Here is a 115,343-nt window from a genome sequence, read left to right as displayed (position 1 = left end):
CGGGCGGGGGGTACGGCGCCTCCCCGCCCGCCGCCGGTCTGCGGTGCCGCCCGTCAGGTGGCGGGCAGTTCCTTGATCTCGATGTTCCGGAACGACACGTGGTCGTCGGCTCCGTGGTTCTGGAGCCCGATGTAGCCGTTCTTCAGGCTCCGTGCCGGGTCCTTGTTGGTGAAGTCGTTGATCTTCACGCCGTTGAGGAAGATCCGCAGCCGTTCGCCCTGGACCTTGATCTCGTAGTGGTTCCACTGGCCCGGCGGGCGCAGGACGCGGTCCCTGGCCTTGAGGTCGGCGGACTGGAAGCCGTAGACCGCGCCGGTGGTGCGGTCGGGGGTGTCGGTGGCGTCGATCTGCACCTCGTACCCGTTGTTCACGGCGGACCAGGGGTCCTCGGAGGCCGGGAAGCCCACGAAGACACCGGAGTTGTCGTCGCCCTCCATCTTCCAGTCGAGCTTGAGGGAGTAGGCGCCGAACTCCTTGGCCTGGTACCAGAGCAGCCCCATGCCGCCCTGGGAGCGGAGTTCACCGTCGACGATGTCGAACTTTCCGGGGCCTGCCTGCTTCCACCCTTCGAGGGTCTCGCCGTTGAAGAGCGAGCGGTAGCCGGTCTTCGGCTTGCAGTCGGCCTTGACCTGGCCGGCCGCGTACCTCAGGCCGCCCAACAGGTGCTGCCGGAAGGCGTCTTCGGCGTACGACTCCTTGGTGTGGCCGCCCCCGGTGTAGAAGGACCGGCCGCCCTGGTAGGTCTGGCACCAGGCGATCGGGTGGTCGCCCTTCATGGTGCCGCCGTTGTAGGTGGTCTCGTCGAGGGTGGCCAGGACACGGGCCTGGTCGCGGGGGTTGGTGCGGTAGTTGTACCACTCGTCGGTGCGCTGCCAGGTGTTGTCCAGGTGCGCGGTGGCCGGGTGGTCGTGGTCCTCGACGCGTACGGTGGCGGACTGGATCGCCGGGTGCGAGTCGAAGTAGGCGCCGACCAGGCCGCCGTAGAACTTCCACTCGTACTCGGTGTCGGCCGCCGCGTGGACGCCCATGTAACCGCCGCCGGTGGAGACGTAGTTCTCGAACGCCTTCTGCTGGTCGGCGTTGAGGACGTCACCGGTGGTGGAGAGGAAGACCACCGCGTCGTACCGGGCCAGGTTGTTGGTGGTGAACTGGCCGGCCTCCTCGGTGGCGTCGACGGTGATGCCGGTGGTCTTGCCGAGCTCCTTCAGGGCCTTGATGCCCTCGGGGATGGAGTCGTGGCGGAATCCGGCGGTCTTGGAGAAGACCAGGACCCGCTTCTCGGTCTTGCCGGGCGCGGAGTTGGAGATCTGGAAGTCGTCCACGTCGTAGAGGGCGCCGGAGCCGCCCTTGAAGACCAGGAAGAGTTCGGTGGTCTTCTTCGGCACGGAGCGCAGCGGGACGTCGATGTCCTGGAAGATCTCCCAGCCGCCGGTGACCGGGACCGGCGCGGAGCCGAGCAGGGTGCCGGTGGGCGAGCCGGTCCGTACCTCCAGGAAGCCGCCGGCGCCGCCGGAGGAGATCCGGGCGGTGAGCGTCTTGGCGCCGGTGAGGTTGTACGGCTTGAAGGAGATCCAGTCGCCGTTGTCGATGTCGCCGACGGTCTTGCCGCCGTTGGCCGCGGCCTTCTCCTGGACGGTGATGCCGGAGGAGTTGTTGAAGTGCTCGGCCTGCCGGTGGCGCGGCTGGAGCTGGGCCTGGCCGTGGCTGGTGATGGGGGCCTGGCCGCCGCCTCCGCCGTCGGTGTACTCGGCGTCGATCACACCGAAGATGTTGGCGTTGGGGTCGTGTTCGGTGTCGGCGGGCGCGGTGATGGTGCCTTCGCACCCGGTGGTGGAGGTGATCGGGTGGCCGTGGTTGTCATGGCCGAGGATGTAGCGGACGATCACCTTGGAGCAGTCGATCTCCCCGTCCTCCGGGTCGGTCACCTTCACCTTGAAGGGGAGGGTGTCGCCGAAGTTGAAGAGGGCTCCGTCGGCCGGGAGTTCGACGGTCACCTTCGGTGCGGTGTTGCCGACGACCACCCGGACGGAGGCGGTCCCGGTGCGCTCGGTCGGGTCGGTGACCGTGAGCCGGGCGGTGTAGGTGCCGTTGGTGCGGTAGGTGTGGGTGGGGTTGAGGGCGGTCGAGGTGGCGCCGTCGCCGAAGTCCCACGCGTAGGTGAGCTCGTCGCCGTCGGGGTCCTGGGTGCCCGCGGAGGAGAAGGCGACCTTCAGCGGGGCCTTGCCGGAGGTCTTGTTCGCCGCGGCCACGGCGATGGGCGACTTGCCGCCGGTGGAGTTCTCGATGCGGTAGAGCGCGGAGTGCTCGTCACCGCCGAACCAGGAGAGCCCGTAGTCGAGGACGTAGAGCGCGCCGTCCGGGCCGAAGGCCATGTCCATGACCTGGGTGCCGGACCACGGGAACGGGTTGATCTTCTCGACCTTGCCGTCGGCGTCCTGTTCGATCCGCTTGATCCACTGGCGGCCGAACTCCCCGGCGAAGAAGTCGCCGTCGTACTCCTCGGGGAACTTCACCGGGGAGTTGAGGTCGGCGTCGTACCGGTAGACCGGGCCGGCCATCGGGGACTCGGAGCCGTTGCCGAACTCGGGGACGCTGCCGCCGTCGTAGTCGATCCAGGCGGGCTGGGCGGGCGGCAGGTCGGTGAGTCCGGTGTTGTGCCGCGAGGTGTTCTTCGGGGCGGCGCAGTCGAAGGCGGCGCCGGACTCCTTGGTGCCGAAGTCGTAGTCGATGTACGGCTCGTTCTTGCCCACGCAGTACGGCCAGCCGAAGTTGCCGGGGGCGGTGACCCGGGCGAACTCCACCATGCCGGAGGGGCCCCGGGTCGGGGAGGCGGCGCCGGCGTCGGGGCCGTAGTCGCCGACGTACACGATGCCGGTCGGCTTGTCGACGGAGATCCGGAAGGGGTTGCGGAAGCCCATCGCGTAGATCTCGGGGCGGGTCTTCTCGGTGCCCGGGGCGAAGAGATTGCCCTCGGGGATGGTGTACGAGCCGTCGTCCGCGACCTTGATACGGAGCAGCTTGCCGCGCAGGTCGTTGGTGTTGCCCGCGCTGCGCTGGGCGTCGAACGCCGGGTTGCGGTCGGCGCGTTCGTCGATCGGCGTGTAGCCGTCGGAGGCGAACGGGTTGGTGTCGTCGCCGGTCGACAGGTACAGGTTGCCGTCGGCGTCGAAGTCGATGTCACCGCCGACGTGGCAGCAGGTGCCCCGGGAGGCGGCGACGTCGATGACCTTCTTCTCGCTCGCCTTGTCGAGGGTGCCGTCCTCGTTCAGCGTGAAGCGGGAGAGCCGGTTGACCCCGTCGAAGGGGGCGAAGTCGGCGGCGGTGCCGTTCTCGGGGGCGTCGCCCGCGGGGGTGTCGAGCGGGGGCGCGTAGTAGAGGTAGATCGCCCGGTTCTCGGCGAAACCGGGGTCGACCCCGACGCCCTGGAGCCCTTCCTCGTCGTGGCTGTAGACGTCGAGGACCCCGGCGACCCGGGTGTCGCCGCCGGCGTCGGTGATCCGCAGGGTGCCGTCGCGGGAGGTGTGCAGGACGCTGCGGTCCGGGAGGACGGCGAGCGACATGGGCTCACCGACCTCGTCGGCGCCCTTGGCGAGGGTGACCTGCTGGAAGCTCTCCTCCGCGGCCGGCGCCGACGGCGTCTCGGGCTCATGGGCGGCGGCGGGTACGGTGCTCAGGCTCGATCCGGCGAGCAGGGCTCCGGCCAGGAGAGCGAGGGTTTTTCTGACTCGGGGGCGTTTTCTGTGCACGAAAGTCCTCCAGAGTGGGCTGTTCGTACGGGTGCGGGCTGCCGGGAGGGCACGGTGTCCCGCGCTCTCGCCTCCCCGGGGGCGGTGGTCCCGCACCGGATTCCCCGTGGAGGGTGGCTATGTCACCGACGTGCGCCGTCACACCGGAGACCACCGTTGTGCTGTGCCGTGCTGTGCGCTGTGCCGTGCTGTGCTGTGCTGTGCGCTGTGCTGTGTCGTGATGTTGCTGTGCGTTGTACGGACGGCTGTCACCTGTTGGTCTGTACAACTCAATGTCATGGACGGTAGCCGGGTTCGTCCCGCACCGAAAGACCTTGCGCACGGGTGAAGTTGAACTTCTTCCACCTTAAGGACAAAGCGCCCACCGGGCAGGCCGAACCGCCCGGCGGCGTGTCGCCACCGCCGGGCGGCCGGACCGTGCGAACCGGGCCGCGCCCGGGACCGTACGGCCTACTCACCGCCCCCGAAGGCGGCGTCGAACGACGCGCTCGGCGGGTCGAAGTCGAAGCGCTTGAGCCCCGCCAGGGCCTCGGGCGCCCCGGAGAGCCGGTCCATGCCCGCGTCCTCCCACTCCACGGAGACCGGACCTTCGTACCCGATCGAGCGCAGCATCCGGAAGACGTCCTCCCAGGGCACATCGCCATGGCCGGCCGAGACGAAGTCCCAGCCGCGCCGGGGGTCGCCCCAGGGCAGATGGGAGCCGAGCCGCCCGTTGCGGCCGTCGAGGCGCTTGCGCGCCTCCTTGCAGTCGACGTGGTAGATCCGGTCCCGGAAGTCGTAGAGGAAGTTGACCGGGTCCAGGTCCTGCCAGACGAAGTGGCTCGGGTCGAAATTCAGTCCGAACGCGGGACGCCTGTCCACCGCCTCCAGCGCGCGGTGGGTGGTCCAGTAGTCGTACGCGATCTCACTCGGGTGGACCTCGTGGGCGAAGCGGACGCCCTCGGCGTCGAAGACGTCCAGGATCGGGTTCCACCGCTCCGCGAAGTCCTCGTACCCCCGGTCGATCATCCCGGGCGGCACGGGCGGGAACATCGCCACGAGGTGCCAGATCGAGGAGCCGGTGAAGCCGATCACCGTGTCGACGCCGAAGGCCGCCGCCGCCCTGGCGGTGTCCTTGATCTCGGCGGCGGCCCGCTGCCGGACGCCCTCGGGCTCGCCGTCGCCCCAGATACGGGGCGGCAGGATGCCCTGGTGGCGCTCGTCGATGGGGTGGTCGCAGACCGCCTGCCCGACGAGGTGGTTGGAGATCGCCCAGCACTTCAGCCCGTACTTGTCGAGGAGCTGGTGGCGGCCGGCCAGATAGCCGGGGTCCGCGAGGGCCTTGTCGACCTCGAAGTGGTCGCCCCAGCAGGCGAGTTCCAGCCCGTCGTAGCCGAAGTCACGGGCGAGCCGGCACACCTCCTCCAGGGGCAGATCGGCCCACTGGCCGGTGAAGAGCGTGAACGGGCGGGGCATTCGGACCTCCTTCTGGGACATCCCAGATTTCTGTGCCGGGAGGGCACTCGGTCCCCGGACGGTCCGGGAACCGGTTCGGTGCCGGGAGAGGCACTGGCCTCGTCAGGACGAGGCCGTCGGTACCGGGGTGTACACGGCGTTCTTCTCCGCGCTGTCCTGCACCGCGGCGAGCACCCGCTGCACCTGGAGCCCGTCCTCGAAGGACGGCGCCGGATCCCGCCCGGCGGCGACCGCCTCGACCAGATCGCGCACCTGGTGGGTGAACGTGTGCTCGTATCCGAGCGCGTGCCCCGGCGGCCACCACGCCTCCAGATACGGATGGTCCGGCTCGGTGACCAGGATCCGGCGGAAGCCGGAGGAGGCGGCGGGCTCGGTGTGGTCGTGGAAGGAGAGCTCGTTCAGCCGCTCCAGATCGAAGGCGAGCGAGCCGCGCTCCCCGTTGATCTCCAGCCGGAGCGCGTTCTTCCGCCCGGACGCCATCCGGGTCGCCTCGAAGGAGGCGAGCGCGCCGGAGGCGAGCCGTCCGGTGAACACCACCGCGTCGTCCACGGTGACCTCGCCCGTCTCCGTGCCCGCGGCGCCGGAGAGCCCGGCCCGCGCGCCGCCGAGGACGGGGCGTTCCTTGACGAAGGTCTCGGCCAGCGCGGAGACCCCCACCAGCTCCTCCCCCGACAGATACCGCACCAGGTCCACGATGTGCGCACCGAGGTCGCCGAGGGCCCCTGAGCCGGCCTGCTCGCGCTTGAGCCGCCAGGTCAGCGGGGCCGCCGGGTCGGCCAGCCAGTCCTGGAGGTAGGTGGCCCGGACATGGCGCAGCGCCCCGATCCGGCCCTCCTCGATCAGCTTCCTGGCGTACGTGATGGCCGGCACCCTGCGGTAGTTGAAGCCCACCATGGCCACCTGGCCCCGGGCCCGTGCCTCCCGGGCGGCCCGTACCATCGCCTCGGCCTCGGCGACCGAGTTGGCCAGCGGCTTCTCGCACAGGACGTGTTTGCCGGCCTCCAGTGCGGCGATCGCGATCTCCGCATGGCTCTCCCCGGGGGTGCAGATGTCGACCACCGACACATCATCGCGTGCGATCAGCGCGCGCCACCGGGTCTCGGCGGCGGCCCAGCCGTGTCTCTGGGCGGCGTCCCGCACGGCGGCCTCGTCCCGTCCGCAGATCGCGGCGAGCACGGGCCGCATCGGCAGGTCGAAGACGTGTCCCGCGGTGCGCCAGCCCTGGGAGTGGGCGGCGCCCATGAACGCGTATCCGACCATGCCGATGCCGAGTGCCGGCGGTGCGTCGGCGCCGTGGGCCGCCGCTTCCGTAGGGGTCATACGGAGTACTCCTCGTCTCTCGCTCGGTGGGGGTGACCCGGAGGCGCCGGTGGAGCCCGCTGACTCCACCGGCGGGCGGGTCAGTTGAAGCCGGTGGGGAGGTACTGGTCGACGTTGTCCTTGTCGACCACGGCCGAGAAGAGGGTGACCGAGGCGGGGATCTCCAGCTCCGCGAGGCCGCTGACGCCCCGGGCGTTGCCGAGGGTGCGGGCCAGGTCGATGGCGGAGGCGGCCATCGTGGGCGGGTAGAGCACCGTGGCCTTGAGCACGGTGTTGTCGGCCTTGATCGCGTCCATCGCGGACTTGGCACCGGCGCCGCCGACCATCAGGAAGTCCTTGCGGCCGGCCTGCTGGATGGCGCGGAGCGCGCCGACGCCCTGGTCGTCGTCGTGGTTCCACAGCGCGTCGAAGGAGGACTGCGCCTGGAGGAGCTGGGCCATCTTGGCCTGGCCCGACTCGACGGTGAAGTCGGCGGCCTGCCGGGCGACCTTCTTGATGTTGGGGTAGTTCTTCAGCGCGTCGTCGAAGCCCTTGGTGCGCTGCTGGGTCAGCTCCAGGCCGTCGATCCCGGCCAGCTCGACGACCTTGGCGTCCGGCTTGTCCTTGAGCTTCTGGCCGATGTAGTTGCCGGCGTTGACGCCCATGCCGTAGTTGTCGCCGCCGATGTAGGCGCGGTACGCCTGCGGGTTGGAGAAGACCCGGTCGAGGTTGATGACCGGGATCCCGGCGCGCATGGCCTTCAGCCCGACCTGGGTGAGGGCCTTGCCGTCGGCCGGCAGGATCACCAGGACGTCGACCTTCTTGTTGATGAGCGTCTCGACCTGGCCGATCTGCGCGGCGATGTCGTTGGAGCCCTCGGTGATGTCGAGGGTGATCTCCGGGTACTTCTTCGCCCGCGCCTTGGCCTGCTCGTTGATCGCGTTGAGCCAGCCGTGGTCGGCCTGGGGCCCCGCGAAGCCGATGGTGAGGGCCTTGCCCTCCTTGTCGTCGGCGGCCGGTCCGCTGTTGGTGGCGGTCTCCTTGGACGCGGCGGGTTCGTTGCTGGTGCAGGCGGTGAGGACGACGCCGGCGGAGACGGCGGCGGCCCCGAACAGCAGTCCTCTGCGGCTGGTTTCTGCCATGGCGGTTCAACCCTTCGGTAGGGCGGTGCGACGGGGGCGGGTGCGAGGCGGGGGTGCTATGCCTCGCCGGGGCGCGCGGTGCGGCGCTGGACCAGGACGGCGGCGACGATGATGGCGCCCTTGGCGATCTGCTGGACGTCGCTCTGGAGGTTGTTCAGAGCGAAGATGTTGGTGATCGTGGTGAAGATGAGGACCCCGAGGACCGAGCCGACGATCGTGCCGCGTCCCCCGCTGAGCAGGGTGCCGCCGATGATCGCCGCGGCGATGGCGTCCAGCTCGTACAGGTTGCCGTTGGTGTTCTGGCCGGAGCCGGCCAGGATGATCAGGAGGAAGGCGGCGATCCCGCAGCAGAGTCCGGAGAGCAGATAGAGGTAGAGGCGCTGGCGGCGGACGTCGATCCCGGCGAGCCGGGCCGCCTCCGCGTTGCCGCCGACGGCGACGGTGCGCCGGCCGAAGGTCGTCCGGTTGAGGATCAGCCAGCCGATCACGGTGACGGCGGCGAAGACCAGCACCAGCGGCGGGATCCCCAGCACGTACGCGTCCGGGAGACCGAGGTCGAGGACCGAGTTGACGGTGACGATCTGCGTCTTGCCCTCGGTGATCAGGAGGGCGAGGCCGCGGGCGGAGGCGAGCATCGCGAGCGTCGCGATGAACGGCACCATCCCGCCGTACGCGATGAGCACCCCGTTCACCAGGCCGCACCCGAGCCCCACGACCACCGCCGTGAAGAGAATCCCGGCGAACCCGAACTCCTGGGTGGCCAGGGTCGTGGCCCAGACGGAGGCGAGCGCGACGATGGCGCCGACCGACAGGTCGATGCCGCCGCTGGTGATGACGAAGGTCATGCCGACGGTGACCACGCCGATCACCGACGCCTGGGTGAGGACCAGTTGGAGGTTGGTCCCGGCGAGGAACTGCTCGGGTCTGGTGATGCCGCCGACGACGATCAGCGCGGCGAGCACCCCGAGCAGGGAGAGGTTGCGGACATCGAGCCGCAGCCCGAGGTCGCGCCAACCGCCGCTCGGCGAGGGCGTCTTGTCGGTACGGGCGCCGTGGGCGGGGCGGTCCCCGGCGGCGGACGAGGCCGTCGGGTCCTTCGCCGCCGAAGAGCCGGCGGAGTCGGCGGAGTTCGGCGAGGAGGTCAGGGTGGGCGAGGGCGGCCCGGACGCGGGCGCGCCGTCGGGCCCGCCGCGCCGCTCCTCGGAGGCGGGCTGTGTCATGGCGTCGGACTCCCTTCCATCACGAGATCGAGCACCCGGTGCTCGTCGAGTTCCTGTGCGGGCGCCCGGTGGACGACCCGCCCCTCACGGAGCACCAGCACCCGGTCGGCGAGGCCCAGTACCTCGGGGACCTCGCTGGAGACGAGCAGGACGGCGAGGCCCTCGTCGGCCAGCCGCCGGATCACGGCGTAGAGCTCCGCGCGGGCGCCCACGTCGACCCCGCGCGTGGGCTCGTCCAGCAGCAGCACCCGGCAGCCGCGCAGCAGCCAGCGGGCGAGGACCGCCTTCTGCTGGTTGCCGCCGGAGAGGGTGCGGACCGGGACGTCGGGGTTGTCGGGGCGCAGGGAGAGTTCCCTGGTGGCGGCGCGGGCGGCGGAGCGCTCCGCGGAGTGGTCGAGCCAGCCGCCCCGGGCGAAGCGGCCGAGCGAGGAGACCGACACGTTGCGGGTGACGGATTCGAGCAGCAGCAGCCCCTGGGCCTTGCGCTCCTCGGGGGCGAGGCCGAGCCCGGCGCGCACGGCGGCGCGGACGCTGCCGGGGCGGAGCGGGACGCCGTCCACGAAGACCCGGCCCGCGGTGGGGCGCCGGGCGCCGTAGATGGTCTCCAGGATCTCGGAGCGCCCGGAGCCGACCAGCCCCGCCAGGCCGACGATCTCGCCGGGCCGCAGGGTGAGGTCGACGGGGGCGAACTCGCCTTCCCTGGACAACCCTTCGACCCGGAGCACGGGCTCGGGGCGCGATCCGCCGGTATCCGTGACGGAGTCGGCGGGGCCCGAATCGGCGGTGTCGCCGGGGCGTTCGGGGAAGACGTACTCGACGTTGCGGCCGGTCATCAGGGCGACGACCTCGCGGGTCGGGGTCTCCTTGGCGGGGAGCGCGACCGCGACCGTGCGCCCGTCCTTGATGACGGTGACCCGATCCCCGATGCGCCGGATCTCTTCAAGACGGTGGGAGATGTAGATGACCGCGACCCCGTCGGCGGTGAGGGTGTCGACGGTACGGAAGAGGTTGTCGACCTCGTCGGGGTCGAGGGCGGCCGAGGGCTCGTCCATCACGATCAGCCGTACGTCGTGGGAGAGCGCGCGGGCCATCGAGACGATCTGCTGCTGGGCGGCGGAGAGTTCGCCGACCGCGCGGGTGGCCGGGATCTCGGGGTGGCCGAGCCGGGCGAGCAGCGCGGTGGCGCGGGTCCGCGCCTCGCGGCCCTTGACCACGAACCCGGCGGTGGTGGGCTCATGGCCGAGGAAGATGTTCTCGGCCACCGACAACCCCTCCACCAGGTCGAGTTCCTGGTAGATGGTGGCGATGCCGAGCCGCATCGCGGCGATGGGCGACTTGAGGGTGACGGGCTCGCCGCGCCAGGTGATCACCCCGCCGTCGGGCTGGTGGGCCCCGGCGAGCACCTTGATGAGGGTGGACTTGCCGGCGCCGTTCTGGCCGAGCAGACAGTGCACCTCGCCGGCCTCGACCGCCAGGTCCACCCCGTCGAGGGCGCGCACGCCGGGAAACGTCTTGGTGATGCCGGACATGGTGAGCAGCGGGGTCGGTGGTGGAGCTGGTGCCATGGCGGATCCCCTCGGCGGTAGCGGCCCGCCCCGTGGGACAGGCGGGCCCACGGGCAGGGTGCGGCGGAGCTGACGGACGCGGTGTGCGGGGTGTGTGCGGTGGTACGTGCGACGTGTGCGGTGGTACGTGCGCGGGGTGTACGTGTGGTGGTACGTGCGCGGTGGTACGTGCGCGGGGTGCGGCTCTGCGGCTCGTGCGGCTCTGGCGGCTCGTACGGGTGGCGCGGGTGGTGCGGGTGGTGCTGGGGTGCACGGGTGGTGCACAGGTGGTGCCCGGTGCGGTGGCGCGGTTCTTCCGGGGGCCTCGACGGCCCGTTGTGCCGTGGTGCGGGTCAGGTGTAGCCGTATCGGGTGGTCAGATGCGGGCCACCGGCCTCAGGCCGGTGAGAACAGGTGGTCGCTGATGAGCCGGGCCGCGCCGGTGACCCCGGCGGTGGGTCCCAGCTCGCCCAGGACGATGGGAAGGTTGCCGGTGGCCAGCGGCAGCGACTGGCGGTAGACCTGGGTCCGTACGCTGGCCAGCAGCGTGTGGCCGAGTCCGGTCACCCCGCCGCCGATCACCACCAGACCCGGGTTGAAGAAGCTGACCAGGGAGGCGATGACATGGCCGACCCGGTTGCCGCCGGCGCGGATGAGCTCCAGCGCCGCCGGGTCGCCGGCCGCCGCGGCGGCGGCGACGTCCACGGCGGTGAGCGGACCGCCCGACTCGGCGAGCCGGGTGGCGAGTTCGGGCGAGCGGCCGTCCCTGGCCGCCTCGTCCGCGTCCCTGGCGAGCGCGGCGCCGCTGAAGTACGCCTCCAGACACCCCTTGTTGCCGCAGGGGCAGGCGCGCCCCTCCGGCTCGACCTGGATATGGCCGATGTCCCCGGCGCTGCCGGTGGTGCCCCGGTAGACATCGCCGCCGACGACGATGCCGCAGCCGATGCCGGTGCCGATCTTGACGCAGAGGAAGTCGCCCACGGAGCGGGCGACGCCCGCGTGCTGCTCCCCCATCGCCATCAGGTTCACGTCGTTGTCGACCATGACCGGGCAGCCGAGTTCCTGGCTGAGCGCCTCCCGTACCGGGAAGCCGTCCCAGCCGGGCATGATCGGCGGGGCGACCGGCACCCCCTCGGGGAAGCGGACCGGGCCCGGCACGCCGATGCCCGCGCCGTCGAACTCCTCGGCCAGCCCGCTGTCCTTCAGCTTGTTGGCCATGACGAGGGCCTGCTCGAAGACGGCGACGGGCCCTTCGCGGACGTCCATGGGGTGGTTGAGATGGCCCAGGACCTCCAACTCGGCGTTGGTGACGGCCACATCGATGGAGGTGGCGCCGATGTCGACGCCGAGGAAGCGCATGGCGGGGGCCAGCCGGATGTTGTGCGAGCGCCGGCCGCCGCGCGAGGCGGCGAGCCCGTCGGCCACCACCAGCCCGGTCTCCAGCAGCCGGTCGACCTCGACGGCGAGCTTGGAGCGCGACAGGTCGACCTGATCGCCGAGCTGCGCCCGGGAGTTGGGGCCGCCGTCGCGCAACAGCCTGAGCAGCCGCGCCTGGTGAGCGTTTGCCGGTCGTGCGGTCATTCGTCTCACGCGCCCCTCCCCGCCTGCTCGGCCGTATGCGTCATGCGCAGATGATCGTGGCCGGGTCTCCCCGTGCCGCCGCTTTCGAGGGAACGTAGCAGCGGTTGCCCGAAGGGGGAAGAAGTTGCGCGGGAATCAGTACCAACTTTCTCCACAGCGAGGACAAAGGAGGGGCCGGAAGGTGGCCGGAAGGCGATCCCCCCGTCCGCCCCGGGGCGCGCGAAGGCCGCCACACGCCGTCCGTACGACGGCCCGTGTGACGGCCTTCGAAAACCCCCGGCCCCTCGGAAGCCCCGGGAGCCCCGGGAGCCGGGGAAGCCCCGGAAGCCTTCCGGGAGCCCCCGGGTGCCCGGGTCAGGTGCGTTCGCGCTGGTGGTACGTGGCGCGGGTGTGCTCCGTGTGCGCCTTCATGACCTCGGTGGCGCGCGCCTCGTCCCGGGCGGAGATCGCGGCGATCAGCTCGCGGTGCTCGATCCAGGACTGTCTGCCGCGCTGCCGGGCGACCGGCGTGTAGTACCAGCGGACCCGGCGGTCCACCTGGGCGGCGAGTTCGGCCAGGACGACATTGCCCGCCAGCTCCATCACCTTGGCGTGAAAAGCGGCGTTGACGGCGACGGCCCGGTCCACGTCGTCGTCGGCCACCGCGCGCTCCCCCTGGGCGCAGAGCTCCTCCAGCGCGGCGATGCCCGCCGTACCGGAGTTGGCGGCGGCCAGCCGGGCCGCCTCCGCCTCCAGCAGCGTACGGACCGAGAGGAGCTGGTCCGCCTCCTCCTCGGTCGGCTCGTGGACGAAGGCGCCCTGCGCCGGGCGGAGATCGACCCACCCCTCGGTGTTGAGCCGCTGCAACGCCTCCCGCACCGGCTGCCGCGACACCCCGAGGTGGCCCGCGAGTTCGCTCTCGACGAGGTGCTGTCCGGGCTGGAGCGCCCGGGTCGTTATGAGTTCGAGCAGGGCCTCGTAGACGCGCTCCCGCAGGGGACCCGGCCGTTCGAGCTTGGGGACGGATCCCTGCGCCAGCTTCGCGGACAGCATCGCGGTCGACCTCCTGGCCGGCTGTGTCGATGACGGTGGCGACAACCCCTGGTGGAGCGCCCGCACACAGCGTGTGAGGGCATCACCACATTGGCTATCGTCTACAGTCTACCGACCCTGCCCGAGATCATGGCCGGATGGCCGGGTTTCAGCGGGCGGCCGGGTTCAGGGGCAGCGGATGATCTGGCCCGCGTACGAGAGGTTGCCGCCGAAGCCGAAGAGCAGCGCGGGGGCCCCCGACGCGACCTCGCCGCGCGCCACCAGCTTGGAGAGCGCCATCGGGATCGAGGCGGCGGAGGTGTTGCCGGACTCCACGACATCGCGGGCGATGACCGCGTTGACCGCGCCGATCTTCTGTGCGACGGGCTCGATGATCCGCAGGTTCGCCTGGTGGAGCACGACGGCGGCCAGCTCCTCCGGGGCGATCCCCGCGCGCTCGCAGACCCGGCGGGCGATCGGCGGGAGCTGGGTGGTGGCCCAGCGGTAGACGGACTGCCCCTCCTGGGCGAAGACCGGCGGGGTGCCCTCGATCCGTACCGCGTGCCCCATCTCCGGGACGGAGCCCCAGAGCACCGGGCCGATCCCGGGCTCCTCGCCCTCCTCGGTGGCCACGACGACGGCGGCACCGGCGCCGTCGCCGACCAGCACACAGGTCGTACGGTCCGTCCAGTCGGCGACGCCGCTCATGCTGTCCGCGCCGATGACCAGCACTTTGGTCGCGGATCCGGCCCGTACGGCATGGTCGGCGGTGGCCAGCGCGTGGGTGAAGCCCGCGCAGACCACATTGAGGTCCATGACGGCCGGGGAGCCCATGGAGAGCCGCGCGGCGACCCGCGCGGCGGTGTTCGGCGACCGGTCGATCGCCGTGGAGGTGGCGACCAGCACCATGTCGATGTCGGCGGGGGCGAGACCGGCCGCCGCGATCGCCTTGGCGCCCGCGTACGCGGCCAGCTCGTCCACCGGCTCATCGGGTCCCGACACGTGCCGGGTCCTGATGCCGACCCGGCTCGTGATCCATTCGTCGCTGGTGTCGACCATCGCCGCCAGGTCGTCGTTGGTGAGCACTTTGGCGGGCTGATAGTGCCCCAGCGCGGCGATACGAGTACCGGTCATCCCGGGACCCCCTCTTCGTCGACAATCACAGGAGTGGTCCAGTCTTGTCAGCGACTCGCCGGTAACGGTGCGGGGGAACCAACAGGATTCGTCGGCTTCGCTTGGAGCTTCCGTCTCATCCGGTGAAGAGCTGAGTGACCTTGAGGACCAGCTCGTACACACCGTACGCGAGGGGAATCCCGACCCAAAGCCAGGCGAAGACGATCAGACCGGTCCTGCGGTCACCGGACGGGGTCGCGCTGCTCGTCGGCGAGGTGCTCATCGGCTGCCTCCTCCTTCTTCTCTTCCGCTTCGGGGATGTGGTGGTGGCGGGGGTGGACGGGGCGGACGAACTCGTTGGCGACGAAGCCGACGACGAGCAGTCCGATCATGATGGTGAAGGAGAGCCCGTAGAGCCCGGAGCCGCTCTTGCCGGCCTCCGCCTGGCTGTCGGCGACCCAGTTGACGATCAGCGGGCCGAGGACGCCCGCGGTGGACCAGGCGGTCAGCAGCCGGCCGTGGATGGCGCCGACCTGGTAGGTGCCGAAGAGGTCCTTGAGGTAGGCGGGGATGGTGGCGAAGCCGCCTCCGTAGAAGGAGAGGATCACCAGGGCGCAGCCGATGAAGAGCGGCTTCGACGCGTCACCGAACTGCGAGATCAGCAGATACATGACGGCGCCGACACCGAGGTAGAGGCGGTAGATGTTCTTGCGGCCGATCAGGTCCGAGGTGGAGGACCAGCCGATCCGGCCCGCCATGTTGGCCGCGGAGAGCAGCGCCACGAACCCGGCGGCGGCCGAGACGGAGACCGGCGTGGAGCTCTTCGCGAAGAAGTCGGTGATCATCGGGGCGGCCTTCTCCAGGATCCCGATGCCCGCCGTGACGTTCATGCAGAGGACGATCCACAGGCACCAGAACTGGGGGGTGCGGATCGCGGAGCGTGCGGAGACCTGTGCGGTGGAGATCAGCGAGCCGGCGGCGGGCTTTGCCTCCTCCTCGGCCTTCGCCCCGACCTCGGCCTCGGGGGCTTCGGGGGCCTGCTGCCGGTAGCCCGGCGGGGGAACCCGGACCAGCAGCACGCCGAGGCTCATGAACGCGGCGTACACCAGGCCGTGGGTGAGGAAGGCGTACGCGATGCCGTCCGTGCCGGTGCCGTACGACTGGAGCATCTGGGCGGACCACGGCGAGGCGATGAGCGCGCCGCCGCCGAACCCCATGATCGCGATGCCGGTGGCCATACCGGGCCGGTCGGGGAACCACTTCATCAGCGTGGAGACCGGCGAGATGTAGCCGATGCCGAGGCCGATCCCGCCGACGCATCCGTAGCCGAACACAATCAGCCAGAACTGCGAGGTGGCGGCGCCGAGCGCGGCGATGAGGAAGCCGGACGAGAAGCAGCAGAGGGCGACGGTCATCGCCCAGCGCGGCCCGTTGCGTTCGACCAGGGTGCCGCCGAAGGCGGCCGACAGACCGAGCATCACGATGCCCAGTTGGAACGGGAGCGCGCTCTGGGTGCCGGAGAGACCGAGGGCGGATTCGAGCGGGGGCTTGAACACGCTCCAGGCGTACGCCTGGCCGATCGAGAGGTGCACCGACAGCGCGGCGGGGGGCACCAGCCAGCGGCTCCAGCCGGCGGGTGCGAGTGGTGGCTTCATGGGCGCGACTCTAGGAACGGGTGGCCCCGCTTGGGAAGATCTTGAGCCGGAGTTTGCTGATTGTATGCCGAACTGGAGCCTTGTCGACCGCAATTCCATACTGTAGACAATATTTCTCCGGCTTCTCCGGCATGTGCCCGGAGAAGCCGGAGGTCATACCCCACGCCCCACCCCCTCGCCCTCGCCCTTCATCGGTCCCCCTCAACCGAACGGAGAGCCCCACCGTGAAAGTCGCAGTCGTCGGCGCCGGAGCCATCGGCGCCTATGTCGGAGCCGCCCTGCACCGGGCCGGCGCCGATGTCCATCTCCTCGCCCGTGGACCGCACTTGGCGGCCATGCGGCAGTACGGAGTCCGGATACGCAGCCCGCGCGGGGACTTCACCGCCCGGGTGCCCGCCACCGACCGGCCCGCCGACATCGGCCCGGCCGACTATGTGTTCCTGGGCCTGAAGGCCACCTCCTACGCGGCGTGCGGCCCGTTGGTGGCGCCCCTGCTCCAGGGACACACGGCGGTCGTCGCCGCCCAGAACGGCATCCCCTGGTGGTACTTCCACGGCCACGGGGGCCCGTACGACGGCCGCCGGATCGAGAGCGTCGACCCGGCGGGCTCCGTCAGCGCCGTCCTGCCGCCCGAGCGTGCGATCGGGTGCGTGGTGTACGCGGCGACCGAGCTGACGGGCCCCGGCGTGGTCCGGCACCTCGAAGGGACCCGCTTCTCCATCGGCGAACCGGACCGCTCGGTCTCCGCGCGCTGTCTGGAGCTGGCCGAGGCGCTGCGGGCGGGCGGCCTCAAGTGCCCGGTCGAGCCGGAGCTGCGCGAGGACATCTGGATCAAGCTCCTCGGCAACATCTCCTTCAACCCGATCAGCGCGCTGACCCGCGCCACCATGCGGGAGATGTGCCGGCACCGCTCCACCCGCGAGGTCATCGAGCTGATGATGAACGAGTCGCTGCGGGTCGCGCGGGCGCTCGGCTGCCACCCCCGGATCTCCGTCGAACGGCGCCTGGCGGGCGCCGAACGCGTCGGCGACCACCGCACCTCCACCCTCCAGGACCTGGAGCGGGGCAAGCCCCTGGAGCTGGACGCGCTGCTCGCCGCCGTGGTCGAACTCGCGGCGGCCACCGGGGTGGAGGTGCCGACGCTCCGCACCGTGGCCGCCATCTCGGACCTGCTGGCACGCGGCGCCGCCGCCTGACCGGGCGGGCCCCGGCACCTCCGCGCACACGCGGTTCCGGCGGGTGCGTGGCCGAATCCCCTGTCCCGGGGGTTCCGTTGCGCACCCGCCTACAGAATACTGTATGCAATGAAGGATGGTACGGCCGCCGGCCCTCACTCCGAGGAGAGCGCAGCGTGAAGAAGCGAGACCGGACCCCCACGACCTACGCCCGCATCACCCATCCGATGGTGCGCGACACCAAGGAAGGCCCCCTGCGCCGGGCCACCTGGGACGAGGCGCTGGACCGGGCGGCCGAGGGGCTGGCGGCGGCGCGCGGCGCCTTCGGCATGTTCTCCTGCGCCCGCGCCACCAATGAAATGAACTACGTGGCGCAGAAGTTCGCCCGGGTGGTGATGGGCACCAACAACGTGGACTCCTGCAACCGGACCTGCCACGCGCCGAGCGTCGCCGGACTCTCCGCCGTCTTCGGCTCCGGCGGCGGCACCTCCTCGTACGGCGAGGTCGACCACACCGACCTGATCGTCATGTGGGGCTCCAACGCCCGCTTCGCACACCCGATCTTCTTCCAGCACGTCCTGCGCGGGATCAGGAACGGCGCCCGGATGTACGCCGTCGACCCGCGCCGCACCTCCACCGCCGAATGGGCCGAGAGCTGGCTCGGGCTGAACGTCGGCACGGACATCCCGCTGGCCCACGCGATCGGCCGCGAGATCATCCACGCCGGGCTCCACAACACGTCGTTCATCGCCCGCGCCACCACCGGCTTCGCGGCGTACGCGGCGGAGGTCGAGCCCTGGACACTCAGCGCCGCCGAGCGCGTCACCGGGGTGCCCGCCGAGGCCGTCAGGGAGCTCGCGCACGCCTACGCCCGCGCCGAACGGGCCCAGCTCTGCTGGACGCTGGGCATCACCGAGCACCACAACGGCACCGACAACGTCCGCGCCCTGATCAACCTCGCCCTGCTCACCGGACATGTCGGCAGATACGGCTCCGGGGTGCAGCCGCTGCGCGGCCAGAACAACGTGCAGGGCGGCGGCGACATGGGCGCCATCCCCAACCGGCTCCCCGGCTTCCAGGACATCCTGGAACCGGCGGTACGGCGGAAGTTCGAGACCGCGTGGGACACCGTCATCCAGCCCCGCTACGGGCTCAACCTGACCGAGATGTTCGAGGCGATGGAGAGCGGCGGACTCCGCGCCGTCTACTGCGTCGGCGAGAACCCCGCCCAGTCGGAGGCCGACAGCGAGCAGGCCGTCCGGCGGCTGCGGCGCCTCGACTGCCTCGTGGTGCAGGACATCTTCCTCACGAAGACCGCCGAACTCGCCGATGTGGTGCTCCCCGCCACCGCCGCGTGGGCCGAGACCGACGGCACCACCACCAACAGCGAGCGCCGGGTGCAGCGGGTGCGCAAGGCGCTCGACCCGCCCGGGGAGGCGCGCGAGGACACCGAGATCATCTGCGAGCTGGCCGGACGGCTGGGCCACGCCTGGACGTACGCGGACGCCGAGTCGGTCTGGAACGAACTCCGTTCGGTCTCCCCCGACCACTACGGCATGACCTACGACCGGCTCGCCGAACACCAGGGCATCCAGTGGCCCTGCCCCGACCTCGACCGCCTCGAACCCACCTTCCTGCACGGCCGGTTGTGGGAGCGCGACCCCGAACGGCGCGGCCGGCCCGCCCCGTTCGGCATCGTCCGGCACGACCCGCCGGTCGACCTGACCGACGACCGCTACCCCATCCGGCTCACCACGGGGCGACGGCTCGACTCGTACAACACCGGTGTCCAGAGCGGAAGTTTCGCCTCCCCGCTGCGGCGCGGCGAGTATGTCGAGCTCTGCCCGGAGGACGCCGAGCGGTACGGGGTGACGGTCGGCGAGGAGGTACGGGTCAGCTCCCGGCGCGGCGCCGTCCTGGCCCCGGTCTGGATCGACCCCGGGCTCCGTCCCGGACTCGCCTTCATGACCATGCACTTCCCGGACGAGGTGGACACCAACCAGCTCACCATCGAGGCCAACTGCCCGATCGCGGGCACCGCCGAGTTCAAGGCGTCCGCGATCCGGATCGAGAAGCTGCACGTCGATGCCGCCACCGTCGCTGCCCGTGGCGTCGATACCGCCGTCCCGGAGAGGAGTTGACAGGTCGTGGACCTGCGTTTCGGGGACAGCAAGCCGACCGACGAGGAACGGGCGGCCGTGGACGCGCTGCTCGGCCCGCCCGACTCCGCCTGGGAGGGCGCGGACGACCGTACCGACACCGACCTGCGGTGGGCCCGGGGCGGCAGGGCCGCGCGCGACCGGCGCGACCTGCTCCTGCCCGGCCTGCACGCGGTCAACGACCGGATCGGCTGGATCAGCGAGGGCGCCCTCGGCTACCTCTGCCGGCGGCTCACGGTGCCCCCGGCGGAGGCGTACGGCGTGGCCACGTTCTACGCGATGTTCGCCGTACGCCCCCGCCCCGCGAAGCTCCTCCACCTCTGCACCGACCTGGCCTGCGCGAGCCGGGGCGCCACCGCCCTCCGGGCGGAGGTGGAGCGGCGGCTCGGGCCGGCCGGGGCGGTTTCGGGCGGTGCCGTCCCGGGCGGCGGTGGCGGTGGTGGAAGCGGTTCCAGCGGTACGGCGGAAGGCGCACCCCCGGGCGCCGTCCAGTGGCAGCCCAGCCCCTGCCTCGGGCTCTGCGAGCGCGCCCCCGCCGCGCTCCTGATCCAGGCCGGCGCCCCATCCCCCGCCACCCCAGGCACCGCCGCCCCAGAGGCCCCCACCACCCTCACCCCCGACCCGCGCCTCCGCCCGTACGCCACCGCCGTCGTCGCCCCCGCCACCGCCGACGCCCTGCTGCGCGCCGCCGCCGACCCCGCCGGGGCGCCCGCCGAGCCGGCCGCCGCGAGCGCCGTGCCCCAGGCCGGGCAGCCCGGTCTGACGCTGCTGCGCCGGGTCGGCGCCGTCGACCCGTACAGCCTCGACGACTACCGCGCCCACGGCGGCTACACGGCCCTGCGCCGGGCCTTCGAACTCGGCCCCGCCGGGGTCATCCGCGAGGTGACCGACGCCGGTCTCGTCGGCCGGGGCGGCGCCGCCTTCCCCACCGGGCGCAAGTGGCAGGCCACCGCCGCCCAGCCCGCCCACCCGCACTATCTGGTCTGCAACGCCGACGAGTCGGAGCCCGGCACCTTCAAGGACCGGGTGATCATGGAGGGCGACCCGTACTCCCTGATCGAGGCGATGACCATCGCCGGATACGCCGTCGGCGCCCGCCACGGCTACCTCTATCTGCGCGGCGAGTACCCGCGCGCCCTCCGCCTCCTCCGGCACGCCATCGGCCGGGCGCGCGCCCGGGGGCTGCTCGGCGACGACATCCTCGGCCAGGGATACGCGTTCGACATCGAGATCAGGCGCGGCGCCGGGGCGTACATCTGCGGCGAGGAGACCGCCCTGTTCAACTCCATCGAGGGGTACCGGGGCGAGCCGCGCTCCAAACCCCCCTTCCCCGTCGAGCAGGGCCTGTTCGCCAAACCGACCGCCGAGAACAACGTCGAGACCCTGGTCAACGTCCTCCCCGTCCTCACCGGCGGCGCCCAGGCGTACGCGGCCACCGGCACCCCGGGATCCACCGGGCCCAAGCTCTTCTGCGTCTCCGGCACCGTCGGCCGCCCCGGCGTCTACGAACTCCCCTTCGGCGCCACCCTCGGCGAACTCCTCGACCTCGCCCAGGCGCCCGCCACCGTACGGGCCGTCCTGCTCGGCGGCGCGGCGGGCGGCTTCGTACGCGCCGACGAACGGGACATCCCGCTCACCTTCGAGGGCACCCGCGCCGCCGGGACCACCCTCGGCTCCGGGGTGGTCCTCGTCCTGGACGACACCGTCGAACTCCCCCGGATGCTGCTGCGCATCGCCGAGTTCTTCCGCGACGAGTCCTGCGGCCAGTGCGTGCCCTGCCGGATCGGCACGGTCCGCCAGGAGGAGGCCCTGCACCGGATCGCCGGCCGTACGGGGGCCGCCGCCGACGACGACATCGCGCTCCTCCGCGAGGTCGGGCGGGCGATGCGGGACGCCTCCATCTGCGGGCTCGGCCAGAGCGCCTGGAACGCCGTCGAATCCGCCATCGACCGCCTGGGGGTCTACGCCGCCGCCCCCGCGCCCCCGACCACCCCCGCGACCGCCCACGAGACGGAGAGCGCCCTGTGACCGCGATACCGCTCCAGCCACCGCGCCGGCTGGTCGAGTTCACCCTCGACGGCCAGGAGACCCGGGTGCCCGAGGGCACCACCGTCCTGGACGCCTGCCGCGCCGCCGGCACCGACCTCCCCACCCTCTGCGAGGGCGACACCCTCACCCCGAAGAACGCGTGCCGCGTCTGCGTGGTCGAGGTGGAGGGCGCCCGCACCCTCGCCCCCGCCTGCTCGCGCCGCGCCGAACCCGGAATGACCGTCCGCACCGACAGCGAGCGCGCCCGGCACAGCAGAAAGCTCGTCCTGGAACTCCTCGCCTCCGCGACCGACCTCTCCACCACCCCCCGGGCCGCCGAGTGGATCGAGGAGTACGGGGCGGAGCCGGACCGGTTCGGAGCGGACGCCGCCCGGCTCGACGAAGAGCCGAAGATCGACAACGAACTGTACGTACGCGACTACGACAAGTGCATCCAGTGCTACAAATGCGTCGACGCCTGCGGTGAGCAGTGGCAGAACACCTTCGCGATCTCCGTCGCGGGGCGCGGCTTCGACGCCCGTATCTCCACCGAACACGACGCGCCGCTCACCGACTCCGCCTGCGTCTACTGCGGCAACTGCGTCGAGGTCTGCCCCACCGGCGCCCTCAGCTTCACCACCGAGTTCCGGATGCGCGAGGCGGGCACCTGGGACGAGGAGGCCCAGACCCGGACCACCACCGTCTGCGCGTACTGCGGCGTCGGCTGCAACCTCACCCTGCACGTGCAGGACAATGAGATCGTGAAGGTCACCTCCCCGCACGACAACCCGGTGACCCATGGCAACCTCTGTATCAAGGGCCGCTTCGGCTATCAGCACGTACAGCAGCGCTGAACCCGGCTCGGCACGGCTGAACGGAGCCGAACCGGGGCACCCTGTTCAACGAGCGACACAGCGACACCACGACGAGTAGGACTGATCACCATGGGACGGGTCACCGAGCGCCGCCGCACCATCCGGATCCGGGACGGGGCCGTCACCACCCGCCCCGACACCCTGGTCGCCGAGGAGCCCCTGGAGATCCGCCTCAACGGCAAACCGCTCGCCATCACCATGCGCACCCCCGGCGACGACTTCGCGCTCGCCGCCGGGTTCCTCGTCAGCGAGGGCGTCCTCGCCGCCGCCGAGGACGTCCGCTCCATCGTCTACTGCGCGGGCGCCCAGGCCGACGGCACCAACACGTACAACGTCGTCGACGTCCAGCTCGCCCCCGGTGTCCCCGTTCCCGACATCACCCTCGAACGGAACGTCTACACCACGTCGTCCTGCGGACTCTGCGGCAAGGCCAGCCTCGACGCGGTACGGACCACCGCCCGCTTCCCGATCCACGACACTCCCCCGGTCCGCGTCGAACCCACCCTGCTCGCCGGCCTCCCCGACCGGCTGCGGGCGGCGCAGGCGGTCTTCGACCGGACCGGGGGTCTGCACGCCGCGGCGCTCTTCTCCGAGGACGGCGAACTGCTCGACATCCGCGAGGACGTCGGCCGCCACAACGCCGTCGACAAGCTCGTCGGCCGCGCCCTCCGCCAGGACCTCCTGCCCCTCTCCCGGGCCATCCTCCTGGTCTCGGGCCGCGCCTCCTTCGAACTCGCCCAGAAGGCCGTCATGGCGGGCATCCCCGTCCTCGCGGCCGTCTCGGCGCCGTCCTCACTCGCCGTCGACCTGGCCGCCGAGAGCGGGCTCACCCTCGTCGGCTTCCTCCGCGGCGCCTCCATGAACGTGTACGCGGGAGACCACCGGATCGCCCTGCACACCGGCGTATGACCCCACCGGAGTGCGATCCCCTCCCGCCGCACGGGACAGCCCCCGGCCGATGAGGAGCGCCCCCTGCGTCGGCCGGGGCTCCGGGTCCTTGGCGCGGCGTTTGGCCAGGACGGCGCAGACCATGAGCTGCATCTGGTGGAAGAGCATCAGGGGGAGGACCGCCAGGCCGGCCTGGGCGCCGAAGAGGACCGTGGCCATGGGGAGTCCGGCGGCCAGGCTCTTCTTGGAGCCGGCGAACTGGATGGCGATCCGGTCCTCCCGTACGAAGCCGAGCCGCTTCGCCCCGTACCAGCTCACCGTCAGCATCGCCGCGAGCAGCACCGCCTCCACCAGGAGCAGCACGCCCAGCCGCGCCGGGGTGACCTGGTGCCAGATACCGGTGACCACGCCCTCGCTGAACGCGGTGTAGACGACCAGCAGCACCGAGCCCCGGTCGACCAGGCCCAGCACCTTCTTGTGGCGGGTCAGGAAACCGGCCACCCAGCGGCGGAGGAGCTGGCCGGCGAGGAAGGGGAGAAGGAGCTGGGCGACGATCTTGACCAGGGAGTCCGTGGAGAAGCCCGCCGTTCCGCCGCCGATCAGCAGCGCGACCAGGAGCGGGGTGAGCACGATGCCGAGGAGGCTGGAGAAGGAGCCCGCGCAGATCGCGGCGGGGACATTGCCCCGGGCGATCGAGGTGAAGGCGATGGACGACTGGACCGTCGAGGGCACCAGGCAGAGGAAGAGCAGCCCGCTGTAGAGGGGCGGGGTGAGGGCGAACGGGACGAGGCCCCTCGCCGCCAGGCCCAGCAGGGGGAAGAGGACGAAGGTGCAGGCCAGCACCGTGAGGTGGAGGCGCCAGTGGCGCAGGCCCTCGACGACTTCGGCGGTGGAGAGGCGGGCGCCGTAGAGGAAGAAGAGCAGCGCCACCGCCCCGGTGGTGGCGCCGCCCGCGACCTGCGCGGCGGTGCCGGAGACCGGGAGGAGGGCGGCGAGGCCGACGGTGGCGAGGAGGGTCAGGACGTACGGGTCGACCGGCAGCCGGGAGAGGGCGTTCGGGATGGTGCGGCGGTTCATGTGCTCCAACTGCTGGCTGTGTCGGGATCGGGATCAGGGGCGGATCCGGATGCGGATGCGGATCGGGCCTCTCCAGCTTGCGCCCCGCCCCGTCGATCGGGAATCCCGGATGCCGACCTGACTGTCATCACGTTTCGCGATGGGGCTCTACCCTGGGGGTATGTACGATCCCGGACAACTCCGCACCTTTCTGACCGTCGCCCAGACGCTGAGCTTCACCCAGGCGGCGCGGCGGCTCGGCGTACGGCAGTCCACGGTGAGCCAGCATGTGCGGCGGCTGGAGGACGCCACGGGGCGGCCGTTGTTCACCCGGGACACGCACGGCGTGGAGCTGACGGAGGACGGTGAGGCCATGCTCGGCTTCGCCGGGACCATCCTCGCCGCGCACGACCGGGCCACGGCCTTCTTCACCGGGACGCGGCTGCGCGGGCGGCTGCGGTTCGGCGCCTCCGAGGACTTCGTGCTGACGCGGCTCCCGGAGATCCTGGAGTCCTTCCGGCGCGACCACCCGGAGGTCGACCTGGAGCTGACCGTCGAGCTCTCCGGCACCCTGCACCAGCGGCTCGCGGCGGGCGGGCTCGATCTGGTGCTGGCCAAGCGGCGGCCCGGCGACACCCATGGCCGGCTGGTCTGGCGCTCCGGCCTGGTGTGGATCGGGGCGCCGCAGCTCAGGATCGACCCGGAGCGTCCGGTTCCGCTGATTCTCTTCCCGCCGCCGGGGATCACCCGGGCCCGTGCGCTGGAGGTGCTGGAGGCGCACGGCAGGCGGTGGCGGGTGGCGTGTACGAGCGCGAGTCTGAGCGGGCTGATCGCGGCGGCCCGGGCGGGGCTCGGCGTGATGGCGCACACCCGGGGGCTGATCCCGCCGGGCCTGGTGCCGGTGACCGCCAAGGCGGGGCTGCCGGAGCTGGGCGGGGTGGAGTTCGTACTGCTGGACGGCGGCGCCTCGGGGCCGGGGCGGGCGGGCCCGGCGACGCGGGAGGCGGCGGACGCGCTGGCCGCGGCTATCCTGGCGAGCGGTGACCGGCTGCACCGCGCCCCCGCCGAGGGGTGATCCGGGCGGCACGGGTGGCGTGACCGGCGGTGTCCGCCCCGCCGGGGGCGGAGCGCGCCGGGCGGGGCATCAGATGCGTACCAGAACGTCCGCCATGGTAGAGCGCCGGTGTGCGCGGCGTACGGATTCGGTGGAGATTCCCCCGTTGCCCGCTTGTTCCGGGGTCTGATGGGGCTCACCACCTGCCCCTTCGCACCCTCAGTGACGCGCTGGCCTGCGGTTTTGGGGAGGCGCACCGGTTCTCCGGGCACCCTCCCCCCGGTTCGCGGGTTCGGGTACCGTCACCGGGCTGTGCGGAGCGCCACAAGGAGCCAGGCCATTGCGCGAGTTCACCGTCCCCCCGCTGCCGGCCACGCCCTACGCCGGCGGGCTCGCCGATGCCGTCTTCGACCACGCCCTGGACGAACCGGACCGGGTCGCGCTGGGCCGCAAGGACGCGGGCGGCGTCTGGCGGGACGTCACCTCGGCGGCCTTCAGGGACGAGGTGCTGGCGCTGGCGAAGGGGCTGCTGGCGCAGGGCGTACGGTTCGGGGACCGGGTCGCGATCATGTCCCGTACCCGCTACGAGTGGACCCTCTTCGACTTCGCGCTCTGGTCCGTCGGCGCCCAGCCGGTGCCCGTCTACCCGACCTCCTCCGCCGAGCAGATCCACTGGATGATGCACGACGCCGGGATCTCGGCGTGTGTGGTCGAGAACGAGGACCACGCGATGACCGTCGGTTCGGTCATCGACCGGCTGCCCGGGCTGGGGCGGCTCTGGCAGCTCGACGCGGGCGCGGTGGAGGAGTTGTACGCGGCGGGCGCCGCCCTCGACGACGAGGTGGTGCACCGGCACCGCTCGGCCGTCACCCCCGATTCGGTGGCCACGGTGATCTACACGTCGGGCACCACGGGGCGCCCCCGGGGGTGTGTGATCACCCACGCGAACTTCATGTTCGAGGCGGACACCGTACTGGCGCGCTGGGGCCCGGTCTTCGGCGGCAGGCGGGGCGAGGAGGCGTCGACGCTGCTCTTCCTGCCGCTCTCGCATGTCTTCGGCCGGATGATCGAGATCGCGGCGGTGCGCGGCCGGGTCAGGCTCGGCCATCAGCCGGCGCTCCAGGCGAGCGCGCTCCTGCCCGATCTGGCCGCCTTCCGGCCCTCGTTCATCCTGGCCGTGCCGTACATCTTCGAGAAGGTCTTCCACGCGGCGCGCCGGCGGGCCGAGACGGAGGGCAGGGCCCCGGCCTTCGACAAGGCCGTCGAGGTGGCGGTGCGGTACGCGGAGGCCCAGGAGCAGCGCGCCTTCGACCTCGGCCCCGGCCCCTCCGCCGCGCTGCGGATGCAGCACCAGATCTTCGACCGGGCGGTGTACGCGCGGCTGCGCGAGGCGCTGGGCGGGCGGGTGCGGCACGCCATGTCGGGCGGGTCGGCGATGGACCGGCGGCTCGGGCTCTTCTTCGCGGGCGCGGGGGTGCGGATCTACGAGGGGTACGGGCTCACCGAGTCCTGTGCGGCGGCCACCGCCAACCCGCCGGAGCGCACCCGGTTCGGCACCGTGGGCCGGCCGATCCCCGGCACCTCCGTGCATATCGCGGACGACGGCGAGGTGTGGCTGCGCGGCGGCCAGATCTTCGCGGGGTATCTCAACGACCCGAAGGCGACCGACGACGCCCTGCACGACGGGTGGCTGGCCACCGGGGACATCGGGGCGCTGGACGACGACGGCTATCTGACCATCACCGGGCGGAAGAAGGAGATCCTGGTCACCTCGGGCGGCAAGAGCGTATCGCCGGTGGTGCTGGAGGAGCGGGTGCGGGCCCATCCGCTGGTCGCGCAGTGCCTGGTGGTCGGCAACGACCGGCCGTATGTCGCGGCGCTGGTCACCATCGACCAGGAGGCCGTGGACCACTGGCTCGCGCTGCGCCGCAAGCCGCCGCTCAAGGCCGCCGAACTGGTGCGCGACCCGGATCTGGAGGCGGAGATCCGGCGGGCGGTGGTGGCCGCGAACACGGCGGTCTCGCAGGCCGAGTCGATCCGTACGTTCCGGATCCTGGCGCACCCCTTCAGCGAGGCGCGGGGGCTGCTGACGCCGTCGCTCAAGCTGAAGCGGAAGGCGATCGAGGCGTCGTACGCGGCGGAGGTCGCCGCGCTCTACCGGTGAGGCGCCGGCCGGCGGGGAGGGGAGCGGTTCCCCGCCCGTCGGGAATCGGCCGGGCTCTGAGATCGTTGGGGCGAGCAGAAACCGACGACGTTAGGATCGACACCTCGTGAGCAAGGTCCCCTCCCTCACCTTGAACAACGGCATCGAGATGCCGCAGCTCGGCTTCGGCGTCTGGCAGGTGCCGGACGACGAGGCGACGCGGGCCGTGGCGACGGCACTGGAGGCCGGCTACCGCTCGATCGACACCGCGTCCCTCTACGCCAACGAGGAGGGTACGGGCCGGGCCCTGGCCGCCTCGGGCATCCCGCGCGAGGAACTCTTCGTCACCACGAAGCTCGGCAACGGCGATCAGGGGTACGACGCGACTCTGCGCGCGTTCGACGCCTCCCTCTCCCGGCTCGGCCTCGACCATGTCGACCTCTATCTGATCCACTGGCCGCTCCCGGCCAAGGACCTGTACGTCGACACGTACAAGGCGTTCGAGAAGATCCTCGCCGACGGGCGCGCCCGCGCCATCGGGGTCTCGAACTTCCTCCCCGAGCACCTGGAGCGGCTGGCCGGCGAGACCTCCGTGGTCCCCGCGGTCAACCAGATCGAGCTGCACCCGCAGTTCCAGCAGGCCGCGTCCCGCGCCTACCACACCGAGCACTCCATCGTCACCGAGGCGTGGTCGCCGCTGGGCCAGGGCAAGGGGCTGCTGGAGGTCCCCACGGTGGTGGCGATCGCCCGCAAGCACGAGCGGACACCGGCCCAGGTGGTGCTCCGCTGGCACCTCCAGACGGGGCACGTGGCGATCCCCAAGTCCGTGACGCCGTCCCGGATCCGGGAGAACTTCGACGTCTTCGGCTTCGAGCTGGACGGCGACGACCTGGCCGCGTTCGCCGCCCTGGACGAGGGCCGGCGGCTGGGCGGCGATCCGGCGAAGGTCAACGGGTAGGGCGGAGCCCGGTTCCGGGGTGACGCGGGAAACTTTTCGCGGAAACGGGGAATGAGAACTCCGAGCGGGGGCACAAGCGCATCCTGTACGGACCGCTGCGTTGGAGGGTGAGTGTCATGACGACCAGGACTGTGGATGCCGTCGAGGCCGAGCAGATGGCGGGCGTCGTCCTGGCCGGCTCACCCACGGCGCCGGGCACCACCGGGGAGTTGCCCCGTATCGAGGACCCGGCGCGGGTCGCGCCGAGAGACGCCCGGGAGCTGTCGAAGCTCTTCTTCGACCGGCTCCGGGACCTCGAAGAGGGCACGCCCGAATACCAGTACGCCCGCAATACGCTGATCGAGATGAACCAGTCGCTCGTACGGTTCGCCGCCGGCCGCTTCCGCAACCGGGGCGGCGGCGATCTGGAGGACGTCCTCCAGGTCGGCACGATCGGCCTGATCAAGGCGATCGACCGGTTCGACCTCTCCCGCGAGGTGGAGTTCACCTCCTTCGCCGTGCCGTACATCGTCGGCGAGATCAAGCGGTTCTTCCGTGACACGAGCTGGGCCGTCCATGTTCCGCGCCGGCTCCAGGAGCTCCGCGTCGAACTGGCCAAGGCGAAGGAGCACCTGGCGACGGCCCTGGACCGGGACCCGACCGTCAAGGAGCTCTCCGAACTCCTCGGGCTCACCGAGGAGGAGGTCATCGAGGGCCTGGTCGCGACCAACGGCTACACCGCCGGTTCGCTGGACATGCCCACCGGCGAGGACGGCACCAACGGCGGCGGGCGGACCTTCGCCGATGTGCTGGGCGAGGCCGATCCGGCGATGGAGAAGGTCGAGAACCTCCATGCCCTGGCGCCGCTGCTGGAACAGCTCGGCGACCGTGAGCGCGCCATCGTGGAGATGCGCTTCGGCCAGGAGCTGACGCAGTCGCAGATCGGCGCCGAGCTGGGCGTGTCGCAGATGCATGTGTCGCGGCTGCTCAACCGCATCCTGACCCGGCTGCGCGCGGGGATGCTCGTCGAGGAGTGAGCGCCGCTCCCCGTACGGGCGTGACCGCCGCGCGGGGAGCGGCGCACACCCCATTGTCAGACCCATGAACCAGACTTGAGGGTCCGGTGGATTTTCCGGGAAGGTCCCGGGGCCGCCGGGCCCACTCCGGTTCATGGGAAGGAAGCGACATGTCGACCATCACGTCCCGCACCCCCGGCGCGGCGGACGAGCAGACCGCGGCCCGCGCCTATCTGCGGCTGCTGGCGGCCGTACGGGCGGTGCTGGACGACCCGGTCCGGGCCGGGCTGGCCGCGCCGCTGCTCGCGGCCCCGATCGAGGAGGCCGACGCGGCGCTCACGGCGGCGGGGCTCGCGGGCAACGAACGGGCCTTTCTCGACCTGGTCTCCGCCCAGGCCCGGGGCGGCACGGCCCCGGAGGGCCGGCCGTGAGCGCCCGGTGCCGGTCAGCCCCTGGTCAGCCGGAGCGTGACCAGTTCGAACGGACGGAGCGACAGCAGGACCGCGCCGTCCCGCACTTCGGGGGCGGCCTGCGCGCCCTCCGGCGCTGCGGTGAGCGGGCGCTCCAGCAGGTCGGTGACGGCGATCCCGGTGGCCGCGAAGCCGAGGCCGACCCGGGCCTTGGCCCGGCCGCCGGTGGCCTCGTAGAGCCGTACCACCACATCGCCGCTCGCGTCGTCGGCCAGCTTGACCGCGCTGACGACGACCGCGTCGTTGTCGACGGTGACCAGCGGAGCGACTTCCTTCGATCCGGTGAGCCGGCGCTCGGGCAGGTTGACGCGGTAGCCCTCCCGTACAGCGTCGCCGATCCCCGCGCCGGGGGCCAGCGCGTGGCGGAAACGGTGGACGCCCTGGTCGGTCTCGGGGTCGGGGAAGCGCGGGGCGCGGAGCAGCGAGACCCGGACGGTGGTGGTCGTCCCGGCGTCGGACCCCCGGACCGTACGGGTGACGTCGTGGCCGTAGGTGGAGTCGTTGACCAGGGCGACGCCCCAGCCGGGCTCCTCCAGGTGCACGAAGCGGTGGTTGCACGCCTCGAACTTGGCGGCGTCCCAGCTCGTGTTGGTGTGGGTGGCCCGGTACACATGGCCGAACTGGGTCTCGGAGGCGTACCGCTCGGCGTGGATGTCGAGCGGGAAGGCGGCCTTGAGGAACTTCTCGGTCTCGTGCCAGTCGACCTCGGTGTCGATGTCGAGCCGCTTGGCGCCCGGCGCGAGGGTGAGGAGCTGGGTGACCGTGGACTCCCCGAAGCTCCGTACGACACGGACCCCGACGGTCCCGGCGCCGCCGGTCTCCTCGTCGGCCCCGATCGCGGTGAGCGTGTCCAGCTCCGTCAGGTCGGTGACGGTGTTCCGGTAGAACGCGTCGACGTCCCAGGCGTCCCACTGGTTGGGGAAGTCGGGGTGGATCTGGAGCAGGTTGGCGGCCTCGCCGGGGGCGATCGCCTCCCGCTCGGCGCTGATGTCGTACGCCGAGACGATCAGGCCCCGGCCGTCGATCTCGACCTCCAGCAGGCCGTTGGTGAGCACGAACCCGCCGCCGTCGCGCGCGGTGAGCTGCGGGGCGGCGCCGCTCCCCGGCACGCCCGCCGCGCCCGCCGGGACGCCGCCCCTGGCGTGCGGCGCCGCGTTGAAGGCGAGCGGGAGGCCGCCCTCGGGGTCGCCGGCGAGGGCGCGCTGCGCGGCCCCGATGACGCCGGTGAGCTCCGCGGCGACCGTGCCATAGGTCTTCTCGGCCTCGCGGTGCACCCAGGCGATGGAGGAGCCGGGCAGGATGTCGTGGAACTGGTGGAGCAGTACCGTCTTCCAGACCCGGTCGAGGAGTTCGTACGGGTAGGCGGCGCCCGTCGTGACGGCGGCGGTGGCGGCCCACAGCTCGGCCTCGCGGAGGAGGTGTTCGCTGCGCCGGTTGCCCTGCTTGGTCTTGGCCTGGCTGGTCAGGGTGGCGCGGTGCAGTTCCAGGTAGAGCTCGCCGACCCAGACGGGCGGGTTGGGGTACTCGGCCTCGGCCTGGGCGAAGAAGTCGCCGGGGGTCTGCCACTCGACGGTGGCGGAGCCTTCGAGGCTGCGCAGCCGGGCCGCCTTGGCGACCATCTCACGGGTGGTGCCGCCGCCCCCGTCGCCCCAGCCGGTGGGGGCGAGGGAGCGCCGGGCGACGCCCTTCTCCTTGAAGTTCTTCGCGGCGTGGGCGATCTGCTCGCCCGTCATGGAGCAGTTGTAGGTGTCGACGGGCGGGAAGTGGGTGAAGATCCGGGTGCCGTCGATGCCCTCCCAGCGGAAGGTGTGGTGGGGGAACTTGTTGATCGTGGACCACGAGATCTTCTGGGTGAGCAGCCACTTGGATCCGGCGGCCTTGATGATCTGGGGCAGCCCGGCGGCGAAACCGAAGGTGTCGGGGAGCCACGCCTCGTCGTTCTCGATGCCGAACTCGTCGAGGAAGAACCGCTTGCCGTGCACGAACTGGCGGGCCATCGCCTCGGATCCGGGCATGTTGGTGTCGGACTCGACCCACATGCCGCCGGCGGGCACGAACCGGCCCTCCGCGACGGCCTTCTTGACCTTGGCGTAGACCTCGGGGCGGTGCTCCTTGATCCAGGCGAACTGCTGGGCCTGGGACATCGCGAAGATGAACTCGGGCTCGTCCTCCAGCAGGGCGGTCATGTTCGCCGTCGTACGGGCGACCTTGCGGACCGTCTCGCGCAGCGGCCAGAGCCAGGCGGAGTCGATATGGGCGTGGCCGACCGCGCCGATCCGGTGGGAGGTGGCCGGGGCGGGGGTGGCCAGCGCCTCGGCGAGGTGGGCGCGGGCGGCGGCGGCCGTGCCGTTGACGTCCTGGAGGTCGACCGCGTCGAGGGCGCGGCTGATCGCACGGAGGATCTCCCAGCGGCGGGCGCCCTCCACGGGGAGTTCGGCCATCAGCTCGCCGAGCACCTCCAGGTCCTGGACGAGGTTCCAGACGTTCTCGTCGAAGACGGCGAGGTCCATCCGGGCCAGGGTGTACTGGGGTTCGTCGCCCGCGGTCTCCTTGTCGCCGAGTTGCGTCGGCAGGAAGGGGTGGTAGTCGAGGATCACCGGGTTGGAGGCGGCCTCGATGTGGAGCACGACCTCTTCGCCGCCCTCGGCGGGGGCGCCGATCCTGACCCACTGGTTCCGCGGGTTGAGGCCCTTCACCGGGGTGCCGTCGGGGCGGTAGACAAGGCCCTCGCACTGGAAGCCGGGCATGTTCTCGTCGAAGCCGAGGTCGAGCAGGGCCTCGACGGTCCGGCCCGCCCACGCGGCGGGGACGGTGCCGGAGACGCGGAACCAGCTCGTACCCCAGGGGGCGCCCCAGCGGTCGCCGGCCGAGACCGGCTCGGCGGGTCCCGCGATGCCCTCCGCGACGGGGACGGGCTCACCGGGCGCGTGCCAGACGGCGACGTCCAGCGGGATCGACTCGGGGTAGACGGCGGGCCGGATGCGTTCGGCGAGGACGCGCTTGAGGCGTCCTTCGACCAGGGTGCGGTCGTCGTGCATAGCGGGTGCTCCTGGGGTGGGTGGTGCGGTGGGAGACCGTGGGTTCCGGGTGGGCTGTGGGTTTTCGGTGGCCTGCGGGTTCTCGGTGGACCGTGGGGTGCCGGGGTCCAGTGTGACCGGGGTGTCCGGTCAGGCGACATCGTCCGGGCGGACGAGCTCCGTGACGGAGCGGGAGCCGAGGTACGCGGTGTCCTCGGCCCGGCTCGCGAGGACCACGGCGGGCCGGGCGCCCTCGGCGGTCAGCCGGGCGAACGCCTCGAAGAAGGCGCCGCCGGGTGCGCAGGTGGCGCGGGCGGGCGCGGACTCGTCGCCGCCGGTGTCCAGGACGAGCCCGAGGGTGCGGGGCGCGGGCGCGTAACTCCGCTCCCGCCAGGCGGCGACCGTACGGGCCAGTGCCTCGCCGGCCGGTTTCACCTTCCGGTCGTTGGTGAGCAGCCCGAGGCCGTACTCCAGTTCCGGGAAGTCGGCGAGGGAGCGGGAGACGTCGTGGGAGCACCACCAGGTGACGCCCCAGACGTCGGCGCAGTCCAGCGCGTTGGCGACGGTGGCCTCGGTGAAGGCGGCGGCGTTCTCGGCCGGGATGAGCGGCGCGGGGGCGCCGACCTCCTGGAGCCAGACCGGCCGGTCCGGGGTGCGGGCCCACGCCTTGGCGAGTTCGATCAGATAGGCGGCGTGGTGCTCGGTGGCGGTGCCGGTCCTGCCGTGGCGCTGCGCGGTGCCGTTGAAGACCCAGGAGTGCACGGCGGTGACGGCACCGAGGGTGGCGGCCTGTTCGGGGGTGAAGGGGTGGCCGTCCTGGTACCAGGCGGCGTCGTACTCGGCGTGCAGATGGAGCTTGCCGGGGGCGCCCTCCTCGCAGGCGGCGAGCAGGGTACGGAGCCACGCGGCGGCCTGGTCGGGGGTGACCGGGTCGGGGTCGGGGTGGGGCGGGCCCGAGAACTGGTTGATCTCGTTGCCGATGGTCATGCCGATGAAGTTGGGCCGGTCGGCGAGGGCGGCGGCGAGGGTTCTGAGGTAGGCGGCCTGTCCGGAGACGACATCGTTGTCAGTGAACAGGTTCCGCCGGTGCCAGGTACGGGTCCACGCGGGCAGGAAGTCGAAGCTCGACAGATGGCCCTGGAGCCCGTCGACATTGACGTCCAGACCGCGTTCGGCGGCGGCGTCGGCGAGCTGGACGAGCTGCTCGACGGCGCGCGGCCGGATCAGGGTGCGGTTGGGCTGGAAGAGCGGCCAGAGCGGGAAGACCCGGATGTGGTCGAGGCCGAGCGCCGCGATCGAGTCCAGGTCGGCCCGTACGTCGTCCAGGTCGAAGTCCAGCCAGTGGTGGAACCACCCCTGGCTGGGCGTGTAGTTGACGCCGAAGCGTGGTGCGGCAGTGCTCATGGGGGCGACGGTGTCCTGGTTCTGGGGCGAGGGGCGGTGAGAGGTACGGATCGGAGTGCGGGGGTACGGAGGGGAGTACGGGGTGCGGAGAGAGGCGGGTCAGCCCTTGATCGCGCCTTCGCCGACGCCCCGGAAGAAGTACCGCTGGAGGCAGGCGAAGAGCAGGATGAGCGGGGCCACCGCGATGATCGTCCCGGCCGCGACGAGCCGGGGGTCCTGGACGAAGGTGCCCTGGAGGTAGTTGAGTCCGACGGTCAGGGTGAAGTTCTCCGGGTCGCTGAGGACGATCAGCGGCCAGAGGAAGTCGTCCCACGCGCCCATGAACGAGAAGATCGCGACCACGGCGAGGGTGCCCTTGACCCCGGGGAGCGAGATCCACAGGAAGCGCTGCCAGACGTTGGCGCCGTCCACGAAGGCGGCGTCCTCCACCTCTCGCGGCTGGCTGAGGAAGGCGTTCCGCATGAGCAGCACGTTCATCGCGCCGACGCAGCCGGGCAGCAGCACCCCGATGAGGGTGTTGTTGAGGCCGAGGTCCCGCATGGTGGTGAACTGGGCGATGATGATGGCCTCGACGGGGACGAGCATGGCGAGGATGAACGCCAGCATCGCGGCTTTGCGCCCCCGGTAGCTCAGCCGCGCCAGCGCGTATCCGGCCAGGGCGGCGCCCACGCAGTTGGTGACAACGTTGGCGGTGGCCACCTTCAGGGAGTTGAGCGCGTAGTCCCACACCGGGATGATCCGGGCGACCTCGGCGTAGTTGTGCAGGGTCGGCTCGCCCGGGAAGAAGGAGGGCGGGTAGCTGTAGATGTCCTCCGTCGGGCCCTTGAGGGAGGTGGAGAGCTGCCAGAGGAAGGGGCCGACCATGACGGCGAGCATCACGAGCAGCAGGGCGTAGCGGAGCACGAGCTGCCAGGGCGCGATGCGCCGGCCTTCGGCGTCGATGGTCCTCAGGATGGTCACGCGTCCTCCTTGCGGTCGGCGCGCAGCACCAGCAGCATCAGGGCGACCGTGACGACGAAGATGACGACGGAGAGCGCGGAGGCGTAGCCGACCCGGCCGCTGAGCCCGGTGCCCATCCGCTGGACGAGCATGACGAGGGTGGTGTCCTCCCCCGCCGGGCCGCCGCTGGGGCCGGCCAGCAGATAGACCTCGGAGAAGACCTTGAAGGCGGCGACCGAGGAGAGCGCGCCGACCAGGACCATGGTGGAGCGTACGGCGGGCACGGTGACGGTGACGAAGCGGCGGACCGCGCCGGCCCCGTCGACGGAGGCGGCCTCGTGGAGTTCACGGGGCACGTTCGCCAGCGCCGCCAAGTAGATGATCATGTAGTAGCCGAGGCCCTTCCAGACCGTCACCGTCATCGCGCTGAGCAGCAGCAGCCACTGGTCGCTGAGGAAGCTGATCCGGTCGATGCCGACGATCCCCAGCAGCCAGTTGACGAGCCCCCGGTCGTCGAGGAGCCAGACCCAGATGAGGCCGACCACCACGATCGAGGCGACGACGGGCGTGTAGAAGGCGGAGCGGAAGAAGCCGATGCCGGGGATCTGCCGCTGGACGAGGAGTGCCAGCAGGAGCGGCAGCAGCACCAGGGCCGGGACGACGCCGAGCATGTAGAGGGTGCTGTTGCGCAGCCCGATCCAGAACATGTCGTCGTGGAGCAGTTCGCGGAAGTTGTCCAGCCCGACGAAGCTGCCGGCGATCAGCGTCCGGCGGTCGGTGAAGGAGTTGACCACGGTGCTGAGGAACGGGTAGAGGCTGAAGGTGCCGACGATCAGGAGTCCGGGGGCCGCGAAGAGCCAGGGACTGACGGTGTGCTGACGCCGGATCCCCGGGGCGCGCCCGCGGCGGGGCCCACCGCCGGAGCCGAAGCTCCGGGAGGTGGACCCCGCCGCGGCGGAGTCGGAGGAGAGCGCCCGGGGGGCGGTGGTGCTTTTCATGGTGCGGGGCTCGGCTCTCAGCTCTGCTTGAGCAGACGGTTGCACGCTTCGACGGCCTGGTCGAGCGCGGCCTGCGGGGACTGCTTGCCCTGGAGCGCCTTGGCGACCTGGTTGCGCAGCTCCGTCTTCATCTGCTCGTTGAACAGGACGGGCGTGTAGTTCTCGGCCTTCTTCAGGGACTGCGCGGCGGCGATGCGCACCCGGGTCTCGTCGGTGCCGTCCTCCTTGGTGAAGTACGGGTCGTCGAGCGAGCCCTCGGTGCTCGGGAAGATGGCGACCTGCTTGGCGAAGGACATCTGGCGGGTCGCGTCGGTCACGTAGTGCGCGAAGGCGACGGCGGCGGGCTTCTCCTTGGTCTTGGAGTTGACCATCACGCCCATCACGTACATGTTGACCTTGCCGGTGTTGCTGATCTGGTCCGTGATGCCGATGTTCTTGTAGAGGTTCGGGGCCTTCTTCTTGAAGTTCTCCAGGTCGAAGGCGCTGCCCGGGTTCATCGCCACGGACTCGGTGAGGAACTTGGTGCCGGAGGACTCGGGGGTCGCGGTGAGTGCCTGCGGGTCGAGCGCCTTGGCCTCGAAGAGCTTCTTGTACTCGGTGAGCATCTCGACGCCCTTGGCGTCGTTGAAGGTGAACTCGGTGCCCTTGTCGTTCATCAGGGAGACGCCGTAGCGGCCGAAGTCCTCGATGGTGGGCACCTGGGCGAGGGTGGCGATCTCGCCCTTGGACTGCTTGGCGATCTTCAGCCCGTCCGAGAAGACCTGGTCGTAGGTGGTCGGGGGCTTCTCGGGGTCGAGCCCGGCCTCGCTGAAGAGGCGCTTGTTGTAGAAGGTGGGGCCGGTGTTCAGGTACCAGGGGAAGCCGTACGTCCCCTCAAGTCCCGGTATCTGGTGGCTCTTCCAGGCGTCCGGCAGATACTCCTTGGCGTACGAGGAGGCCGTCTTGTCCTGGTCCAGGTCGAGCGCGAGTCCGGCCTTGGCGAGCGGGGCCACCAGGTCGGGGGCGATGTTGACGACGTCCGGGAGGGTGCCGCCCGCCGCGTCGGCGCTCAGCTTGTCCGCGTACCCCTCGGCGGGCTGGTCGACCCACTTCACCGTGGTGCCGGGGTTCTCCTTCTCGAAGTCCTTGATGACCCCGTTGAAGTAGTCCTTGAAGTTGGCCTGGAGGTTCCAGGTCTGGAAGGTGATCTTCCCCTTGATCTCACCCGAGGCGTCGGAAGAACTGTCGTCGGACGATCCTCCACCGCAGGCGCTGAGCGGCAGGACGGTGGCGAGAACAGCGGCGAGGGCGACTGCTCTTCGGGAGATGCGCACGGTGGACGGCTCCTTCTGCTCGGACCAGGTACATGCGTTCGGCGAGCCGGGACGCCATCGTCCCGACTCCTATGCCCAGCAGACCTTGCAATGACCTCGCGCGAAAGTCAACACATTCTGGCCACAAAGGTGTTGACGGCTGGTTTAAGCCCAGGTCACGTCGGGCGACGGCCATTAGTTGCAGCCGAAGACTAATGCGCTTTAGGATGCCGCGACTCAAACGCATTGGTCCTAGCTGAGGGCCGCTCGTCCGATACGGCAGGAAATACGGCGGGAAATGCGGCAGGAAGGGGTATCCGGGGTGACAGCCGACCGGCCTTCGGAGCGGTCCACCGTCCGGCGCACTCCGGCGCGCCGCCCGACGATGAAGGACATCGCGCAGCGCGCCGGGGTCTCGGAGAGCGCCGTGTCCTTCGCCCTCAACGACCGGCCGGGCGTCTCGGAGATCACCCGCGACCGGGTCCGCAGGGTGGCGGAACAGCTCGGCTGGCGCCCCAGTACGGCCGCCCGCGCGCTCTCCGGCGAGGGCTCGGCCACGGTGGGCCTGGTGCTGGCCCGCCCGGCGGCCTCCCTCGGCGTCGACTCGTTCTTCCTGCACCTCATCTCCGGCATCCAGGAGATCCTGTCAGAACGTCAGCTCGGCCTCCTCTTCCAGGTGGTGGAGGACGTCACCGCCGAGTGCGCGGTCTACCGCCGCTGGTGGGCCGAGCACCGGGTGGACGGCGTCCTGGTGGTCGACCCGCGGACCGACGACCCGCGCCCGGGGCTCCTGGACGAGCTGGAGCTGCCCGCCGTCGTCATCGGCGAACTGCCGGACGGCGACACCCGTACGCACCCGGCGCTGAGCCGGGTACGGGCGGACGACGCGGGCGCGATGGCCGCCGTGGTGGAACGGCTCCACGCGCTGGGGCACCGCAGGGTCGTCCATATCGCGGGGCCCTCCTCGCTCGCCCACACCGAGCGGCGGACCCGCTCGCTCCGGGCCGAGGCCGCGCGGTACGGGCTGACCGAGGTCCGCTCGCTCACCACCGACTACTCCGACACCCAGGGCGCGGCGGTGACCCGCCGGGTGCTGGAGGAGGAGCGGCCGCCGACCGCCCTGATCTACGACAACGATGTGATGGCCGCCGCCGGGGCGGCGGTCGCGGCCGGGCTCGGGCGCGCGGTGCCCGGCGATGTCTCGGTGATCTCCTGGGAGGACTCGGCGCTCTGCCGGCTCGTCACCCCCTGGCTGACGGCGCTCTCCCGGGACGCGGTCGCGTTCGGCCGGATCGCCGCGCGGGAGCTGACCCGCCTCCTCGACGGCGGCGCGGCCCGTACCGTACAGGTCCCGCTCCCCCGGCTGATCGAACGCGAGAGCCTCGCGCGCGGGGACGGCTGAGCGGGGCCCGGCCGCACCCGTACGCACCACGCGGGTACGGATGTACGGGTGCGGCCGGGCCGGCCGGCGGTCAGCGCGCCGCCGTACCGCCCTCGCCCGGTGCCCGCTCCCCGGGCGCCCGCTCGGCCGGCTCCCCGGCGGCGGCGACGAGTTCGGGCTCGGGGTCGGGGTCGGGAGCGGTCTCAGGGGCGGGGGGTTCGGTGGCGGCCGGGTCGGGGGCCGGGGTGCGACGGCGCGGCTTGGGGGTTCCGGCGCGCGCGGCCTCGGCCCGGATCATGGCGTTGAGCGCGGCGAAGGCGTCGATGGGCATGGCTGTGTCCTCACGCTGACGAAGGGGGTGAACGTGCTGCTGAAGCGGGCGGGCCCGGCGTGCGGGACGCCGTGGGGGAGCCCGGTGGACGCGCGGAGGCGGGTCCGGTCAGCAGCGCAGCACCACACAGCGCGTCGAGCCGGCCGCGCGCGGGGGTCCCGCGAGGAGGCGGTGGCTCGGATACGGGGCGGGCCGGGCGCCGTACGGGGCGGCGAGGGCCGGCGGTTCCACCCGGGCCCGCACCGGACGCTCGGTCCTGGCCGGGTCGGTGTGCTGGTCGGTCTCGGCCGTGTCCTGCTGCCCGTCGCCGCCCGGGTCCGACGGTGCGGAGGTGCCGGAGACGGGGGGCTGTGGCGCGGCGGCCCGTACGGCCGCGGAGCAGGGCGAGAAGGAGAGGCCCAGGAGCGCGACGAGCACCAGCAGCGCCACCACCACGGCCCGGCGCACGGCGGCGCGGTGCGCGGCCGTGGCATACGCGACGGTGGCGCGCTGGGCGGGAGCCGGGGCACTGCGCATGGGCATGACCTCCTGGGACATGCCACCCCTGCCCAGGCGCGGCCACCGCCGGTCCTGCTACCGGCGGAAACCGCTCGCACGGGGGACGCGCGCTACGCCGGGTCCCGCTCGTTCTCGGTCGTGCGTGCTCCGGCAGAGAACACATTCGCCTCGGCGGGCCCCTCGGCCAGGGCGGTCGCGCCGGGCGGCGGGAGCGGCACCTGGGGCCCGCCGGCCTCCCGCAACCAGCGCCGGAGGACGGTGTGCACCCGTTCCGCGCCGACGAGTTCACCGCCGTCCTCCACCGGCGCCGAGAGCACCAGCGGGGAGAGCAGGAAGGGCCGCCCCTGGTCGCCGCCGAGCCCGCCGTGCGAGCCGATCTGCGCCTCGAAGGCGTGCACCCGACCCGTCGCCGGGTCGCAGGTCGAGTTGACCATGACGTCGGCGACATGCGGGAACGTGTCGGCGCGCCGCACCGCGTCCGCCGCGCCGGGACCCATCGCCGCGAGCGGTCCGTCGTCCGCCAGTTCGGCGACGGGGACCTCGGCGCCGCCGGGCCCCAGCACCACGGAGCCGTGCTCCTCGCTCCGTACCAGCAGGAATCCGATCCCCGGATGGGCGGCGAGCGTACGGAGCAGCGCCGGGTGGCGGCGGTCGATCTCCTCCCGGCTGGCCCGCCCCGGCAGGTCGGGGAAGGAGATCAGGCCGAGGTTCCCGGAGGCGAGCACGACCGGCGCCGGGGCGCGCGCCGGGGCGGGCTCGGCGCCCGCCGCGCGTGCTCCGGAGCCGACGGCACCCGCGGCGGGCGCCGTAGGCTCCGGGGCGCCCGTCGCCCCTTCCGTGCGCTCCGGGGCGCCCGCCCCGGGTGCCGTCCGCTCCCGTACGCCCCGCGCCGGCACACCGCGCTCCGCGGCCTCGTAGGCGTCGTTGGGTTCGGCGGGCTCCGGGCGGTTCAGGGCGGCCCTGACGGGGCCGAGGACGGCGTGGCGGGCGGCGTCGCGGGCCTCGGCGCCGCTCCTGGTCCGCCGGGCGCGCCGGGAGAGGGGGAGCCCGCAGCCGGCCAGGACGAGGTCCTTCAGGGTGAGCCCGTACGCGCCCTCGAAGGTCTCGCCGGGGCTCTGGCCGTGGTCGGAGAGGAGCACGATCCTGTACGGGCGCGGGGCGTGCTCGGCGGCCCTGGCGATCAGTCCGACGGCCCGGTCGAGCCGTGTCAGCACCCGCGCGGCGTCCCGGGAGCGCGGCCCCGAGTGGTGCGCGACCTCGTCGTAGGCGACCAGGTCGGCGTAGACGGCGGTACGGCCCGCCAGCATGTCGCCGAGGACCGCCGTCACCACGACGTCCCGTTCCACGACGGTCGCGAAGGCCCGGATGAACGGGTAGAGCCCGCCCCGGCTCACCCGGGGCCGGTCGCCCCTGATCCTGGCCCGGGTCGACTGGCCGATCTCGCGGCAGACGTCGGCGGCGAACGAGAGGGCCGTACGGACGGCGTTGGCCGGGTCGGAGAAGTACGCGAAGTACCCGGCCCGGGAGCGGTTGGCCCGGCCGCGCCGGGCGGCGATGGAGAGCACCAGGGCGAGCTGGTCGGCGCCGCCGGAGAAGAGGTTGCCCCGGCTGGCGCCGTCGAAGGTGAGCAGCCCGCCGTCGCCGGTGCGCTCGATGGCGCGGCGCTGGAGTTCGGCGGCGCTCGCCGGGCGGTTGCTGACCATGACCCGGCCGCTCTCCTTCTCGTACCAGCGGAAGGCGGGGACGTCGTGATTGGAGCCGTGCAGGATGCCGAGCTGGCTGGCGCCGGTCTGGCTGGACCAGTCGGTGCGCCAGGGCGTCAGCCGGTGGGTGGGATGCTCGCCCAGCCACCCCGCCAGGTGCGGCACGCTCCCGGCGGCGACCGCGTCCAGCAGCACCTGGTGGCCCACCCCGTCGAGCTGGAGGAAGACGGTGCCCGGCGCCTCCTCGGGGCCGCCGCCGTCGCGGCCCCCGCGGCCCCTGCGGCCGCGCCGCCCACGTCCGGCGAGCCGGGAGAGCCGGCGCCGGACGGCGTCGTCGTCACCGACCGCGAGCGCGGTGGAGGTGGCGGAGGCGACGGCGGACATCACGGCGGCGACCACGACGGCGGTACGGGGGTCGGCGGCGCCGCGCCCGTCCGGGATGAGCCGGAGCGCGACCAGCAGCAGCGAGCCGTTGAGGAAGAAGACCAGCAGTCCGAGGACGAGGGCGGGCACCAGCAGCAGCGCCCGTACCAGCAGGGGCCAGACCAGCGCCCCGAGGAGCCCGAAGACGCCCGCGCCCCAGGCGGCGGTGACCGCGATCCGGGTGAAGCTGTCGCCGTCGGCGGACTGGAGCTGGAAGTCGGGCAGCACCCCCGCGAGCACCAGCATCGTCACCGTGGACACCGCCCACACCACGATCACCCGCAGCAGGGCCCGGCCCGTCGTACGCCAACGCCCCCGCCCACGCCCCTCGCCCACGCCGCCCCGCCACCTCAGCTCCGGCCCCGTACGGTTCACGGGCCCGGTCCCCAGCGTCGCACACGGCCGGGCGGAACCGGAGCCCTGTCCGGTACGCCCCTTACGGGATCCGGCCCCTAGGGGAAGGGCACCCGGGGGTAACGGCCCCTCAAGGGGCGCCCCTTAGGGAGTGGTCCCCTGAGGGAGCGGTCACTCGGGGGCGCGCGTCCGGGCGTGCGGTGCGCGGCGGGGCGCGCGCCGCACGGGCGCACGTCACCGGCGTACGGCGCCACCGGCGTACGGCGCTACCGATGTACGCCGCTACCGGCGTACGGCGCTCACCGGGCCGCCGGAGGCCCGGCGGGCGCCGGGCGCGCCTTCGCCGGGATCGAGAGCCGCCGGTGCACCTCGGCCTTGCGCGCCGCGTCGTAGCAGGGCTCGGCGAGGCCCGCGGTCTCCAGCCGTACGCCCCGCCGCTCGCACTCCGCGGCGAACGCGGCCACGGAGGTGAACGCCCGCTCCAGCACCCGGTCGTTGGCGGCGACGAAGAGATCGACCAGGCCCGCCTCCACATCGGTCCAGAGCCCGAGGTGGTCGGGGCGGAGCCGGTAGAAGTAGAGCTGGCGGGTGACGGTGTACCCCTTGTCCTCGGCCCAGCGCGCGCACATCAGATGCTGGCCGTGGGTGTCCACGAGGAACGGGTCGCGGTCCAGCTCCTCCAGCGGCAGCAGGCTGGCGATCGCCGTCACGCGTACCTCGCCCATACCGCTCCCCGCTCCCCCGCGCACCGCGGGCCCCGTCCCCCCGGACCTGCCTTCGTTCCGCCGACCCTAACCCGCGCGCGCCTTCGCGAGGCAGGCGCGCACGGGGCGGCCGGAGGCGCGCGTCCGGGCGCACCCCGTACGGCGGCCGGGTGACGGCCGTAGGCTGAGGGCGAAGGGCGGCACCGGGCGCGAGGCGGCACACCCCGCGCCCCCGCGCGCGCCGGGCGGGACGGAGCTGAGGTCGGTCGTGGGAACTGTCATCACCTGGTGGGGCCATGCCACCTGCACGGTCGAGGACTCCGGGGTACGGGTCCTGACGGACCCGGTCTTCGTGCGCCGGCTGGCCCATCTGCGGCGCCGGTCGGGCCCCGTACCGCCGCCCGAGGCGGCCCGCGCCGACGCGGTGCTCGTCTCGCACCTCCACCGCGACCATCTCCACGAGCGTTCGCTCGCCCGGCTGGCGCCCGGCACCCGGCTGATCGTGCCGCGCGGCGCCTCGGCGGCGGTGCCGGGGCTCCGGCGGCTCGACGCACGCCGTTCGGCGGCCGGGCTGTGGATCACGGAGGTCGACGTGGGGGACGAGGTGGAGGTCGGGGCGGTACGGGTCCGTGCGGTGCCCGCGCGCCACGACGGGCGGCGGCTGCCGGTGGGCCCGCACCGCTCGCCCGCGCTCGGCTATGTGATCAGCGGCGCGTCGCGGACGTACTTCGCGGGCGACACGGGGCTCTTCGACGCCATGGCCGAGACGGTGGGCCCGGTGGATGTGGCGCTGCTGCCGGTCGGCGGCTGGGGCCCGTATCTGGGGCACGGCCATCTCGACGCGGGGCGCGCGGCCCAGGCGCTCGCCCGGCTGGCGCCGCGCGCGGCGGTGCCGGTGCACTATGGCACGTACTGGCCGATCGGCCTGGACGGGGTCAGGCCGCACGAGTTCTACGCGCCGGGCGACGAGTTCGTACGGAAGGCTGCGGTGGCCGCGCCCGAGGTGACCGTCCATCTGCTGCGGCACGGCGAGAGCGCGCGCCCGGTGGCCGGGCGGTGAGCGCGCGGTGATCGACGGGATACTCTCCCAGCTCACGGTGGTGCCACCGGAGTCGACCCAGCAGGCGGTCGGCTATCCGTCGGTCTTCCTGCTGGTGGCGCTGGGCGCGCTGGTGCCGGTGGTGCCGACGGGGGCGGTGGTGTCCACGGCGGCGGTGGTGGCGCTCCACCAGCGCTCCCCCTTCAACATGCTCTCGCTGGCCGGCCTCTTCCTGACGGCGTCCTGCGCGGCGCTCCTCGGCGATGTGGCGCTGTACTGGCTCGGGCGGCGCGGGGTCGGCTCGAAGAACGGCTCGCGCTGGCTCTCGGCGCTCCGCGAACACGCCCCGCCCGACCGCCTGGAGGCGGCCCAGCGGAACCTGCGCGAACGCGGTGTGACGGTCCTGGTCCTCTCCCGCCTGGTCCCGGCGGGCCGCATCCCGGTGATGCTGGCGTGCCTCATCGGCCGCTGGCCGCTGCGCCGGTTCGCCCGGGGCGACATCCCCGCGTGCCTGGCATGGGCGGCGACATATCAGCTCATCGGTGTGGCGGGCGGCTCCCTCTTCGCGGAACCGTGGGAGGGCGTGGTGGCGGCGGTGCTGGTGACGGTGGTCGTCAGCGGCGCGCCGGCCCTGTGGCGGAGGGTACGACGCGGCACCGGCGACGGTACGGGCCCCGGCGGCACGCCCGCACCGGGCGAGCCCGGGGAGGACACGGCCGGCCCGGGGGCGGAGGGCCACCGGGTGGGGGGTACGCCTTAGGGGCCCTTCACCCCCCTTCGCCGAGGGCGGCTTCGAGGTGGGCGAGGGCGCGCGCTACGTGGGGCAGGTCCAGCGGTGCCGTGGAGGTGAGGGATTCCAGGCACTCGTCCGGGGTCGCGCCGATCAGCGGGTCGGTGGGCAGGCGGACCCGGAGCGAGCCCAGTTCGTCGCCGAAGCGGTGGCCGCCGGGGGTGGGCGTGCCCAGCCGGGCGCCGAGGTGGTTCTCCAGCTCCAGCGAGTCGGTGACGCCGAGCGCGGCGAGCCGGTCGCGGAGCGGCCCGAGGTCGGCGTAGAGATGCCGGCCCGCGTCGGGCAGCCGGGCCAGCGCCCCGGCGGCGAGCACCACCTCGCGGGCGGCCCGCGCGATACGGCCGTAGAGCGCCGAGGCGGCCAGCGCCCGTTCGGTGACGGCGGCGGGCTCGTCCAGCGCGTGCGCCGCGGCGGCGGCGACCGGGCCCGCGACAAGGGCGCCGAGCGCGGCGAGGGCGTCGAGGGTCCTGGCGCGCAGCGCGGCCCCTGCGGCGGTGGCGGGGTAGCGGGCGACGGCCATCGGCCAGGCGGCCGGGAGCAGCGAGCCGACCGCGTCGTCGAGGACGGTGACCTCGTCGGGCCACATGCCGGCCGGGCTGAACACCGCCGTCTCGTGCGGCCGGTGCAGGGTGTCGCGCCAGGTCTCGTCGCTGATGATGTGCAGGCCCTCGGCGATCGCCGCCTCGCAGGCCGCGCGGACCCGTTCGGGCGGGGCGACGGTGGCCGTCGGGTCGTCGGGGAGGCAGAGCAGCAGGACGCGCGGGCACCCGCCCTCCGCCCGGATCCGCCGGACGGTCTCCAGCAGGGCGTACGGGTCCGGTACGCCGCCCGCGTCGGCCGGGGCCGGTACGTGGTACGCGGGGCGTCCCAGCAGCCGGGCCTGCGGTGTCCACCAGGCGGGACAGGGGCGGGGCAGCAGCACGTCCCCGCCGTACGCGGCGAGCAGCGCGAGGAGCAGCGGGGGCGCGCCCGGCGCCGCCGCCACGTCGTCGACGCCGCCGGGCAGTCCGCGCCGCGCCCAGTAGCCGCAGGCGGCCTCCCGGAGCACCGCGCCCCCGCCGGGCGGCTCCGGGGCGGTCCGTCCCGCCGCCGCCGCGCACGCCTCGGCCAGCTCCGGCAGGACGGGCAGCCCCGCCGCCGGGGCGGGCGGCCCGTACCGTACGGGCCCCCGGGCCTCCAGGGCCGTCCGCCGCATCCGCACCACCTCCGGGCAGAGAAGCACCGGGTCCCGAGGTGCATTCCACGCCCCCGAGGACCTTTCTCCGACGATACGGAGGTTCGCCCCGACCGGCCCCCGGAGGCGGCGCGGAGTGAGCGGGCGGGGTCCGGGTACCCGGGTGCCATGCCGAAGACCACCCATGGCCCCGTGCCCACCATCCCGCCTACCACCCCGCCCCCTTCCCCGCTCGCCGCGCTGCTCGCCTCCTGGGACGAACGCGCCCTGCGCTCGGTCGCCGGCCGGCACTGGCCGGGCGCGGACCGGGTGCTGCCCCGGCTGAGCCGCGCCGCCGACCATGGGCTGCTCTGGTTCGGGGCGGCGGCCGGGATGGCGGTGCTGGGCGGCAGCGCGCGCTCGCGCCGGGCGGCGCTGCGGGGGGTGGCGTCGCTGGCGGTGGCGTCCGCCGCCATCAACACCGTCGGGAAGCGGGCGGTGCGGAGGCAGCGCCCGCTGCTCGACGTCGTACCGGTGATACGGCAGCTCAAGCGGCAGCCGTTCACCTCCTCCTTCCCGTCCGGGCACGCGGCCTCGGCGGCGGCGTTCGCGACCGGGGTCGCGCTGGAGTCGAGAGGGTGGGGCGCGGCGGTGGCGCCGGTGGCCGCGGCGGTGGCGCTCTCCCGGGTCTACACCGGGGTGCACTATCCGAGCGATGTGGTGGCGGGGGCGGCGCTGGGGGTGGGGGCGGCCTTCGCGGTACGGGGGCTCGTACCGACGCGCTCGCAGCTCCCCGCGCCGGGCCGGCCGCACGCCCCGGCGCCCGCGCTCCCCGGGGGCGAGGGGCTGACCGTGGTCGTCAACCGGGCCTCGGGCTCCTCGGACACGGCCGGGCTGGTACGCGAGGAACTGCCGCTCGCACGGGTGGTGCTCTGCGAACCCCAGGAGGTGGGGGCGGAGCTGGAGAAGGCGGCGGACGACTGCCGGGCCCTGGGGGTGCTCGGCGGCGACGGGACGATCAACCGGGCCGCGTCGGTGGCGGTACGGCGCGGGCTGCCGCTGGCGGTCTTCCCGGGCGGCACCCTCAATCACTTCGCGTACGACCTGGGCATAGAGAACGTGCACGACACCTGTCGGGCGCTGACGGCGGGTGACGCCGTCCGGGTCGACCTGGGGCGGTTCACCCCGGGCCCGGACGGCGGGGCGCCGGGCTACTTCGTCAACACCTTCAGCCTGGGCGTCTATCCGGAGCTGGTACGGGCGCGGGAGCGCTGGGCGCCCCGGATCGGCGGCTGGCCCGCCGGGGTGGTCGCGGCGGCGGAGGTGCTGCGCGGGGAGCACCAGATCGACGCGGAGTTCGAGGGCCGGCGGCGCTCGCTCTGGCTGCTCTTCGCGGGCAACGGTATCTACGACCAGGTGGGCCCGACCCCCGGCCACCGGCGGAACCTCGCCGACGGGCTGCTCGACCTCCGCATCGTCCACGGCGGCCGGGCCCCCGGCGCCCGCCTCCTCGCCGCCGCTCTGGCGGGCCCGCTGAGCCGCTCCCCCGTCCACGCGGCGGTCCGCATGCGCCGGGTCCGTGTCAACCACATCGCCCCGGGCACCCGCCTCGCCTACGACGGCGAAGTGGCCCCGGCCCCGCGCCGACTGACCCTGGACAAGGCGGTGGAGGCCCTGACGGTGTACCGTCCCCAGGCCCTGCTCTGACCTCCCGGGCCGGATATCCGCTGGACGGCGCCGGGCACGGCGGCCGAGGATCCCGGGCCATGGACACGGACGCCCCCCCGACGACCCTGACGACCCGACGGCTGCTGACGACCCGACGGCTGCTCCTGCGCCCCTTCTCCGACGACGCGGCCGAGGTGGCCCGGCTCGTCGCGCTCGACAACGACCCCGGGGTGCGGCGGTACATCGACGGCGGCGCGCCCGTCTCCCCGGACACGGTACGGCGCACGACGCTGCCCAGAGTGCTGGGCCCGGGGTTCTGGGCCGCCGAGGAGCGGGCCACCGGCGCCTGGATCGGCTGGTTCTGCCTGGAACCGCGGCCGGACCTGGCCCCAGGACAGGACGCGGAGCCTGAGGCGGACACGGAGCCGGGACCGGACGCGGAGCCGGGACCGGCGCCCGGGGGCGCGCATGGGTGGCGCGTGGTCGAGCTCGGGTACCGGCTACGCCGGGCGGCGTGGGGCCGGGGGTACGCGACCGAGGGGGCGCGCGCGCTCGTCCGTACGGCGTTCACCGCCCTCGGCACGGAGCTGGTCACCGCGGAGACGATGACCGTGAACTCCGGGTCGCGGCGGGTGCTGGAGAAGGCGGGGCTGCGGTACGTCCGGACGTTCTTCGCGGAGTGGCCGGAGACGATCCCGGGGTCGGAGCACGGGGACGTCGCGTACGAGCTGACCCGGGAGGAGTGGCACCGCAGGTCCGGATGAGGTCCACATCGCAAGACGCCTATCTCATCATGCGACATGGCGGCGTAGCCTGAGCCGACCGCGTCACAACGGTGACCACCGTCACGAGAGCGAGGCCGGCCATGCCGAAGGAGACCGCCGTCTACACCCACGGGCACCACGAGTCCGTGCTCCGGTCGCACACCTGGCGTACCGCCGCCAACTCGGCCGCGTATCTCCTGCCCGAACTGCGGGCAGGCCAGGACGTCCTGGACGTCGGGTGCGGGCCCGGGACCATCACCGCCGACCTGGCCGCGCTGGTGGCGCCCGGGGCGGTGACCGGCGTGGACGCCTCCGAGGGGGTGCTCGACACCGCGCGGGCGACGGTGGCGGCGGCGGGCGGGCCCGAAGTCCGGTTCGCGGTCGCCGATGTCCACGAGCTGGACTTCCCCGACGACTCCTTCGATGTCGTCCATGCCCACCAGGTGCTCCAGCATGTCGGTGACCCGGTCCAGGCCCTGCGGGAGATGCGCCGGGTCTGCCGGCCGGGCGGGATCGTCGCGGCGCGGGACTCGGACTACTCGGCCTTCACCTGGTTCCCGGAGGTCCCGGCGCTGGACGCCTGGCAGGCCCTGTACCAGCGGGTCGCGCGCGCCAACGGCGGCGAGCCGGACGCGGGGCGGCGGCTGCTCTCCTGGGCCCGGCAGGCCGGGTTCACCGACATCACCGCCTCCGCCGGGACCTGGTGCTACGCGACACCCGAGGAGCGCGCGTGGTGGAGCGGGCTCTGGGCGGACCGTACGGTCGCCTCGGCCTACGCGGACCGCGCGGTCGGCGGCGGACACGCGACCCGCGAGCGGTTGGCGGAGGTGGCGGCCGGATGGCGGGCGTGGGGCGCGGCGCCGGACGCCTGGTTCATGGTCCCGCACGGCGAGATCCTCTGCCGGGTCTGAGGCGCCAGGGGCACCGCCGGGACCCGTCACCGGATCAGCGCCGGGGGTCCACCGCTCCCCCGCTCCCCACCGCCCGCCGCGCCAACTAACCTGGCGGGCATGGACATCATGGGCACCACGCTGCGTATCTGCGTCGACGATCTGGAGACGTCGGTGAGGTTCTACGAACGCCTCACCGGCGCCTCCGCCCTCCGCTTCGAGCGCGGCGGGGTCTCCGTCGCCGCCGTCGGCTGCTTCCTCCTGATGAGCGGCCCCGCGTCGGAGATCGACGTGCTGCGCAGGGTGACGGCGACCATCGCCGTCAAGGACGTCGAGGAGACGCTGACGGTGCTCACCGAGGGCGGCGCCCGGATCGTCGCGGGCCCCGTGCCGACCCCGGCGGGGCGCAATCTGATCGCGGTGCACCCCGACGGCTCGGTCTTCGAGTACGCCGACCGGAAGGTGGTCGCGGGCGCCTGAACGGGCCGACGGCGGCGGGCCGAAGGCGTCCGAGCGACAGGACGCACCGTCGGGACGCGTCGTCGGGACGGCCCAGGCGCCCGCTCAGGCGCCCCGCCCGGCGCCCCGCCCGGCGTCCGGCACCGCCCCCTCCGCGGTCAGCGCCCACCGCTCGTGGTCGCGCCACGCGCCGTCGATGAGGAGGAAGGCGGGCGAGTACCCCTCCAGACGGAACCCGGCGCGCCGCACCAGCGCGATGGACGCGGCGTTGCCCGGCTGGATGTTGGCCTCCAGCCGGTGCAGGCCGAGCGGCCCGAAGGCCTCGCCGACGACCAGGCCCAGCGCCTCGGACATCAGGCCCCGCCCGGCCGCGCCCACGAAGGCGCCGTACCCCAGTGCCCCGCAGAGGAACGCGCCCCGGACGATGTTGTTGATGTTGATGAACCCCGCGATCCGGTGGTCAGCGCGGATACGGACCAGATACCCGGCCCGCGCCGGGTCCTCGGCGATCCGGCCCGCGTAACCGGCGTACGCGACGGGCTCCTGCGGCGGGAAGAGCCAGGGGCGGTGGAGCCCCCTGCTCTCCCGCGCGCGGGCGGTGAACTCCTCGGCGTCCTCTGGGCGGTACGGGCTCAGATACGTACGCGGGCCCTCCGCGACCGGGGCGACAGGCGGCGGCCCGGCGGGCCGTCCGGGCACGGCGGACCGTCCGGATCCGGCGGGCCGTCCGGGCACGGCCGGCGGTTCCGTCACGGGGTCACCTCATGCCGCCCGTACCGCCGCACGTCATCCACGTCACGTCAGCGCCGGTACGTCCAGCGTGAGCGTCGCGCTCTCCGCGTCCAGCACCCCCGGCACCCCCAGCGGCACCGTCAGCGCGGTCTCCGCGTGCCCGAAGCCCAGCTCCTCGACCACCGGTACGCCGAGCCCGCCGAGCCGGTCCAGCAGCACCGCCCTGACCTCCTCGTACGGGCCGCACCCGGCCCAGGAGCCGAGGCCGATCCCGGCGACGCCGTCCAGCCAGCCGGAGCGGAGCAGTTGGGTGAGGATACGGTCGAGGCGGTACGGCTCCTCACCGGTGTCCTCGATCATCAGCAGGCCCCCGGTGGCCGCCCGGCGCCCGTACGGCGTGCCCAGGTCGGAGGCGAGGAGGCTGACACAGCCGCCGAGGGTGACGCCCCGGGCCCGCCCCGGGACCAGGCAGCGCGCGGTGGCGAGGCCGAGGGTGCGGACCGACTCGGGCTCGAAGAGCGTGGCCCGCAGGGACTCCTGCGTGGCCGGGTCCTTGAGGAAGGTGAGCGCGGCGGTCATCGGGCCGTGCAGCGTGGCGAGTCCGGCGCGCAGGGCGAACGCCTCGTGGAGCGCGGTGATGTCGCTGTAGCCGACGAAGACCTTGGGCCCCGCCGCCCGGATCGCGGACCAGTCGAGCAGGTCCACCATCCGCTGGGCCCCGTACCCGCCCCGGGCGCAGAACACCGCCGAGAAGGCCGGGTCGCACCAGGCCGCCTGGAGGTCGCGGGCGCGCGCCTCGTCCGTACCGGCGAGGTAGTCGTGGCGCGGGTGGACGTCCCGGACATGCGGGGCGACGACCGGGTCGAGCTCCCAGCGGCGCAGGATGTCGAGCCCCGCCTCCAGCCGGTCGGCGGGGACGGGGCCGCTGGGCGCGACGACGGCGACCCGGGCCCCCGGGCGCAGCCGCGCGGGCCGGGTGAGCCCCGTACCCGCCGAGGAGGGGTCGAGCGCGTCGGACGGACAGGTCATGGCGTCGGCTCCGGGGTCATCTCGTCGGCTCCCAGGGTCATGTGGTCAGCTCCAGATGCGGGATGTCGGTCCGGGCGAGCCCGAACGTCTGGGCGTACAGCGAGAGTTCGGCCTCCAGCGCGCGCACCATGGTGTCCGCCCTGCGGAAGCCGTGCCCCTCGCCCTCGAAGCCGAGATACGCGTGGGGCACGCCGCGCCCGGCCGCGCGCTCCAGGAGGCGGGCGCTCTGGACGGGCGGGCAGATCACGTCGTCGAGCCCCTGGAGGAGCAGGAACGGCGCGCTGAGCCGGTCGAGGTGCGACAGCGGCGAACGCTCCCGGTAGCGGGCGGGGACCTCGGCGTACGGACCGATCAGCGAGTGGAGGTACTGGGACTCGAAGTCGTGGGTCTCGTCGGTCGCCCACCCCTCCAGGTCGAGCACCGGATAGATGATGGTGCCGCAGGCGTAGACGCTCGTCCCGGTGAGCGAAGCGGCTGCCGTCCAGCCGCCCGCGCTGCCGCCGCGTACCGCGATCCTGGCCCGGTCGGCGGTGGACTCGGCGGCCAGCGCCTCGGCGACGGCCGCGCAGTCCTCGACGTCGACCACGCCCCACTGTTCGCGCAGCCGCTCGCGGTAGGCGCGGCCGTAACCGGTGGAGCCGCCGTAGTTGACGACGGCGACGCCGATGCCGCGCGAGGTGAAGTAGGCGATCTCCAGGTCGAGTTCGAGCGGTGCGTGGCCGGTGGGTCCGCCGTGCGCCCAGATGATGTACGGCGGCAGCTCGCCCTCGGGGGCGGTCAGCTCCGGGTGGCGGGGCGGGTGGACATGGGCGTGGATCTCGCGCCCGCCGGGCCCGGTGAAGACACGGCTGCGGGGCGCGGAGTAGTACGCGGGGTCGACCGGGTCCCGGTGCGCCGAGCCGATCACCCGGACCTCCCGGGTGCGCGGGTCGGCCTCCACCACCTCGGCGGCGCTCCACGGGCTCGCGGCGATGCCGACGACCTTGTCGCCGTGGGCGGCGAGGGAGGCGCCCCACTGGGTCCAGGGCCCGGCGACATCGGCCAGTTCACCGGTGGCGGGGTCGAGGAAGCCGAGCGCCGTGGTGCCCTTGCCGTGCACGACGGCGACCGAACCGCCGGTCAGCGGCTGGAACCAGCGCTGGCCGAGCTTCCAGAGGGGGCCGCCGAACTCCTCCTCGCGGCCGGGGCAGAGCGCCGTGCTCGTCGCGGAGCCCTCGGCCAGGCGTCTCAGCTCCCACCAGCCGTCCGGATCGGAGACATAGAGCAGGGAGCCGTCCGGCGCCCAGTCGACCTGGGCGACCGCCTCGTCCGTGCCCCCGGCGACCGGCCGGACGCCGGTGAACGGGGGCGTGCCGGTGAGCGGATCGGCGGGCGAAACCTCACCGGTCATCACCTCGGTGCCGTCCCACGGCATCCGGGGGTGGTCCCAGGCGATCCACGCGGCGGTGGTGCCGTCCGGGGAGAGCCGGGGCCCGGTGACGAAGCGGTGCCGGAAGCCGGAGAGTTCCCGTACCGCCGTACGGTCCTCGGCCGCCGACCCGTCGAGCGGTACGGCGGCGATGGTCCGGCGCACGTCAGTGGGGTGCTCGCCGGTGAACTCCTCCAGCACGCACCAGACTTCGCCCCGGTCGAGATGGATCACCGGATCGGCCCAGCGCACCCCGCCGCCGACGGCGGAGACCGGCGTGAGCGGACGCGGCCCGGCCGCCCCGGCCGCCCCGCCGAACCCCTCGTCCCCGCCGTCCGGCGCGTACGCGTAGAGCCGCTGGTCGGGGAAGTGGACGAAGACGACGAGCGGCCGGCCCGCCGGGTCCGCCGCGCCCGCCCAGGGCTGCCCGCCGTATTCGATCACCCGGCTGCGGACGTTCCACGGCGCGGGCAGGACCGTTTCCGCGCCCCCGGGCTCCCCGGCCCCCGCGTCCCCGGCCCCGGCGGCGCGCCGCCGTACCAGCGCGCGCCGGCCGCCCTCCTCGGGGCGCGGCTCGGTCCACCAGACCTCCTCACCGACCGTCCCCAGATGGTCGGGGCGTCCGTCGTGGGAGGCCGCGAGGGCGGCGTCGATGGGTGACGGCCAGGTTCCGTACGGGCTTATGCGCTCTGTCACGGGTGTTCCTCACTCCCCGGGCACGGGGTCAGGCGAACTGGAGGCGGGTCAGGCGGACTTGAGGCGGGCCAGGCGAACTGGAGGCGGGTCAGGCGGACTTGAGGTAGTGGTCGAGCACCCGCACCCCGAAGTGCAGCGCCGAGACCGGCACCCGCTCGTCCACCCCGTGGAAGAGCGCCTGGTAGTCGAGGCCGGGCGGGAGCCGGAGCGGCGAGAAGCCGTAGCCGGTGATGCCGAGGCGGGAGAACTGCTTGGCGTCCGTACCGCCCGACATGCAGTACGGGACCACATGCCCGGCCGGGTCGACATGCTCGACGGCGGCGCGCAGCTTGGCGAAGGTCGGCGAGTCGACGGGGGCCTGGAGGGCGACCTCGCGGTGGTGGAACTCCCACTCCACGTCGGGGCCGGTCAGCAGGTCCATGGTGGTACGGAACTCCTCCTCGCCGCCGGGCACCATCCGCCCGTCGACATACGCCGTGGCCTGCCCGGGGATCACATTGACCTTGTAACCGGCCTCCAGGACGGTCGGGTTGGCGCTGTTGCGGACGGTCGAGGCGACCAGCGCGGCGGCCGGGCCCAACTTGCCGAGCAGCCCGTCCACATCGAGGTCGTCCGAGGAGACATCGGCCTCTATCCCGTGGAGCAGGGCGATCTCGGCGAGCGCCGCCCGTACGGTCGGGGTGAGCCGGACCGGCCAGGGGTGGTCGCCGATCCGGGCGACGGCGGCGGCGAGCCGGCTGACCGCGTTGTCGTGGTTCACCTTGGAGCCGTGGCCCGCCCGGCCCCGGGCGGTCAGCTTGAGCCAGCCGGTGCCGCGTTCGCCCGCGCCGATCGGGTAGAGCGTCATCCCGGAGCCCGCGTGGAAGGAGAAGGCGCCGGACTCGCTGATGCCCTCCGTGCACCCCTCGAAGAGCCCGGGGTGGTGGTCGGCGAGGAACCCCGCGCCGTCCTCCGCGCTCGCCTCCTCGTCGGCGGTGTAGGCGAGGACGATGTCGCGGCGCGGCCGGATCCCGTTCCTGGCCCAGGCGCGGACGACGGCGAGGACCATCGCGTCCATGTTCTTCATGTCGACGGCGCCCCGGCCCCACACCACCCCGTCCCTGACCTCGCCGGAGAAGGGGTGGACGGTCCAGTCGGCGGGCTCGGCGGGGACGACGTCGAGGTGGCCGTGGACGAGGAGCGCGTCGGCGGACGGGTCGGTGCCCTCGATCCTGGCGACGACATTGGTACGCCCGGGGGTGCGCTCCAGGAGGGTGGGTTCGAGCCCGGCGGCGGCGAGCCGCTCGGCGACGTACTCGGCGGCGGGCCGCTCCTGGCAGTCGCCGCCGCCCCGGTTGGTGGTGTCGATGCGGATGAGGTCGGAGGTGAAGGTGACGACCTCGTCGAGCGCCGCCGCGTCCAGGCTGTTCTCGCCGGCCCGGCCGGTCTTACTGGTGTTACTGATGTTCATGTCAGCCATACTGCTCCTCCACGGCGGCGGAAACGATCGTCGTGACCGCTTTGAAGGTGCGAATGGCCTCATACATCGTCCCGCTGAGGTACCTGACCCGCCGTTCGCCGCTCACCGTGACACCGGGGACGACGGTGGCGGCGGCGGAGAGATGCGCCGCGTCGAACTCCATCTCGACCGTGAACGGGCCGCCGTCCACCGGGTCCCGGCGCCCGGCGAGGGCGGTGGCCGCCCGCGCGGCGGCGCGGATGTCGGCTGCGGTACGGGCCGGGGTGCGGCAGACGGCGGCGTACCGCGACACATGGTCCTTGACGGCGACCTTGTGCGCCTCGGGGGCGTAGCCGATGGCGTCCTCGCAGGTCAGGTCGTCACCGGTGACCAGGAGGACGGGGACGCCGTACTCGGCGACGACATGGGCGTTGAGCAGTCCCTCGCTGGCCCGCACCCCGTTGAGCCAGACCCCGGTGAGGGTGTTGGCGAGATAGGTGTGGGCGAGCACGCCCTCCGTCCCCGCGCCGGTGTGGTAGCCGACGAAGGCGATGCCGTCGACGTCGCCGTGCTGCACCCCCTCGACCATGGAGAGCGACTTGTGGCGCCCGGTGAGCATTTCGGCGCGCTCGTCCAGCCGCTCCAGCAGGAGGTTCCGCATCGACCAGTGCGCCTCGTTGATCAGGACCTCGTCCGCGCCCCCGTCGAAGAAGCCGAGGACCGCGGCGTTGACGTCGGAGGTGAACAGGGCGCGGCAGCGCTCCCACTGCGGGGTCCCCGGCAGGACGTCGGCGGGCCAGGTCACCCCGGTGGCACCCTCCATGTCGGCGCTGATGAGGATCTTCACGACTGCTCCGTTTCTCCGGCCCGGGTACGGGTGCGCGTACAAGCCGCCATCATGGCCCGGGACGGGCCGCGCCCGAAACACCGTGATCCGTACGGCTCCCTCGGGGTCGAGGGGCGCCGTACGGATCACGGGCCGGCCGGGTGGGGGGCGCCGGCCGGGCGGGACCGGCCGGTGGGGCGGCCGGGTGGGGGGCGGACCATGACGGGTCAGCACCTGCGGATCAGCGCATACGGGCCGCCGGGTGGTACGGCTCCGCGCCGGGCGGGAACGCGTCGGCCGGCGTCGGGTCGAGGTAGAACCACTCGGCCGTCGGCCCGGGGAACGGCGTGGCCTCCTCCGACGGCTCCTGCGGCGCGAACGGGTCCCGCGGCATCGACGCGTCCCGCGCGAACGGGTCCCGCGCGAACGGGTCCCGCGGTGCGGAGGAGCCGGGCGCGACCGGCGGTGTAAGCGGTACAGGTGGTACGGGCGGTACGGGCGGGACCGGTGCGCCCGGGATGTCGGGCCGCAGCAGCTCCACCCGTACCTCGCCGGTGCCCCGCTGCTGGGCCACGAACTCGTCGACCTGGCTGCGGCAGGCGTGGTCCCAGTGGGTGACGCCGGTCAGGTCGAGCCGGATCCTCGGCAGCCCGGCGGAGGCGACCTCCTCCAGCGCGTCGATCAGCTTGGGCAGCCGCAGGAAGGTCGCGTTGCCCGCCATGACCAGCTTCGCGGTGTCCCCGGCGATCTCGGTGCGCACCGAGGTCCGCGACATCCGCAGCGCGGCCAGCACGATGCCGGCGGCGAGCCCGATCAGGACGCCTTCGAGCAGGGCGGTGGCGACGATCGTGACGGTGGTGAGGGTCATGACGGCGAACTCGCCCCGGTCCTGACGCCACATCTTCGGGAACTCGGCGGGCGCGAAGAGCTTCCAGCCGCTGTGCACCAGGACGCCCGCGAGGACCGAGATCGGGATGAGGGCGAGCACCCCGGGGAGCAGCACGGCGAAGGCGAGCAGCCACAGGCCGTGCAGGGTGCGCGAGATCCGGGTCTTCGCGCCCGCCTGCACATTGGCGGAGCTGCGGGCCACGACGGCGGTCATGGGGAGCGCGCCGAGGAGGCCGCAGATCGTGTTGCCCGCGCCCTGTGCGATGAGTTCGGAGTTGTAGCGGGTCCGGGCGCCGGTGTGCATCCGGTCCACGGCCGCGGCCGTGAAGAGGCTCTCGGCGGAGGCGATGACGGTGAAGGTGAGGACGGTGGTGAGGACCGCGCCGTTGGCGAGCTGCGCGAACTGGGTGGGCCCGGGAAGCTGCACGGAGGCGAGCAGGTTGCCGACCTGGAGGGTGTTGATGTCCACCCCGGGCAGCGCGGCGACCGCCATGCCGCCCGCGACCGCGACGAGCGCGGCGGGCACCTTGGTGAACGGCCCCGGCACCTTCTTCCAGAGGAAGCTCAGCGCGACGGTGCCGATGCCGAGCGCGGCGGCGATCGCCTTCTGCGGGTCGGCGAGGGTGCCGGCGAGGAGCCCGGGGATGCCGAGCATGTTCTCGACCGGTGCCCCGATCGCCTTGGCGTCGGCCATCGGGTACGCCTGACTGAACATCAGCGGGATCCCGATCCCGGCGAGCATGCCCTGCACCACGGCGATGGAGATCGCCTGGAACATCCGGCCCAGCCGGATCAGTCCGAGCCCGATCTGGAGCACCCCGGTGGCGAGCACGATCACACCGAGGGTGGCGAGCCCGTGCTCCAGGACGGCCTCGGCGACCAGCGCGGCGAGTCCGGCGGCGGGCCCGCTCACCTGGAGGGTGCTGCCGCGCGCCATGCCGACCACCAGGCCGCCCACGACCCCGGAGATGATGCCCAGCTCGGGCGGGGCGCCGGAGGCCACGGCGACGCCGATGCAGAGGGGCAGCGCGACGAGGAAGACGACGAACGACGCGGTGATCTCGGTCGCCAGATCGGGCTTCCCGCCCGGGGACTTCCGGGGCGCGGGCCGCTGAGCCGGCGTCCGCCGGCCCGGGGCCTGCGGCTGCCAGGGCGGCCGGTCCGGCGGCGGGGGCATCGGCCCCCCGCCCGGCCGGCTCCCCGGCATCGGACCCCCGGGCATCCGGCCCCCGGGCGTCTGCCAGGTGTGCTGCCCGGTCTCCGCCTCAGCGGCGTAGGGGTCCGGTGCGTAGGGGTCCGGTGCGTAGGGGTCCGGTGCGTAGGTTTCCTGTGCGTAGGGGTCCGGTGCGTACGCATCGGGGGCATACGTCTCGGAGGCGTACGCACCGCCCGCACCGCGCCCCGCGTGCCGGGCCCGGTGGCGTCCCGGGCCCGGCGGGCCCGGCTGGACGGGGCGACCGCCGAACCCCTCCCCCGGGGTCAGCACGGGTGCACCCGGAAGCGTCCGTCGGCCTGGTCCAGCTCCCACACCTCGCCGGTGTGGACCTCGTAGTACCAGCCGTGCAGCCGCAGCCGCCCCTCGGCGAGCCGGCGCCGGGCCGCCGGATACGCGCGCAGCGCGGCGAGTTGGACCCGTACGTTGAGCTGCGCCAGCTCGGTGACGAGCGCGTCGCCCGGCGCGGCCGGGTCCGCCGCCCCGGCGCCGGACGCGGCACGCTCCAGCACGGGGGCCAGCCCCGGCCGGGCGTTCTCCAGCCAGGCGCCCACGCCCGGCAGCCCGGAGAGGTCCTGCCCGGAGGCGAGCGCGGCCATCGCCCCGCAGTGCGAGTGACCGCAGACCACGATGTCCTGAACGTCGAGCACTTCGAGCGCGTACTCAACGGTGGCCGCCTCGCCGGAGACCAGCCGGGGCCGGTGCGGCGGGACGATGTTGCCCGCATTGCGTATTTCGAAGACCTCGCCCGGCCTCGCCCCGGTTATCAATGCCGGTATGACCCGGGAATCGGAACAGGCGACGAAGAGCGCCTCCGGAAATTGCCCTTCGGCCAGTTTGCGATAGCTGTCGCTTTCGAAATCCACCTGGTGGCGGAACGAGCGGGCGTGTTCGAGCAGAGCCTTCATGGGTGCCTCCCCAGCGGGTGGTTGTGGCCAGGACCTGGCTCAACACCGTAGAGAGTGCTGTGCAAGACGAAGGTTAGAGGAACGCTAAGGCAATCCCATCTTTTGACCGGCCCCTGTGACCTGCCTCCCATTCCCGGCGAAGCGGTGTGCCGCTCATTCATTTATCGTACGGTGTTCGCCCCGGCGCGTCCGCCGGGCGGAAATCGCGGTGCCCGAATTCACGGAGAGACGGAATTACATGACCCTGAGGGCCCTGCTCATCGAAGATGACGCGACGATCGCGGAACCCCTGGTCGAGGGTCTGGGACGGTACGGGGTGACCGTGGGCCGGGTGGCCACGGGGACGGAGGGGCTGCGCGGCCCGTACGGGGACATCGTGCTGCTCGATCTCGGGCTGCCGGACATGGACGGCATCGACGTCTGCCGAGGCATCCGGCAGGTCTCGGACGTCCCCATCATCATGCTCACCGCGCGCGGCACGGAGGCCGACCGGGTGCTCGGCCTGGAGCTGGGCGCGGACGACTATCTGGCGAAGCCGTTCAGCGTACGGGAGTTGATCGCCCGGATCCGGGCCGTGACCCGCAGGACCACCGCCTGGTCCGGTCCCGCCCCGGCCGCCGGGGCCCCGGCGGGACAGCCGGTCTCCCCCGAGGCGGCCACCGGTGGCCCCGGCCCGTTCGACGGGATCCCGGCGCCGATCGGGGTGGAGGTGACCAACGCCCAGCCGCCCGCCACGGGCGCCCTGATCGTGGACCGGCGCACCCGGCAGGTCTGGGTCGGCGAGCGGGCGGTGATCCTCACCCCCAAGGAGTTCGATCTGCTGGCCCTCCTCTCCGAGGACCCCGGCGCGGTCTACTCGCGCCAGCAGATCCTGGACCGGGTCTGGGACCCGAACTTCCACGGCCCCACCAAGACCCTGGACGTCCATGTCGCCACCCTGCGGCGGAAGTTGGGGGATCCCGCGTGGATCCAGACGCTGCGCGGCGTGGGCCTGCGGCTCGCCGTACGGTCGGAGCCGCGCCCGGAGGGGGTGCGGAGGGCCCGGCCGGCCAGGGCCTCGGGACCCGCGTACGACAGGACCGGACCGGCCTTCGACCACCCGGAGTTCCGGTTCTGATGACACGCCGACTGCTGGTCAGCTATCTGACCCTCGCCGCGCTGGTCCTGCTCTGCCTGGAGCTCCCGCTCGGCTACGTCTACAGCCGGGCCGAACGGGAGCGGGCCACCAACGCCGCCCACGAGGAGGCCGAGGCGATCGCCGGATACGCCTCGCTCACCCTCGCCTACCAGCACCCCGACGAACTCTCCGCCCAGGTCACCGCCTGCGCGGAGCGCATCGGCGGCCGGGTCCTCGTGGTCGATCCGGCGGGCGCCCTGCTCGCCACCTCGCATCCGCTCGACGCGGCGGACCAGGCAGCGCTGGCCGACCGCCCGGAGATAGCGGCGGCGCTGCGCGGCGGCAACGGCGCCGATGTACGGACCTCGTCGATCGGCGGCGTCAACTGGCTCTCGGTCGCCGTGCCGGTGCGGCACGGCGCGACGCTCCAGGGCGCCGTCCGGCTCATCGTCCCCACCGGGGCGATCGCCGACGACGTGCACCAGGTGTGGCTGGGGCTGGCGCTCGGCGGGGCCGGGGTCCTCGTCGCCGTCGGTACGGTGGCGGCCACCCTGGCCCGCTGGATCGGCCGGCCCATCCGCGAACTGGAGCGCGCGGCCCGTACGCTGGCGGGCGGCAGCCTGACCACCCCGGCGTCGGTCACCACGGGCCCGCCCGAAGTCCGGGTGCTGGCGGCCACGTTCAACCGTACGGCCGCGCTGCTGGAGCATCTGCTCGCCTCCCAGAGCGCGTTCGCGGGGGAGGCGTCCCATCAGCTCAAGACCCCGCTCGCGGCGCTGCGGCTCCGCCTCGACAATCTGGAACCCGATGTGCCGCCGCATCTGCGCGGCCATCTCGACGCGGCGATGACCGAGACGGACCGGCTGGCCAGGATGGTCGAGTCGCTGCTCGCGCTGGCGAGGATGGAGGAGACCGCGCTCACCCCCGAGCCGGTCGACCTGGACCGGGCGGCGAAGGACCGCGTCCACGCGTGGGGCGCGCTCTACGAACGGCACGGGGTACGGCTGCTGCTGCTCGGCGCCCCGGTCGGCCGGGCCCTGGCGGTGCCCGGCGCGGTCGAGCAGATCCTGGACAATCTGCTCTCCAACTCCCTGCGGGTGGCTCCGGCGGGCTCCACGGTGACCGTGTTCCGGCGGCTGAGCGGTATCTCGGCGGAGCTCCATGTCGCGGACCAGGGGCCCGGGATGACCGCCGAGCAGCGGCGGCGCGCCTTCGACCGGTTCTGGCGCGCGCCCGACGCGCCCAAGGGCGGCACGGGTCTCGGCCTCTCCCTCGTCCAGCGGCTCACCCTGGCCAGCGGCGGCGAGGCGGTGCTGCTGGAGGCGCCGGGCGGCGGCCTGGAGGCGGTCATCCGGCTCCAGACCCTGACCCCCCGCCATCCCGGCGGCTTCCCCCTCCCCCTCCCCCGCCGCCGCCCCATGGCCGGGTCGAAGGCGGGCGCGGGGGTGGGCGCGGGGTGAGCCGGAGCGGCCGGCGGCCGAGGTGCCCAGGGGGCGGCGCGTACGCCCGTACGGGACGACCGGTTACCGCCCCGCGAGGACGAACCAGCGGGCGGGCAGGTCGATCCGGGTGCCGTCGGGCAGGTGTTCGGTCTGCGGGAGTGCGGTGTCGCCGTCGGCCAGGATCTCCAGTCCCGCCGCGCGGAGCAGGCCGGGGATCTCGTCCTCGGTGGCGCTCGCGGGCTTCAGACCGTGCTCGAAGACCCGGCGCAGCTTCTCCGGCGGGCCGCCGGGCCCCTCGGCGGCGCTCCGCAGCACCTCCTTGGAGGCGGGGGTGAGTTCGGCGACGAAGGCCCGGCCGCGCGCGCCGATCAGATGGGCGACGGCCGCCGCGACGGCCGGCCGGTCCTGGGGCTCGCTCTGGTGGATGACGGCCCGCATATAGACATTGGTCTCCCCGGTGCGCCCCCGCAGCGCCCGGACGGCCTCCTCGTCGACCAGGTCGACCTGCTCGAACTCGGCGCTCCCCGCAGGGTCGGCGCGGCGCGCGTGGGCGATCGCCTCGTGCGAGAGGTCGACGCCGATGGCGCGCGAGAAGCGGGTGGCGAGATAGCGGGTCTGGGTGCCGTTGCCGCAGCCGAGGTCGACCACGGGCAGTGCGGCGTCGGCGTACGGCAGGAGCAGTTCGCTGTGCGGGACGGAGCCGAGCGAGGGATCGCAGTCCCAGATCGCCTCCCCCGGGGCATCGGAGGTCTCCCGCCAGTAGCCTTCCCAGGATTCGCGGTAACGCGTGGACACGTCCATGTCGGTCCTTCCCCTTGCCGGGCTCACCAGGAGTGCTTCTGTCGCACCATGGAGTACCGCCCGTGGGGCGGGAGTGGCAAGAGGGCCCGGGGTGATCCGATCACCTGGACCGGGGGTGGACGCGCGCACCCGCACCGGCCGGGAGTGCGAGTTCGAACCAGACGGTCTTGCCGTGGGCCGAACTGCTGCTGCCCCACTCCCGGGCCAGCGCGCTGACGACCCGCAGCCCGCGCCCGGCCTCGTCCGAGGGGCCCGCGCTCAGCAGGGTGGCGGGGGCGGGTTCGTCGTCCAGGACCTCGCAGAGGAGGGCGTCGGTACGGACCAGACGGAGCACCACCGGGTGGGTGCGGGCGTGCTGGACGGCGTTGGTGACCAGTTCGCTGACCATGAGTTCGGCGGAGTCCACCACGGTGCCGGGCAGCTCCCAGCCGCGCATCCGCTCCCGGACCAGCCGCCGGGCGCGCCCCACTTCCCCGGGTTCCAGGGCGAGTTCGTACTCGGCGACATGGCCGGCGGGGATCCCGTTGAGCCGGGCCATCAGCAGCGCCACGTCGTCCTTGCGTCCGTCGCGGGTGTTGAGCGCCCGGATGATGGTGTCGCAGGCGTCGGCCATCGAGGCGGCGGGGTGGGCGGCCGAGGCGCAGAGCGCGGCGAGCCCGTCGCCGATGTCCGCGCCGCGCACCTCGACCAGGCCGTCGGTGCAGAGCACCAGCCGGTCGCCGGGGCGGATCCGTACGGTGACGGTCTCGAAGGCGACCCCGCCCACGCCGATGGGCGCGCCGGTCGGCACGTCGAGCACCTCGCCGCTGCCGTCCTCGGCGCGGACCAGCACCGGCGGGATATGGCCCGCGTTGGCGATCTGCACCTCGGAGCGGATCGGGTCGTACACCGCGTACAGGCAGGTGGCCAGGTACTGTTCGCCGAGCCGCTGGGCCAGGTCGTCCAGGTTGCGCAGGAGTTGGGCCGGCGGCATCTCCATGGTGGCCATCGTCCGGACGGCGGTGCGCAACTGCCCCATCATCGCGGCCGAGTTGAGGCCGTGGCCCATGACGTCCCCGACGACGAGCGCGGTGCGGGAGCCGGGGAGTTTGACGGCGTCGAACCAGTCGCCGCCGATCCGGCCGAGCCGGGTGCCGGGGAGATAGCGGGTGGCGATGTCGCAGCCCGCCATCCGGGGCTCGACCTGCGGCAGCATGCTGTCCTGGAGCGTCTCCGCGACGTTCTCCTGGTAGGTGTACATACGGGCGTTGTCGAGGACGAGCCCGGCGCGGGCGGCGAGTTCGGCACCGGTGGTGCGGTCCATGGCGTCGAACGGCTCGCGCCCGGGGCGGCGGAGCAGCACCATGAAGCCGAGGACGACATCGCGGGCCTTGAGCGGGACGACCAGCAGGGAGCGGTTGTTGATGAGGGGCCGCAGATCCCGCTTCTCGAACTCGCCGGAGATCCGGTCCCCCTCGCGCTCGCCGATCCGGGGGATGAGGACGGGCTCGCCGGTGCTCATGCACCGGAAGAACGGGGTGTGTTCGGGGAAGGCGATGGCCTCGCCGACCGGGACCGTGTCGTCCCACCGCCCCGGTTCGTCGTTGTGTTCGACCCAGACGCGGTGCCAGAGGGTGGTGGCGTCGGGCGGCCCGTCGGGGAAGCCCTCACCGGCGAGGACGGCGGCGCGCAGATGGGTGCCGGCGAAGTCGGTGAAGCGGGGCACGGCCGCGCTGGTGACCTCGCGGATCGTACGGGCGAGGTCGAGGGAGGAGCCGATCCGGCCGCTGACCTCGTTGAGGAATTCGAGGCGCTCGCGCACCGCCGCGTACTCCAGGTCGAGTTCGGGCCTGTTGACCGTGGGCCGGTCCGCCGGGCGGCGCGGGTGCGGTACGGACTCCACCGGGAGGCGGTGGACCGTATGGCCCGGCGCCCGCTTCGGCACGCCCCAGTCGGGGGTGACCGGGATCCGCTCCTGGTGGCTGAACTCCATGACGGGGTAGCCGAGTTCGAGGACCTGGGAGACGATGCGGCCGGCTGCGGCCGGGCCCATGTTGGGCAGGATGTCCGGCAGCCGCCTGGCCAGCCGGTCGGCGTCGGGGAACTCGGTGTGCAGGGCGAAGGCCGGGGTGATCCGGAGCGCGCCGCCGTCCGGGTCGCCCGGAGCGCCGCCGTCCGCCGAGCGGAACTGGGCGGCGTCGGCGGCGAGCACCAGATGGCGTCCGGGGCCCGGTCCCACCAGCGGATAGGCCCACCAGAGCAGATCGATCCGGCCGGATCCGGGGGCCGGTCCAGGCCCGGAGACCTTGGCGCACCCGGCGGTCGGGAACGCGCCCCGGCTGTGCAGCCCGGGCCCCAGGGTGCCGGAATCGCCGAACCCCTGTTCCCCGTAATCCTGCTCCCCGTACGCCTGTTCCCCGTATCCCTGGCCGTCGTACCCGTACCCGTACCCGCCGTACCCGTACCCTCCGTTGACCATGCTCCGCTCGTCCGGCGCGAGCGCCCCGGCCACCGGCATCAGATCCGCGGCGGGCCGGCCCACCGCCTCTTCCCGGGCCGGGCCGAAGAGCCTGCGGGCCCCGCTCGACCAGTGCGAGACCAGACCGTCGCCGTCCACGACGACCACGGCGAGCGGAATCCGGCCGTCTGCCACGGAAAACTCCGGCGGCCTCGGCGGAATACCCCTGTCCATGGGTGGGAGGCTCCTTCCCTGCCGCCAGGATCCGCGGCTCCGCCCTCCACGGTACGCACCTTCACAGTGGTTGCGCCGGGCAATGAATTAATAGGCAGTGCGCCCGCGCACAACCCTTTTCCGGCTGACTTCCGGTCAGTCTTCGTGGCCCAGTTGGAGATCGCGTTCGGTCCGTCCGCCGCCCGCCATCCGGAGCACGGTGGCGACCGGCGGATACCCCGCCGCGATCACCGTGTACTCGCCGGAGGAGAGATCGACGAAGCGGAAGACGCCGTCGCTCCCCGTGGTGAGGGTGTCCACGACATTGCCGGCCGCGTCGAGCAGGGTGACCCGGGCGTCCTCCACCGGGCGCCCGCCCCCGGCCCGTACCGTTCCGCGCAGCACCGCCCCGCCGGCCAGTTCGATGTCCTGCCGGGTCTCCCGCGCCGCCTGCACGGTGACGGGGAGCGCGGCGGGCCGGAAGGCGGGGGCGGAGGCCGCCAGCGTGTACTCGCCCGCGACCAGCTCCGAGATCACATAGCCGCCCTCGCGTCCGCTGCGGGTCGACGCCACGACCTCGCCGCGGACATCCGTGAGGGTGACGGCGGCGTCCCGTACCGGTGTGCCGTCGGCGGTGCTCACGGTGCCCGCGAGCCGCCCCGCGCCGCCGAGGACCACGTCCAGCTCGACCGGGCGCTCCCCGACCGTCACCGTGACGGCCTGTGGCTGGTGCCCGCCGGCCGCCGCGATCATGACGTACGAGCCGGGCCCGGGGACGCTCAGCGCGTACCGCCCGTCCATACCGCTCGCGCCGCGCCCGATCTGCTGCCCCTGGACGTCGATGAGGGTGAGGGCGGCCCGGGGCACCGTGGACCCGTCGGGGTGCTGGACGGTGCCGCAGACGGCCACGCCGGGGATGTACGGGGCGGGGGCGCCCGGGAGCGGGGCGGCGTGCGCGGGGTGCCCGGCCTCCGAGCGGGCGAAGGGCACCGTGCCCTGCTCTTCGGTGGCGGGCTCTGCGGCGGGGGCGTTCTGGGACACCAGGGGTTTCTCCTTGAGGAAGAAGGCGGTCAACAGGCCGAGCGCGAGCACCGGCACGAGGTAGAGGAAGATCCGGGGCATGGCCTCCGCGTACGCCTGGACATAGCCGTCGCGGAGCGCGGGCGGCAGGGCGCGGACCAGCTCCGGGGTGAGCGAGTCGGGGCTGGGCAGTCCGCTCGCGGCGTCCACCCGCGCGGCGATCTCGTCGGTGAGCCGGGCCGCGAAGAGCGTGCCGAAGAGGGCGGCGCCCAGGCTGCCGCCGATCTGCCGGAAGTAGTTGTGGGCGCTGGTGGCGGTCCCGAGGTCGGCGGGGCGTACGGAGTTCTGTACGGCGAGCACCAGCACCGGCATCACCAGGCCGACCCCGATCCCGAGGACCGCCTGGGCGACGCCGCAGACGAGCCGCGAGGTGTCGGCTTCGAGCCGGGAGAGCAGCCACATCCCGGCGGCGGCGATCACGGAGCCCACCACCGGGTAGACCTTGTACCGCCCCGTACGGCTGACGAGCTGCCCCGAGACGACGGAGGCGATGACGATGCCGCCCATCAGGGGGAGCATCAGCAGCCCGGACTCGGTGGCGCCCGCGCCGCCCGCCATCTGGAGGAAGGTCGGCAGATATCCGGCCGCGCCGAAGAGCGCCACGCCGGAGACGACCGCGAGCACCCCGGTGACATTGAAGACGGAGTCGCGGAAGAGGCGGAGCGGGATGAGGGGTTCGGCGGCGTACCGCTCGGCGAGCAGGAAGAGCAGCGAGGTCACCACGGCCCCGGCGAGCAGCGCGAGGATGGTCTCCGAGCCCCAGGCGTAGGTGGTGCCGCCCCAACTGGTCAGCAGCACCAGGCAGGTGGAGGCGGCGGCGAGGAGCAGGATGCCGGGGAGGTCCAGCCGGCCCCGGACGGCGGGGCGGGGCAGCTTGAGGACGACGGTGACGACGGCGAGGGTGACCAGCCCCAGCGGCACGTTGAACCAGAAGCACCAGCGCCAGGAGGCATGGTCGGTGAAGAAGCCGCCGAGCAGCGGTCCGGCGACGGAGGCGAGCCCGAAGGCGGCGCCGATGAGCCCCATGTAGCGGGCGCGGCGGCGGGGCGGGACGATGTCCGCGATGATCGTCTGGACCCCGATCAGCAGCCCGCCCGCCCCGGCGCCCTGGAGCGCCCGGAAGGCGATGAGCTGCTCCATCGTGCGGGACCAGCCGGCCAGCGCGGAGCCGATGACGAAGACGACGATCGCGAACTGGAAGACGCCCTTGCGGCCGAGGAGGTCGCCGAGCTTGCCGTAGACGGGCAGGCCGATGGTGGAGGTGAGCAGATAGGCGGTGATCGCCCAGGACATCCGCTCCAGGCCGTGGAGTTCCCCGACGATCTTCGGCAGCGCGGTGGCCACGATCATCTGCTCCAGCGAGGCGAGCAGCAGGGCGAGCATCAGCCCGAGGAAGACAAGACGAACCCGGCGCGGGCTGAGCGGGGCGGGGGCGGCGGCCTGGGAGGCGGTCGCGGGGTGCTCGCGCTCGCCGGACGTACCGTCGCGGGACACGCCGTCCCGGTACGTACCGGCCTCGTACGTACCGGCCGTACCGTCGCCGTCCGCGCCCTGGCCATAGGCATCGGCGTACGCGCCGTACGCGCTCCCCTCGGACGCGCCGCCCTCCGACGCGCTCCCGCCGGACGCGCGGTCCCCGTCGCCGCGTTCGGCGACCGGGCCGTCCTTCGCCAGCGTGGTCCCACCCATGTGCCGCTCCCCTCGTCACACCTGCGCGGCGCCATTCTTCGCATCGGGCGCCGAGCGGGAGCAAACGGAAGGCTCTCCCCCGAAGAGGAGTGTGACGGGCGGAAGTTGATCGGAAAAGGGGGCAACGAGGCGCTCATCAGGGGCTTTCCCGCGACACCGCGCGCCGGGGGCGCACCACCGCGCCGCGGGGAAGACCACTCGAAACGGTGAGCCGGGAGGGGAATCCCGGACGGGTCAGGACTTCTCGGTCTCCTTGGCGAGGTTGGCCAGCACCTCGTCGTAGATCCGGCCGAGCCCCTTCGGCGCGAAGGTCCGCTCGAAGAAGCCGCCGATGCCGCCGGCGCCGTTCCAGACGGTGGAGACGACGGCCTTCGAACGGCCCTCACCGGCGGGGGTGACGGTCCAGGTGGTGACCATCGAGGAGTTGCGGTCCTTCTCGACCAGCCGGCCGTCGCTGGGCTCGGTCACCTCCAGCAGGCAGTCGCGCACGCGCTTGCTGGTGGCCTGGAGCTTCCAGTGGACGAGGGTGCCCTCTCCGTCGCCGCCCTCGCGCACCTCGTACTCGCTGAACTGCCCCGGGAGGAGCTTCGCGCGGGTGTTCTCGTAGTCGGCCAGAGCATCGAACACCGTCTCCGGGTCCGCCGCGATGACTCGCTCCGTCGTGGCCTCGACCTGCGCCATGGCTCTTCCTCCAGCACTCGGGTTCTCAGTGGGGTGCGGCCACCCAACCACCCCCCGGCACGCCCGCCCAAATCCGGGGTGGCGGCGATCAAGCGAACAGATGTTCTATTCTGTGGCCAGTGCTACCGAGGAGGCATCCATGCGCTGGGACAATCTGGCCGAAAGCCCACCCGCGGAGATCGCGCTGTTCGGCACGGACGCCGTGGTCACGCGCACGTTCGACACCCCCGAGTTCCGCGGGGTGACCTTCCACGAGGTCCGGGCCCGTTCGATCGTCAACCGGGTGCCGGGCGCGTCCCGGATGCCGTTCGAATGGACCGTGAACCCGTACCGGGGATGCACCCACGCCTGCGTGTACTGCTTCGCGCGCAAGACCCACAGCTATCTGGATCTGGACACCGGGCTGGGCTTCGACTCGCAGATCGTCGTCAAGGTCAACGCCCCTGAGCTGGTCCGCCGCCACCTCGGCTCCCGCCAGTGGGAGGGGGCGCATATCGCCATGGGCACCAATGTCGACTGCTACCAGCGGGCGGAGGGGCGGTACGCCCTGATGCCGGGCATTCTGGCCGCGCTCCGCGACCACGCGAACCCGTTCTCGATCCTCACCAAAGGGACACTGATCCTCCGCGATCTCGACCTGCTGCGGGAGGCCGCCGCCGTCACCGATGTCGGCGTCTCGGTCTCGGTCGGCTTCACCGACCAGGAGCTGTGGCGCACCGTCGAGCCCGGCACACCCGCCCCCGAGCGCCGGCTCGACGTGGTGCGCGCGCTGACCGCCCAGGGGCTCGACTGCGGGGTGCTGATGGCCCCGGTGGTCCCGTTCCTCGGCGACCGGACCGAGCAGCTCAGGGCGACCGTACGGGCGATCGCGGCGGCCGGGGCGACCTCGGTGACCCCGCTCGTGCTCCATCTGCGGCCCGGGGCGCGGGAGTGGTTCATGGCGTGGCTGGGGCAGCACCACCCGTGGCTGGTGGGGCGGTACGAGCGGATGTACGCGGCCGGTGCGTACGCGCCGAAGTGGTACCAGCGGCGTATCACCCGCCAAGTACACGAACTGGCCGACGAGTTCGGCATCGGCCCCGCGAGCAGCGGCACGGCCCGCCGAATCCGTACCGCCCCCGCGGCGCCGCCGCCCCAGGAACCCGGCGGGACCCAGCTCACCCTGCTGTGATTCCGGGCAGCGCGTAGTCCGCCGCCCGGAGTACGTCGGTGGCGAGTGCGGCGGCGGCCCGGGAGGCGCGTGGGCCGCCGCCCCTGTCGCCATGACCACAGCGAATCGAAGAACCACCAGCCGCCCTGCGGGAGCTCCGGCGTCACCTGCGCCAGAACAGGTGGTGTGTCACGCCACTCGGGCTGGGCACAACCTCCAGGTGGAACCGGTCGAGCAGTTCATCAGGGGACTCCCCCAGCCGTAGTCCGGACCCGAGCCCTACCGGCGAGACCGCCACCTGCATGGTGTCGACGAGGCCGGCGTCAAGGAACTGCCGGATGGCGGTGACCTCGCCATCCGAGCCGGACAACCTGACCTCGCGCCGCTTCCCGCGCCCGTTCGAGGACCGTGCCCTGGCCGTCGCCGACGAAATGGAACGTGGTGTCGGAGAGCGTGAACGACGGACGCCCGTGGTGGGTCATGACGAACACCGGCGTGCGGAACAGGGGCTCCTCCTCCCTCCCCCACCACCAGCCGCGCCACTCATGGTCCGGCCAGGGACCGCGCTGGGGCCCGAACGTGTTACGGCCCATGATCTCGGCACCGATGTCGCGTGCGAAGTCCCGCGTGAAGTAGCCGTCGAGGGCCGGCTCCCGCCGGGATCCGCGCGCACGGCACCACCCGCCTCCGGGCACGGAAGGCGCGAGACCCGTGAGAGTGTCTACGCCGTCACCAGCCTCGACGCCCGCCAGGTCGGCCCGGCCGACCTGGCCTCCGCGATTCGCGGGCACTGGGGAGTGGAGAACTCCTCGCACCACATCAGGGACGTCACCTTCGCCGAGGACGCCTCCACCGTCCACGCCGGGACCGCGCCACAGGCCATGGCGACCCTCCGCAACCTCGCTATCGGCGTGCCGAAATCCCTCGGAGCCGACAACATCGCCATGACACCCGGGCGATCCGCGACGAGCACTCCCCATCCTGGGCATCACCAACGAAACGGACACCTAGCCAAGGAACTTGAACAAACCCTGCCTTCGCAGACGGGTGTGTGCCTATGCGCCGTCGCCGTCGAATAGGCAACTCGTGCTGATGTGACGAGACACCAGGCCCGTTCATAGTCGACTCATGACCTCGAAGGACAAATGGTCGCCACCGTCGTCGGCCGGGATCCCCCACCGGGGTCGGCATGCGGGTGACGATCCGGCCGGCGAATTCATCCAGCCGGTCTGTCGGCGCTCAGCACCGTACGCCCCATGGGCTCGCCATAGTCAAGCCCAGGCCGCTGGACTTCTTGGTCAATAGCATCAATAGCACCGACGGTATCCGGCCGGCTCGGCCGCTGGGAGATCCGCCGATAATCTGGAGCGCGGCCGGTGCGGAGGTGTGGTCAGCAGCACGGTGACGGCGACTCCGCGAAGCTACATCCTCCTGCCATTGCATGCGGACGCTCGCCCTGTTCACGTGCTCTGGTACGACGCTCCTGCTCTGCATCGTGTGGGCGGCATACGTTTCGCCACCTCTATGAAGGGGAGCACGATGATCTACCACGGCATCCGCCCGAAGGCCCGCCGAGAACCCGTCCACCGCGCCGGACTTCCACCCTGCCCAAGTGCCGCAATCGCTTCGCCCACACATCTGTTACTGCTCCGAAATTCAGATGGTTCCGTTCGAGGATGTGGCAGACATGTGGTCCGCAGATGTAGCCGCAGGCGATGTGGGGGCCGGCGGCCTTGGCGGTTATGGAAGAACCGACGCCACGTCACCATCACAAGCCGGAAGTTGATGACGCACGGCGGATCGGAGTCCGCGCAGTGGGGTCATGTCCACCATCGCGGGGAACCCAGCACCCGTGTCCTTCGCCCCCGTGACCGGAAGGCTGGAGTGGTTGTCCGGAAACGCCTGGAGCAAGGGAGGAGCGGTCGTTGGACCGCCGCTGTGAAAAAGCGCGACACAGCTGCATGATCTGCTCTCATGGATGAGAGCGTGCGGCTTCCCCTCCATTATCCGACCAGCGATGTCTCATCGGAAATTTCAGATCCTCTCCTGGAGGCCTCATGACTACGTTTGAGACGCCCCTTCCCGTCCTCGATTTCCTGGACAAGACCGAGATTCGGTGGCTTTTCGGTCCGGAGGACCGGATGCCGACGCATTACCGCGGGCCCCATCGCCTGAGCCATCGCGACTGGCTGAATTTCGCGGAGCGTCTGGAACGACGCGAGGAGATCTCCGCCACTCTGGCCGCCCTGTCCGGTGGTCAGCAGATGCCGGGCGTCGGCGGCGGTACCGGCAAACTGCCCCGTGCCATCACGGCGCAGGCGGATCAGTGCACCACTGTCGGACCTCATCGAGAGCGAGTGGAGACGCTGCGGGCCAGGGCCGCGACCATCCGTGCGCTGCCAGGCCACGCCGAGGCACCGCCATTCCCGGATCGAAGCTTTGACGCGGTCATGGCCACCTGGGTGTCGCATTACGTCGACGATGTGGTGCGGGCTGTGCGGGAGATGATCCGGGTCTGCGACGAGACCAATGCGGCCGCCCGGATCGTGCTCATCGGCAGTAGCCGGGACAGTGGGTCGGTCAGTCTGCTCAACCAAGTCTGTGTACCTCTCGCCGGTGAGCCGCACGACCGCCAAGGGTCCCTGCTCGCGACTGCCTCGCGGGTTCTCGCCGAAGCCGGTTTTTCCCGGCTGGCGGTGTGGCGGAAAGAGGCCCTGCGCCCGGTGCTGTACCGCCATTTCGCCCAGCGGCCGCACGCCATCGGTGATCAGGACGTCGTACACGTCGCCCATCCGGCGGCGCGCTCGTGACCCAGCGCAGGAGCTTCGTAGGCCACTGGGATGCGCGGCGTGCGCTGGCCAAGGCCGGCCAGGACAGTATGTCCGAGGGCCTGGTCCGGTACGTGGTGTCCGGCGAGGCGGGCATGGGCCGTACCGCGCTGCTCGACGAGTTCGTCCATGACGTCGAGCTCCAGGGCGGTCTGGGCATCCGGCTGGCGGGGCGCCGGGCCGATCACGATGACGCCACGAGGGTGGCGGGCGACTTGGCGCACGCCCTGGCCGCGCGGCTCCCGGGCGAGGGCGCGCACCGCGATGCGCTGCTGTGTGCCGGGGCAACCGCCGATGTCGGGTGGGAAAGGGCGCTGGTCGAGGCGGTCCGAGCAGCGATCTACGCCCTCACCGACGAAGCGCCTGTAGTGCTGACGGTCGACGACGTACATCGCGCTTCCTCGGCCTCGCTGGAATTCCTCCAGCGTGTGACCCAGGTGTGCGCCTGCCGGCCGGTGGTACTGGTTCTGTCGGTACGGCTGGGCGAGCCGGCCCAGGCCCCGGCGGAACTGGCCCGGCTCCTGCTCGGCGGACGGGAAATCGTCCTGTCCGGTCTGACCGAACAGCAGGCCACCACCATGCTGAGCGACCGGCTCGGGCGCCGCCTCGACAAGGCTCTGGCCACCGCCTGCCACCGCGTCACCCTGGGCAATCCATTCCTGCTCGACGCGCTGAGCGCGTGGCTGATGGCAGGCGACGCGCTTCCGGAACCGACGGCGGTGCACGAGGTCGTGCTCCCCGGCATCGTCGAGTACCTTCTCGGGCCGGCACTCTTCGTCGACCTGAACACCGTGCGGCTGGCCGAGACGATCGCGGTGGCGGGACGCGTCGGCAGTGTGGACATCGCCATGGCCGCGCACCTGTCCGGGCTGGGGTTAGTAGACGCCCTCAAGACACTTGACCTGCTGGTGCGGATGCGTCTGGTGGCCGACAACGACGCCGTGGAACTGCGCCATCCACTGCTGCGAGCCGCACTGACCGGCGGCACGACGCTGATGGCCCGCAATGCGGTTCATCTGACCACGGCTGCCTACCTGCATGAACAGGGTGCCCCGGCCGATCTGGTCGCGGCCCACCTGAGCGCTTCGACCGTACCGCAGGAGGGCGCCTGGCCCGCCGGTGTGATGTTGCGGGCGGCGGATATCGCCCGGCGCACAGGCCACCATGCCACCGCACGGCGATATCTCAAGCTCGTGGTGGACAGCGCGTCCGGGCATGAGCAGAGCGAGGCCATGCTCGAACTCGTCGACCTGCGGGGCGAACCCGATGCGGTGTCCGGGCTCGAAGCAGCGGTGGGGATGCTGCCGAGGGCCCGTGACGAGTTCGTGCTGCGTCGGCTGATCAGCCACATCGGACGAACCCTGTCCGACTCGGCCGAGGAGAACCAGCCGATTCTGGACGCGACCGGGGCGGCCCTCGCCGGAACCGCGCTGCGCGGCTGGGACCGGGCCTACCAGACACTGAGCCGGGTGGCCGACGAGCCGCCACCGGCGGCCGCGAAGATCACCAGCACGTTGGCCGAACTTCCGGAGGCTCATGGAGGTGCGCTGACGGCGGCCGCGAGCGGTCTGGCCGCCTTGTACCGGCATGTGGTCAATGACGACCCGCGGGCGGCCCTGCGGTTTGCCCGGGCCGCTCTGGAGCGCGAGATCGACGAACTCGACACCCAACCGCTGGCGCTGCTCGCGGCCCTCACCGTGCTGGTGGAGAGCGGCTACCCGGCCGAGGCTGCGGCCCACCTGCGTAAACTCGACGACGAAGCCTATGGGCCCCGCTACACGCGGCGACCGGATGTGCTGTTCGTGCGGGCCCAGATCGCGTTCGCGGAGGGGAATCTCATCGCGGCCGAGAACGGGCTGAACAGCGCCCTGGCCGCGCTGCCGCAAACCTCGGGCCGGCCCGGGCCACTGCGCACACGCATGGTCGGGCTGCTGGCCTTCGTCCTGCTCTGTGAGGGCCGTACCGGTGACGCCGAGGCGCTGTTGCGGCGGTATGACGGTCCGGAACGTCGGCCGGACTCATGGTGGGCAGGGGACCTGGTGTTCGCGTCGGCCTTCCTGCACGCCAGGGACGGCGATCTCCGCCGGGCCGCCGCAGACCTGACGGAGTTATGGGAGCGTGCCACAGCGACGGGGTGGGGGCTGGTGGGCTCCGCTCCCTGGCGGATCTACGGTGTCGGGCTGTTGGCCCAAGTCGGCTATAACGGGTGGGCGCGGCAGGTCGCCGACTCTCAGGCCCGGTTCGCCGAAGACACCGGGTCCCCGCTGGAGCAGGGCCGTGGGCTGCGCGCGCTGTCCCAGGTCGCCACAGATGACACGAAGGAGGAGTTGCTCCGGAAGGCCGTGGCCGTGCTGGAGTCCACCCAGGGTCAGCTCGATCTGGCTTACGCGGCCGGCGATCTGGGCCGAGTGCTGGCCCAACAGAAGCGTCAGGACGAGGCGGTCACCGAGCTCACCAGGGCGGCACGGCTGGCCGACCAGTGCGGGGCGACCGCGCTGAGCGTCCGTATCCGCCAGCAGGTCCTGGCATTGCACGAGCACCCCTCACTGCGCGGGATTCTCTCGCTCACCGCACGGGAGCGGGAGATCCTGATCGACGCGGTCCGCAGCATGACGAACCGCCAGATCTCGGAGTTCCGGAAGATCAACGTCCGCACCGTCGAGCACCACCTGTCCAGTTCCTATCGCAAGCTGGGTATATCCGGGCGGGATGACTTTCCCGAGGCGTTCCGCAACCGTGCGTTGTGGACACTGATCACCGACGGTCACCCCATTGTCCGGCGGTCGAAGCCGGTAGGATCCCGCGCCGGAGCCGGCACTTCGGCCGTCGGCAGGAAACCTCTCGGTCACGGCCCTGATCCGCGGCCGAGCTGGCGCGGTGATACGTGACGCACCGAACCTTCCGATCCCAGGCAATCGAAGGACAGCAATGCCGGACGACGCGGTTCGACATCGTCGACGAGCTCTTCCCCGACGGCCTGGTCAAAAACCTCGTCTCGGGCTATCAGAGGCTCCTCGAAGCCCTGTTGACGGACGAGGCATGGCAGGCGACCACGTCCGGACTGCTCCCCGAGTACCAGCGGCGCCGGCGCCGGGCCGCCGGCGACACGGCCGCCCCGCTGCCCGCGCTGCGGCTGATGATGCGCGGGGACCGCATTCCTCCGACGCGGCCGGCCGCGCTGCGCGGGCTCAGGGCCCGACCTGGAGGTCGTGTCGCTCGGCGGTCCGACGGAGACCACCATCTGGAGCATCCCGCGCCCGGTCCGCAAGGACGAGGACGGCTCGCGCAGCATCCCGTACGGCAGGCCCAACGCGAACAACCGGCCTATGTGCTGGACACGTTCGGCTGCGACGTGCCCGACTGGGTGAGCGGCGGGATCCGGGCCACCGGCACCGGTCTCGCCCGGGGTCACTGGGCGACGAGGCGTGTACCGCGGAGCGGTTCGTCCACGACCCGGTGCGCGGGGAACGGCTGTACCGGACCGGTGCCCTGGGGCCTTGTCCGTCCGACGGCGAGATCGACATCCTCGCTGGAGCGCCAGGTGGCCGCCCTGTGGGCCACGGCGCTACGGATCGCGGAGACGGACCTCGACGTCATGCGCATGGCCGCCGAGCAGGAGGCGGGGCGGGTGCCCCGCCGGTCGTCCACACTCCCGAGGGCGCGACGTCCCTCAAACTCACCTCCGGCAGCACGGGCGAGCCGAAGACGATGACGGCGAGTGTCGACAGCATCGAGAGCGACCTGCTGGCCGTCCAGGCCAGAAAGGCCGGCCACGCGAGCCACGGGTACCACGGCACTGGAGAGACGAACAGCGGCCGGGCCGAGGATACGGCGTGTTGGGCATACAACGGCCGGCGTTCGGCGACAACGCACCAGCGTTCAGCTGCAGACGGCGGCGGCTCGGGCGGGTACATCGCGGTATCGGCCGCGGAGGAGCCGAATCCGCGAGCGGGACCCAGCCGTCCTGGGTGACCCGGTCGGTGAAGAACGCCTGCGCCGTGGGCCCGACGAGGTCCACGTGGCCCGACGGCAACCGGAACCCGCCACCGGGAGGAAAGAGCCGCCTCGGGTGTTCCGACCGGCGGTGGCAGCGCTGTCTGCCAAGCACGTAGTTCCGCCGTCCAACGCCGTCGCAGCTCCGACTCGTTGTCCGCGATCTCTCGTGTCCAGGAGTGCGGCGGCACCGCTCGGCGGGCCCGACGAGCTGTCCTGCCACCGGATGAATGCTCACGGGGCGGCGAACTCCGTGACACCGTCGATGTAGTCCGTCGGATCGGCGAGGCCGGCTTCGCGGAATGCTTCACGGCGTTCGAAGCACGTTCCGCAGGTGCCGCAGTGCCGTTCGCCACCCTTGTAGCAGGACCAGCTCTCGCCGAGCGGCGCACCCAGACGTGTCCCGTGTGCGGCGATGTCGGACTTCGACCAGTGGATGAAGGGCGCCTCGATCCGGGGCGTGGGGAAGCCCTCGTTGGCGACGCCCACCAGTGTGTTCAGCGCTGACACGAAGGCGGGTCGGCAGTCCGGGTACACGAAGTGGTCACCCGCGTGCATGCCGAGCGCAACCACGGAGGCTCGTTCCGCCACCGCGATCGACACCGCGACGTTGGCCAGGACGGCGTTGCGGTTGGGTACCACCGTGGACCGCATGGACGCTTCCGCGTAGTGGCCGTCCGGTACGTCCACCTGCTTGTCCGTCAAGGCTGAGCCCTTGAGGAGTCGGCCCAGATCGCTCAGGTCCGCCACCAGGTGCCGGGCTCCGAAGTGGGCGGTCACGGCGCGGGCCGCCTCGATCTCACGGCGGTGCCGCTGTCCGTAGTCCACGGTGACGGCGAGCAGGCGGCTGCCGAGCGCGGCGTAGTGCGCCAGGAGGGTGGTGGAATCCAACCCTCCCGACAGGACGACCACGACGGTGAACGGGTCGGGCTTGTCGATGTCCTGGCCCATACGGCTTCTCCTTGCTGTGGCCGAGGTCGCGTGAGGCCGAGGCGTGTCTCGCTCCGGCTGTGCGGTTCCGATCGTCGGCCCGTCACGCGGCCTGCGCATCAGGGCCATGCCCGAGAATTCCCGGGCCGCGTACCGAAGAGTGCGGACCTGGCGACCGAGACTCAGCGGTGCGGCCGGCCGCAAAGCGAGCGACAGGAGCCTCTCCGCGCCCGCACGCTACTCCGACGCCGGCAGCTGTTTCGGTTCCCGCTGTGGAGACTCTCGGTACATCGGCCGCTATTTTGTCGGCCGATACCGTGAGGCGAAGGCCGTGCGGGGGGAGTCATGCTGGGTCCGATCTCGGCACGTGGTGAATGCTCCGCGGATCACCTCCCGCTGGGCCGGCCACTTCCACAATCAGCTTTCCGTGTCAGGACGAATCCAGCCGGGAGCCCGCTGGGACAACGCCGGGACTACAGCGACAGCGCGTTTTCACCTTGGGAGCCGCCCACATGTCCTTCACCATCAGCAAGGAGTTCCACTTCTCTGCGAGTCACCGACTTGACGGCCTGGAGGCGGGCCATCCGTGCGGCCGTCTGCACGGGCACAACTACGTTGTGCAACTGGAGCTCTCCAGCGCCGACGACGGCCTGGACAAGAACGGCTTCGTCCGCGACTACGGCGACCTCTCCTCCTTCCGCAACTGGCTCGACGAGGAGGTCGACCACCGCCACCTCAACGACCTGGTGACCGACCAGAACCCGTCCGCGGAGAACCTCGCCCGGTGGATCTACGAGAGGTGGTCGCCGCAGTTCCCCGAACTCAGCTCTGTGCGGCTCTCGGAGACACCCAAGACCTCGGCGGAGTACCGGCCGTGACACGCAGAAGCACGACCACCAGCGCCACGGTGGACGTTACCGAGGGAGGTGGTGCCTCCGCGGATCCGAAGCTCGTCGTGAACGAGCTGTTCGGCCCGACTTGAACTGTGCAGGGCGAGGGGCCTTCAGCGGGAAGGCGGTGTGCCTTTCTCCGGCTGGGCGGCTGCAACCTGTCGTGCCGGTGGTGCGACACGCCGTACACCTGGGACTGGACGGGAGTCGGCGACACCGGAGTTGCCTACAGTCCACGCGCGGAACTCACAACAATGCCCACGAGCGCTGTACTGGAGCGCCTCCTCGGTTTCTCCGTACCGCTGGTCGTCGTCTCCGGTGGCGAGCCGCTCAACCAGCAGAAGCGCCTGATCCCTCTGGTGACCAGTCTGCTCGCGGCAGGCCACCGGGTGGAGTTCGAGACGAACGGCACTGTGGTGCCGGACGCCCGACTGGTCACCGACGGGGTGCGCTTCAACGTGTCCCCGAAGCTCGCCCACTCAGGAGACCCTGAAACTCGACGACTTGTGCCCGAGGCGCTGCGCGCACTCGCGGCCGTTCCCGGGACGGCGTTCAAGTTCGTCTGCCGGACCGCCGAGGACTTGGACGAGGTCTCCTGGGTGGTGGAGCGCTGGGGGACGACACCGGTATGGATCATGCCGGAGGGCCGGACCGCCGCGGACGTACACCGCAACCTCGCGGGCTTGGCCGACGCGGTGATCGCCCGCGGCTGGAATCTGACGCCACGGCTGCACATCCATATCTGGGGGGAGAAGAGGGGCGTATGACCATGAAGCATCATGACAACGTGCCGTCCGCAGCGCCTTTGTACCACACCGCCGGGCGCACCGACCGGGCCGGCACGGCAGACCCGCTGGAGGAGCTGTGCCGCCAACTCCTGTTGGAGATAGGCGAGGATCCTGACCGCGAAGGGCTGCAGGAGACGCCCGCGCGCTTCGCCCGCTGGTGGCGGGAGTTCACCCAGTACGACGCAGGGAAGGTCGACTCCCTCTTCGAGCTGAAGACACATGGCCAGGTCGTGGTGGTGTCGGACATCGAGGTCTGGTCGCTGTGCGAACACCACCTGCTGCCGTTCTCCAGTTCCGTCACCATCGCTTACCGGCCGGGGAATGCCGTGCTCGGCCTATCCAAGTTCGCTCGCATCGCTCAGCGGCACGCGCACCGGCTCCAGGTGCAAGAACGGCTGGTGGGCGACATCGCCGAGGAGATCAGCGCCGTGACGGCGTCCCCGGACGTGGCAGTGATCGCGCATGGGGAGCACCTGTGCATGAGCATGCGCGGCATCCGCACACCGGCGACAATGACCTCCTCGGTCTTCCACGGGATCTTCGAGGAGTACGGTCCGCCCCGCGAGGAGCTGGTCGCAATGGTTCTCCGGGGGTCGGCCGGGCGATGACGACACCCCTGGATCGAGGCCGTTATGGCAGCGACTCGATGCGGGCCCTGTTTACGGACCAGTCCCGGTACCGCCACTGGATCCGGGTGGAGGGCGCTGTCGCCGCCGTACAGGGAAGACTCGGCGTCATCCCCGCCGACGCGGCCGCGGAGATCAGCGCCAAAGCCGACGCCTATCAACCCGACCTCACCCGCGTTGCCGCCATCGAGGCGGAGAGCAGGCATGAACTGTTCGCCGTCGTACAGCAGTTCGCCGAGTCCTGCGGGCCCCACCAAGGATATGTGCACCACGGGCTGACCAGCAGCGACGTGCAGGACACCGCGATGGCACTGCAACTGGACTCGGCCATCGCGCTGTTGGGGCAGAGGTTGGCCGACCTGTTGACGTCGCTGCGGGACCGGTCCGTCAAAGGGCGCGGTCAGATCATGATCGGGCGTACACACGGCCAGCACGCACAGCCCGTCACGCTCGCGTTCAAACTCGCCGTACATCTCGATCAGATGACGCGATGTCTGGAGCGCCTCGACCAGCTCAGGGAGCGCGCCGTGATGGGCAAGGTGTCCGGGGCCGTGGGCTCGCTCGCCGGTCTGGGATCCGAGGGCGGGCAGGTGCAAGCCGAGGCCCTGGAGCGGCTTGGTCTGCAGCGGGCCCAGATCTGCACGCAAGCGGTCGCCCGCGATCGGTTTGCGGAGTTCGTCGGCTGGGCGGCGCTGACTGCGGCCTGCCTCGAGAACGCGGCCACCGAGGTCCGCAACCTTCAACGCACCGAGATCGGCGAGGTCGCGGAACACTTCGTCACCGGCGCCCAGATCGGCAGTTCCGCCATGCCGCACAAGCGCAACCCCGTCCTCAGCGAGCGCGTGTGCAGCCTGTCGCGACTCCTGCGGTCCTTGGTCGGCCCCGCTCTGGAGAACGTCGTCACCTGGCACGAGCGGGACCTCGCAAACTCGGCCAACGAACGGTTCGTCCTGCCCGAGGTTTGTGTGCTGCTGGAGGAGGCACTGATCACCGCCACCACCGTGGTGGACGGGCTGCTGACATTTCCTGAACGCATGGCAGAAAACCTGGCACGCTCTCAGCACGCCCACCTGAGTGAGGCAATCCTGCTGGCACTCGTCGACACCGGTATGCCCCGCCTGGATGCCTATCGGGTTGTGCAGCGGGCCAGCTCCACCGCCGCGGCCGAGCGGCGCGATCTGCTGCACGTGCTCGCCGCCGACGACCAGGTGACCTGCGTGATCACGCCAGCGCAACTGACATCACTCGCACGTTCCGGAACCGACACGGGTCTGTGCGACGAACTGGCACACGAGGCGGTGCAACGGGCTGATCGGGCCCTGGCCGCCAGAAGCGGAGGGCAAAAATGCCGGGCACGATAGTGGTGGGTGGCCAGTGGGGCGACGAGGCCAAGGGCAAGATCTGTAGCTACCTGGCGATGCGGGACAACCCCACGGTCTCGGTACGTGCCGGCCTCGGCCCGGGTGCCGGCCACACGGTCATCCACGAGGGCCGCACACTGCGCATGAGGCAGTTGCCCAGCGCCGTCATCAATCCCAAGACGCGACTGCTGCTCGGCGCCGGAGTCCTCGTCCGACCAGAAGTGCTTCTGCGGGAGATCCAGGAACTGGGTGTGGGCGACCGGGTGGGCATCGACTTCCGGGCAAGCATCATCGAGCCGGAACACGTCGAGGCCGAGTCCCGTGATCAAAACCTCACAGAGCGGGTGCGCAGCACGGGCAGCGGGCACGGCCCCGCGCTGGCCGCGCGCGCCATGCGGTCCGGGCTCCGAGCCGAAGACATCCCCGAGCTCGCCCCCTACCTGACCGACGTGGCGGCGGAAGCCAACGAGGCCCTGGACCGGGACCAGCACGTCCTGGTTGAGGGAACCAACGGCTACGGCCTGTCGGTGCTGTTCGGCAGCTATCCCTACACGGTCGGCAAGGACAGCACCGCGAGCACGGCCGCCGCCGACGCCGGGCTCGGCCCGCTGGCGATCGACGAGGTGGTGCTGGCCTTTCGGACCTACCCCATCAGGGTCGGCGCCGGTCCTCTGCCCACCGAGATTCCACAAGCCCGCGCTGAGAAACTCGGCATCGTCGAGTACGGCACCGTCACCGGGAGGCGTCGCCGCGTAGGAACCTTCGACCTGGACAAGGCCCGCGAATCCATCCGCGTCAACCGGCCCTCGCGGATTGCCCTCACCTTTCTGGACTACATCGACCCCTCATGCCGCGGTCTGCGCGAGGACACCCTGCCCGAGGCGGCGGCCGCATTCGTCGCCCGGATCGAGGAGGGGCTCGGCCGCCCGGTGGACCTGATCGGCACCGGCCCGGACACCACCGACATCATCGACTGCACCGGCGGCCCCACACTGCACGGCAGGGCAACGGCTCCCGCGGCACGCACCGTTGTGGACGGACCTCGATGACCGACGAGAGCCATTCCATGAGCAGCACCTCGCTGTGGCGCCGAGAACGCCTGCTGCTGCTCGGCTGGCCCGAGGTCGGCAAAGCTCTGACCCTGCTCGCGGACGAGGTACGGGACAGCGGATTCCGGCCCACCGTCATCGTCGGCATCGCGCGCGGCGGACTGCCACCCGCCGTAGCCCTGTCCAACCTGCTCGGCGTGCAGGACTTCCGCATCTTCAGCATCCCGAGGAACACATCCAACTCCCGCTACAGCGAACGGGGGGAGCCCACCCTCAGCTATACCGTTCCCGACCGGCCGATGACAGGCGCCGACGTCCTGATCGTGGACGACATCATGGGTGACGGCGGCACCATGGCCCTGGCCGTACGCACCGCCCAGAACCTTGGCGCCGCCGCCGTTCGCACCGTGGTCCTCGTCCGCAACATTCACGCGGCGGGCCACCCCGACCACCAGGCTCTGGAGGTCGACGACTGGACCGTCTTCCCCTGGGAGAGACCCCCGGGCCACGGTGAGAGCCACGCGCCCGTGCCGGGCCCAGCATGACGCAACGCTACATGGACCGGGACCCGCGCTCGTGCCGGGTCTCGGTCGTGTTCGACCGCGACGGCACCCTCGTGGACTGGTCCGAGATGTTCCTGCGCTTCGTACTCGACCTGCACCGACAGGAGCGGGTACGACCGCCGCTGCGGGAAGAAATTCTGGGAGTCGCCTACTGGCAGGCCATCATGGGCGGAGAGTTGTACATCGGTTCCGTCCGAGTACGGGACCGGGTCGATGACGTGGTCAGGCGCTACATGCACTACGCCACGCTCTATCCGGGCGTCGCCGCCACGCTGACTGCGCTGGCGGCGGCGGGAGTACGAATGGCCCTGGTCAGCGCCTGGGTGGGAACCGGGCCCACCACCGCCCTGCTCGAACGGCACGGAGTCCGGCATCACTTCGCCTCCGTACTGACCCGCGACGACCTTTCCGAGCACGAACGGGACTACGACGACGTGACGGCCAAGAGCACCTTGGCCGGGCGCGCGCTGATGGACATGAAACACCTGGCCTCCAATCCGCTCTACGTGGTCGGGGACAGCCCCGCCGACGTACAAGTGGGTCGGATACTCCAGGCCGGCGTCGTCGGCGTACGCACCGGCAACGGCGTACGGCTGCGTGCTACCGCCCCGGAGGGTCCCGACGTCCTCCTTGCGTCCGCTGCATCACTCGGCAGGTTACTGCTGGGGAAGAAGGACCGCACCGATGCCAGCGGCTGAGCGGGCAACAATCGAAACCGAGCCTTCTGCAACACCTTTCGAGCTGGTTGTCCGGTCTCATTAGATCTTGCAGAGACAGGTCCGTTGACCTGCGGGGTGACAGGTTGCATTGCGACTCGGAGCACGGAGGGTACGGAGTCCCCGGGAGGTTGTAGCTGGCGCCGGGTTCGCGTCCATCCTCGGCGGGGCTGCCGGGGGCCGCGGACAGCACCAGCAGCTCCATGCCCGATTCGTCCGGCAGTGAGAAGTTCTCCTGGTGCAGTTCCAGCAGTCCGACCAGCGGCTGCCGGTACGCCTTGCGTCCATGTGTGCGGGCGCGCACGTCCGCGCGGGCCCAGAGGCGGCGGAAACGCTCGCTGCCCATCGCCAGTTCACCGATGAGCGGGGCCAGACGGGGATCCTCGGGGTATTTGCCGGCGGCCAGGCGCAGGTGCCCGACCACGTCGAGGGTGCATTTCTCCCAGTCCGCGTAAAGGCCGCGCTCGGCCTCCTCGAGGAAGATGTGCCGGGCGGTGTTCAGGCCCGGCATCGACCGGCCGTAGAAGAGCCCGGCGAGGCGGTTCCCGGCGAGCACGTCCAGGCGGGGGTCCATGATCAGCGCGGGCGCGTCGGCGACCAGGTCGAGGACGCGCAGCAGCTCCGGCCGGACCCGCCCGCCCGGCGCCTTCGCGCGGCGGCGGCGCTGCCGGGCGAGCCGGTAGAGGTGCCCGCGTTCGGTCTCGTCGAGGCCGAGGACGCGGGCGAGCGCGTCGAGGACCTGCTCGGAGGGCTGGGTCGCGCGGCCCTGCTCCAGGCGTACGTAGTAGTCGACGCTGATTCCGGACAGGTGCGCGACCTCTTCGCGGCGCAGCCCTTCGACCCGGCGGCGGTCGGTGGGGATGTCGACGGCCGCCGGGTCGACCCGGGAACGCCGGGTCCGCAGGTAGCCCGCGAGATCGTCCATGCCCCCCGTATGGCCTCGGTGGTGCCGGTGAAGGTGGTCCTGCCGTTACCAGGAAGTCCCGTCCGATGGAAGAGGCGCCCCTGAATGCCGGGCACCGCGGTGCCCGGAATCGGAGGCTCCCGATCCGAAGGAGTTCCCATGAAGGCGCTGATCGTCTACGCCCACCCCGAGCCGAAGTCGCTCAAGGCTCTCTCAAGGACCTCGCGGTGTCCACATAAGAGACCGCCGGGCACGAGGTACGGGTGAGCGATCTGTACGCGATGGACTGGAAGGCGGTCATGGACGCCGCGGACGCACGATCATCATGCAGTTTCCGATGTGGTGGTACACGATGCCCGCGATTTTCAAAGGCTGGGTAGAAAGGGTATTCACCTTCCACTTTGCGTACGGCGTCGGGGAGCACAGTGACGCAAGGTTCGGCGATCGCTTCGGAGAGGGCGGGCACCCTCGCGGGCAGGAGGGCTATGTTGTCGGTGACCACCGGCGCCCCGGAGTCGCATTACGCCGCCCGCGGGATCCAGGGCCCCATCGACGATCTGCTGTTCCCGATCCAGCACGGCATCTTCTGGTATCCGGGCATTGAGGTGCTGCCGCCGTTCGTGCTGTACGGCACCGCCCTGATGACCAGGGAGGACTACCCGGACGTTGCCGAGGCATGGAAGCAGCGCCTGCTCACCCTGGAGTCGACCGAGCCGATCCCGTTCCGGCCACAGAATTTCGGCGACTACGAGATGCCCTCGCTGCACCTGAAGGAGGGCCTGGAGCCTGCGGGCCGCACCGGTTTCGGGCTGCACGTGCGCGGCTGAAGGGGGTTGCAGGAGGTCCGGCTTCGGCAGGTCGAAGTGGTGGTTGACCTGCTATTTCACCGTGTCATGGCGAGGTTGTGCATGGTTGCGACGGCTTGGACGGCGTGGTGGAGGCCGTCTCCTTTCCGGCGGCAGTCGCGCAGGATCTTCCAGTTCTTCATCCGGGCGAAGGTGTGCTCGACGCGGGCACGGACGCGTCGGTGTTCGGCGTTGTCTTCTTCCTGGCCACGCAGGAGGGGGCGACCGGCTCTCTTGCGGTGCGGGACGATCAGGCCGGTGCCCAGGTAGGCGCCGTCCGCGATCACCGTCGTCCCGGCCTCCGCGGCCGGCAGGCACGACGCCCGCCACACGTGGGCGTCGGCCTTGTTCCCCGGCGCCGGCCGGGCCGAGGCGATGACCAGGCGGCTGTCCGCGTCAATGATGACCTGCACGTTTGCCGAGAACCGGTAGTTGCGGGAGGAGGCTCCGACGGTGCGGTCGCGGACCGGGATCAAGGGTCCGTCCACGATCCACAGCCGGTCCACGTCGGCAATCGGCCGCAGGGCCGGCTCCAGTGCCAGCAGCGGGCGCAGGCGGTGAATGACCCGGCAGACGGTGGCTGGGGAGATCCCGAACGGCGGCAGCCGAGCCGCTCGCCGGACTCGATTCCGGGACGCGCGATTCGCGGGATCGGGCCGCGGTCGCGGAGCCAGGCCAGGTGGTCGGCGGAGAAGTACGTCTTGTCGGCCCGGATCTTGACCGGTCGCCGCCGGCGCGGTCCGTGCCGGGAGCGGACGGCGGGTATCGCAAGGATCAGCGGCTTGAACGCCTGGCTGTCGTGCAGGTTCGCCCCGGACACCGCGTCGGCCGGCGGGATGCGCCGGGCGCCGGACAGGACGTGCGGTTCGCTGCCCTACTTGCCGCGATCGACCTGGTTTCGCCCGGTCAGAGTCCCGTCCTAAGGAGCCCTCACCGGAACGTCGGTGAGGGCTCTGTCAGGGCTCGGAGGTGCGCCAGGTCTGCGTACAGATACGGCGCCTGCCCTGCGCGGTCGCACACCGGGCATTCAACGCTGTCGGGGCCTGAACAGAGCGGGCGGCGCGGGTCTTGCATTCCCTGATCCGCCCGGCGCCGTACTCGATCAGCACCGACGCGGAGGGCGAGCTGCTCGGCACCATGTTCAACGACCGAGGCGGGCGGGTCCTGGGGGTTGTTCAGGAAGCCGTCACGCGGGCCTGGGTCAGCCGCAGCGAAAGGGGCCACCAGACGGGCCGACTGGACACTCCGCGCCACCACCGGGGGTGGTCGGCGTCGGCAGGACCGGGCGAGACGCCCCCAGGGGAGTCCGCTGTCACATCGGGCGGCGCGCCACCGGGGTCAGAGTCGTTCACGTTCTCGCGGACACCCGATGCCGCGGCGATCGAGCAAGTCACTCGCCCAGGCGCGCGAGTGCCTCGTCGGCCGCCGCCGCCAGGCGGGGGTGGTCCCGCGCCGTGGTCAGGACGGGACGGGCCCGGTCGTCGCCGAGCCGGCCCAGCCCCTCGACGCAGGCGAGCGCGACCCGCCAGTGCGGCTCGTCCGGCGCCAGCAGCCGCTGGAGCGTGGTGATCAGCGCCGGTACGGACTCGGGCGCGCGTAACGCGGTGAGCAGCCGCACCGGGTGGAGCGCGTACGCCGTGCGGAGCGCGTTGGTGGCGAGCGCGGCGGCGGCCCGGGGGGTGCGCGGATCGCCGAGCCTGGCGAGCGCGTACGAGGCGGAGACGCACCGTTCGGGGTCGCGGTGGTTGAGGAGGAGCACCAGCGGCTCGAAGGCCCGTACGTCCCTGGCACAACCGAGCCGGAAGGCGGCGATCTCCCGCGCCCACAGGGGCTGTTCGCGGGCGACGAGGACATCGGCGAGCGCTTCCAGGTCATCGGTGGAGATCAGCCGCCGGTATGCGGCGGAGCCCCCGGACTCGTCCCTGGTCCGGTCGGCGAGCGAGCGGAAGTCCTCGTCCATGGAGCCAGGGTATCGGCGCCCACCTGCGTCAACCACGGCCCCGGCGGGCCACCCTGTCCCGCCGCGCCGTCCGCCCCGCGGACCGCCCGGCGGACGGCGCCGTACCCGAGGCGCGGTTTTCGGGCGGAGAGCGGCGCTGACCTGCCCCTCGGGCGCGCGGAACCGCCTGGATGCAGTACGTTCACCTTATGTCCCAGCCCGCCAAGTCCTCCCGTACGAGCGCCAGGGCCGACGCCCCGGAGAGCGCCGCGGGCACCCGTGCCGCCGCCCAGCGGCTGAAGATGCGCCGCGAACTGGCGGCGGCGGCCATGGAGCTCTTCGCGACCAAGGGGTACGAGGCGACGACGGTCGACGAGATCGCCGCCGCCGCCGGGGTCGCGCGCCGTACCTTCTTCCGGCACTTCCGCTCCAAGGAAGAGGCGATCTTCCCGGACCACGACGACACCCTCGTCCGGGCCGAGGCGGTGCTGAACGCCGCGCCCTCGCACGAGCACCCGCTCGACACGGTGTGCCGGGGCATCAAGGAGGTCATGCGGATGTACGCGGCCTCCCCCTCGGTCTCCGTGGCGCGCTACCGGCTGACCCGCGAGGTGCCCACGCTCCGGGAGCGCGAGATCGCCTCGGTGGCCCGGTACGAGCGGCTCTTCACCCGTTATCTGCTGGGCCACTTCGACGAGCACGACCACATCGACGGCAACGACGACCCGCTCCTCGCCGAGGTGGCCGCGTCCGCCGTCGTCACCGCCCACAACCATGTGCTGCGGCGGTGGCTGCGGGCCGGCGGCGAGGGCGATCTGGAGGGCCAGCTCGACCACGCCTTCGCGATCGTGCGGGACACCTTCGGCAGCGGCATCGGCGCGGGCCGCGCCATGGGGCGCCCCGCCCGCCCGGCCGCCTCCGCCCGTACGAGCGGGGACGTCCTGGTGACGGTGGCCCGTACGGACGCCCCGCTGGACGAGGTCATGCGGACCATCCAGCGCGCCCTCAAGGACGCCTGAGGGGGTTCCAAGAGCGGCGCACGCCCCGGGCCGGTGCGAAGGCCGCGGCGAGCGCGGCGACCCGCTCCCGCCCGGCCGCCGCGCCATCGCCGACGCCGCCCGTACCACCCCTGCCGCCCGTACCGTCGCTCCTTTCGCTCCCGCCCGTGACCAGTGCGCCGACCAGCCGGCCGGTCGCGGGGGCGAGCATCAGGCCGAGCATGTTGTGCCCGGTGGCCAGCAGCACCCCGGGCCTGCCGGGCAGCCACCCGATGAACGGCAGCCCGTCCGGGGTCATCGGGCGGGGCCCCATCCACTCCTGGTCGCGCCGGTCCCACTCCACACCGCGCAGATACGGTCGTACGGCGGCGACGATCGCCTCCACCCTGCGCTGCCGGAACCGGTCCGGGTCGCGGTCGAACTCCATGGTGCCCGCGACCCGCAGCCGGTCTCCGAGGGGCGTGAGAACGGCCTTCGCGGCGCCGAGGTGGACCAGCCGGGCGGGCATGGTCTCGACGGGCGCCGAGAAGCTGTACCCCTTGCCCGGCAGCAGGTCGATATCGGCCCCGAGGCCCCGGCAGAGCTCGCGGGACCAGACCCCGGCGGCGATCACCGTCACATCGGCGCGGTATGTCCCCGCGCTGGTGCGCACCTCGGTACGGGCCCCCTGGCGCCGTACGGCGGTGACCCGCGCGCCCTCCACGAGGGTGACGCCGCCCTGACGGAGCCGGCCGGAGAGCCCGTCCACGAAGAGCGAGGGGTCCAGCGACCACTGGCGCTCCACCAGGAACCCGGCGCGGGCGGCGGCGCCGAGCGCGGGCTCCCGTTCGGCGAGGGCGGCCGGTCCGAGGATCCCCCCGGCGGCCACGGGGGCGCCGAGCCGCCGGAACCCCTCCTGGGCGTGGGAGGCGGAGCGGGCGTCCGGATAGACGAAGAGATAGCCGTCCTTCTCCGCCCGCCCGTCGGCCCCGGCCGCCGCCAGCTCCTCGAAGAGCTCGAAGGTGTCCCGGGCGAGCGCGGCGAGGGCGGCGGCGCCCCGGGCGTGGTGGCGGCCGGTGCTGTGCCGGGCGAGGCGGGCCAGGAAGCCGAGCAGCTCCGGGTGGGGGGTGGGGCGTACCGCGAGCGGGGTGTCGGCGCGCGCCATCCCCAGCACGGCCTTGGCGGCGACGCCGGGCGCGCCGAGCGGTTCGACCAGATCGGGGCAGACCTCGCCGGCGTTGCCCCGGGAGGCGCCGCTGCCGATCCGGTCCCGCTCCAGGACGGTGACATCGAGCCCGGCGAGGCTCAGGTAGTGGGCGCAGCAGAGGCCGATGACGCCGCCGCCGACGACGGTCGCCGAGGCGGGGCGCTGGGCGGGGTGCGGGGTCACGAGGTCTCCATCAGGGGTGAGCCGGTTCCGGGGGCGCTGGATTCGGCCAGGGTCTGGCCGCTGGTCTCCGGGGCCAGCAGGTAGGAGGCGAACCATCCGACGGCGCAGATCAGCGCCGCGAGGAACATGGCGAGCCGGGTGGAGTGGCCGAGGACGACGGGCGCGCCCCAGGTGCCGATCGCGGCGCCGATCCGGCTGGCGCCGGTGGCGAAGCCGTTGGCGGTGGCGCGGATCCCGGTGGGGAAGAGCTCGGACGGGTAGATCGCCTGGAGGCACTGGCTGGAGAAGGAGGCGAGCCCGAAGAGCGCGAAGAGCACGAGGACGGCGGCCGGGCTCGGGTCGGCCAGCAGCGAGAGCGCCAGCAGCGGCACGGTGGCGAGCGCGAAGGACCAGAGCAGCAGCGCTCTGCGCCCCCGGTTGACGAAGAGGATCCCGGAGAGCGAGCCGAGCACGAAGAAGATCTGGAGGGCCACCGCGCCCAGATAGGCGCTGTCCCCGTGGTCGAGCCCGAGGGAGGCCAGGATGGTCGGCTCGTATGTGGTGATGGCGTAGATCGGCAGGAGCTGACAGGCCCAGAACACCCCGATGAAGACGGTACGGCGCAGATAGACGCCCCGGAAGATGTCGAGGTAGCGGGTGGGCGCCGCGGCCTCCTCTTCCAGTTCGGCGACGTCGGCGCCGGGGCCGAGCATCCGTTTGAGGACCTGGGTGGCCTCCTCCACCCGGCCCTTGCTCAGCAGCCACCGCGGCGACTCCGGGGTGCCGAAGCGGAGCAGCAGGATGAGCGCGGCGGGGACGGCGCTGCTCGCCAGCATGGTGCGCCAGTCGTCGTGTCCTGTGGTGAGCATCGCCCAGCCGACGACATAGGCGAGGGCGGCGCCGACCGACCACATGGTGACCATGACGACGAGCAGCGGGCCCCGGGAGCGTTTGGGCGCGAACTCGGAGGCGATGGTGCCCGCGATGGCGAAGTCGGCGCCGATCGCGATGCCCATGGCGAAGCGCAGCAGGGTCAGCGTCCACGGGTCGGTGACGAAGAACTGGGCGGCGGAGAGCACGATGAAGGCGGTGATGTCGGCCAGATAGACCTTCTGCCGGCCGATGAGGTCGGTGACATAGCCGAAGACGAGTCCGCCGACGAACATCCCGACGAGGGAGGCGGAGCCGACCAGCCCCGCCATCGCGGAGCCGAGGTGGAAGTCCATGGTGATCAGGGGCAGGGCGACGCCGATGATGCTGAGGATGTAGCCGTCGCAGAGCTCGCCGCCGCCCGCGTAGAGCGTGATGAGCCAGTGGGTCCTGCCGGGGCGGGTCTTCTCCAGTGAAGCGGTCATGGCCGTCTCCGGGATGGGAGGGGAAGGGATCGGGAACGGGGGGTGCGGGGTTGCGTAGAAGGTAGGGAGTCCCGGTCGCGGCGTCACCGTACGAAGCGTCCAGTGGGGGTGCCTCGAATACGGCGCCCTCTGTATGGTCCGCACATGAGCGAACGTGGGGGTTCCGTGGTGCTCACGCCCGAGCTGGCGCAGGAGATCGCCTGCGACATCGGCCGGATCACCGGGTTCAATGTGCTGATCACCGACCGGGAATCGGTGGTGATCGGCTGTGGTGACCGGGCGCGGCTCGGCACCGTCCACGAGGCGTCGTACGAGGTGCTGCGCACCCGGCGGGCCGCCACGCACACGGCGGGGCAGGCGGAGCGGCTGCGCGGGGTGCGGCCCGGGATCAGCCTGCCGATCCGGGTGGGGGCCGAGGTGGTGGGCACGGTCTGTCTGACCGGTGAGCCCGAGGAGGTGCACCGGTTCGGTCTGGTGGTGCGGCGGCAGACCGAGATCCTGCTGGAGGAGGCGGCGCTGGTGCGCTCCCGGCTGCTCCACGAGCGGGCGGTGGACGACTTCGTCCGGGACATCGCGCTCTACGACCCGGAGGTGGTGGACGCGGAGAGCGTGGAGGCGCGCGCGACGGAGCTGGGGCTCGATCCCCGGCTGGCGCGGACGGCGCTGGTGCTCGACACCCGGCCCGCGCCGCCGTCCCCCGACACTCCCCCGGTCTCCCGGATGTCGCTGCTGCGCACGGTGCGGGAGGAGTTCCACGGCCGGCAGGACGTGGCGGGGGAGATCGCCGCCGGGCGGTACGCCGTGCTGCATCCCTCGTCGGCGGGTGGCGCCCCGGCGGAGCGGGCGGCCCTGCTCGAACGGTGCGCCCTCCTGGTGGAGTTGGTGCGCGAGCGGCATGGCGTGGACGCCAGGATGGCGGTCGGGGATCCGGGGTCGGGGGCGGCGGGGATGAGCGGCTCGTACCGGGACGCGGCGGCGGCGCTGCGGATCGGCCCGGCGCTGGATCCGGCGGCGCGGGTCCTGGTCGCCGCGGAGCTGCGGATTCCGCGCCTGGTGGCCTCGGCCGTACGGCAGGAGCGGCTCCGCTATACGCACGCGGTGCTCGGTACGGTGCGGGGGCGCCCCGACTGGCCGGTGCTGCGGGAGACGCTGATCGCCTGGGGCGAGAGCGGGTGCCGGCTCGTGGGCGCGGCGGAGGCGCTCGGGGTGCACCGCAATACGCTGCTGTACCGGCTGGAGAAGATCGAACGGCTCTCGGGGCAGCCGGTCAGGGAGCCGGTGACGGCCCTCGCCCTCTATCTGGCCTGCCTGGCGGACCTGCTGGATACGCCCCGCTGATCGTCGGGCCGTATCGTCGTCGGGTCCGTACCGCGTCCGCACGCGCCGTACAGCGTGTGCCGTGCCCACTCGCCCTCTGGAGGCCCTTCATGACCGCGCCCGCCACCCCCGGTTACGGCCTCCCCGGAGCGGGAGCGACGCGCCCGCAGCGCCCACGCCGCTCCTGTCTCGCCGTGCCCGGGTCGAATCCGCGCTTCCTGGAGAAGGCCCAGGGGCTCCCGGCCGATCTGGTCTTCCTCGATCTGGAGGACGCGTGCGCGCCGCTCGCCAAGGAGGGGGCCCGGCACGCGATCGTGGAGGCGCTCAACACGGGTGACTGGGCGGGGAAGACGCGGGTCGTCCGCGTCAACGACTGGCTGACGGAGTGGACGTACCGCGATGTGATCACGGTCGTGGAGGGCGCCGGGCAGAACCTCGACTGTGTGATGCTGCCGAAGGTGCAGGACGCGGAGCAGATCGTCGCCCTCGATCTGCTGCTCACCCAGATCGAGCGCGCGATGGGGTTCGAGGCCGGCCGGATCGGTATCGAGGCGCAGATCGAGAACGCCAGGGGGCTGGTGAACATCGACACGATCGCCGGCGCCTCGCCCCGGCTGGAGACGCTGGTGTTCGGGCCCGCCGACTTCATGGCCTCGCTCAACATGAAGACGCTGGTGGTCGGGGAGCAGCCGCCCGGCTATGGCGCGGACGCCTACCACTACATTCTGATGCGCATCCTGATGGCCGCCCGCACCCATGATCTCCAGGCGATCGACGGTCCGTACCTTCAGATCCGTGATGTGGACGGGTTCCGCGAGGTGGCGGGGCGGGCGGCGGCGCTCGGATACGACGGGAAGTGGGTGCTGCACCCGGGGCAGATCGAGGCGTCCAACGAGATCTTCGCGCCGTCGCAGGCCGACTACGACCGGGCCGAGCTGATTCTCGACGCGTACGCGTGGCACACCTCGGCGGCGGGCGGCGCGAAGGGGTCCGCGATGCTCGGCGACGAGATGATCGACGAGGCGAGCCGGAAGATGGCGCTGGTGATCTCGGGCAAGGGGCGGGCCGCGGGGATGCGGCGGACCACCCGTTTCGAGGCGCCGGAGGGGTGAGCGACGGGCCCGGCGACGGCTCCACGGCGGCTCGGCGGCGGCTCGGCGGCGGCTCGGCGAAACGGGTTTTGCCAAATATTGGGCGGGGAAGAGAACCGAACCGTCCGGTTCGGAGCGGCCGAGACGGCTACCGGAGCCGGTACCACCCATGCGATGATGGTCGGCACGGCACGCAAAAAGGACTCCGGTGAGCGAAACGCCCCGGGGCCAGGGATCGGCGCGAGTACGCCGAGATCCAGAAAATGATCATCGGCCGCCGACCGCTGGAGGGGTACCGATTGCAGGGGCAATGATCGGTTTGCGCCGCTTTGACGGCGAAGAAAATCACACCCTGTCGCGCTCTACCGCACACTTCACGCCGCCCGACTCGGCTGCTGGCTTGCTCAGTTGCGGCTTGTAACCAGTACCATCGCTGAAAAGCCGCCGTCCCCCGTTACCAGCGCGGCATCATCCGCTACGAAGGTCTTCCATGCCCCACAGCCAAACCTCTGCACCCCGCGGTCGTGTCCGCATCGCTCGCGGAGCATCGCCGTGGCTTCTCCCGACCGTCGCCACAGCGGCGATCGGACTGGTCCGCGCGCGCAAGTCCAAGCGTGCGGCCGTCCTCGCTGTGCCCGCCACCGCGCTCGCGGCGGGCATGCTGTGGTTCTTCAGAGACCCGGAGCGCGAGATCACGCAGGGCCGGGTCATCTCCCCGGCCGACGGTGTGGTGCAGAGCATCATGCCGTGGAAGGACGGGCGCACGCGGGTCGCCATCTTCATGAGCCCGCTCAACGTCCACGTCAACCGCGCCCCGCTCGCCGGAACGGTGACGTCGGTGGAGCACATTCCCGGAGGGTTCGTCCCCGCGTTCAACAAGGAGAGCGAGAACAACGAACGCGTTGTCTGGCACTTCGACACCGAACTCGGCGACATCGAGATGGTGCAGATCGCCGGCGCGGTGGCCCGGCGCATCGTCCCGTACCTCCCGCAGGGCACCAAGGTGGAACAGGGGGAGCGCATCGGTCTGATCCGCTTCGGCTCGCGCGTCGACATCTACCTGCCGGAAGGTGTCGAGGTCGCCGTCGAGGTCGGCCAGACCACGACCGCAGGGGTGACTCGAATTGACCGTGATTGATCCCGATACCCAGGCCGGATGGGCCACCGAAGCCGAGGCCGAAGCGGAGGACGACGCGGAGGAAATGCCGCTGTCGATGCGACTGTCGATAGCGGACACGCTCACGCTCGGTAACGCTACGTGCGGCTTCATGGCCGTGTACTTCACCACGACCGGCATCCTGATCCCGCACCTCACGGGCAGCGACGAGAGCGGCATGGCGCGGCACTCCGCGGCGACCGCCGTGATCCTGATGCTCGCCGCGGCGATCTTCGACCTCTTCGACGGGCTCGTGGCGCGGAAGCTGCGCAGCTCGCCCATGGGCGCGGAGCTGGACAACCTCTCCGACCTGATCAGCTTCGGCCTCGCCCCCGCCTATTTCGTACTGGTGTACGGAATGGTCGCGGATGACGCGCATCAGCGGGTCTCGGCGCTGGCCGCCGTGGTGGTGCTGCTGGCCGTGGTGCTACGGCTGGCGAGATTCTCCTGTGTGACGATGAAGGACGGCATGTTCCAGGGGATGCCGTCCCCGTTCGGCGCGCTGACGGTCATCTCGATCGTCCTGCTGGAGCTGCCCTTCGTCCCGACGACGCTCGCGATCATCGGGGTGGCGTGGCTGATGGTGAGCCGGGTCGAGTACCCGAAGCCCCGGGGCATCCTCGCGGTGGCCATGCTGAGCTGGATCGTGGCCGCGATGGGGCTGCTGGCGGCCTGGGCGTTCGACGCGCCCGGCGGTCAGCTCCTGCTCCAGACCGGCTGTGCGCTCCAGGTGGTGACGGGCGCGGTGATTCCGCTCTTCGCCACGGCACGCCGGGTGAACACCTTCCGCGGCAACCGCCGCGAGGCGCGGGCGGCACAGCTCCCGTAGCACGCGTACGGAAGGCATACAGAAGGCATGCGGAAGGGGCCCGGGCGGGGGAAACGCCCGGGCCCCTTCCGTTCCGTGTGCCGGGGTCCGTATGCCGAGGTCCGTGTGCCGGGGGCTACCTCACCGGCTCAGGGTGTCGTGGGCGATGGTTTCCGCCAGGCGTTCCAGCAGGGGGCCCGCCTCGGCCATGCAGCGGGCCGGGTCCGGTTCGAGGTCGGTGAGGGCGTACGCGCGCCGGATGCCCGCCCCGGCGAGCGCCGCCTCGGAGAGGGTGAGCCGGCCGCAGACCGCGACGGTCTCGGTCCCCCGGGCGCGGGCCGCCGCCGCGACGCCCGCCGGCGCCTTGCCGTGCAGGGTCTGCTCGTCCAGCGAGCCCTCCCCCGTGATCACCAGGGTGGCCCTGGCCAGCGCCGGGGCGAAGCCCAGCACGTCGAGCATCACCTCGATGCCGGGGCGGAAGGACGCGCCGAGGCCGACCAGCGCCCCGTATCCGATACCGCCCGCCGCACCCGCGCCCGGCGCGAGGGCCAGCTCCGCCGCTTCCGGCACCCCGGAGGCCGCCAGGACGGCGGCGTAGTGGGCGAGGGCCGCGTCGAGGACGGCGACGTCCTCGGGGACCGCGCCCTTCTGCGGCCCGTAGACGGCGGGGGCGCCCTGGGGCCCGGTCAGCGGATTGTCGACATCGCTGGCGAGCACGATCTCGGTACCGGCGAGCCGGGCGTCCAGACCCGAGAGGTCGGCGGTGGCCAGCTCGGCGAGGCCGCCGCCGCCCGGCGGGACGGGCGCGCTGGCCGCGTCGAGGAAGCGCGCGCCGAGCGCCGCGAGCATCCCAGCGCCGCCGTCGGTGGTGGCGCTGCCGCCCACCCCGAAGACGAGGGTGCGCGCCCCCGTGTCGAGCGCGGCCCGCAGCAGTTCGCCGGAGCCGTAGGTGGTGGCGGTACGGGGCGCGAAGACGCCCTCGGGGAGGTGTTGGAGCCCCGAAGCCTCGGCCATCTCGATGACCGCCGTACCGTCGCGGAGCGCGTACGCCGCGGTGACCGGCTCGCCCAGGGGGCCGGTCACCCGTACCTCGTGGCGGGTGAATCCGGCCGCCACGGCCGCGGCGACCGTACCGTCGCCGCCGTCGGCCACCGGCAGGGTCTCCACCGGGACGCCGGGGGCGACACGCCGGAGCCCGGCGGTCACGCGCTCGGCGACCTGTGCCGCCGTGAGTGATCCTTTGAACTTGTCCGCCGCGATGAGTACCCGCGGGGTGGTGGACACCGCTCCGTCCGTCACTGTGATTCCCTTACATTCGAACAGGCAGTCGCGCCGGTATCGACCTTATCCGCAGGCCGGTGCCCTGCCCAGAGGCCCGGTGGCGGCGGGCGACGGGGCGCCGGGGGGACACCCGGGATACGGGTTGACGGGTTCGGTTGACTTTCAGGTTGCCTGAACGTCGAGAATCGCGGCCATGGACAGCACTATGGACAGCGCCAAGAACCCCTCTCCCTCCCCCTCCCCCTCTCCCTCCCCCTCCCGTCCCGTCGACATCTCCATCGGCTCCACCGGTTCCGTCGGCTCCACCGGCTCCATCGGCCTCTTCCAGCCCGAACTGCTGAGCATCAGCGTCTTCGCCCGGCGCGTCGGCCTCGCGCCCAGCGCCCTCCGCTTCTACGACGACTGCGGCGTCCTGGTCCCCGCCGAGGTCGACGCCGCCACCGGCTACCGCTCCTACAGCCCCGACCAGGAGCTGCGCGCCCGGGTGCTGAAGAGCCTGCGCGAGTCCGGGCTGCCGCTCGCGGAGGTCATGGTCGTGCTCGACGGCGACCCGGAGACCGCGCGGGAGGTGCTGGAGCGCCACCGCGACACCGTACGGGAGCGGTCCAGGACCGCCGATGCCACGATCGCCGCCGTGCTGCGCTCCCTGCCCGGTCTGGAGAGCCTGGGCGCTGCGGACGGGGACGGTACGGAGGAGGAGCCGGTCACGCGGGTGCGGCTCGGCGGGCCCGAACTGGCCGGTGCCGTACGGCAGGTGGGGTCGGCGGTGGGGTCCGACCCGGCCCATCCGGTGCTCGGGCGGGTCCTGATGGAGATCGACGAGAACGAGGTCAGGCTGGTCGCCACCGACCGCTACCGGCTCGCGGTCCGGGTGCTGAAGCCGGTGATCGCGGTGACCGGTCCCGACCGCCATGTCCTGCTGGACGCCGCGCCGTTGGCGGATGCGGGGGCCTGGGCGGCGGGGTGTTCGGCGGTGACGTTCGAGGCCGGTTCCGAGGCGGTCGTGTGGTCCGACGCGGACGGCTCGGGGTCGCGTGAACTGACGCCGTGGGAGGGCGAGTTCCCCGCGTACCGGGAGATGCTGGCCGAACTCCCGGAGATCCGGCACCGGTTGATCGTGGACCGGGCGGCGCTGCTGGCGGCGGTCACCGGGCTGCTGGGGGTGCCGGCGATCGCGCTGCGGCTGGGCGAGGACGACGTACAGATAGCGCCGGCCGCCCCGCCGGCCGCCGACGGAGAGTCCACGGCCTCGGACACGGAAGCGCCGGAGCCCACCACACTGCGGGCCCTGCGCCTCGGAGAGGGGCCGCTCCGGGTCGGCTTCGATCCGGCCGTTCTCGCTCCCGCGCTGGAGGCGAGCGTCGGTCCGGACGTGCTGCTGGAGGTCTCCTCGGTGACCCGGCCGGTGGTGGTGCGCTCGGCGGACCAGGGCAGCTTCACCACGCTGGTCATGCCGGTCGCGCCGGCGGCCGGGCCGACGGGCTGACCGGCACCGGGCCCGGCGGGCCCGCCCGACCCGCGGAGTGACGGGCCGTCGGCCGGGCCGCCGGATCCGGTCGCGCGTTCACACCGTGTTGGTCCCCCGTGCACGGATCCGCGCCATCATCCTGATGTCCCACGGCGTTCCGACGTACCTGGAGGCATCATGCGAAGCCAGCAGCAAGGGCACGGGCAGGGGCACGCGCGGGCGCGGACAGGGGCCTGGGCGCGGGCGCGGCGGCTGCCGCGCGGCAGGATCGCGGCGGCCCTGGTCACGTCCGTGTTCGCCGGGTCGGTCCTGGTGGCCGGAGGGGGCGCCGCGCACGCCCAGGACGCGGCGGCGCCCCGTACCGTACGGTCCTCCGCCGCCCCGGCCGCCACCGGCGCTCCGGCCGCCGACGCCGCCCCTGCCCTCGCCCCCGGCTCCGCCGCCGACGCCGAACTGCCCGCGCTGCCCACGGCGGTCGACGGCGGCGCCTGGCAGTCGGGCCATCTCCAGGGCATGGCCCTGGACCGGCGCAAGGGCGTCATGTACTTCTCCTTCACCGATCTGCTGGTGAAGACGGACCTGGGCGGCAGACCTCTCGGCTCCGTCCGGGGCTTCACCGGCCACCTCGGCGACCTGGACTTCAACACCACGGACGGCCGGGTGTACGGCTCGCTGGAGTACAAGGCGGCGAAGGCGTTCTACATCGCGGTCTTCGACGGGGACCGCATCACCCGGATGGACATGGACGCCGCGTCCTCGGGGGTGGTCACCACCGTCCATCTCGACGAGGTCGTCAAGGACTACACGGCCGACATGAACGGCGACGGCGTCTTCGACGGCGACACCGCCGACACCCCGGACCACCGGTACGGGTGCAGCGGGATCGACGGGGTCGCCTTCGGCTCCTCGTTCGACGGCCGGGGCGGCCTGAAACTCACCGTCGCGTACGGGATCTACTCCAACACCGCCCGGCAGGACAACGACCATCAGGTGCTGCTCCAGTACGACGTACGGGGGTGGAAGAAGTACGAGCGCCCGCTGACCGAGGACGACCCGCACACCTCGGGCCCGGCGCGGCCGGACGGCAAGTACTTCGTGTACACCGGCAACACGACGTACGGCGTGCAGAACCTGGAGTACGACGCGCACAGCCGCTCCTGGCTGATGGCCGTCTACAAGGGGAAGAAGACGGCGTTCCCCAACTACTCCCTGTACGTCGTGGACGGCACCAAGCGCCCGGTGCGCGGCACCGTCAAGGGCCAGCAGACCCCGGAGCAGGGCCTGTTGCTCCCGCTGCTGCCGCAGGGGCTGCACGACCCGGCGACCGGGCTGCGCGGCTGGGAGTCGGCCGGGCAGTACGGGCTGGTCGCGCTGGACGACGGGCGGTATTACGTCGCCGAGATCGGCACCGTCACCTCCGGCGGGGTGACCCGGCAGACCGGGCGGGCGCTGCTGCACCGGTGGACGGGGCTGACGCCGAACCCGTTCACGCGGGTCACCTCCTCCTGAGCCTTCCGCTCCGGGCTCCCCGCCTCGACGGCCGGGGCACGGCGTCAACGGCCGGGGCACCGCCCCTGGTTCACCAGAGCCCGGGGGCCGCCTCGGCCGTCGCGGCCCGCTCGGTCCTGGCCTCCGCCGGGGCGCCCTCGAAGGCGAGGAGGCGCTGCTTGCGGCTCAGCCCGCCGCCGTACCCCGTGAGTCCGCCGCCCGCCCCGATGACCCGGTGGCAGGGGACGATGATGCTGATCGGGTTCTTGCCGTTGGCCAGGCCGACGGCGCGCGAGGCGCCCGGTTTGCCGAGGAGTCCGGCGAGTTCACCGTACGAGCGGGTCTCGCCGTACGGGATCCGCAGCAGCTCCGCCCAGACGCTGCGCTGGAACGCGGTGCCGTGGAGGGTGAACGGGACGTCGAACTCGGTCAGTTCGCCGTCGAAGTACGCGGTGAGCTGACGTACGGCCTCGGTGAAGGGCTCCGGGTCCCGGGGCCCGAAGGACTCCTCGGGCGGGCGGTGGCGCTGTTCGCGCATGTAGAGGCCGCTCAGGACGCCGTCGGTGGCGACGAGGGTCAGCGGTCCGTACGGGCTCTCCAGGACGGTGTGGCTCCTGGCGCCGGGGGCGGTGGTGCCCCGGGTCGTGACGGCGCCCTGCTTCTCGCCGGTCATGATGCTCAACTCCTTTTTCCTCAGTGCGTGTTGCCTGCTGCCCGTCACACGGGCAGCCGGTTGATGGCGTGGTCCTCGACCGCCCACAGATACTGCACGGCGTATGCGCGCCAGGGCCGCCAGGCCGCCGCGCGGGCGGTGAGCGCGGCGGGGGTCGCGGGCAGTCCGGTCCGGGCCGCCGCGCGCCGGATCCCGAGGTCCGTGGGGAGGAAGGCGTCGGGGTCGCCGAGTCCGCGCATGGCGATCACCTCGACCGTCCAGGGCCCGAACCCGGGGAGTGCGGAGAGCCCGGCGCGGGCCTCCGCCCAGTCGCTGTCGGGGCCGAGCCGCAGGGTCCCGTCGGCGAGTGCGGCGACCAGGGTGGTGAGGGTGGTACGGCGGCTGCGCGGCAGGGCCAGCTCCGCCGGGTCGAGGGCGGCGAGCGCGGCCGGGGCGGGGAAGAGGTGGGTGAGCCCGCCCTCGGGGTCCTCGACGGGCTCTCCGTACGCCCTGACCAGCCGGGCCGCATGGGTCCTGGCGGCGGCGGTGGAGACCTGCTGGCCGAGGACGGCCCGTACGGCGAACTCGGCGGCGTCCACGGTACGGGGCACCCGCCGCCCCGGCGCCTTGTCGACCAGCGGGGCCATCAGCGGGTCGGCACGCAGGAGTTCGTCGACGGCGACGGGGTCGGCGTCGAGGTCGAGGAGCCGGCGGCAGCCGCTGATGGCGACGGTGAGATCGCGCGGGTCGGTGAGCGAGAGCCGGCAGGCGATGTGGTCGGGGCGCGGGGCGAGGGCGACGATGCCGGGTCCGTACGGGAGGGCGAGGGTGCGGCGGTAGGCGCCGTCGCGCCACTCCTCGACGCCCGGGACGGCGGTCGCGGCGAGATGGCCGAAGAGGTTGTCGGGGGTGAGGGGCGCGCGGAGCGGGAGGCGCAGCGAGATCGCCCCCGGGGTGCGGGCCCCCGGGTGGCCGGTGGCGGACGTATCTCCGGTACGGGGTGTGCTGTCGCCGGTACGGGGCGCGCCGCCGCGCGTACGGGACGCGGCGCCGCCGGTGCGGGCGGCCCGGGTGCGCAGTTCGCTCGGGGTGAGGGCGAAGACCTCGCGCACGGTGTCGTTGAACGCCCGGACGGAGGCGAACCCGGCGGCGAAGGCGATCTCGGCCATGGGCAGCCCGGTGGTCTCGATGAGCAGCCGGGCGGTCTGGGCCCGCTGGGCGCGGGCGAGGGCGAGCGGTCCCGCGCCCAGCTCGGCGAGGAGCTGGCGTTCGATCTGGCGGGCGGAGTAGCCGAGCCGTCCGGCGAGTCCGGGGACGCCCTCGCGGTCGACGACACCGTCCTGGATGAGCCGCATGGCGCGGGCGACGGTGTCGGCGCGGGCGTTCCACTCCGGGGAGCCGGGGCTGGTGTCGGGCCGGCACCGCTTGCAGGCGCGGAAGCCGGCCTGCTGGCAGGCTGCGGCGCTCGGGTAGAAGGTCATGTTCTCGGCCTTCGGCGGCACCACCGGACAGCTCGGGCGGCAGTAGATGCGGGTGGTCAGGACCGCGGTGAAGAACCAGCCGTCGAAGCGGGCGTCCTTGGAACGGACCGCTCTCAGACAGCGCTCGACATCGGTGTGCATGGCTCCAGCATCCGTCACGGGAAGCGCTCCGGCTGGCAGGAAAACGACATCAAGGTACGCCGGCCCTGGGTCGTCCCGGGGGCCTGCACGGATGGCTCGCAGTGGCAAAGGGGCGCGCCCGAGGAATTTCTCTTCGGCTTGTTTCCCACCTTCACCCGAAGGGGTTCCGTGAAGCAGTGGTGAATTCGTCTCCACACTCTACCGGCCGCACCCCCGCTGACCACCCCATCTCTCTCGAAAACGATACGCACATCAAAGGATCAGCCGTTGACCGAATAGATCTCTTGACCATTCCTTGGAAAAGAAACCAGACTCGCAAGCGGCACTCATACATCACGAGTCACGACGCATGATCACGCGGCTGACCGCGCGGATGACCAACGCGAACGGCCCAGCGGATGACCGTGCGCGACCGGTACCGCTATCGCATGGGGGTGTGACGGGGGAAACGCAGGGGGGCGTACCCGGGTGCGGACGGTGTCCGCGCGCGTGGCGGCGCGCTCCCGCGGTTTTCCCTCCTCATCCCTTGATGCGCAAAGGGATTGGAGGGGGAATGCCGACGCACATGGGCTATCCCGGCGTTTACATCGAAGAACTTTCCAGCAGCACACGCACCATCGCGTCGGTCACCACATCGGTGACCGCTTTCGTGGGCCACACCCGCCGGGGTCCGCTCCATGAGCCGGTGCGGGTCACCAGCTTCGCGGAGTTCGAGCGCCGCTTCGGCGGGCTGACCGCCCGGAGCGCCGTCGGCTACGCCGTGCACCAGTTCTTCGGCAACGGCGGTACGGTCGCGGTGATCGTACGGGTGGCCAAGGCGGGCACCGGCAAGGCGGCCTGCGTCACACTCGACTCCACCGAGGGCAAGAGCCAGTGCCCCGTTCTGGAGGTGCACGCCAAGGAGCCGGGACGGTGGGGCTCGCGGCTGCGGGTGGCCGTCGACCACGACACGCCCACCCCGGACCGTACCTTCAACCTCCAGGTCCTCGACGCGCGCGGCGGCGCCCGGGAGTCCTTCACCGGGCTGTCGATGGACCCCGACAACGGACGGTTCGTCGAGACGGTCGTCAACAGCGGCTCCGGACTGGTCCGGGTGAAGGCGGTGGACCGGGACCGGCCGGACCCCTCGGGCACCGTGTCCAAGCCGTTCGCCGCCAGACTCCCCGATCTCAAGGTGGAGCTGAAGGTCAAGATCGGTGATGTGGAGCGCGAGTTCACGCTCTACCACCCGCACCACGACGGCAAGGCCCCCGCCACCGTCCCGGAGCTGGCGCTGCTGCTGGAGCGGAAGCTGCGCGCGCTGCCGGACGCGCCGGGCAAGCACACCTACGCGGGCGTCAAGGTCACCCCGTTCGGCCGCCGTGTCCAGGTGGTCGCCGGCTCCGTCGACCCGGCCGACGTGGTGCGCTTCGTCGGCGAGTGCGCCAACGACCTGGGCCTGGAGGGCTCCGTCAACCCGCCCGTCTTCGCGCTGGAGGGCGGGGAGGACGGCGAGGCGCCGGGCCCCCGCGACCTCATCGGCGGCGAGACCGACAAGACCGGCATCCAGGCGCTCCGCGATGTCGACGACGTCAACCTCCTGGTACTGCCCGAGCTTTCGGCGTACGAATCCACCGACGACATGGTCACCGTGGTCTCGGCGGCGGCCCAACTCTGCCGGGAGCGACGGATCTTCCTGCTCGTGGACGCGCCGTCCGCCTGGGGCAGTGTGGACGCGGCACGGGCCGGGGCCGGCGCGTTCGACGCCGTACAGGACGACCACGCGGCCCTGTACTTCCCGCACCTCCAGCTCACCGACCCGCTCACCGGGCGGCTCCGCGCCTTCCCGCCGTCGGGCTCGGTCGCCGGGGTCATCGCCCGGGTGGACGGCGAGCGCGGGGTGTGGAAGGCGCCGGCGGGCACCGAGGCGCGGCTGGCCGGGGTGCGGTCGCTGACCGTGAAGCTCACCGACCGGGAGAACGGGCTGCTGGGCCCGCTCGGCGTCAACTGTCTGCGGACGTTCCCGGTGGTCGGGCCCCTGGTGTGGGGCGCGCGCACGCTGGCGGGCTCCGACGCGCTGGACAGCGAGTGGAAGTACGTACCGGTGCGGCGGCTGGCGCTCCATGTCGAGGAGTCGCTCTACCGCGGGTTGCAGTGGGTGGTCTTCGAGCCGAACACCGAGCAGTTGTGGCAGCAGATCCGGCTGAACGCGTCGGCATACCTCAACGACCTGTTCCGGCAGGGCGCGTTCAAGGGCGCCACGCCGCGCGAGGCGTACTTCGTCAAGTGCGACCACGAGACCACCACGCGGGCGGACATCGACAACGGGGTGGTGAACGTGGTGATCGGGATCGCGCCGGTCAAGCCCGCGGAGTTCGTGATCGTGAAGATCCAGCAGGTCGCCGGGGAGTTCGACCTTTCCTGACCAGGCCGAGACACGCCGAGGAAGACAGATCGTAAAGGAAACCGATGGCTGAGTTCCAGATCAACGCCCATCGTTTTGACCCCTACAAGAATTTCAAATTCCTGGTTCTCTGGGACGGTCGAACGGTCGCGGGCGTCAGCAAGATCAGTCCGCTGAAGCGCACCACCGAAGTGGTCAAGCACCGGCACGGCGGCGACCCGAGTTCGCCCAGGAAATCCCCGGGCCGCTCGGAATTCGAGGGCGTCACGCTGGAGCGCGGCGTCACCCACGACCCGGAGTTCGACCGCTGGGCCAACAAGGTGTGGCAGGTCGGGGCCGGGCTCGGCGCCGAGGTCTCGCTCCGCGACTTCCGCAAGGACATCATCATCCAGGTCCTCAACGAGGCCGGTCAGGTGGCGGTCTCGCACAAGCTCTACCGGGCCTGGGTGAGCGAATACCAGGTGCTCGGCGAGCTGGACGCCAATGCGAACGCGGTCGCCATCCAGAGCGTGAAGCTCGAATGCGAGGGCTGGGAGCGGGATTACGAGGTGGAGGAGCCGGTCGAGCCGTCCTTCACCCACCCCGTCTAGACCGGTCCGGCGCGATCCGGCCAGCGCGATCCAGCCCGGTGCGGACCGGGCAGGGAGGAACGAGGGATGACTCCGACAGGCCCCGCCGAGCTGCTCGCCACCTGGGAGGCCGGGCTGGCGCGGCAGGACACCTCCGGGCAGGCCAGGTCGCTGCTCCTGCACCAAGCGGCCCGGCCCGGGGCGGCCACCGAGGCGCTGCTGGCGATGCCCGTCGGCGAGCGGGAGGCCGACCTGTTCGCGCTGCGCCGTGCGCTCTTCGGCGAGCGGATGCAGGTCAGGGTGGAGTGCGCCGCGTGCGACGCGCCCATGGAGTTCGACCTCGACGCGACGGTGTTCGGCGCCCGGGGCCCGGGCCGGGAGGGGCCGCTGCGGGTGGCGGAGGGCGAGTGGGTGGTCGAGTTCCGGCCGCCCACCGTCGCCGACCTCGCGGCGGCCGGGCGCGCGGCCGACGCGGCCGAGGCGCGCCGGACGTTGGTGGCGCGGTGCACCGTATCGGCGCTGCGGGACGGGGAGTTGGTCCCGGCGGAGCGGCTGGCCGCGCTGCTCCCGGCCGAGGTGGAACGCCGGCTGGCCGAGGCGGCGCGGGAGGCCGATCCGGCGGCCGAGGTGACCCTGACGGTGAACTGTCCGGAGTGCGGCGGGGCGACCCCCGCCGAGCTGGACATCTCCTCGTACCTCTGGACGGAACTCGACACCTGGGCGAGGGACGTGCTGCTCGATGTGCATCTGCTCGCCACCGCCTACGGGTGGAGCGAGCCGGAGATCCTGGCGCTCAGCCCGCTGCGGCGCCGTTACTACCTGGAGCTGTGCGCGGATGGCTGACTACTTCGACCGGCTGCTGGCCCGGTACACCCCGGTCGCGGCGGCCGACGGCGGGGCCGGTGCGGGCGGCGACGGTACGGGCGAGGGCGGTACCGGTGGTACGGGTACGGGCGGGATGGCGCGGGTGCGGCCCCGGCTGCCCGGCCCGTTCGAGCGCGTCGAGGCGCTGCGTACGGCGCCGCCCGAGCCCGACGCGCCCGCCTCCCTCCTCCCCACGGCACCCCAGCCCGCCTTCGGCCCGGCCGAGTCGGTCCGGCACGAGCGCGAGGTGCGCACGGACCGCCACACGGTCGTACGGGCGGCGGAGCCCCCCGGGGACGGCCTGGACGGCCGCACTCCCCCGGCCGTACCCCGTGGCGGGCCGGACCCGCGCCCGTCGGCCCGCCCTTCGGCCACGGTCCCGGTACGGCGCGGGGGCGACGGCGAGGGCGCGCGTACCGCACGGCGGACGGCGGACGGCGAGCCCGCCGGGCCCTCCCCGGCCCTGCTCGCACCTCCTGGGCTCTCCGCCCCGCCCGCTCCCCCGCCCCTCGCCGGGCGGACACGGCCGCGTGACACCGACACGGCGGCGGTACGGGGCGCGGCCCAGGCGGGGGCGGGGCGCCGGACGTCCCGGCCCGCCGAGCGCGTGGTGCATGTGCAGATCGGCCGGCTGGAGGTGAGCGCGGCGCCCCCGCCGGCCGCGCCGCGCCCGGCCGCCGACCGCCCGGGGCCCGCCGGACGGCGGGCGCCCGTACTGACGCTGGACGACTATCTGGCCCGCGGCGAGAGGAGCAACTGAGCCCATGAGCAACGCACTTGCCGTCGCGACGGTCACCCAGGCACTGGCCCTGCTGATCGGGAACAACCTGTCCCCCGAGATGGACATCGCGGTGACGGTGGAGACCCGCAAACCGCCCGCCGAGCCGCCGGCCGAACCGACGATCAACGTCTTCCTGTACCAGGTCACACCGAACCCGTCGATGCGCCACACCGACCTGCCGACCCGCGCCTCGGACGGCACCCTGGTCAACCGCCCGGCGGCGGCGCTGGATCTGCACTATCTGATCAGCGCGTACGGGGACGAGGCGACGCTGGTCGGGCAGCGGCTGATCGGGGCCGTGGTCCGGACGCTGCACGAAATCCCTGTACTGCCGCAGGAGTTGATCGAGCTGGCGGCGGAGCGCCCGTATCTGACCGGGAGCGATCTGGCGGAGTCCGCGCAGCGGGTGCGGTTCACCCCGACCGTGATGGACATCGACGAGACGTCGAAGCTCTGGGGGATGCTCCACCAGACCCCGTACACCCTGTCGGTGGCGTACCAGGCGTCGCTGGTGCTGATCGAGGGCCGGGAGCGGCCGGTCCCGGCGAAGCCGGTGGAGCGGCGGACGGTGCGGGTGGTGCCGACGGTGGCACGGCCGGGGGGTCCGGTGGGGGCCGAGGGTGCCGGGGCGGAGGGCGCCGATCCGGAGGCGAAGGCGACTGCCCCGGCTCCGGCAGCGGCACCGGCACCGGTCCCGGTTCCGGCCAAGCGGGCGGCCTCGAAGCGCGCGGCGGGGAAGCGGGCGGCCGGGAAGCAGGCCGCTGGGCAGCAGACCGCCGGGAAGCGGGCGGCGTCCACCTCCCGTACCCGCAAGGCCGCCCGGTCACGTACGGCCGAACCCCGGCCGGACACGGGTGACGACGGCAAGGAGAGCTGAGGGACGTGCGCGGAACGGGGGCGGGTGAAGGCATGGGAACGGGTACGGCTGCGGGTACGGCGGAGAAGGCGGCGGGCCGGGCGCTGACCGGGGCGGTACGCGCGGTACTCGCCCGGGTGGACGCCCATGCGCGCCGCGCGCGGCCGGAGGAGAGTTCACCGCCGGAAGCGGAACCGGCGTCGGCGGCGGAACCAGCGTCGGCGGCGGGACCGGCAACCGCGTCGGTGCCCACACCTGGACCGGCCCCCCTCCCCACCCCTCTCAAGGCGCTGGCGTCCTGCTTCGGGCTCACCGGCTTCGAGTGCGAGGTGGTGCTGCTGGCCGCGGCGGCGGAGCTGGACCCGACGACGGGCGCCCGGTGCGCGGCGGCGAGCGGGGCGCGGGAGCGGGCGTATCCGACGTTCTCCCTCGCGCTGGCCGCGCTCACGGAGCCGCACTGGAGCGCGCTGACCCCGGTCGGGCCGCTGCGCCGCTGGCGGCTGGTGGAGCTGGACGAGGAGACACACCTCACCACCTCCCGGCTCCGGCTGGACGAGCGCATCCTGCACTTCCTGGCCGGATCGCCGTACCTGGACGCCCGGTTGCACGGGCTGCTGCGCCGCGTACCGGTACCGGAGGGGCTGCCCGAGGCGTACGGCGCCGCGGCGGACCGGGTCGCCGCCGGGTGGACGGACGGTGGCGTCGGGGCGCCGCCACGGGTCGAGCTGGTGGGCGGCGAGGAGCGTTCGCGGGCCGATATCGCGGCGGAGGCGGCGGACCGTTCGGGGCTGGGCCTGTACGCGCTGTCGGCGGCCGACCTGCCCACGGCACCGGCCGAGCGCGACCGGCTGGCACGGCTCTGGCAGCGGGAGGCGGTACTGCTGCCGGCCGCGCTGCTGGTGGAGGTCGGCGACGGCCTCGACCGTGAACAGGCGGGCGCGGCCGACGCGTTCGTCGAGAGCACGGCGGTGCCGCTCTGTGTCGCCAGTACGGACCCCCGGCCGAGCGAACGCCGCCGGGGCGAGCGGGTGACCGTACCGGCGCTCGACGCGGCGGAACAACTGGGCATGTGGACCCGGGCGTTCGCCGATGTACCGGACGTGGCGGAGGACGATCTCCGCGATCTGGTGGAGCAGTTCTCCCTCCCGCCGCATCTCATCAGATCGGCCGGGGCCTCCGTCGTACGGAACCTGCCGCACTCCGGGGGCACGGGCGCCATGGAGCTGGCGTGGCAGGCGGGTCTGGCGGAGGCCCGGATGGGCATGGACGAGCTGGGCCGGCGGATCGAGCCGCAGGCGTCCTGGAACGATCTGGTGCTGGCGGAACGGCAGTTGAGGATCCTGCGGGAGACGGTGGCGCATGTACGGCAGCGGGCCACCGTGTACCAGGAGTGGGGTTTCGAGGCGACGCTGCGCCGGGGCCTGGGGGTCACGGCACTCTTCGCGGGCGGGTCCGGCACCGGAAAGACCCTGGCCGCCGAGGTGATGGCGAGGGAACTCGGGCTGGATCTCTTCATCATCGACCTGTCGCAGGTGGTCAGCAAGTACATCGGGGAGACCGAGAAGAATCTGCGCAAGGTCTTCGACGCGGCCGAACGCGGCGGCGCGCTGCTGCTGTTCGACGAGGCGGACGCGCTCTTCGGCAAGCGCAGCGAGGTGAAGGACAGCCACGACCGGTACGCCAACCTGGAGGTCAGCTATCTGCTGATGCGGATGGAGGCGTACCGGGGCCTGGCGATCCTCACCACCAATATGAAGCAGGCGCTGGACACGGCGTTCCTGCGCCGGATCCGCTTCGTCGTCGACTTCCCGTTCCCCGGCGAGGCCGAACGGGCCGAGATCTGGCGGCGGGTGCTACCGGAGCGGGCCCCGGTGAAGGGCGTCGACCCCGCTCTGCTGGCCCGGCTGACGGTGGCGGGCGGCTCGATCCGCAATATCGCGCTCTCCGGGGCCTTTCTGGCGGCGGAGGAGGGCGACCGCCTCCAGATGCGCCACATGCTGGAGGCGGCGCGCACCGAATACCTCAAGCTGGACCGGTCGTTGACGCCTTCGGAGGTCCAGGGATGGGTCTGAACGGAGCACGGTACGACAGGACTCCACACCCCGCGTCGGTACGGGTGGACATCGCCGAACTCTCCCTGACCGGCTTCGGACCGCTGGACCCGGAGCGCGTATCGGCCGCGTTCGAGGCGGAGTTGGCCCGGCTCGTACACGTACACGGCGTACCGCTGGCGACGGAGGGCGGGCGCTCTCTGGACACCCTCACGGCCCTCCCCCCGCTTCCCGCGACGGCCTCCCCGCGCCGCCTGGGCGAGGCGCTGGCGCGGGCGGTGCACGCGGGCCTCTCCGGCCGTGGCGAGGCAGAGGGAGGGCCTGTCCGATGAGCACCCGCGAGGCCTCGTCCTCCTCCCAGGAGGCCCGTTCGGCGGCGGAGGCGAAGCGCCGCAAGCGCAAGGAGCGCACGGCGGCCTCCCGTACCCCCGAGCCGAAGGACATCGTCAGCGGCGCGGGCCAGCCGCTGGACCTGAGCGTACGCCGCGAGCTGGAGGAACAGCTCGGCCACGACCTCGGCCGCGTACGCCTCCACACCGACCGCGACGCGGGTGCCCTCACCGGCCTGCTGGGCGCCGACGCGGTGGCGGTGGGCCAGGACATCTTCTTCCGCGAGGGCACCTACCGCCCCGGCACGGCGGACGGCCGGCGCCTGCTGGCCCATGAGCTGCTCCACACCCTCCAGAACCCGCACGGCCTCGGCACCCTGCGCGCCGGCCGCGACCTGGGCGCGGTGAGCCTCCCGCACGAGCCGATGGAGCGCGAGGCGGAGTCGGCGGCGCAGGCCCTCGTAAGGGACGAGGAGCGCGGCCCCGAGGCGGCCCCGGAGATCGGGCCGGCCCCGTCCGCCACTCCGGGGTGGCTCCGCTACGCGACGGTGGACGCGGACCGGAACCGGATGGAGCGGATCGATCCGGCGACGCTGGTGGACCGGCTGGCGAACGGTGTGGTGCGTTCGCTGCGCGGCGATCCGCAGGACCGGTCGAAGCGGACGCGTCTGCAACTGTCGCGGATGTCCGAGGAGTTGCAGGACGCGGTGGTGGAGCGGCTGGAGACCAGGCTGCTGACCCCGGAGCACGAGCGGCTGCTCGATCTGGTCGACGACGTCGCGTACGAGGGCGAGCCGGAGCTGAGCGCGCTGGAGGCGCCGGCCGTGGAGCCGGACCCGGCGGCGGAGTGGTGGTACGAGGAGGAGAGGGAGCGGGAGCGCCGTTCGGAGGCGGAGCGGGAGGCCCGGGAGCGGGCGGACCAGCAGGCCGAGGAGGAGCGGGAGGCGCGGCGGCTGGAGTCTCCGGAGCAGGTCGCGGAGTCGGTCGCCTCGCCGGAGCGGACCCCGGCCCCCGCGAAGAGGCAAAAGGCGGGGAAGGCGGGCGCGCCCCGGGGCACCGCCGCCCAGGCCGGTACGAACACGTCGTCCGGCGGGGGCGGGGGCGGGGGCTCGCAGGGGTCGGCTGTGCGGAGCGCGGCGGACACCTCCGCCTCGTCCGGCGGCGCGGGCGGCGGCATGTCGGGCGCGTCGACGTCGGCGTCGGCGGACGCGGCGTCGACGAGTGCGGAGGCACAGGGGCAGGCGCAGGAGTCGGCTCCGGCGGCGAGCAAGGAGGAGTCGGCCGCCAAGAACCGTACGGGCGCGGTGGAGCCGGCGGTGGCGGACCGCCCGCCGAAGCAGGAGGACCGGAACGGCCGGGAGAAGGAGACCGGTTCACCGACGGCGCCCGGGAAGGACGCCGAACTGCCGGGCCCGCTCTCCACGTTGGAGGGGGCACGCAACCAGGACATCGAGGCTCCCGAGGAGAGCCCGGAGGAGGACCCGTTCGGGGCGGGCGGCGAGTCGGAGGTGGAGGTCGGCGGCGGGGAGAAGAGCGCCTGGGACGTCAAGCTCCAGCCGGAGGACTTCCTTCCCGCGCAGGACCTGGACGTCTCCGCCGTACCGACGGCGGACACACTGGACCCGTCGTCGTCGGCCACCCCGCCGATGCCGAGCTTCCCCGCCCCGCCGCCGACCAGGGCCGATCAGGTGCAGGCGGACCGGGACGCGGAGGACGCCGAGGACGCGGCGGCGGAGGCCGAGGCGGAGTCACAGCCCCCGGAGCCCGCCGAGGACACCCAGGATCTGGTGGCGGAGCCGGACGATTCCCAGGCCCGCCCGGCGGACGAGGGACCGGGCACGGATCTGTCGGCGCCCGTACCGGTGCCCGCGCCCGGGTCCGCGTCGAAGGACCCGAAGAGCGGGGCGGACCCGAAGGCGGGCCCGGTCGCCGCGCAGATGACGGTGGCGGAGGCAACGGGCGGCACGTCGGAACCCGGCACGGGCACGACGGGTGCCACGGGCGCGGCGTCGGTCGCCGGCGGCACCGGGGCCGGTGGGGCCGAGTCGGCGGGCGGCCAGGCGAAGGCGTCCCCGGCGGCGGTCGCCGGCACGTCGGCGGCGCCGGAGTCCGGGGCGAGTCAGGAACGTAAAACCACACCCCCGGCCGCCGCGCCGGGGCCCGCGGCGCCGGCCCCGGAGACATCAGCCGCCCCCGCGTCCTCTTCCCCCTCCCCGACAAGTTCCCCAGAACCATCCGCCCCAGCTCCCCCCACTGCCCCACCTCCCCCGCCCTCCCCCGAGCCGGTCGCGTCGCACGCCCCGTCGACGAAGGCCAGGCGGACCGCTCCGGCGCCCACCCCGGCGAAGGCGCCGCAGGGCAGGGGTGCGGGCGGGGCCGGTGGCGCGGGTGCCAAGGCCATGGGCGCGGCGAAGGGGAAGAAAAAGGCGGCCGCGGCGCCCGACCTGTCGGCGGCCACACCGGAGGCGGGCCTGTCCACGGCGTCAAAACTCAAGCCGCATCTGGCGGCCGAGGCCATGTCGGGTGTGAGCGGCGCGGTGGACCGTACCGTCGACGACGAGCACAAGACGCTGGCCGCGTCGCCGCCCGCGATGCAGCGCCCGTCGGGCGCGCCGCAGACGCTCCAGGGCGCGCCGAGCACCGATGCGCCGGCCCAGTACTCCGAGGACCCGGCGCAGAAGTCCGAGGCTCCGGAGGGTGAGGACGCCGAGGTCACGGGCGCCAAGGAGCCCGAGGGCGAGATCGAGGCGGAGAAGGCCGAGGAGCCGGGCGGCTGGGACACGTTCAAGATGGCGCTGGGCTTCATCGGCGGCAAGGTCGTGAACGCGGTCGCGGGCTTCTTCGGCGCCGACGAGCCCGTGGTCGACCCCCAGGAGCTGGCCGCGAAGTTCGCCGGCCTGCCGACCAAGGACGAGGCGCTGAAGCAGGCCCAGGCGGGCAACGCGCCGGGCGTGGACATGCAGGGGGCGGCGGGCGAGACCTCCTCCGAACAGGGGACGAGTGTCGACGCCAAGGGCCAGGAGACCCTGGCGACGGGCCGCGACGACGCCGCCCGCGACCTGGGCGAGCACCAGGTCTACCCGGACGCTCCCGCGGAGCGGATGGCGGCGAAGATCCCGGGCGGGAAGGGCGGCGGGGGCGGCACCCCGAAGAGCGGCGCACCGTCCGGTTCGGTACCCCCGGAGGCGCTGTCGGAGGTCGCCGAGCACGAGCGCGCGGACGAGTTCCAGGCCGCGTTCACCGATGGCCAGAAGGACATGTCCGACGAGCGGCAGACCAAGGACGACGACTCCCGTACCGCTCAGGAGAAGCACAAGCAGCAGGTCGAGAAGGAGATCCAGGCCAACACCAAGAGCCAGACGAACGAACGCGACAAGGCCCTGGCCGAGGTCACGTCGGAGCGTACGGACTGGCGCGAGGAGCAGGACGAAGAGCTCAGGACGCTCGGCACGAAGAAGACCGACAAGCAGGACCAGGTCCGCAAGGACGTGGAGAAGAAGGAAGAGGACACCGACAAGGACGTCGATCAGGAGAAGGAGGACAGCGACAAGAAGATCCAGGACGAGAACACCAAAGCCGAGGAGGACGCGGAGAAGAAGCGCGACGACAGCGTCGACGAGTCGGGCAACTGGGTCACCAAGGCCTTCGACTGGATCAAGCAGAAGGTCATCGAGATCAAGAACGCGATCGTGCGCGTCATCCGGGAGGCGCGCGACGCGGTCATCGGCTTCATCGAGAACTTCAAGGAGAGGGTAGAGGGCTGGATCAACGCGGCGCGCACGCTGATCGTCGACGCGATCAAGAACCTGATCGACGATCTGATCGAGTTCGCCAAGTCGATGGTGCGGGCGGTGATCGAGCTGGCCAACCGGATCCGGACCTTCATCACCAATCTGATCGAGTCGGCGATCGCCCTCGTCCAGGAGCTGGCCAACGCCCTGAAGCAGATCGTCTCCGACCTGCTGGACGCGATCGGCAAGATGCTGAGCGGCATCCTCGACTTCCTGAAGAAGATGCTCCAGGCGGTCGTGGACGCGGTCGTGAGCGTGGTGAAGCAGGTCCTGGACTTCGCGTCCCAGCTCCTCAGCGCCCTGGGCGACTGGATGATGATCGCGGTCGACTTCCTGATGGACCCGGGCGGCTGGCTGAGCGGCGCGGGCAACTCCGCGGTGGACGGCGCGAAGAACCACCTGTTCCAGGAAGTCAAGACGGCCGTCATGCAGTGGTTCCAGGACAAGATCCAGGAAATCATCGGCGTCCCGAAGGCCACCTTGGACAAGCTGGTCAAGGGCGGCATGACGATGTCGGAGATCGTCCAGGAGGCCTGGGAAGCGGTCGTCCCCCAACTCCCCCTGATCATCGGCGAACTGGTCATCACGAAGGTAGTGGCCAAACTGATCCCCGGCGCAGGCTGGGCCCTGGCGGTCATCGACGCCATCCGCACCGCCTGGGGCGCCCTGAGCGCCATCCTCAGCGCCCTCGGCCTGGTCCTGGACTGGCTGAAGTCCGTACGCCTGGGCGGCGCCGGCCTCCTCTTCGCCAAGGCGGTGGCCGCCGGCGTAGTAGCCCTCCTGGAAGTCCTCTACCAGGCCCTCCTGACCGGCATAGGCAAATACGTCTCCAAGGTAGGCCGCCGCCTCAAGGGCGTAGCCGCCAACCTGGGCAAGCCGAAGCCCGCAAAGCCGGCCGGCGGTTCATCCGCACCGGCCGACGGCACCAACAACCAGAACACCCCCCGCCCCGAATCAAAGCCAGACACCCAGCCCTCACCCCACCCAACCTCCAGCACGGCCCCCAAACCCTCCACCACCCCCGCCAAGCCATCCGTTCCAAAGCCAGACCTCAACAAACCCCCAACAGTCACACCTGACCCCAAGCCTAAAGACACGAGCGACGAAAAGAAGCCTACGCCGCACGACAGCAAGAACGACATCCCTAAAGGAAAGGAAAACGACACACCAGACACCCATCCAACATTTTCACCCAATAAGCCCAAGCCAAGAAATCAACCAAAAACAAAGCCGGACACGGAGACGAAAACGAAACCGAAGGAAGGATCTCCAAACAGCCTCAAACCCAATAACACCGAAAGTCCCGGAAAGTCAAAATCCACCGAAAACGCCGAGAGAAAGCGTACATCGACGGCGGACCACGACAGCCCACACGGACGGCCCCCTAAGAACGACAAAAACAGGCCCGGAAAGCCAAAATCCACCACAGAAAAGCGTGGCCCAGGAAGACCCAAGCCCAAATCAGAAAAAGACAGGAAGAAAAAAGAGGAGAACTCAAGGGAGTCGAAGGACGATCAGCTACGCAAGATCGTGGCACGCATACGACCCAAATTGCACGATCGGATGCACAACGGCCTTCCCCGCTCATCCTTCCTCAGTCTTCTCAGTTCGATGAAGCTCTACTACAGGCTCACCGGGCTTTCGCCAGTCGGCGGAGATCCGTTCACCATCGTGGCATCTCTGAACCCGTCACGCCCAGTGCTGGGCGGAGACTACTCAGAGCCTCGTTCTCAACCTTCGGCCTACCCCAATCCCCCTGGGGCACCGAGACCGATCAACGACATGCCCAAGCCTAAACTCCCCAGTTTTCACGGTGGCAGGGCCAGCACAATCAGCGCCGAGTTCCTCAGCAAACGACGCAGAACAAAAGGAACCCCGCCCCGCAGCAGCCCACCCGGCTGGGATTACATTACGGATCCCACACGCAAACTCCAGCAAGGCGGAGCCTGGGTTCGGGCACACCTCCTCCCGGAGCGTCTCGGAGGAGAGGGAACCGAGAACAATCTCGTACCGGCACGTCGAGCGGTGAACAAGGACCTCGAACTCGGGATAGAAGAACCGGCATGGGACGCTTTCGGAAACAAATTCAAAGCCCCCATCTGGTACGAATCCAGGGTGAAATTTGGCAACCCATCACCTGTCGCAGATATTCCAACGTACATACGCTCTACCTTCGGCCAGTACAAAAAGATAAAGGGAATAGGAAGGAACCGAAGCGACTGGCAACGAAAGAGCGCAACGACGACTCTCGGGCTCGACCTCATACCGCCACAGGTAGACGAAAAGAAAAAGCTCTGGATCAACACCTACGGGGCCACACAAATCCGCAAATGGCTCAAGGTTCCCATATCAGTGGGAGAGCACATCGTGGATGAGCGTTCCAAACAATCCGGGCGCCAATTCACTTCAATGCGCGATTTCGTGTCGAGCATGCGCACGAGACGGAACAACGGCAGGGCAGGAACACTGCTTAAACTAGAGGATGCAATCAGCCAACTAAGAACACTCCAAAATAAAGGGAAAGTCGGCTGGGATCCGCTACACAAGGAAAAGTGAGGTTTGCGTGTTTCCATACGATCAA

Annotated in this window: 86 protein-coding genes and 6 pseudogenes (1 of these 92 cut by a window edge); 47 read left to right on the top strand and 45 right to left on the bottom strand. The window is 72.0% G+C overall.

What is annotated here, in order from left to right; all coding sequences use genetic code 11:
* Positions 1-53: 53 nt before the first annotated feature.
* The 11 genes from AB0O07_RS03280 to AB0O07_RS03230 all read right to left on the bottom strand — a co-directional run bounded on the left by AB0O07_RS03280 (position 54) and on the right by AB0O07_RS03230 (position 15,766).
* Entirely contained in the window at positions 54-3,746 is a 3,693-nt protein-coding gene (locus AB0O07_RS03280) for a ThuA domain-containing protein (RefSeq protein WP_365626027.1), read from the bottom strand.
* Positions 3,747-4,196: 450 nt separating this feature from the next.
* A complete protein-coding gene (locus tag AB0O07_RS03275) occupies positions 4,197-5,201 on the bottom strand; it encodes a sugar phosphate isomerase/epimerase family protein (RefSeq protein ID WP_365626024.1) in 1,005 nt (334 codons plus the stop codon).
* Positions 5,202-5,303: 102 nt separating this feature from the next.
* Positions 5,304-6,521 carry a Gfo/Idh/MocA family oxidoreductase gene (locus AB0O07_RS03270; protein WP_365626021.1) on the bottom strand — a complete coding sequence of 406 codons (1,218 nt, stop codon included), beginning with the start codon at positions 6,519-6,521 and terminating at the stop codon, positions 5,304-5,306.
* 80 nt (positions 6,522-6,601) lie between these two features.
* Positions 6,602-7,642, bottom strand: a complete 1,041-nt coding sequence (locus AB0O07_RS03265; protein ID WP_365626018.1) for a substrate-binding domain-containing protein — start codon at positions 7,640-7,642, stop codon at positions 6,602-6,604.
* A 56-nt stretch (positions 7,643-7,698) separates the two neighbouring features.
* Positions 7,699-8,862: an ABC transporter permease gene (locus AB0O07_RS03260; RefSeq protein ID WP_365626015.1), complete on the bottom strand. Its 1,164-nt coding sequence runs from the start codon at positions 8,860-8,862 to the stop codon at positions 7,699-7,701.
* Positions 8,859-10,427 (bottom strand): sugar ABC transporter ATP-binding protein, encoded by a 1,569-nt coding sequence (locus tag AB0O07_RS03255; RefSeq protein ID WP_365626013.1) that lies wholly within the window; start codon positions 10,425-10,427, stop codon positions 8,859-8,861. The genes AB0O07_RS03260 and AB0O07_RS03255 overlap by 4 nt, the downstream gene beginning before the upstream one ends.
* Positions 10,428-10,802: 375 nt before the next feature.
* Positions 10,803-11,987, bottom strand: a complete 1,185-nt coding sequence (locus AB0O07_RS03250; protein ID WP_365626010.1) for an ROK family transcriptional regulator — start codon at positions 11,985-11,987, stop codon at positions 10,803-10,805.
* 354 nt (positions 11,988-12,341) lie between these two features.
* Positions 12,342-13,019, bottom strand: coding sequence for a GntR family transcriptional regulator (locus tag AB0O07_RS03245; RefSeq protein WP_365626007.1), 678 nt, complete (start codon positions 13,017-13,019; stop codon positions 12,342-12,344).
* A gap of 165 nt (positions 13,020-13,184) precedes the next feature.
* A complete protein-coding gene (locus AB0O07_RS03240; RefSeq protein WP_365626004.1) occupies positions 13,185-14,132 on the bottom strand; it encodes a beta-ketoacyl-ACP synthase III in 948 nt (315 codons plus the stop codon).
* 115 nt (positions 14,133-14,247) lie between these two features.
* Entirely contained in the window at positions 14,248-14,394 is a 147-nt protein-coding gene (locus AB0O07_RS03235) for a hypothetical protein (protein WP_365626001.1), read from the bottom strand.
* On the bottom strand, positions 14,354-15,766 hold the full coding sequence (locus AB0O07_RS03230; protein ID WP_365625998.1) for an OFA family MFS transporter: 1,413 nt from the start codon (positions 15,764-15,766) through the stop codon (positions 14,354-14,356). The genes AB0O07_RS03235 and AB0O07_RS03230 overlap by 41 nt, the downstream gene beginning before the upstream one ends.
* Positions 15,767-15,990: 224 nt before the next feature.
* Between AB0O07_RS03230 and AB0O07_RS03225 the strand changes: the two genes are divergently transcribed.
* The 5 genes from AB0O07_RS03225 to fdhD all read left to right on the top strand — a co-directional run bounded on the left by AB0O07_RS03225 (position 15,991) and on the right by fdhD (position 22,912).
* On the top strand, positions 15,991-16,962 hold the full coding sequence (locus AB0O07_RS03225; RefSeq protein WP_365625995.1) for a 2-dehydropantoate 2-reductase: 972 nt from the start codon (positions 15,991-15,993) through the stop codon (positions 16,960-16,962).
* 155 nt (positions 16,963-17,117) lie between these two features.
* A complete protein-coding gene (locus tag AB0O07_RS03220; protein WP_365625992.1) occupies positions 17,118-19,082 on the top strand; it encodes a molybdopterin-dependent oxidoreductase in 1,965 nt (654 codons plus the stop codon).
* A gap of 6 nt (positions 19,083-19,088) precedes the next feature.
* Positions 19,089-21,128, top strand: coding sequence for an NADH-ubiquinone oxidoreductase-F iron-sulfur binding region domain-containing protein (locus tag AB0O07_RS03215; RefSeq protein ID WP_365625989.1), 2,040 nt, complete (start codon positions 19,089-19,091; stop codon positions 21,126-21,128).
* Positions 21,125-21,982: a 2Fe-2S iron-sulfur cluster-binding protein gene (locus AB0O07_RS03210; RefSeq protein ID WP_365625987.1), complete on the top strand. Its 858-nt coding sequence runs from the start codon at positions 21,125-21,127 to the stop codon at positions 21,980-21,982. Before AB0O07_RS03215 ends, AB0O07_RS03210 begins: the two co-directional genes overlap by 4 nt.
* 90 nt (positions 21,983-22,072) lie before the next feature.
* On the top strand, positions 22,073-22,912 hold the full coding sequence (gene fdhD / locus AB0O07_RS03205; RefSeq protein ID WP_365625984.1) for a formate dehydrogenase accessory sulfurtransferase FdhD: 840 nt from the start codon (positions 22,073-22,075) through the stop codon (positions 22,910-22,912).
* 78 nt (positions 22,913-22,990) lie between these two features.
* Here the strand turns inward: fdhD and AB0O07_RS03200 are convergent.
* Positions 22,991-23,968, bottom strand: a pseudogene (locus tag AB0O07_RS03200) (bile acid:sodium symporter family protein); the annotation flags it as partial.
* Between the two features lie 160 nt (positions 23,969-24,128).
* Here AB0O07_RS03200 and AB0O07_RS03195 point away from each other — a divergent pair.
* The 5 genes from AB0O07_RS03195 (at position 24,129) to AB0O07_RS03175 (ending at position 29,528) form a co-directional block, all read left to right on the top strand.
* A complete protein-coding gene (locus AB0O07_RS03195) occupies positions 24,129-25,022 on the top strand; it encodes a LysR substrate-binding domain-containing protein (protein ID WP_365625981.1) in 894 nt (297 codons plus the stop codon).
* A 319-nt stretch (positions 25,023-25,341) separates the two neighbouring features.
* Positions 25,342-27,165, top strand: coding sequence for an AMP-binding protein (locus AB0O07_RS03190; RefSeq protein ID WP_365625978.1), 1,824 nt, complete (start codon positions 25,342-25,344; stop codon positions 27,163-27,165).
* Between the two features lie 106 nt (positions 27,166-27,271).
* On the top strand, positions 27,272-28,102 hold the full coding sequence (locus AB0O07_RS03185) for an aldo/keto reductase (protein WP_365625975.1): 831 nt from the start codon (positions 27,272-27,274) through the stop codon (positions 28,100-28,102).
* Positions 28,103-28,257: 155 nt separating this feature from the next.
* Complete coding sequence (locus AB0O07_RS03180; protein ID WP_365627948.1) at positions 28,258-29,118, top strand: RNA polymerase sigma factor SigF; 861 nt, start codon at positions 28,258-28,260, stop codon at positions 29,116-29,118.
* A 149-nt stretch (positions 29,119-29,267) separates the two neighbouring features.
* Entirely contained in the window at positions 29,268-29,528 is a 261-nt protein-coding gene (locus tag AB0O07_RS03175; RefSeq protein ID WP_365625972.1) for a hypothetical protein, read from the top strand.
* Between the two features lie 14 nt (positions 29,529-29,542).
* Here AB0O07_RS03175 and AB0O07_RS03170 read toward each other — a convergent pair whose 3' ends face one another.
* From AB0O07_RS03170 to AB0O07_RS03150, 5 genes are all read right to left on the bottom strand, one after another.
* On the bottom strand, positions 29,543-32,605 hold the full coding sequence (locus AB0O07_RS03170; RefSeq protein ID WP_365625969.1) for a glycoside hydrolase family 38 C-terminal domain-containing protein: 3,063 nt from the start codon (positions 32,603-32,605) through the stop codon (positions 29,543-29,545).
* A gap of 129 nt (positions 32,606-32,734) precedes the next feature.
* On the bottom strand, positions 32,735-33,988 hold the full coding sequence (locus AB0O07_RS03165) for a glycosyl hydrolase (protein ID WP_365625966.1): 1,254 nt from the start codon (positions 33,986-33,988) through the stop codon (positions 32,735-32,737).
* A 99-nt stretch (positions 33,989-34,087) separates the two neighbouring features.
* Positions 34,088-34,948, bottom strand: coding sequence for a carbohydrate ABC transporter permease (locus tag AB0O07_RS03160; protein WP_365625963.1), 861 nt, complete (start codon positions 34,946-34,948; stop codon positions 34,088-34,090).
* Complete coding sequence (locus AB0O07_RS03155) at positions 34,945-35,925, bottom strand: sugar ABC transporter permease (protein WP_365625960.1); 981 nt, start codon at positions 35,923-35,925, stop codon at positions 34,945-34,947. Before AB0O07_RS03155 ends, AB0O07_RS03160 begins: the two co-directional genes overlap by 4 nt.
* A gap of 17 nt (positions 35,926-35,942) precedes the next feature.
* The gene (locus tag AB0O07_RS03150; protein WP_365625957.1) at positions 35,943-37,238 is read right to left on the bottom strand and encodes an extracellular solute-binding protein; all 1,296 of its coding nucleotides are present in this window, start codon (positions 37,236-37,238) and stop codon (positions 35,943-35,945) included.
* Positions 37,239-37,602: 364 nt separating this feature from the next.
* Between AB0O07_RS03150 and AB0O07_RS03145 the strand changes: the two genes are divergently transcribed.
* A complete protein-coding gene (locus AB0O07_RS03145; protein ID WP_365627945.1) occupies positions 37,603-38,619 on the top strand; it encodes a LacI family DNA-binding transcriptional regulator in 1,017 nt (338 codons plus the stop codon).
* Positions 38,620-38,689: 70 nt separating this feature from the next.
* On the opposite strand, the gene AB0O07_RS03140 is transcribed toward AB0O07_RS03145, so the two are convergent.
* The 4 genes from AB0O07_RS03140 to AB0O07_RS03125 all read right to left on the bottom strand — a co-directional run bounded on the left by AB0O07_RS03140 (position 38,690) and on the right by AB0O07_RS03125 (position 42,632).
* Positions 38,690-38,929, bottom strand: a complete 240-nt coding sequence (locus AB0O07_RS03140) for a hypothetical protein (RefSeq protein WP_365625954.1) — start codon at positions 38,927-38,929, stop codon at positions 38,690-38,692.
* Positions 38,930-39,037: 108 nt separating this feature from the next.
* Entirely contained in the window at positions 39,038-39,451 is a 414-nt protein-coding gene (locus tag AB0O07_RS03135; RefSeq protein WP_365625951.1) for a hypothetical protein, read from the bottom strand.
* Between the two features lie 86 nt (positions 39,452-39,537).
* A complete protein-coding gene (locus AB0O07_RS03130) occupies positions 39,538-41,889 on the bottom strand; it encodes a phage holin family protein (protein ID WP_365625948.1) in 2,352 nt (783 codons plus the stop codon).
* Between the two features lie 317 nt (positions 41,890-42,206).
* Positions 42,207-42,632 carry a hypothetical protein gene (locus AB0O07_RS03125; protein WP_365625945.1) on the bottom strand — a complete coding sequence of 142 codons (426 nt, stop codon included), beginning with the start codon at positions 42,630-42,632 and terminating at the stop codon, positions 42,207-42,209.
* A gap of 247 nt (positions 42,633-42,879) precedes the next feature.
* On the opposite strand from AB0O07_RS03125, the gene AB0O07_RS03120 reads away from it, so the two are divergent.
* The gene (locus AB0O07_RS03120; protein WP_365625942.1) at positions 42,880-43,671 is read left to right on the top strand and encodes an MBL fold metallo-hydrolase; all 792 of its coding nucleotides are present in this window, start codon (positions 42,880-42,882) and stop codon (positions 43,669-43,671) included.
* A gap of 10 nt (positions 43,672-43,681) precedes the next feature.
* Entirely contained in the window at positions 43,682-44,410 is a 729-nt protein-coding gene (locus tag AB0O07_RS03115) for a VTT domain-containing protein (RefSeq protein WP_365627943.1), read from the top strand.
* A gap of 7 nt (positions 44,411-44,417) precedes the next feature.
* Here the strand turns inward: AB0O07_RS03115 and AB0O07_RS03110 are convergent, their stop codons facing one another.
* The gene (locus AB0O07_RS03110; RefSeq protein ID WP_365625939.1) at positions 44,418-45,635 is read right to left on the bottom strand and encodes an aminotransferase class I/II-fold pyridoxal phosphate-dependent enzyme; all 1,218 of its coding nucleotides are present in this window, start codon (positions 45,633-45,635) and stop codon (positions 44,418-44,420) included.
* Positions 45,636-45,782: 147 nt separating this feature from the next.
* On the opposite strand from AB0O07_RS03110, the gene AB0O07_RS03105 reads away from it, so the two are divergent.
* The 4 genes from AB0O07_RS03105 to AB0O07_RS03090 all read left to right on the top strand — a co-directional run bounded on the left by AB0O07_RS03105 (position 45,783) and on the right by AB0O07_RS03090 (position 49,395).
* Positions 45,783-47,300 carry a phosphatase PAP2 family protein gene (locus AB0O07_RS03105; protein ID WP_365625936.1) on the top strand — a complete coding sequence of 506 codons (1,518 nt, stop codon included), beginning with the start codon at positions 45,783-45,785 and terminating at the stop codon, positions 47,298-47,300.
* Between the two features lie 59 nt (positions 47,301-47,359).
* On the top strand, positions 47,360-48,025 hold the full coding sequence (locus AB0O07_RS03100) for a GNAT family N-acetyltransferase (protein ID WP_365625933.1): 666 nt from the start codon (positions 47,360-47,362) through the stop codon (positions 48,023-48,025).
* Positions 48,026-48,126: 101 nt separating this feature from the next.
* A complete protein-coding gene (locus AB0O07_RS03095) occupies positions 48,127-48,936 on the top strand; it encodes a methyltransferase domain-containing protein (protein ID WP_365625930.1) in 810 nt (269 codons plus the stop codon).
* A gap of 99 nt (positions 48,937-49,035) precedes the next feature.
* The gene (locus AB0O07_RS03090; protein WP_365625927.1) at positions 49,036-49,395 is read left to right on the top strand and encodes a VOC family protein; all 360 of its coding nucleotides are present in this window, start codon (positions 49,036-49,038) and stop codon (positions 49,393-49,395) included.
* 84 nt (positions 49,396-49,479) lie between these two features.
* Here AB0O07_RS03090 and AB0O07_RS03085 read toward each other — a convergent pair whose 3' ends face one another.
* The 7 genes from AB0O07_RS03085 to AB0O07_RS03055 all read right to left on the bottom strand — a co-directional run bounded on the left by AB0O07_RS03085 (position 49,480) and on the right by AB0O07_RS03055 (position 58,512).
* Positions 49,480-50,073, bottom strand: coding sequence for a GNAT family protein (locus AB0O07_RS03085; protein ID WP_365627940.1), 594 nt, complete (start codon positions 50,071-50,073; stop codon positions 49,480-49,482).
* 96 nt (positions 50,074-50,169) lie between these two features.
* Complete coding sequence (locus AB0O07_RS03080) at positions 50,170-51,135, bottom strand: LD-carboxypeptidase (RefSeq protein ID WP_365625924.1); 966 nt, start codon at positions 51,133-51,135, stop codon at positions 50,170-50,172.
* Between the two features lie 37 nt (positions 51,136-51,172).
* Positions 51,173-53,239, bottom strand: coding sequence for a prolyl oligopeptidase family serine peptidase (locus tag AB0O07_RS03075; protein ID WP_365625922.1), 2,067 nt, complete (start codon positions 53,237-53,239; stop codon positions 51,173-51,175).
* Positions 53,240-53,327: 88 nt separating this feature from the next.
* Complete coding sequence (locus tag AB0O07_RS03070) at positions 53,328-54,689, bottom strand: M20/M25/M40 family metallo-hydrolase (protein WP_365625919.1); 1,362 nt, start codon at positions 54,687-54,689, stop codon at positions 53,328-53,330.
* Between the two features lies 1 nt (position 54,690).
* Complete coding sequence (locus AB0O07_RS03065) at positions 54,691-55,524, bottom strand: M55 family metallopeptidase (protein WP_365625915.1); 834 nt, start codon at positions 55,522-55,524, stop codon at positions 54,691-54,693.
* Positions 55,525-55,744: 220 nt separating this feature from the next.
* Positions 55,745-57,568 carry a SulP family inorganic anion transporter gene (locus tag AB0O07_RS03060; protein ID WP_365625912.1) on the bottom strand — a complete coding sequence of 608 codons (1,824 nt, stop codon included), beginning with the start codon at positions 57,566-57,568 and terminating at the stop codon, positions 55,745-55,747.
* 302 nt (positions 57,569-57,870) lie between these two features.
* Entirely contained in the window at positions 57,871-58,512 is a 642-nt protein-coding gene (locus tag AB0O07_RS03055; protein ID WP_365625909.1) for a carbonic anhydrase, read from the bottom strand.
* A 238-nt stretch (positions 58,513-58,750) separates the two neighbouring features.
* On the opposite strand from AB0O07_RS03055, the gene AB0O07_RS03050 reads away from it, so the two are divergent.
* Both AB0O07_RS03050 and AB0O07_RS03045 read left to right on the top strand, forming a co-directional pair.
* Positions 58,751-59,629, top strand: a complete 879-nt coding sequence (locus tag AB0O07_RS03050; protein ID WP_365625906.1) for a response regulator transcription factor — start codon at positions 58,751-58,753, stop codon at positions 59,627-59,629.
* The gene (locus AB0O07_RS03045; protein ID WP_365625903.1) at positions 59,629-61,089 is read left to right on the top strand and encodes a HAMP domain-containing sensor histidine kinase; all 1,461 of its coding nucleotides are present in this window, start codon (positions 59,629-59,631) and stop codon (positions 61,087-61,089) included. Before AB0O07_RS03050 ends, AB0O07_RS03045 begins: the two co-directional genes overlap by 1 nt.
* A gap of 63 nt (positions 61,090-61,152) precedes the next feature.
* Here AB0O07_RS03045 and AB0O07_RS03040 read toward each other — a convergent pair whose 3' ends face one another.
* From AB0O07_RS03040 to AB0O07_RS03025, 4 genes are all read right to left on the bottom strand, one after another.
* Positions 61,153-61,872 (bottom strand): class I SAM-dependent methyltransferase, encoded by a 720-nt coding sequence (locus AB0O07_RS03040; RefSeq protein WP_365625900.1) that lies wholly within the window; start codon positions 61,870-61,872, stop codon positions 61,153-61,155.
* 100 nt (positions 61,873-61,972) lie between these two features.
* A complete protein-coding gene (locus tag AB0O07_RS03035; protein ID WP_365625897.1) occupies positions 61,973-64,543 on the bottom strand; it encodes a SpoIIE family protein phosphatase in 2,571 nt (856 codons plus the stop codon).
* 135 nt (positions 64,544-64,678) lie between these two features.
* The gene (locus AB0O07_RS03030; RefSeq protein ID WP_365625894.1) at positions 64,679-67,291 is read right to left on the bottom strand and encodes an MFS transporter; all 2,613 of its coding nucleotides are present in this window, start codon (positions 67,289-67,291) and stop codon (positions 64,679-64,681) included.
* Positions 67,292-67,525: 234 nt separating this feature from the next.
* Positions 67,526-67,972, bottom strand: coding sequence for an SRPBCC family protein (locus AB0O07_RS03025; RefSeq protein ID WP_365625891.1), 447 nt, complete (start codon positions 67,970-67,972; stop codon positions 67,526-67,528).
* 139 nt (positions 67,973-68,111) lie between these two features.
* Here AB0O07_RS03025 and AB0O07_RS03020 point away from each other — a divergent pair, with 139 nt between their 5' ends.
* A complete protein-coding gene (locus tag AB0O07_RS03020) occupies positions 68,112-69,143 on the top strand; it encodes an Rv2578c family radical SAM protein (protein WP_365625888.1) in 1,032 nt (343 codons plus the stop codon).
* Between the two features lie 142 nt (positions 69,144-69,285).
* Here the strand turns inward: AB0O07_RS03020 and AB0O07_RS03015 are convergent.
* Positions 69,286-69,766: pseudogene (locus AB0O07_RS03015) on the bottom strand (deaminase); the annotation flags it as partial.
* Positions 69,767-69,843: 77 nt separating this feature from the next.
* Positions 69,844-70,005 carry a hypothetical protein gene (locus AB0O07_RS03010; protein ID WP_365625885.1) on the bottom strand — a complete coding sequence of 54 codons (162 nt, stop codon included), beginning with the start codon at positions 70,003-70,005 and terminating at the stop codon, positions 69,844-69,846.
* 1,174 nt (positions 70,006-71,179) lie between these two features.
* Here AB0O07_RS03010 and AB0O07_RS03005 point away from each other — a divergent pair.
* Genes AB0O07_RS03005 through AB0O07_RS02995 form a run of 3 tightly spaced genes read left to right on the top strand, consistent with a single transcriptional unit; the run spans position 71,180 to position 75,662 of the window.
* A complete protein-coding gene (locus tag AB0O07_RS03005) occupies positions 71,180-71,932 on the top strand; it encodes a class I SAM-dependent methyltransferase (protein ID WP_365625882.1) in 753 nt (250 codons plus the stop codon).
* A complete protein-coding gene (locus AB0O07_RS03000; RefSeq protein ID WP_365625879.1) occupies positions 71,929-74,838 on the top strand; it encodes an AAA family ATPase in 2,910 nt (969 codons plus the stop codon). Before AB0O07_RS03005 ends, AB0O07_RS03000 begins: the two co-directional genes overlap by 4 nt.
* Positions 74,835-75,662: a hypothetical protein gene (locus AB0O07_RS02995; RefSeq protein WP_365625876.1), complete on the top strand. Its 828-nt coding sequence runs from the start codon at positions 74,835-74,837 to the stop codon at positions 75,660-75,662. Before AB0O07_RS03000 ends, AB0O07_RS02995 begins: the two co-directional genes overlap by 4 nt.
* Before the next feature lie 515 nt (positions 75,663-76,177).
* On the opposite strand, the gene queC is transcribed toward AB0O07_RS02995, so the two are convergent.
* Positions 76,178-76,894 (bottom strand): 7-cyano-7-deazaguanine synthase QueC, encoded by a 717-nt coding sequence (gene queC / locus AB0O07_RS02990; protein ID WP_365625873.1) that lies wholly within the window; start codon positions 76,892-76,894, stop codon positions 76,178-76,180.
* A gap of 491 nt (positions 76,895-77,385) precedes the next feature.
* Here queC and AB0O07_RS02985 point away from each other — a divergent pair, with 491 nt between their 5' ends.
* From AB0O07_RS02985 to AB0O07_RS02955, 7 genes are all read left to right on the top strand, one after another.
* Entirely contained in the window at positions 77,386-77,751 is a 366-nt protein-coding gene (locus tag AB0O07_RS02985) for a 6-carboxytetrahydropterin synthase (protein WP_365625870.1), read from the top strand.
* A gap of 107 nt (positions 77,752-77,858) precedes the next feature.
* On the top strand, positions 77,859-78,530 hold the full coding sequence (locus AB0O07_RS02980; protein ID WP_365625867.1) for a 7-carboxy-7-deazaguanine synthase QueE: 672 nt from the start codon (positions 77,859-77,861) through the stop codon (positions 78,528-78,530).
* Positions 78,527-79,159 carry a GTP cyclohydrolase I gene (gene folE / locus AB0O07_RS02975; RefSeq protein WP_365625865.1) on the top strand — a complete coding sequence of 211 codons (633 nt, stop codon included), beginning with the start codon at positions 78,527-78,529 and terminating at the stop codon, positions 79,157-79,159. The genes AB0O07_RS02980 and folE overlap by 4 nt, the downstream gene beginning before the upstream one ends.
* Positions 79,156-80,538 (top strand): adenylosuccinate lyase, encoded by a 1,383-nt coding sequence (purB, locus tag AB0O07_RS02970; RefSeq protein ID WP_365625862.1) that lies wholly within the window; start codon positions 79,156-79,158, stop codon positions 80,536-80,538. Before folE ends, purB begins: the two co-directional genes overlap by 4 nt.
* Positions 80,523-81,587, top strand: a complete 1,065-nt coding sequence (locus AB0O07_RS02965; RefSeq protein ID WP_365625859.1) for an adenylosuccinate synthetase — start codon at positions 80,523-80,525, stop codon at positions 81,585-81,587. The genes purB and AB0O07_RS02965 overlap by 16 nt, the downstream gene beginning before the upstream one ends.
* Positions 81,588-81,604: 17 nt before the next feature.
* Entirely contained in the window at positions 81,605-82,132 is a 528-nt protein-coding gene (locus AB0O07_RS02960) for a phosphoribosyltransferase family protein (protein WP_365625856.1), read from the top strand.
* Positions 82,129-82,848, top strand: a complete 720-nt coding sequence (locus tag AB0O07_RS02955; protein WP_365625853.1) for an HAD hydrolase-like protein — start codon at positions 82,129-82,131, stop codon at positions 82,846-82,848. The genes AB0O07_RS02960 and AB0O07_RS02955 overlap by 4 nt, the downstream gene beginning before the upstream one ends.
* A 172-nt stretch (positions 82,849-83,020) precedes the next feature.
* On the opposite strand, the pseudogene AB0O07_RS02950 reads toward AB0O07_RS02955, so the two are convergent.
* A pseudogene (locus AB0O07_RS02950) lies at positions 83,021-83,791 on the bottom strand (helix-turn-helix transcriptional regulator); the annotation flags it as partial.
* A gap of 138 nt (positions 83,792-83,929) precedes the next feature.
* Here AB0O07_RS02950 and AB0O07_RS02945 point away from each other — a divergent pair.
* A pseudogene (locus AB0O07_RS02945) lies at positions 83,930-84,597 on the top strand (NAD(P)H-dependent oxidoreductase).
* 56 nt (positions 84,598-84,653) lie between these two features.
* Here AB0O07_RS02945 and AB0O07_RS02940 read toward each other — a convergent pair.
* The 3 genes and pseudogenes from AB0O07_RS02940 to AB0O07_RS02930 form a co-directional block, all read right to left on the bottom strand.
* A pseudogene (locus AB0O07_RS02940) lies at positions 84,654-85,217 on the bottom strand (transposase); the annotation flags it as partial.
* Between the two features lie 65 nt (positions 85,218-85,282).
* A pseudogene (locus AB0O07_RS02935) lies at positions 85,283-85,435 on the bottom strand (IS5/IS1182 family transposase); the annotation flags it as partial.
* Between the two features lie 570 nt (positions 85,436-86,005).
* Positions 86,006-86,575 carry an adenylosuccinate lyase gene (locus AB0O07_RS02930; protein WP_365625851.1) on the bottom strand — a complete coding sequence of 190 codons (570 nt, stop codon included), beginning with the start codon at positions 86,573-86,575 and terminating at the stop codon, positions 86,006-86,008.
* A gap of 188 nt (positions 86,576-86,763) precedes the next feature.
* Between AB0O07_RS02930 and AB0O07_RS02925 the strand changes: the two genes are divergently transcribed.
* Positions 86,764-87,573 (top strand): TetR family transcriptional regulator, encoded by an 810-nt coding sequence (locus AB0O07_RS02925; protein WP_365625848.1) that lies wholly within the window; start codon positions 86,764-86,766, stop codon positions 87,571-87,573.
* Here AB0O07_RS02925 and AB0O07_RS02920 read toward each other — a convergent pair.
* Positions 87,560-88,921, bottom strand: a complete 1,362-nt coding sequence (locus AB0O07_RS02920; RefSeq protein ID WP_365625845.1) for an FAD-dependent oxidoreductase — start codon at positions 88,919-88,921, stop codon at positions 87,560-87,562. The two genes, AB0O07_RS02925 and AB0O07_RS02920, sit on opposite strands and share 14 nt — an antisense overlap.
* A complete protein-coding gene (locus AB0O07_RS02915) occupies positions 88,918-90,255 on the bottom strand; it encodes an MFS transporter (protein ID WP_365625842.1) in 1,338 nt (445 codons plus the stop codon). Before AB0O07_RS02915 ends, AB0O07_RS02920 begins: the two co-directional genes overlap by 4 nt.
* Before the next feature lie 144 nt (positions 90,256-90,399).
* Here AB0O07_RS02915 and AB0O07_RS02910 point away from each other — a divergent pair, with 144 nt between their 5' ends.
* From AB0O07_RS02910 to pssA, 4 genes are all read left to right on the top strand, one after another.
* Complete coding sequence (locus AB0O07_RS02910; RefSeq protein ID WP_365625839.1) at positions 90,400-91,593, top strand: sugar diacid recognition domain-containing protein; 1,194 nt, start codon at positions 90,400-90,402, stop codon at positions 91,591-91,593.
* Positions 91,594-91,682: 89 nt separating this feature from the next.
* Positions 91,683-92,684, top strand: coding sequence for a CoA ester lyase (locus AB0O07_RS02905; RefSeq protein ID WP_365625836.1), 1,002 nt, complete (start codon positions 91,683-91,685; stop codon positions 92,682-92,684).
* A 469-nt stretch (positions 92,685-93,153) separates the two neighbouring features.
* Positions 93,154-93,801, top strand: coding sequence for a phosphatidylserine decarboxylase (locus AB0O07_RS02900; RefSeq protein ID WP_365625833.1), 648 nt, complete (start codon positions 93,154-93,156; stop codon positions 93,799-93,801).
* The gene (pssA, locus tag AB0O07_RS02895; RefSeq protein WP_365625830.1) at positions 93,794-94,648 is read left to right on the top strand and encodes a CDP-diacylglycerol--serine O-phosphatidyltransferase; all 855 of its coding nucleotides are present in this window, start codon (positions 93,794-93,796) and stop codon (positions 94,646-94,648) included. Before AB0O07_RS02900 ends, pssA begins: the two co-directional genes overlap by 8 nt.
* A gap of 120 nt (positions 94,649-94,768) precedes the next feature.
* On the opposite strand, the gene AB0O07_RS02890 is transcribed toward pssA, so the two are convergent.
* A complete protein-coding gene (locus AB0O07_RS02890) occupies positions 94,769-95,926 on the bottom strand; it encodes a glycerate kinase (protein ID WP_365625827.1) in 1,158 nt (385 codons plus the stop codon).
* A 175-nt stretch (positions 95,927-96,101) separates the two neighbouring features.
* Here AB0O07_RS02890 and AB0O07_RS02885 point away from each other — a divergent pair, with 175 nt between their 5' ends.
* Entirely contained in the window at positions 96,102-97,394 is a 1,293-nt protein-coding gene (locus tag AB0O07_RS02885) for a MerR family transcriptional regulator (protein ID WP_365625824.1), read from the top strand.
* 159 nt (positions 97,395-97,553) lie between these two features.
* The gene (locus AB0O07_RS02880; RefSeq protein ID WP_365625821.1) at positions 97,554-98,885 is read left to right on the top strand and encodes a hypothetical protein; all 1,332 of its coding nucleotides are present in this window, start codon (positions 97,554-97,556) and stop codon (positions 98,883-98,885) included.
* A gap of 70 nt (positions 98,886-98,955) precedes the next feature.
* Here the strand turns inward: AB0O07_RS02880 and AB0O07_RS02875 are convergent, their stop codons facing one another.
* Both AB0O07_RS02875 and AB0O07_RS02870 read right to left on the bottom strand, forming a co-directional pair.
* Positions 98,956-99,537, bottom strand: a complete 582-nt coding sequence (locus AB0O07_RS02875; protein WP_365625819.1) for a methylated-DNA--[protein]-cysteine S-methyltransferase — start codon at positions 99,535-99,537, stop codon at positions 98,956-98,958.
* 44 nt (positions 99,538-99,581) lie between these two features.
* A complete protein-coding gene (locus AB0O07_RS02870) occupies positions 99,582-101,138 on the bottom strand; it encodes an AlkA N-terminal domain-containing protein (RefSeq protein WP_365625816.1) in 1,557 nt (518 codons plus the stop codon).
* Between the two features lie 553 nt (positions 101,139-101,691).
* On the opposite strand from AB0O07_RS02870, the gene AB0O07_RS02865 reads away from it, so the two are divergent.
* From AB0O07_RS02865 to AB0O07_RS02825, 9 genes are all read left to right on the top strand, one after another.
* Positions 101,692-103,542, top strand: coding sequence for a phage tail sheath C-terminal domain-containing protein (locus AB0O07_RS02865; protein WP_365625813.1), 1,851 nt, complete (start codon positions 101,692-101,694; stop codon positions 103,540-103,542).
* A gap of 44 nt (positions 103,543-103,586) precedes the next feature.
* Complete coding sequence (locus AB0O07_RS02860) at positions 103,587-104,111, top strand: phage tail protein (protein WP_365625811.1); 525 nt, start codon at positions 103,587-103,589, stop codon at positions 104,109-104,111.
* Positions 104,112-104,177: 66 nt separating this feature from the next.
* Positions 104,178-104,933: a hypothetical protein gene (locus tag AB0O07_RS02855; protein WP_365625808.1), complete on the top strand. Its 756-nt coding sequence runs from the start codon at positions 104,178-104,180 to the stop codon at positions 104,931-104,933.
* Entirely contained in the window at positions 104,926-105,714 is a 789-nt protein-coding gene (locus AB0O07_RS02850) for a hypothetical protein (protein ID WP_365625805.1), read from the top strand. Before AB0O07_RS02855 ends, AB0O07_RS02850 begins: the two co-directional genes overlap by 8 nt.
* Before the next feature lie 4 nt (positions 105,715-105,718).
* A complete protein-coding gene (locus AB0O07_RS02845) occupies positions 105,719-106,612 on the top strand; it encodes a DUF4255 domain-containing protein (RefSeq protein WP_365625802.1) in 894 nt (297 codons plus the stop codon).
* A 32-nt stretch (positions 106,613-106,644) separates the two neighbouring features.
* Entirely contained in the window at positions 106,645-108,663 is a 2,019-nt protein-coding gene (locus AB0O07_RS02840) for an ATP-binding protein (RefSeq protein ID WP_365625799.1), read from the top strand.
* Complete coding sequence (locus AB0O07_RS02835) at positions 108,654-108,974, top strand: hypothetical protein (RefSeq protein WP_365625796.1); 321 nt, start codon at positions 108,654-108,656, stop codon at positions 108,972-108,974. The genes AB0O07_RS02840 and AB0O07_RS02835 overlap by 10 nt, the downstream gene beginning before the upstream one ends.
* Complete coding sequence (locus AB0O07_RS02830; protein ID WP_365625793.1) at positions 108,971-115,318, top strand: DUF4157 domain-containing protein; 6,348 nt, start codon at positions 108,971-108,973, stop codon at positions 115,316-115,318. Before AB0O07_RS02835 ends, AB0O07_RS02830 begins: the two co-directional genes overlap by 4 nt.
* A gap of 7 nt (positions 115,319-115,325) precedes the next feature.
* Positions 115,326-115,343, top strand: the start of a protein-coding gene (locus AB0O07_RS02825; RefSeq protein WP_365625790.1) for a hypothetical protein. Its footprint extends 648 nt past the window's final position; the window shows 18 of its 666 coding nt (coding positions 1-18); its start codon is at positions 115,326-115,328; its stop codon lies beyond the right edge, outside the window.

Source organism: Streptomyces sp. NPDC093085, from assembly GCF_040683935.1.
Lineage (GTDB): Bacteria > Actinomycetota > Actinomycetes > Streptomycetales > Streptomycetaceae > Streptomyces.
Note: the sequence above shows the minus strand (reverse complement) of the source record. Positions and strands in the feature narration are given on the sequence as shown.

Excerpts from the sequence above, each read along its gene's own strand:
- AB0O07_RS03135 (WP_365625951.1), bottom strand. The coding sequence starts at position 39,451 with ATGCCCATGCGCAGTGCCCCGGCTCCCGCCCAGCGCGCCACCGTCGCG.
- AB0O07_RS03230 (WP_365625998.1), bottom strand. The coding sequence starts at position 15,766 with ATGAAGCCACCACTCGCACCCGCCGGCTGGAGCCGCTGGCTGGTGCCC.
- AB0O07_RS03045 (WP_365625903.1), top strand. The coding sequence starts at position 59,629 with ATGACACGCCGACTGCTGGTCAGCTATCTGACCCTCGCCGCGCTGGTC.
- AB0O07_RS02830 (WP_365625793.1), top strand. The coding sequence starts at position 108,971 with ATGAGCACCCGCGAGGCCTCGTCCTCCTCCCAGGAGGCCCGTTCGGCG.
- AB0O07_RS02835 (WP_365625796.1), top strand. The coding sequence starts at position 108,654 with ATGGGTCTGAACGGAGCACGGTACGACAGGACTCCACACCCCGCGTCG.
- AB0O07_RS03275 (WP_365626024.1), bottom strand. The coding sequence starts at position 5,201 with ATGCCCCGCCCGTTCACGCTCTTCACCGGCCAGTGGGCCGATCTGCCC.
- AB0O07_RS03070 (WP_365625919.1), bottom strand. The coding sequence starts at position 54,689 with ATGAACATCAGTAACACCAGTAAGACCGGCCGGGCCGGCGAGAACAGC.
- AB0O07_RS03100 (WP_365625933.1), top strand. The coding sequence starts at position 47,360 with ATGGACACGGACGCCCCCCCGACGACCCTGACGACCCGACGGCTGCTG.
- AB0O07_RS03035 (WP_365625897.1), bottom strand. The coding sequence starts at position 64,543 with ATGGACAGGGGTATTCCGCCGAGGCCGCCGGAGTTTTCCGTGGCAGAC.
- AB0O07_RS02870 (WP_365625816.1), bottom strand. The coding sequence starts at position 101,138 with ATGCACACCGATGTCGAGCGCTGTCTGAGAGCGGTCCGTTCCAAGGAC.
- AB0O07_RS03025 (WP_365625891.1), bottom strand. The coding sequence starts at position 67,972 with ATGGCGCAGGTCGAGGCCACGACGGAGCGAGTCATCGCGGCGGACCCG.
- AB0O07_RS02965 (WP_365625859.1), top strand. The coding sequence starts at position 80,523 with ATGCCGGGCACGATAGTGGTGGGTGGCCAGTGGGGCGACGAGGCCAAG.
- AB0O07_RS03255 (WP_365626013.1), bottom strand. The coding sequence starts at position 10,427 with ATGGCACCAGCTCCACCACCGACCCCGCTGCTCACCATGTCCGGCATC.
- AB0O07_RS03250 (WP_365626010.1), bottom strand. The coding sequence starts at position 11,987 with ATGACCGCACGACCGGCAAACGCTCACCAGGCGCGGCTGCTCAGGCTG.
- AB0O07_RS03105 (WP_365625936.1), top strand. The coding sequence starts at position 45,783 with ATGCCGAAGACCACCCATGGCCCCGTGCCCACCATCCCGCCTACCACC.
- AB0O07_RS03095 (WP_365625930.1), top strand. The coding sequence starts at position 48,127 with ATGCCGAAGGAGACCGCCGTCTACACCCACGGGCACCACGAGTCCGTG.
- purB (WP_365625862.1), top strand. The coding sequence starts at position 79,156 with ATGACGACACCCCTGGATCGAGGCCGTTATGGCAGCGACTCGATGCGG.
- AB0O07_RS03140 (WP_365625954.1), bottom strand. The coding sequence starts at position 38,929 with ATGCCCATCGACGCCTTCGCCGCGCTCAACGCCATGATCCGGGCCGAG.
- AB0O07_RS02885 (WP_365625824.1), top strand. The coding sequence starts at position 96,102 with ATGGACAGCACTATGGACAGCGCCAAGAACCCCTCTCCCTCCCCCTCC.
- AB0O07_RS03055 (WP_365625909.1), bottom strand. The coding sequence starts at position 58,512 with ATGAAGGCTCTGCTCGAACACGCCCGCTCGTTCCGCCACCAGGTGGAT.
- AB0O07_RS02900 (WP_365625833.1), top strand. The coding sequence starts at position 93,154 with ATGCCCCACAGCCAAACCTCTGCACCCCGCGGTCGTGTCCGCATCGCT.
- AB0O07_RS03155 (WP_365625960.1), bottom strand. The coding sequence starts at position 35,925 with ATGAAAAGCACCACCGCCCCCCGGGCGCTCTCCTCCGACTCCGCCGCG.
- AB0O07_RS03195 (WP_365625981.1), top strand. The coding sequence starts at position 24,129 with ATGTACGATCCCGGACAACTCCGCACCTTTCTGACCGTCGCCCAGACG.
- AB0O07_RS02880 (WP_365625821.1), top strand. The coding sequence starts at position 97,554 with ATGCGAAGCCAGCAGCAAGGGCACGGGCAGGGGCACGCGCGGGCGCGG.
- AB0O07_RS02915 (WP_365625842.1), bottom strand. The coding sequence starts at position 90,255 with ATGACCGCTTCACTGGAGAAGACCCGCCCCGGCAGGACCCACTGGCTC.
- AB0O07_RS02850 (WP_365625805.1), top strand. The coding sequence starts at position 104,926 with ATGGCTGACTACTTCGACCGGCTGCTGGCCCGGTACACCCCGGTCGCG.
- AB0O07_RS02840 (WP_365625799.1), top strand. The coding sequence starts at position 106,645 with ATGGGAACGGGTACGGCTGCGGGTACGGCGGAGAAGGCGGCGGGCCGG.
- AB0O07_RS03180 (WP_365627948.1), top strand. The coding sequence starts at position 28,258 with ATGGCGGGCGTCGTCCTGGCCGGCTCACCCACGGCGCCGGGCACCACC.
- AB0O07_RS02855 (WP_365625808.1), top strand. The coding sequence starts at position 104,178 with ATGACTCCGACAGGCCCCGCCGAGCTGCTCGCCACCTGGGAGGCCGGG.
- AB0O07_RS03040 (WP_365625900.1), bottom strand. The coding sequence starts at position 61,872 with ATGGACGTGTCCACGCGTTACCGCGAATCCTGGGAAGGCTACTGGCGG.
- AB0O07_RS03270 (WP_365626021.1), bottom strand. The coding sequence starts at position 6,521 with ATGACCCCTACGGAAGCGGCGGCCCACGGCGCCGACGCACCGCCGGCA.
- AB0O07_RS02845 (WP_365625802.1), top strand. The coding sequence starts at position 105,719 with ATGAGCAACGCACTTGCCGTCGCGACGGTCACCCAGGCACTGGCCCTG.
- AB0O07_RS03050 (WP_365625906.1), top strand. The coding sequence starts at position 58,751 with ATGACCCTGAGGGCCCTGCTCATCGAAGATGACGCGACGATCGCGGAA.
- AB0O07_RS02930 (WP_365625851.1), bottom strand. The coding sequence starts at position 86,575 with ATGGACGAGGACTTCCGCTCGCTCGCCGACCGGACCAGGGACGAGTCC.
- AB0O07_RS02860 (WP_365625811.1), top strand. The coding sequence starts at position 103,587 with ATGGCTGAGTTCCAGATCAACGCCCATCGTTTTGACCCCTACAAGAAT.
- AB0O07_RS03245 (WP_365626007.1), bottom strand. The coding sequence starts at position 13,019 with ATGCTGTCCGCGAAGCTGGCGCAGGGATCCGTCCCCAAGCTCGAACGG.
- AB0O07_RS02910 (WP_365625839.1), top strand. The coding sequence starts at position 90,400 with ATGAGCGAACGTGGGGGTTCCGTGGTGCTCACGCCCGAGCTGGCGCAG.
- AB0O07_RS03030 (WP_365625894.1), bottom strand. The coding sequence starts at position 67,291 with ATGGGTGGGACCACGCTGGCGAAGGACGGCCCGGTCGCCGAACGCGGC.
- AB0O07_RS03125 (WP_365625945.1), bottom strand. The coding sequence starts at position 42,632 with ATGGGCGAGGTACGCGTGACGGCGATCGCCAGCCTGCTGCCGCTGGAG.
- AB0O07_RS02955 (WP_365625853.1), top strand. The coding sequence starts at position 82,129 with ATGACGCAACGCTACATGGACCGGGACCCGCGCTCGTGCCGGGTCTCG.
- AB0O07_RS03090 (WP_365625927.1), top strand. The coding sequence starts at position 49,036 with ATGGACATCATGGGCACCACGCTGCGTATCTGCGTCGACGATCTGGAG.
- AB0O07_RS03080 (WP_365625924.1), bottom strand. The coding sequence starts at position 51,135 with ATGACCTGTCCGTCCGACGCGCTCGACCCCTCCTCGGCGGGTACGGGG.
- AB0O07_RS02905 (WP_365625836.1), top strand. The coding sequence starts at position 91,683 with ATGACCGCGCCCGCCACCCCCGGTTACGGCCTCCCCGGAGCGGGAGCG.
- AB0O07_RS03170 (WP_365625969.1), bottom strand. The coding sequence starts at position 32,605 with ATGCACGACGACCGCACCCTGGTCGAAGGACGCCTCAAGCGCGTCCTC.
- queC (WP_365625873.1), bottom strand. The coding sequence starts at position 76,894 with ATGGGCCAGGACATCGACAAGCCCGACCCGTTCACCGTCGTGGTCGTC.
- AB0O07_RS03175 (WP_365625972.1), top strand. The coding sequence starts at position 29,268 with ATGTCGACCATCACGTCCCGCACCCCCGGCGCGGCGGACGAGCAGACC.
- AB0O07_RS03260 (WP_365626015.1), bottom strand. The coding sequence starts at position 8,862 with ATGACACAGCCCGCCTCCGAGGAGCGGCGCGGCGGGCCCGACGGCGCG.
- AB0O07_RS02875 (WP_365625819.1), bottom strand. The coding sequence starts at position 99,537 with ATGACCGGCGAGAAGCAGGGCGCCGTCACGACCCGGGGCACCACCGCC.
- AB0O07_RS03165 (WP_365625966.1), bottom strand. The coding sequence starts at position 33,988 with ATGAGCACTGCCGCACCACGCTTCGGCGTCAACTACACGCCCAGCCAG.
- AB0O07_RS03235 (WP_365626001.1), bottom strand. The coding sequence starts at position 14,394 with ATGAGCACCTCGCCGACGAGCAGCGCGACCCCGTCCGGTGACCGCAGG.
- AB0O07_RS03265 (WP_365626018.1), bottom strand. The coding sequence starts at position 7,642 with ATGGCAGAAACCAGCCGCAGAGGACTGCTGTTCGGGGCCGCCGCCGTC.
- fdhD (WP_365625984.1), top strand. The coding sequence starts at position 22,073 with ATGGGACGGGTCACCGAGCGCCGCCGCACCATCCGGATCCGGGACGGG.
- AB0O07_RS03145 (WP_365627945.1), top strand. The coding sequence starts at position 37,603 with ATGAAGGACATCGCGCAGCGCGCCGGGGTCTCGGAGAGCGCCGTGTCC.
- AB0O07_RS03005 (WP_365625882.1), top strand. The coding sequence starts at position 71,180 with ATGACTACGTTTGAGACGCCCCTTCCCGTCCTCGATTTCCTGGACAAG.
- AB0O07_RS02925 (WP_365625848.1), top strand. The coding sequence starts at position 86,764 with ATGTCCCAGCCCGCCAAGTCCTCCCGTACGAGCGCCAGGGCCGACGCC.
- AB0O07_RS02985 (WP_365625870.1), top strand. The coding sequence starts at position 77,386 with ATGTCCTTCACCATCAGCAAGGAGTTCCACTTCTCTGCGAGTCACCGA.
- AB0O07_RS03240 (WP_365626004.1), bottom strand. The coding sequence starts at position 14,132 with ATGACCGGTACTCGTATCGCCGCGCTGGGGCACTATCAGCCCGCCAAA.
- folE (WP_365625865.1), top strand. The coding sequence starts at position 78,527 with ATGACCATGAAGCATCATGACAACGTGCCGTCCGCAGCGCCTTTGTAC.
- AB0O07_RS03020 (WP_365625888.1), top strand. The coding sequence starts at position 68,112 with ATGCGCTGGGACAATCTGGCCGAAAGCCCACCCGCGGAGATCGCGCTG.
- AB0O07_RS02865 (WP_365625813.1), top strand. The coding sequence starts at position 101,692 with ATGCCGACGCACATGGGCTATCCCGGCGTTTACATCGAAGAACTTTCC.
- AB0O07_RS03010 (WP_365625885.1), bottom strand. The coding sequence starts at position 70,005 with ATGGCCTGTGGCGCGGTCCCGGCGTGGACGGTGGAGGCGTCCTCGGCG.
- AB0O07_RS03110 (WP_365625939.1), bottom strand. The coding sequence starts at position 45,635 with ATGCGGCGGACGGCCCTGGAGGCCCGGGGGCCCGTACGGTACGGGCCG.
- AB0O07_RS02960 (WP_365625856.1), top strand. The coding sequence starts at position 81,605 with ATGAGCAGCACCTCGCTGTGGCGCCGAGAACGCCTGCTGCTGCTCGGC.
- AB0O07_RS03060 (WP_365625912.1), bottom strand. The coding sequence starts at position 57,568 with ATGCCCCCGCCGCCGGACCGGCCGCCCTGGCAGCCGCAGGCCCCGGGC.